This is a genomic window from Saccharospirillum salsuginis, assembly GCF_014651855.1.
Classification (GTDB): Bacteria; Pseudomonadota; Gammaproteobacteria; order Pseudomonadales; family Natronospirillaceae; genus Saccharospirillum; species Saccharospirillum salsuginis.
The window spans coordinates 154285-240197 of record NZ_BMXR01000008.1 but is presented as its reverse complement, the minus strand read 5'-3'; the positions used below and the strand labels follow the sequence as shown (position 1 = coordinate 240197).

The following is an 85913-nucleotide window of genomic DNA, read 5'->3' as shown; positions in this document are numbered from 1 at the left end:
CCCCCCCCCCCTCAAATCCACCAAGTTGAATGCAGCCGGTGTACCGTAGGGCAGAAGAGCGACAGCGTTATCTGCCGGGGGAAAATATGGCGGTACTGACTGAACCCGGGGCTCCCAGCCCTACCCACGGCAGATAACGCCCTTCGGGCTCTTCTGCCCTACACCCACCTCCATTATTGTACCGCGACATTTCCTGACCAATTGGACAATTTCTGCACAATTCTGTAACCTCCCATGTTCTACACTGAACCACCAAGCCCCAACTTCTGCCAGCGAGTAGTCCACGATGAAACTGTCCCTGATCTCCCGCGTCGTCGCCGGCTTCGCCGCCTTGTTGATCATTTTCACCGCCATCACCCTCTACTCCCTGTTCGTCGAGCAAAAGCTCGCCGATCAGCTCGAACTGGCCTCCGGGCAGCTCGGTAGTCTGCTGGACGATACCAACCGGCTGCGCGGTCGGGTTCAGGATGCCAACCGAGCCGTGACCCAGCATGCCAATGCCGAGGATCCGGATCGCCGCACCACTCTGGCCGGGACCTATGAGCGGGCCAAAGACGATTACCGGGCTCTGGCGGAGTCCCTGCAGGCACGGTTGGAGCCTTATCCGGAGCTGATGGAGTTGTTGAACCGCCAGCAATCCCTGGCGCAATCGATCTTCGCCGCTTCGGAACGGCATCTGGCATTGCAGAACGAGCGCATCGCGACCCGCCAGCAGGCGGTGGCACAAGCCCAGGCGTTCGACAATGAGTGGATCTTTTTCGAGGGCGACATCAATGCCGTGGCCAGTCAGGCCAAGTCTCAGGGCGACAGTGGTTTGCAGTGGGAAGTGGATTTCATCGTCGATCAGGCCGAGGCGGCCCAGGCGTATCTGCAGCGGGCGCTGGCGATCTCGAACATCGAGCGCATGGCGGAAGTCGAGTCCCAATTGGAAGCGATCTGGGGTGAACTGAAAAACAAGGAAGCCGCCATCGCGGAAAACTATCCCGACTACGTCGACGATATGGCGCCTTTCTTCGAGCTGTTCCGGCAGGCCATCGTGGCCGAGGATGGCCTGTTCCAGAGCCACAAACACTATGTCCGGTTGAACGAGGACAGCGAGGCGCTGCTGCTGGAGCTGGACAACCGGATGGATCAGAGCATGGCCACGCTGAACGACATCATCACCGCTACCCGGGCGAAGACCCAGGCGGCCCGCGAATCCGCCGAAAGTACGGCGGCCACGGCCCAGAGCGTGACGGTGGGGTTGCTCATCGTGGCGATCGCTCTGTCGGTTCTGGTCGGTTGGTCGGTGGCGCACTCGATCCGCCGGCCGATGAACCAGACGCTGGCGGTGCTGAATCGCCTGGCCGAAGGCGACCTGACCGAGCGGATCCAGAAGGTGTCGCACGATGAAATGGGCCGCATCGGCACCAACGTCAACGCCCTCGCCGATCGTCTGACCGATGTGATCAGCCAGATCCGCCAGTCGTCCGAAACCATCGCCGAACTGGCCGAACGGGCGTCCGGCGTCAGTCGACAGACCCGGGAGCGCGTCGAGCAGCAACAAGAGCAGACCGGCTCGGTCGCGACCGCCATCACCGAGATGGAATCGGCCATTCACGAGGTCGCCGGCAACGCCGAACGTACCAGTTCGGAAGTGGCCCAGGTGACCCATGAAGCGCAGGACAACATGGCCAGCATGGACACCAACATTCAGTACACTACCGAATTGCGCGATGCGCAGCACAAGGCCACCGGAGTCATTGAAGCGTTGAGCGAGGAGAGCCAGGAGATCGGCACCGTTCTGGATGTGATTCAAGCCATTGCCGAGCAAACCAACCTGCTGGCTCTGAACGCGGCCATCGAGGCGGCGCGGGCCGGTGAACAGGGCCGTGGATTCGCCGTGGTCGCCGACGAAGTGCGCAGCCTGGCGAACCGTTCCCAGCAATCGGCCAACGACATTCGCGAGATGATTCAGCGGCTGCGCGAAAAGGCGTCCAATGCCGTGGACATCATGGCCAGCAACCGCTCGCTGGCTGAATCCTCCGCCGAACAGTCCCAGCGCACCGGCGAGTCCCTCAAGACCATGGTGGGCAGCCTGGGCGAGATCAACGACATGAGTCACTCCATCGCCACGGCTTCGGAAGAACAGAGCGCGGTGGCCCGGGAAGTCACGCAGAATGTGGTGCGCATCTCCGATATGGCCGAGGACCTCGCCAACATCGCCCGCGAGGCCGCCGAGAACAGCGAGCAGCTGACCGGTCTGGCGACCGATCAGCGGCAACTGGTCGGTCAGTTCCGTCTGGTTTAATCAACCGGACGATTGATCCGCCGCCCGATCCAGCATCCGGTCGGCGATCAGCCGAAAATCGGCCTCCGGGATCTCCAGCAGGCCATAGCGGAAAGCGGCGCCCCAGTGCCGCTTGTTGCGTATAAACCCGAGATCATCGATCAACGGCCGGATCGGCAGGTCCCGGCAGGGTTTGAAATCGACATTGCGCCGGTAGGGTACGAACCCGTTACCCATGTCGTACGGATAGACTCGATCATCCATGGCCTGGCCAATCGCGGTGAACGCCTGGCAAGCGTCTCTGCCGTTAAAGTGCACTTTGGGTGAGTACATCACCACCCAGTCTCCCGCCCGCATCCGACCGACCGGGCCTTTCTTTCCGTGGCACGCCTGAACGAATCCTCCGCTCTCCCCTGTCTTGGCATGGTCGCGCGAGGCGACCACGATCCAGTAACGTGTGGCCATAGGATCACCCGGGGGTCCCATGCAGCGTCAAGCGATAGCCGAAAGGATCGACGAAGCTGAATGTCCTTCCAAACGGGCCGTCGTAGGGGGGTTCAACAATGTCCACACCATAGTCCCGCAGACGGTTGTGCAGAGTATCCGCCCGCTCACACCCCAGCCATAGCGCGACGCCCCACCCCAACCGGGTGCTGCCGGCCAGATCGACATTGGGCGTACGAATGGCGAAGGGAATGGGATGGGTCTGAAACACGACGGCATGCTCCGGGCCTTCGTCGGTCGGAACCAGACCCAATTGCTCCGTGTAAAACCGTTTGGCCGCCTGCAGATCCTCGACCTGCAAGGCGATGAATTGTGGACCGGTAACCTGTGCCATTTGTTGTAACCTCCTTTCCATGTCAATATAAGGAAGCTGATACAGTATCAGGTTCCTTATATACTTCAACCCCCGGGAGTCTTTGTCTTGCACGAACATCGCATCGGTTACCTTATAAAAGGCGTTCAACAGGCCATCCGTCATCGTATGGACGACGAATTACGCCACCTCAACCTCTCCACATCGCAATACGCCGCGCTGAGCGCACTGGAACGGTCAGACCGGTTATCCAACGCCGAGATGGCCCGCGCCTGCTTTGTCACACCCCAGACCATGCAACAACTGGTCAAGGGTCTGGAACGGGAGGATTGGATCGAACGATGCCCTCACCCCGAACACGGCCGCATCATTCAAACCCGGTTGACGGCATCGGGCCGAGCGGTGCTCGATCAGGCTCACCGTCTGGTGGACGCCATAGAAGAGGCCATGGTCGAAGGTCTTTCCGAGCAGGAACGGGATCGTCTGGCAACCGATTTGAAACGATGCCAGAGCAATCTGGGCCATCACAGGTCGGTATGACCCGATAAAAGATAGATCGATTCAGAATTTCCGGAACAGATCAGCCTACTGGAACTGACTGTCACGCCCCAGGTACTGCCGATAGAGGTCGTCGATAAACCCCGAGGCCTCCAGCTCCGCGATGACACGGTCGTATTCCGCCCGCAGACGGGGCAGATTCGGATGGTTCGATTGATTGACGAACACATTGAAGTAAGGCCGGGATATCAGTGGATTATTCAGATAGACCAGTTGCTGGCCCAGATTGCGTTGCTGTATGAGTTGGAAGGCTTCAACCGTATTCATCGGCGCCACATCGATGCGGCCGGTCAACAGCATGTCGATCAATAATTGATGGTCGGTCACGACCTTGCGATTCAAGGGGGCGTCCCAGAACTCCGGCGTATAGGACCAGGACTGAACCGCTCCGACGCGCCAGCGTGTCAGGTCGGCCAGGGACTCATATTGAATGCGCCCCAGATCGCCATGCCGGATGAAAAAATGCCAGCTCACATCCTTATAGGAATGCTCGGGGTAGGACAGAAACTCGGTGCGGTCCGGTTTAAAGGACAGACTCATGACCACATCGACATGGCCCAGCCTGACTTCGCGCATCATCCGCGAACCGGAATCGGACAAACGGAACTCGGCTTCGATACCCAGTCTCGCCAGTACCTCGCGTATGATCTGCACATCGATGCCGGTCACCTGGCCGTCCCGCATCATCTTGAAAGGCGGTTCGGGCGTGCCGACCACGACCAAAGGTTCGGTAAAGGCCGGCAACGACAGCAGACACAATCCGGCGACAAGCAGCCGGTTCAACCAGGAGGTCAGGACGCGCATAAGAGGGGGGACAACCCGAAACTTAGATAATCTGTCTAAGTTTAGGCAATCCACAGACGAACCGCGACTGTTCAGCCGAATAAAAATCGCCACCCGGCCGCGGTCGCAATGCCCGCGGCGATGGCCGGCATCGGTCGCTTTACAACCAGCATGACCACGGCCGTGGCCACCAGCGCCAATCGGGCACCGGTATCGCCCTCCACGGCGATCGGCACCAGAATGGCGATCAGCACCGAGCCGGACATGGCGTTGATGAAACTTTCGACACGCGGGCTGATGGGAATGAACGACATCACCAGGACCCCGCCGAAGCGGGTAATCAGGGTGACGATCGCCATCAGGCCAATCAGGATCAAGCCACCGTAACCTTCGACACTCAGACTCATCGCGGACGCTCCAGCCAGAAAACCCCCACCAGGCCGCCGCAGATGGCGCCGACCACAACGTGCGTATTCGGTGGCAACCACCAGTAAGCCGCCAGCGCGGACAGGCCGGCGATGACCCAGGCGGTCAGCATCCGGGCATTCTTGCGACCACCCAACGCCATCGACAGCATGAAACAGCCGAGCACCATGTCGAGACCGAACACTTCCGGCCGGGCGATGGCGCTGCCGAAATACATCCCCAGGACGGTGCCGCACAACCAGGTGAACCAGAGCGCGATACCGCCGCCGAGCAGCAGGCCCAGGTTGTTACGGCCACTGTGCAACTCGTTCAGCGTCATCGCCCAGTTCGCATCCGACATCACCAGCAGGACCCCGTAACGACGGTACACCGGTAATTGCCGCAACCAGGGGTAGAGGCTCGCGCCCATCAACAAGTGGCGGGCGTTGATGGCGAAAGTAGTGACCAGAAGCGGGAGAATCGGCACCTGCATGCCCCACAGATCCAGCGCGGCGAACTGGGCCGTGCCGGCGAACACCAGCATGCTCATCGCCACGGTTTCGACCTGGCTCAACCCGGTCTGGACCGCGGCCAGACCGTAGGCCAGGCCAAAGGCGGTGACGAAAAAGCACAGGGGCAACAACCGCCAAAAGCCTTCCCAGGTTCCGCGCACGGACAGGGAGGGGGCTACATACTGGCTCATACAGCGTTCCGAATAATGAAGGAATAGTGGATTTAACCAGAGCGGCGGGAGGGAACCAAGGGCGGAGGGCCGAACAATCTGGATCGCCGTGTTGTCGAGGGTGAACGCCCGCGCGCGAACGGCGCGGGCCGTGCGATGACGGTCAGGCCTGGCCGCCGCTGTCGCTGAGGAACATCTTGTCGATGCCCAGACGCTTCAGGGCCGCGTCGTAGCGGGTTTCGATGCCCTCCTCGAAGATCAATGCCAGATCCCCGGGGACGGTGAGCCAAGCGTTGCCTTTGAGCTCGCCTTCCAACTGGCCCGGAGACCAGCCGGAACAACCCAGACAGACAAGGAAGTCCTCGGGGCCCCGACCCTTGGCGATGGCCTCGAGTATGTCCGGGCTGGTGGTGATGCTGATGTGACCGTTGTTGACGGTGCTGCTCCAGGGACCTTCGGCACTGCGATGGATGATGAAGCCGTGTTCGGGCATGACCGGACCGCCGGAGTAGACGTTCCGGTCGCGCAGTTCTTCGTCGTCGCAGGGGATGTCGAGCGAGTCGAAGACTTCGCCCAGGGTCATGGAGGTGAGTCGATTGATGACCAGCCCCATACAGCCGTCTTCATCATGTTGAAACAGGTAGGAAACCGTTCCGCTGAACCAGGGATCGTGCAGGTCGGGCATGGCGACGATGAACTGGTGGCTCAGGGTCGAGTCGTTATGCGAGAGGGATTCCATCACGGTGTGTCTCCTGTCTGCAGGGGGCTCGGCCTGTCTGGGCGTTGCCAATCAGGATACCAATAAGAATAGTACGCCACCGGGTTGGTTGCAGGTCAAGTTGAATATTGGCGAACAACCCGCGACCGGTGCCGGGGTATCCTCCTGCGGACCGCCGCAAGTACTTCCATGTAGGCTCGGCGGCAGCCATCCATGGCTGCCGACGTCCGCTGGAGGATACCCCGGCACCGGTCGCTGACCTGCTGTGCCACTACGTTTTAACGAAACCAGTAGGGCAGAAGAGCCTCAGGCGATATCTGCCGGAGGGCGAAGCCCTCGTTGTTCTGGCGTTACGGTAATTCATGGCGTGCTGCGTCCGCCATGGCAGATATCGCCTGGGGCTCTTCTGCCCTACTTGATTCCACACACGGTGCAGCGCTCATCGCGCTTGAACGTAAACCGTTGCCAGTTCAAATCGAATGCATCCAGAGTCAGCAATTTACCCACCAGCGGCTCGCCGAACCCGGCCAGAACCTTCAATGTCTCGGTGGCCTGCACGGTCCCGATCATGCCGACCACGGGGCCCAATACGCCGGCCGTGGCGCAACTGAGCTGCTCGTCGCGTCCGTCGGGGTACAAGCAGGCGAAACAGGGGCTGTCGTCGCGGCGGAAGTCGAAGACGCTCACCTGGCCGGCCAGGCCGATGGCGGCGCCGGAGATGAGAGGGATGCGCAGGTCGAGGCAGACGCGGTTGGCGGCGTAGCGGCTGGCGAAATTGTCGGTGCCGATGATGACGGCGTCGCAACCCCGGGCCCACTCGCGGATGCCGGCCTCATCGAGGTCCGAGTCGATTTCGACAACCCGGCAGTCCGGGTTGAGATCGGCCAGGGTGGCTTTGGCGCTTCGGGTTTTGGGATTGCCGACGCTGGAGAGGCGGTGGACGATCTGGCGTTGCAGGTTGGTTTCGTCGACCTGGTCGCCGTCGGCGAGGCGAATCTCGCCGACACCGGCGGCGGCGAGGTACATCAGAATCGGGCTGCCCAGACCGCCGGCGCCGAGAACGAGGATTGTGCTGTTCAGGATGCGTTGTTGGCCGGCCACGTCGAGCTGGGGCAGGAGGATATGACGGCTGTAGCGCAGCAGTTGGTCGTCGGTCAGGTCCGGATAGGTGGGCATAGGCGATCGTTGTTCGGATGGGGCCGCTCTCCCTCCAGAGGGAGAGCGGAAGCCGGAATCAGCTTTGTTCTTCTTCGTCGTCGGACGCTTCGTCGATCAGGGACTTGAGTTCACCGCTCTGGTGCATCTCGTTGATGATGTCGCAGCCGCCGATCAGTTCGCCTTTTACCCAGAGTTGCGGGAAGGTCGGCCAGTTGGCGTATTTGGGCAGTTCGGCGCGGATGTCCGGGTTGGAGAGGACATCGACGAAGGCGAAGCGATGGCCGCAGCTCATGACCGCTTGCACAGCCTGGGCGGAGAAGCCGCACATCGGTTGATTGGGGTTGCCTTTCATGTACAGCAGGATCGGGTTCTTTTCGATCTGGTCTTTGATGTTGGTCAGCGTGTCGGTCATAGGTTGTGTCATCCAGTCGATGAGAAATTTGGCCCAATTGTACGTCAATTGGCGCCTCGATTCAGTGTCTCTTTCGGGTGATGGGCTGGTTTACCGTGGCCCGTGCCTGACTGATAAGCCCTGTAGGGTGGGCACTGCCCACCATTTAAGGTTGGCCACCCCCGTATGAGGCGATTGAACCAGAATATTCAGTGCCCGGTGCCACATTATTGGTGGGCGGTGCCCACCCTACGCAGCGGATTCATGAACAGGTCGGATCAGCCCTACAGGTCCCGAATTGTGACTCTGTAAATGGGGTTGGGCCGAGCCATTTCAATCCGGCTTGCCATACCCGCCGCCGCCGGGCGTATGCACCTCGAACGCATCGCCGGCCTCAAGCTCGAGCTGGACGCATCCAGGCACCTCTTCGGCATCCCGGTCTTGCCGGAGGGCCCGGTTGATACCGCAGGCGCCGTCGTTCCCGCCGTTCAGGCCGGAGACGGGGTCCTTCCGATGACCGGAGAGCATGGAGACGGTCATGGGTTCCAGAAACCGGAGCCGGCGGATGACTCCGTCCCCGCCCCTGTGGTGACCGGTACCGCCCGAGCCTCGCCGGTAGCCGAAGTGCTCGACCCGGATCGGGAAGCGCAGTTCGAGCACTTCGGGGTCGGTGAGGCGTGAGTTGGTCATGTGGACCTGAACGCCGCTGGCGCCGTTGAAGTCGGCGCCGGCACCGCTGCCGCCACAGATGGTTTCGTAATACTGGTAGCGTTCGTTGCCGAACGTCAGGTTGTTGTTGGTGCCCTGGCTGCCGGCCAGTTTGCCGAGGGCGAGCAACAGGGTATCGACCAGGTACTGAGACGTTTCGACATTGCCGGCGACGACAGCGGCGGGATGTCTGGGCGAGATCAGGCTGTTTTTCGGAATGCGAATGTCGAGCCCGCGCAAGAAGCCTTCGTTGAGCGGAATGGGCTCGTTGATCAAACACCTCAGGGTGTAGAGAACGGCGGCACGGGCGACACTGGACGGGGCATTGAAGTTGCTGTCATGCATGGCGGAGGTACCGTCGAAGTCGACAACGGCGCGGCCACGCTCCTGGTTGACGGTGACGCGGACTTCGATGCGCGTGCCGTCGTCCATCTCGCTGACCCAATGGCCGCTGTCGAGGCCGGTGAGCAGCCGGGAGACACACTGTTCCGCGAAATCCAGGACATGCCCGGCGTAGGATTCGACCCGCGCTTCGCCCTGCTCTTCGGCCAGGAGCCGCAATTCCCTTACGCCGCGCTCGCAGGCGGCGAGCTGAGCTTTGAGGTCGGCGAGGTTCTGGTCGATGTTGCGCGCGGGATAGCGACCACCCCCGAACCAGTGACGCACGTCGGATTCGAGAAATTGGCCGCCACGGACCAACGGCCGGGCCGGGATAAGCACGCCCTCTTCGTCGATATGGTGGCTGAAGGCGGGCATGGAACCGGGTGTGATGCCGCCCACGTCGGCGTGATGGCCGCGCGCCGCAACGAAGAAATCCGGCCGGTGACCGCTGATGAAGACCGGGCGGATGACGGTGATGTCCGGCAAGTGGGTGCCACCGTCGTAGGGCGAATTCAGGATATAGGCATCGCCATCGGCCAGTTGATCACCGTACTGACGCAAAACCGAGCGGACACTGTCGCTCATCGACCCCAGGTGTACCGGGATGTGTGGCGCGTTGGCGATCAGGTCGCCTGTGCCGGTAAACAGCGCACAGGAGAAATCCAGACGCTCCTTGATGTTGACCGAGGCACTGGTGCGCTCCAGCACCACCCCCATCTGCTCGGCGATGGCCATGAACCGGTTGTTGAACAACTCCAGGGCCACCGGCGAGACATCACTGTGGTCGGCCTCCGCTTTTGCGGTCGACCGGGCGACGGCCCGGGTCAGGTGCAAATCCCCGCTGGCCAACACCCGGAATTGCCAGTCCGGCTCGACAATAATGGTGCTGTTCGACTCCAGAATCAGCGCCGGACCGGGCCGGATCTCGTCGATCGCCAGGGCTTCGCGCCGATACACCGGGACCGTGCGCCATTTACCCTGGGTGTAGAGCGTCACCTCCGTTTCAGACGCCGAGTGCTCCGGTGCCTGCCAGCGTTCTTCCAGGATATCCCCGGGCCAGACCCATTCGGCGCTGACCTGCTCGATCCAGACCGACTGATGGCGGTCCCGGAAGCCGTAGGCCTGCTCCTGGGCCTGCCAGAAGTCGGCCAGCATGCGCTCGGGTTCGTTCCAATGCACGTTAATGGTGAAGTCCGACCCCGCCAGTCGCAGCGCCGCCCGATGCTCCACCGTGGCTTGCGCGGGTTCCAGATGCTGAATCGAAGCTTCTTTTTCCAGTTGTCGGTCGAGTTCGTCCAGCGCATCGCGGGCGGCGCACATGCCGTCCTCGTCGAAGGATCGCCCCACAGCCAATGGCTGCACCAGGCGCCGGTCGGCCAGTCCCATGCCCAGAGCCGAGAGGACACCGGCGTAGGGGTTGATCAGAATCGAATCCATGCCCAGGGCGTCGGCGACCAGACAGGCGTGTTGGGCGCCGGCGCCACCAAAACAGTTCAGGGCATAGCGTTCGATGTCGTAACCGCGCTCCACCGAGATTTTGCGGATCGCCTTCACCATGTTCGCCACGGCGATATCGAGGTAACCCTCGGCCAGCGATTCCGGGCTGTAACGCTGGCCGGTCGCGGAATTGACCTCCCGACAACGGGTTTCGAACGCCTCCCGCACAGCATCCACAGCCAGCGATTCCTCGCCGCTGTCGCCGAACAAGCGCGGAAAATACTCGGGCCGGACCTTGCCGAGCAGCACATTGCAGTCGGTAACCGCCAACGGACCACCCTTGCCGTAGGCCACGGGGCCGGGATGGGCACCGGCCGAATCCGGCCCCACGGTCAGGCGAAACCCGTCGAAACCGAGTATCGATCCACCACCGGCCGCGACCGTGTGTACCGACATCAAGGGTGTTCTCAGCCATTGGCCGGCCACCTGCGTTTTCTCGCTGCGCTCGAACTCACCGGCAAAATGCGAAACGTCGGTCGAGGTGCCACCCATGTCGAAACCGATCAGCCGGTCGAAGCCGGCGGCTTCGCCGGTTTTGCTCATGCCGACCACGCCACCGGCCGGCCCGGACAGGATCGCGTCCTTGCCCCGGAACCGGTCGGCCGCCGTCAGACCGCCGTGACTCTGCATGAACAGCAGTTTGTGACCCAAAGCCTTACGCGCGTCGGCCTCATTAACCAAACCCTGCCCCACCTGGTCGACATAGCGTTCGAGCACCGGGCTGAGGTAGGTGTCCACCACGGCCGTCTGGCCGCGTTCGACCCACTTGATCAAAGGGCTGGCGTCGGAACTGAGCGTGATCTGGGAAAAACCGATCTGGCCAGCCAGTCGGGCGATCGCGGTCTCGTGCTTGGGGTTCCTGTAGCTGTGAAGGCAAGCGATGGCGAGCGCTTCGAAACCGTCGTCGCGGGCTTGCTCCAGCGCCGGTTTCAGTGCCTCCAGATCCACCTCGGACACCACCTCGCCCCGGGCATCCAGACGCTCATCGACTTCCAGCACCCGGCTGTACAGCGGATCCGGCAATTGAATATTCAGGGCGAAGATCTCCGGCCGCGCCTGATGGCCGATCGACAAGGCATCGGCCAACCCCCGAGTCACCACCAACAGGGTTTTGGCACCCTTGCGTTCCAGCAAGGCGTTGGTGGCGACGGTCGTACCCATCTTGATCTCCGCGATCCGATCGATCGGTACCGCCTCACCATCGGAGACGTCCAAAAACCGCCGGATGCCCTCCACGGCGGCGTCATCGAACTGACCCGGGCTTTCGGACAACAACTTTGTCGCCCGCCACTGCCCTTCGGGCGTGATCGCCACCACATCGGTAAAAGTGCCGCCGCGATCGATCCAGAAACGCCATTGGTTGGAGGTCATATTCACTCCCTGGTTGGAAATCTGACAGCAGTGTAGGGCAGAAGAGCCGTAGGCGTTATCTGCCGTGGCGAGCGAAGCTCGTCTTGTTTTGTGCCTTGGCTTACCAGAGGGCTTCGCCCTCCCGGCAGATAACGCTGTCGCTCTTCTGCCCTACCCTACTCCCTCGTGCAAGCGGCCGGGTCTGCACAAGCAAAACTGCGCTGCATAAATTGCAGCCAACCCGAATTGCTCCGCCTCCCCGGCTTGAGTAATATGGCCGGTTTTCCCGCTCACTTCGAAGCGGAAGACTCCGGCCCTTCCCGGCCGAAACCTTAATGTCACGGGAGTTCAACGCGATGACTGTCAGGCACTTTCTTACCCTGAACGACCTCAGCCAGGACGAGCTGCGGCACCTGATCCAGCGTTCCATCGACCTGAAGCAAATGCACAAAGACGGTCGAGTATACGAGCCGCTGAAGAGCCGCGTACTGGGCATGATCTTCGAGAAGTCATCGACCCGAACCCGAGTCTCCTTCGAAGCCGGCATGATCCAACTCGGCGGCGGCGCCATCTTCCTGTCCCCGCGCGATACCCAACTGGGCCGGGGCGAGCCGATCGAGGACAGCGCCCGCGTCCTGTCGCAGATGGTCGACGCGGTGATGATCCGCACCTTCGAACACCAGAAGGCCGCCACCTTCGCGCAGTATTCCTCGGTTCCGGTGATCAACGCCCTGACCGACGACTACCACCCCTGCCAATTGCTGGCCGATATGCAGGCCTACCATGAGGCGCGGGGATCGATTCAGGGTAAAACCGTGGCCTGGATCGGCGACGGCAACAACATGTGCAACAGCTACATCAACGCGGCGCGCCTGTACGACTTCACCCTGAACATCGCCTGCCCGGAAGGCTTCGAACCGATGCAGGCTCTGCTCGACCAGGCCGGCGACCGGGTGCGCATCGTACGCGACCCGAAAGAAGCTGTGGAAAACGCCCACCTGGTCACCACCGACGTCTGGGCCAGCATGGGCCAGGAAGAGGAAGCTCAGGCTCGCCTGAAAGCCTTCGAAAACTTCCAGGTCTCCCCGGCATTGATGGACAAGGCGGATAAAGACGCCATCTTCCTGCACTGCCTGCCCGCCCACCGGGGCGAGGAAGTCAGCGAAGACATGCTGGACGACCCACGGTCGTTCGTGTTTGAACAGGCCGGCAACCGGCTGCATGCGCAGAAGGCGTTGCTGGAGTTTTTGCTGTGCAGTGAGTGAGGTTTGTTGGATTACGCCCTTCGGGCTAATCCAACCTACTCGGCTACAGTGAGGTCGTCTGGGTAGGTTGGATTAGCCTAGTGGCGTAATCCAACAAATATGACGTTGCCACAGGACAACTCATTGCCACCGAGATGATGTTGGATTACGCCCTTCGGGCTACCGACCCGTCGGACCGATCCAACCTACTCGGCCACAGCCACGCTGGCCGGTTCCTGCCGCAACACCCGTTTCCGCTTACGCTCGGCCAGCCCAATCAAGATCAACGGCGCCACAATCATCGTCGAACCGATGATGAACCACATATCCGGCACCTCACCGAAGAACACCCAGCCCCCAATAATCGCCCACAACAAGCCGGTGTACTCGGCACTGGTTACCTGGTTCGCGGCAACCCAGCGATAGGCCATCAGAACAGTCACGTTGTAGCAGAGAATGAAGAAGGCGGAGCCGAAAGCGTGAATGACAACGGACCATTCAAACGCCTTGCCTTCCCACAGGGTCAATAAAAAAGCGGCCGGCAGCATGTACAGATGGGTCAGCACCAGGGTATGCACCATGGACTGCCGACCCGGCAACTTACGGATCAGGACGATGTTGATTGCCAGAGAAAAAGCCACCCCAATCGCGCTGAGGCTGGCCCAATTCAAAGCCACCGGCCGCAAAATCAAAATAATGCCCGCGAAACCGCTGACCACGGCCAACAGGCTCAACGGCGTCAGGTTTTCCCGGAACACGAGCACCGCGATCACCATCACCAGAATGGGCGCGGCATAAAACAGGGCGTTGGCCGTAGCCAGCGGCAAGGTGTTCAGAGCCACGACCATGCAAGAAATACCCGCCAGACTGATGTGAGCCCGCAACAGATGCACCCGACCACCGGCGAAGAGATTTCCCCGGTCGATCATCGCGCTCAGCGGCAGCAACAAAACCAGAGTGCAGAGGGTCCGGATGAACACGAACTGGAAAACAGGAACATCAGCGCCCTGCAGTTTAATAATGGCATCGGAGATCAAAGCCAAGGCATTGCCGATCACCAACAATAAGATGGCACTGTTAACCGTCTTGCCGGACATAACCCCTCCTTTTCTCCCAGATGAATAACCTAATGCCGACAGTCTAGGGACACCCCACTATTTGGAAAAATGATATTTTCACTTTAGTATTAGTTTTTTAGATACCATGATCAGAACCGGCTTGGCGGTACCGTTTCATTCGCTGTGCCAAGACTCCGAGTCAAGACGAACCACCGCTAACCCTCGACGACAGATAACGGTATAAAGATGAAATTACCACCGCTCAAAGCCCTCCCCTTCTTCGAGGCCGTCGCGCGACTGAACAGCTTCTCCAAAGCGGCGGATGAACTGAACGTGAGTCAGAGCGCGGTCAGCCACCAGATTCATCAACTCGAGGCCTACCTGGGCGAAGATCTGTTCACCCGCCAGGGTCGGTACCTGTCGCTCACCGAAGACGGACGGCACTACCTGGACTCCATCAGCTCGGCCCTATTCCAGATCGAACGCGCCAGCGAACAGGTGCAAGGCAAAGTCGACCGACAAGTACGCATGGCCCTGTTCAGCTCGTTCGCCGTACGTTGGCTGATTCCCAGACTCCCCAGCCTGCAACGCCAACATCCGGAAGTGGACTTGACCCTCGAGATGATGAACGAATCCCCCCACCTCTCCGACCGCGTGGCGGATTGCTTCATCTCCCTGCACAACGACCGACGGGGCTTCACCTGCGACCTGATCTACCGCGAACGCCTGTTCGTCATCTGTAGCCGCAATTACTGGCAGCAACTGAGCACCGAACTCATGCAGGAAGGCCTGATCGACACCCCCGAACCCGACCGACTGGACCCCAAACTGCTGCTGCGCTGCCCGTTACTCTCCACCTACCACATCTTCGGCGAACACCGCGACGACTGGCGCCGCTGGTTCGACGCCATGGACATCCCCCTCCCGGCCAACGCCCGCATCCAGAACTTCAGCCACATGCTGCTCGCCCTCGAAGCCGCACGACACCACCAGGGCCTGGCACTGACCAACGACTACATGTACGCCGTCCACGAAGACCCCGACCTCGTGCGCTTGCCCTGCCACACCCTGGTCACGGGCGACTGTTTCTACTTCGCCTACAAGACCAGTCGACGGCAGGAGCCCGGGATTCGGATATTGCGACAATGGATACGCCAGCAGGCTTTAAGCAGTGGTTTACTCAACCCCGAGGCTGAAGAGCCCGGTTTGTACTAGCCGAATGCGCCCGGGTTCCGGGTACTGGTGTTTTTCAAGGGGAGGCAAATGGTGAGTGGGAGGATGCTTGAATGTGGCACGGCAAGCTAGTGCCCGCTGGCCGGTTAGGGTATCCGGGGACGTCGGCAGCCATGGATGGCTGCCGCCGAGCTTACATGGATGTACTTGCAGCGACCCCGGATATCCTAACCGGCCAGCGGGTACGGGTTCCCCAACCATCAGGCAAAAAAAAGCCCGCGAAAAGGGGAGGAAACGCGGGCGTTGAGCCAAAACAGCGTGAAGCCGGAGCTCCATGCTCCGCCTAGGCCTTCGACGCCTCTGGCTCAGATCTCTTGGTTAAATTACGTACAAACCTCACCAATGGATGCTGAAAAATGTTATCCAACAACACCTGCTGAGAAATTTGGCGCAGACTGTCCGCATAGGTTGGGTAAGGGTGTATCACCCCTTGCAACTTCGCGAAATTCAGATTCAACGTCTTCATCACCTGAACCTCTGCAATCAATTCACCGGCTCGTTCACCGATAATGTGCGCTCCCAAGACCTTACCGTTTCGGCGGGTGATCAACTTGATACGTCCCATATCCCCGCTCTTGGTCTTGGCGCGATCCAGCTTGGCAAAGTCGTACTGGTAAACGCGAATGGCGTCACCATGCTGATCGCGGGCCTCCTGCTCGGTCAGACCGGCCCGTGCGAACTCCGGATCGGTGAATGTGGACCAAGCAACATCAGTATAGTTCACGGATCGCTTGATCGGCAGAATCGCATTCATCGCCGCGATCTTGCCCTGGTAATTCGCCATGTGGCTCAACAGGTACGGACCGGCCACATCACCGCAGGCGTAGATGTGTTTCCGGGTGGTCTGTAAATGTTTATTGACGACAAGGCCTTTCTCAATCTTTACATTAATGGCTTCGAGCCCCATGCCACCGGCATTGGCCGACCGGCCCAGCGCCAACAGGATTCGCTCGGCGTTCAACGCGCCGGATTCGCCATCCCGGTCGGTTTTTAGCACTACGCCCGCATCGGTCCGTTCGACCCCTACGGCCTTGGTGCCCAGCTCGAAACGAACACCCTCCGCCGCCAGTTTCTCGCGTATCAGCTGCGCGAACTCCGGCTCCTCGCGGGAGAGGATCTCCGGCATCATCTCAACGACCGTGACCTCGGTCCCGAGCCGGTTCATGGCCTGGGCCAGTTCCATGCCAATGGCGCCACCGCCCAGCACGATGATCGAACCCGGCAGTCGCTCCTGCTGGAAGACGTTTTCATTGGTCAGATAATCCACCGTATCCAGCCCCGGAATGGGCGGAACCATGGGCGAACTGCCTGTAGCCAGCATAAACTTCCTGCCCCGGAAGGCCTGGCCGTCAACATCGATGGTGTGGGCATCGGTAAACCGGGCATAGCCGTTGACGTAATCCGCACCGGCTTTCTCGATCACCTCCGGTGTTTCTTCTTCGTAGACCGACTCGCTCACCTCGCGAACCTCGGCCAGGATCGACGCCGTATCCGGTTGGATGTCGGCGAACTGACGCGCGGTATGAACCGCCTTGGCGCGGTTGATCAGTGCCTTGCTCGGCACACAGCCGGACCAGGTGCATTCACCGCCGGGCCGGTCCTTTTCGACCACCAACACCTTCTTGCCGAAACCGAGCGCGGTAAAGGCGGCGGTCAAGCCGCCGGCCCCGGAACCGATGACGATCAGATCGTAGGTTTTCATGCTGTCTCCTCGCAAAGCGCTCACTGTTCGACAGCGACCTGGTCGTAAAGTTCCTTCAACGCGTCATACCGCTTGCGATTCAGCCCCATATCGGAATAACCGGCACGGCTGGCGCTGCGAAACTGCACAGTCCGGTCTTCCTCGTTCAGATAGAACTCGACGTCGTCGTGAAAGTGCATGGTGGGCGTGGTGAACACGTAGTAGAGATAGTTGTCGTCGCGCGTCTTCAGCTCGGCGCCGCCATACTGGCTAACGGCCGATTCAATGGCGCTTACCGTGGCTTCCAGACTGTCCTTGAACGGCCAGGGAGCAACGCGTTTTTCCACGTCTTCCGCCTGGGTGGACACGGCATTGGGTTTCTTGCTCAGCGGCTTGAGAATGCCGTTTTCATGGCCGAGTTCCGGCGCACGGGTGTTCTGTACCACGATGCGAACGACGTTCACCACGATCAGCAACGCCAAAATGATCAGTACGATTTTCATCTGCAGTCTCCTTGATGGGGTCTATCTAAAAGGTTTTGAAATATATCTTGTGCGCAAGACTTTATCCCTAGCACCTTGACCGGTCAATACCTTGCGCGCAAAATAGTTACATTAATCACATCCGCAGGAGTTCGACTTGTCCGCCAAACACGCCGACTACCCCCAATTGAAGCTGACGAATCAGATTTGTCATTCGCTGTATTCGGCCACCAACGCCCTGGTCCGTGCTTACCGCCCCCTGCTCGACCCGCTGGACCTGACCTATCCGCAGTATCTGGTGATGCTGGCGTTGTGGGAGGAAGATGAGGTGCCGATCAAACGGCTGGTGGAAACCACCCGGTTCGACTCCGGCACCCTGACGCCGATCCTGAAACGACTGGAACAGAAGGAATTGATTCAGTTGGTGAAATCGGACGGGGACAAACGCCAGCGGTTGATTCGGGTGACGGAAACGGGCTGGCAGCGGCGGGAGGAAGCGGCGAATGTACCGGAGGGACTGATGTGCCAGACGGAAATGACCGCCGAGCAGGCGCTGGAATTGAAGGCGTTGTCGGAGTTGTTGTATCGGCAGTTGGTGGAGTCTTGATGCATGGCGAATATTGAGTTGTAGGGCAGAAGAGCGGAGCGATATCTGCCGATACTAAACCGATGGCAAAATACCAGATTTGAGCCAAATCAAATTCCCATGGCAGATATCGCTTCGCTCTTCTGCCCTACTCCGCTGTTATCGCCCCCCAGGCTTCATCCACCTTGTCCAACTGATCGTTATCCTGCAACAAGGCCTTGAATGACCGACTCGGTTTATCCAGCTCACCGTAGTGCGCCAGATCCCAGTCTTTCCACTCCAGCCCGGCACAGACTTCGTGGGCGTGGTGGAATTCCTCGTTGAAGTGATAACTGCGCATGGCATCCTGCGTGACACGGCCCACGCCGCGCACTTCGATGCTGCCCAGAGTCAGTTGGTTGCCGGTTTCGATAACGGCGACATAATCCCCTTCCCGGATCTGCAGCAGATTCCAGAAAATCGTGGGTACGCCGGTGAGAGCGCTGTCCTCCTCGGTCCAGCGTTTATCGCGCGGGTAGGCGATGTTGCCCTTGAGTTGCACAAAGGTTTTGAACTGGCGTTCCCAACCTTTCTTTTCCTTGATGTAGCGCTCCAGATCGCCGATCTCACGCCAGCCCAGCGCGAGACAGCGGCGCTGCTTGAGTTCGGAATAACTGCAATAGACACTGGACGTGACGAGCCACCACAGATTCATAATGCGTCCCCCGATCTTTTTGTCGTTGTGGAAGGGGTTTGAGCCATGATTCAAGATGACGGTTTCTTGAATCGAGATCTATTAGACCATGGTCTTAATACGGATGGCGCCAGCATTCTGCCGACGGAAAGGAGAAGTGGGTAGTGCTCTGGTACGGAAGCGGAACGCCAGCACGTACAGTGGCATCGATGATGCAGGTTGGGTTAGCGCGAACGCGCGTAACCCAACACACACTCAGGCGGCCTGCCCGAGCAGCCCTCGGTACAGTTCCCGATCGCCAATGACCCGGGTCTCACCCGCCCCATCGGTGACCAGTACCGCGTACCCGGTGCGATATCGTATTTCCAGGGCATCCTTGAAGGTGCACCCCGCGTCCACCAGCGTTGGCTGGGCGTGCAAGGCATCCATCGACTCGCCGGTCTGCCAGCGCTGCAAAGCGACCGCCTGGCTACCCTGATACAGCTGCTGCCCGGCCGCGTCATACCAGCAGTCCTGTTTTTCGTCGATGCAATAACGCCCGTCGCGTTGCGGGTGGTCGGTGAGCGGTTGGGCGATATCGCCGCAGCGCAGTACATGCAACGGGTTGGTATGGGCGACGAAGTCCTTGACGTAGTCCGTGGCCGGACGCAGCACGATGTCCTGGGGTTTGCCCTGCTGGACAATGCAGCCATCCTTCATGATGGCGATGGTGTTGCCGAGCTTCAGGGCTTCGTCCAGATCGTGGCTGACAAAAATAATGGTCTTCTGCAGTTTTTCCTGCAGCTGCAGCAGCTCTTCCTGCAATTGCTGACGGATCAAAGGATCCAGTGCCGAAAACGGTTCGTCCATCAACAGAATGTCGGACTCGGTCGCCAACGCCCGGGCCAAGCCGACGCGTTGCTGCATGCCACCGGACAGGGCACTGGGCTTGTGGTCGCGCCATTCGGTCAGCCCGACAATGGCCAACTGTTCGCTCACCCGCCGCTCGATCTCATCTTTCGGCAGTTTTTGTACGTCCAGCGCAAAGGCGACGTTTTCGGCGACGGTCAGCCACGGCATCAAGGCGAAGCGCTGGAATACCATGGAAATCCGTTTCATGCGGATCTCGCGTTGGGTCTCCGCGTCCGCCTTGAAGAAGTCCAGTGTTTCGCCGTGGTGTTCAATCAGCACCTCGCCGCGCGTGACATCGTTCAAACCGTTCACGCACCGGATCAGACTGGATTTGCCCGAACCGGACAACCCCATCAGAACACAGATTTCGCCTTTGTTGACCTTCAGATTGGCGTCTCGCACGCCGAGTACCAGGCCGGTTTCATCGAGGAGGCGTTCGCGATCGTACCCCTGGTCCAGCAAGGGCAGGGCCCGATCGGTTTTTTTACCGAAGACCAGGTCGACGTTCTTGAATTCGATCATTCAGCTCACCTCGTGTTTGTTCTTGAACAGGCGGTCCAGCAGAATCGCCAACAGGACGATGGCCAGGCCGGCTTCAAAGCCGCGGGCGATGTCGACGGTATTCAAGGCGCGTACCACGGGTTTACCGAGGCCGTCGGCTCCGACCAGAGCGGAAATCACCACCATGGACAGAGACAGCATGATGCACTGGGTTATGCCCGCAGCAATGCTGGAGGCAGCGGCCGGAATTTCGATGCGCCACAACAGCTGCTGATTGGAACAGCCAAAGGAACGACCCGCCTCGACCAACTCTTTCGGGACCTGGGAGATGCCCAGGTGCGTCAGGCGAATCGGGGCGGCGATGGCGAACACCATGGTCGCGATCAGGCCCGGTACAACACCCAGACCAAACAGGGTCAAGGTTGGAATCAAGTACACAAATGGTGGCACGGTTTGCATCAAATCGAGCACCGGCCGGATGGCGGTGAACATCCACGGACGATGGGCGGTCATGATGCCGATGGGCAGACCGAGCAGCACACACAGGCCAGTGGCATACACCACCATGACGAGTGTTTGAATGGTGTCTTCCCAATACCCCAGGTTCCAGATCAACAGCAGGGATATCAGGGCAAAAGCCGTCAGGCCGTGGTTGCGACGAAACCAGGCGACCATGCCAACGGCGATGATGATAAAGGCCCAGGTCGGAAACCAGAGCAGTGCGTCGGTGGTGCTTTCGATCAGCCATTCGAGCACGACGGAAATACCATCGAACAGCCAATCGCCCGCATCCACCAGCCAGTCGAAAAAACGTTCGATCGACCGGCCCAGGGGGATTTTATAATCTTCCATAGGAACAAAAGTCTCGGTGGGGACGCTGAATTCAAACCGGGGGACGGACGGCATCGTATCGATGCCACCCCTCCCCCTTCAGGTTGTCAGCGTCGAATTACTGCAATGCCACGCGGGCTTTTTCCAGAGCCGATTCACCGTCGATGGTGTCGACGCCGTCCAGCCAGCTGTCCAGTACGTCCGGGTTGGCGGCCAACCAGGCTTTCGCCGCGGCTTTGGGCTGCTCACCGTCGTCGAGGATCTTGGCCATCACTTCGTTTTCCATGGCCAGGGTGAATTCCAGGTTGTTCAGCAGTTGGCCGACGTTCGGGCATTCACTGGTGTAATCCTTGCGAACGTTGGTGTAGACCGTAGCGCCGCCGTAGTTGGGGCCGAAGTAGTCGTCACCGCCGGACAGATACGCCAGGTCGAAGTTGGCGTTCATCGGGTGTGGTTCCCAGCCCAGAAAGACGATCCAGTCGTCACCACGCGTGGCGCGACGGACCTGGGACAACATGCCGGCTTCTGAGGATTCGACGACTTCGAAGTCACCGAGGCCGAAGGCGTCTTTGTCGATCATGGATTGGATCAGACGGTTGCCGTCGTTGCCCGGTTCGATGCCGAAGATTTCCTGGTCGAATTTGTCGGCATGCTTGGCAATATCCGCGAAGCTGGTGACGCCCGCGTCATGGACGTATTGGGGAACCGCCAAGGTGTATTTGGCGCCTTCCAGATTCTTGCCAAGGATGTCGATGGTGCCGGCTTCGCGATACGGCGCGATGTCGCCTTCCATCGTCGGCATCCAGTTGCCCAGGAAGACGTCGATGTCGCCGTTTTCCAGGGATTTGTAGGTGACCGGGACGGACAGCAGCTGGCTTTCGGTGTCGTAGCCGATGCTTTCCAGGACCACGGAGGTCAGTGCGGTGGTGGCGGTGATGTCGGTCCAGCCGACGTCGGCGAACCGGACGGTATCGCACTGGTTGGCTTGCGCCAGGGCGGCTGAGCCCGCCAGGGTTGTCGCGGCGATGAGTGTCTTCATTTTCATGGTTCTCTTCCTCTTTTGTCGTTGTCTTCTTTGACAGGTGACTAGTAGCTCAACTTTCGGAGTTCGCTGCTGGCTAGCGCCGGATGCCGGGTAGACCCATTCGGGGATGTCGGCCGCCAGGATGGCGGCCGTCAAGCCCCCATGGATGGGTTTACGGCGACCCCGAATGGGTCTACCCGGTAGCCGGTGCGGGTTCTGGCACCACTAGAAACCCCGAAACTGAATGTCAACGCTGCTCCGTCTCCCAATTCGGATGCACCCAAACCGGCGCATCGGACTTCGGCAATAAATCCCGACCCCGAATATGGTCCGCGCATTTCTCGGCCAACATGATGGTCGGCGCGTTCAAATTACCGCTGACGACGCTGGGCATGATGGAGGCGTCGACGACGCGCAGGTTGTTGATGCCATGAACGCGCGCTTCGCTGTCGACGACGGCCATGGGGTCGTCTTTCGCGCCCATCTTGCAGGTGCAGGATGGATGATAGGCGCTGTCCGATTTTTGGCGCACAAATTCGTCGATTTCTTCGTCCGTCTGGACATCGGGTCCGGGTTGCAGTTCGGCACCACGGAAGGGTCCAAAGGCGTCCTGGGCGAGGATTTCACGCGTCAGTTTGATGCTCTGGCGCATTTCCCAACGGTCGCGCTCGGTGCTGAGCAGGTTGGGTTGAATGATCGGGTGTTCGCTCGGGTCGGCGGAACGCAGTTTCAGGTAGCCGCGGCTGGTCTGGCGCATGGGGCCGACGTGGCACTGGTAGGCGTGCAGTTGCGGGTCGGTCCGGCCATGGTCGATGACCTGGGACGGCAAGAAGTGGAACTGGATGTCCGGGTGTTTGACGCCCGCTTCACTGCGGATAAAGCCGCCGGCTTCGAGGTGGGCGGTGCGGCAGGCCCCTTTGTCATGGTTCAGGAACCAGGTGACACCGGCAATCGTTTTGTGCGGTTGCTGGGTGTATTTGTAGAGGGTGATGGGTTCCTTGCACTGGACCTGGACGTAGAGTTCGAGGTGGTCTTGCAGGTTCTGGCCGACACCGGGAAGGTGCGCAACGGTTTTGATGCCGTGCTCGGCCAGGTGTTGTTCGTCGCCGATACCGGAGAGCATGAGCAGCTGCGGCGAGTTGATGGCGCCGCCGCTGAGGATGGCTTCTTTACGGGCACGGACTGTGACGCTGCGGTTTTTCTGGATGTATTCGACGCCGACGGCGGTGTCGCCTTCGAACAGGATGCGCTGGACCATGGCGCCGGTTTCGGCGGTGAGGTTCGGGCGGTCGAGTACGGGGCGCAGGTAGGCCTGGGCGGTGTTCCAGCGCTTGCCCTGTTTGATGGTCATGTCCATGACGCCGAAGCCTTCCTGCTGGTAGCCGTTCATGTCTTCGGTGTAGGGGTAGCCGGCCTGTTGTCCGGCTTCGATGAAGGCGTCGAACAGGGGATTGGTTTCGTCGCCGGTGTGGACGTTGAGCGGGCCTTCGCCACCGCGATAGTCGTCGGCCCCTTTTTCGCGGGTTTCGGCTTTGCGGAAGTACGGCAGTACGTCGGCGTAGGACCAGCCGTCGGCGCCCTCTTCCTGCCAGCGGTCGTAGTCGAAGGCGTGGCCGCGGATGTAGACCATGGCGTTCAATGAGGAGCCACCGCCCCAGACTTTGCCGCGCGGCCAGTAGAGGCGGCGGTTGTTCATGTATTCCTGGGGTTCGGTGTGGTAGTACCAGTTGTATTTGGCGTCGCCGAGGTTGTAGGTCAGGGCGGCGGGCATGTGGATTTTCCAGGTGTCGTCCTTGCGGCCGGCTTCGAGGACGAGGACTTGGGAGTCGCTGTCTTCGGACAGTCGGTTGGCGAGGACGCAGCCGGCGGAACCGGTTCCCACAATGATGTAATCAAATTCTTTATCAAACGATGTCATGGTCTTTGGTGCCACTCTTTGAAATGGTTGCCTGTGGTCCACATTGGCTACATGGTCTTGGAAGCCAGGAGCCCGCGCCGGCTACCGGGTGGTCTGCTTCGGGGTCGCCGTGAACCCATCCCTGGGGGCTTGGCGGCAGCCATCCTGGCTGCCGACATCCCCGAATCAGACCACCCGGCATCCGGCGCTCGATTCGTGGTTACTCCAGGAGTCGACTCCTGTTTCAGTACCTTTTAAAACGGTGCCTCGACTGGGTTCATACCCACATACACCGATTTGATCTGGGTGTACTGGTGCAACGTCGCCATTCCGTTTTCACGGCCGACGCCGCTTTGTTTGTAGCCACCCACCGGCATTTCGGCCGGGGATTCGCCGTAGGTGTTGATCCAGCAGATGCCCGCTTGCAGTTGGGCGGTGACGCGATGGGCGCGCTGGATGTTCTGGGTGAAGACGCAGGCGGCGAGGCCGTAGTGGGTGTCATTGGCGCGGCGGATGACGTCGGTTTCGTCGCTGAAGCGCAGTACGGACATGACGGGGCCGAAGATTTCTTCGCGGACCTGGGGCATGTCGTCGGTGCAGTCGGCGAAGATGGTCGGTTGCACGAAGCTGCCGCCTTCGCAACCTTCGGGCTGTACGGCTTCGCCGCCGGTGACCAGGCGGGCGCCGCTGTTTTTGCCGGCTTCGATGGCGTTCATGACCTTGGACAGGTGGTCTTTGGAGATGAGGGCGCCGATGTTGGTGTCGGGGTTCATCGGGTCGCCGATGACGGCGCCGGCTTCGGTGCGCGCTCTGGCTTTTTCCAGGAAGGCGTCGTAGAGGTCGTCGTGGACGAAGACGCGGGTGGCGTGGGTGCACACTTCGCCCTGGGTGTAGAAGTTGGCGAGCAGCGCGCCGCTGACGGCGTTGTCGAGGTCGGCGTCGTTGAAGACGATCATGGGGGATTTGCCGCCGAGTTCCATGGTGACGTCTTTCAGGTTGCTGGCGGAGTCGGCCATGACTTTTTTGCCGGTGCCGACTTCGCCGGTGAAGGAGACTTTGGCGATGTCGGGGTGGCCGGTGAGGGCCTGGCCGACGCGGTAGTCGCCCTGGACGACGTTGAAAACGCCTGCGGGAACGCCGGCTTCGATGAAGATTTCGGCCAGTTTGGCGGCGCCCATGGGGGTTTCTTCGGACGGTTTGAAGACCATGGCGTTGCCGCAGGCGAGCGCGGGGGCGGATTTCCAGCAGGCGATCTGGATCGGGTAGTTCCAGGCGCCGATGCCGGCGCAGATGCCGAGCGGTTCGCGACGGGTGTAGTAGAAGTCGCCGCCGAGGTCCTGTTGTGTGCCTTCGATGGCGTCGGCGAGGCCGGAATAGTATTCGATGGCGTCGGCGCCGGTGACGATGTCGACGATGCTGGCTTCCTGCCAGGGTTTGCCGGTGTCGAGCACTTCGACGCGGGCGAGGTCGTCGTTGCGCTCGCGCAGCAGGTCGACGGCGCGTCGCAGGATGCGCGAGCGCTCCATACCGGTCATGGCGGACCATTGGGCGAAGCCTTCGGCGGCGCTGTCGATGGCCTGTTGAATCAGGCCATCGTCGGCCTGTTCTACGGTATAAATCGTTTCGCCGGTCGCGGGGTTGATGGCGGGAAAGGTTTCACCGCTGCTGTTGGCGACGTAGCGACCGTGGATAAAGGACTGCAGTACAGGGAGCGTCATTCGTGCGTTCTCCAAATTAACCGGCTTGAATCAGTAGTTCGGCGTGGCGACAACACAGGTCCACACAGCGATCGACGTCGATGCCTTCGGGTGACAGCGCACCGCGCAGCCAGAGGCCGTCGATCAGGGCCGATAGGGAGGCCGCAGCGTGGTCCGGGTCGGCCAGACCCAGTTCCTTGAAGCTGTATTTCAGGTTGGAGTGCAGGCGCATCTTGTTGATGCGCTGCAGCTGCGCGAAGGCCGGCTCGTGCATGGCACCGCTCCAGAACGCCAGCCAGGTCTTGGCCGCCAGGGCATTGGTCTGCGTTTTGGAGAAGTTGGTGTCGATGATGGCGTTGATCCGGTCGCGCGGCGTGGCGCTGCTGCCGAGCCGCTCGATCAATTCAACCTTGAGCTGTTGCAGCAATTCGCGCATGGTGGCTTCAAGGAGCCCCATCTTGTTCCCGAAATAATGGGCAATGATCCCGGCCGAAACCCCGGCGCGCTTGGCGATGCTCTGCACCGTGGTCGCACCGAAACCCACCTCGCCAATGCAGGCTTGAGTGGCTTCGATCAACTGTTTTCGCCGGATGGGCTCCATACCAACCTTAGGCATATTGCGGCTTCCTGTTTTTGATTGATCGTTCAATAAAAAACACATTAATGGATTGAGCACTAAAGTTCAAGGGGGCGGTTTTGGCTGAAAACGACGGGGGTGGTCGCTTTTTGTGCCCGGACAGAGGGGTTATGGTCTAGCGCCGGGGCGGGTTATTCCATAGTGGTCTAAAGTGTTTTCGGGTGTTGTAGGGTGGGCCGGTCCGACGTCTCGGCCGCCCACCATGGCGTGTCGCTGATGACCAGAGTGCAAATTCGTCACCATTGGCGCAGGGCGGCATGCTTCCATGGTGCGCGGTGCGCACCCTACCCGTTACAAAGCATCGTAGGTTGGATCGGTACGTCTGGTCCGGCACACCGGCTTCGGTAGCCGCAGGCGTAATCCAACCTACCTGCCCCTATACCCACATCCATGGTCTACAACCGAGTCGTCAATCTACCACTCGCAACTTTGGCCAACGCTCCAACCAACCTTTTCCCTCGACCCGCTCCCAAAACGCCTCGGGCTTGGGCCTTTGGGTATTCATGGTCACGGTCCCGGCCATCAGGGGCGCCAAGCCGAAGGGCGATACCAGTTCCACGTACCCTTCCCTATTCAGTCGCGCACCCACGGCCGTTTCAATCTCCGGCCAATAGCTCATGGCATCTTTCGTATCCCGGTAAGCCTCATCCCCGTTTCGACGGTGCATTCGCGCCTGGTTTTTCACGGACCAGGGCCTATCCAGTTGTTCCAACAAACGGGTTTCCAGGGCGCGATCCCGGTCTTCTGACACATCGTTCGGGTCGAAATACACCACATCGACATCGTTGAGGGGCGACGTCGTCTCACAGTCGTGCAGCCGGTCCCAGACCAGATTTCTGACAAAGCCGGCGGCGATGCACCAGTCGGGCAGGTTCAGATCGGCGACGGCCCGCAGGCAGGCCATGCGCTGGTCGTCTTCACGCAGCCAGGTGCTGATGGTTTCGTAGTGTTGTTCCAGGGTCATTCCCTCTCCTAATACATCCGATAACGCTGGGTCCTGTAGGGTGGGCACCGCCCACCATGGGATAGCGCGATTGCCATTGGTGCCAAACCATCACCATTTGCGCATGGGCATGCTTCCTTGGTGCGCGGTGCGCACCCTACCCGATGAATACACGTCGCAAACCTGTTAGGTCGTGCCGCATGGTTCGCAGTATGCTGCCGGGACAGCTTAACAATAAAAACACGGCTGACGATGCTCACTTCCTGCACCACTCACATCGCGTTGCGCCACGGCCACTACTGGACCTTTGTCCATCAGGGCTTTGCGCTCAGCGAATGGTTCGACGAATAGCCTGCCCCTAACCGGCCCGACGCGGCTGGGTTTTCCGATTCTGATTGTCTGACACGCTCGGTGCTGTGCGCCTGACGGGTGTGCGTCCGCGCGTGTCGTCCCGATCGACCCACAACAAAAGGTACTACCATGAAAACGACGCTCGCCCGTTGCGCGTTGGCGCTGTCCGCCTGTGCGCTGTCCACCCTGTCCAACCCCGGCCTTGCCGAGGAAAACACGCCTCAAGGCTCTCTGCTGGCCGTCGGTGGCGCGCTGGAATCCTCCAACACCGCCGTGTACGAAGCCTTTATCGAACTCGCCGGTGGTGAGGACAAGGCCAAAATCGGCATCCTGCCCGCCGCGAGCGGGAAGCCCTCGAAATACGCCCGGCTGTTCGAGGAAGACCTGATTCGATACGGCCTGTCCGGCGACCAAGTGGAGCTGATCCCCATTGCTGTGAAAGACGACAGCAGCACCGATGACCTGGATGAATCCACCTGGATCGGCAACGCCTCGGACGAAACCCTGGCGGAGACGGTCGCCGGTTACACCGGCATCTGGTTCGTCGGTGGCGACCAGACCCGCATCACCCAGGCGTTACTGCCGGACGGTGAGCGCACCCCGGTGCTGGACGCGCTGCACACAGTCTATGACAACGGCGGTGTCATCGGTGGCACCAGCGCCGGCGCGGCCATGATGAGCGACGTGATGATCGCCTCCGGCGACAGCCTGGGCGCTTTGCTGAACGGCTTCACCGAGGAATACGGCAGCATGGACGAGCAGGAAAGCGGTCCGGTCCACGCCAGTGCCGGCCTGGGCTTTTTCCCGGGCGGTGTGATCGATCAGCATTTCGACCGCAAGGCCCGGCTGGGTCGACTGATTGCCGTGAACCACCACTACCGTGATGACTACCCGCTCGGGTTCGGCATCGATGAAAACAGCGCCATGGTCTACCGGGCCGCCACAGACTCCATCGAGGCCATTGGCTATGGCGGTGTCACCATGGTGGACGTGCGCAATATGAACGCCGATACCGTTCAGGGTCTGCCTCACTGGACCGGCATCCGTCTGTCCTTCCTGCAGGGCGGTGACCGGTATCAGGTGTCGTCCGATACCTTCACCATCAACGACAAGAAATACGACACCGTCGGCTATGAGTACATTAATGTGCCGAACCCGATGAACACGGGCGTGTTCAGCCGCAACCCCAACTACAAAGACCTGATCACCTACGACCTGGTGGACAACAAAGCCGCGACCGAGGTCGTCAGCTACGACTTCAACGCCGAAGGCCGGGGCTTCAAGGTGCGGTTCTATCAGGATGACCGGACCACCGGTTGGTGGAACTATCTGGATGGGTTAAAGGACAATTACTCGGCTGTGCGGGTGTTGATGGATATTACGCCGGTGGAGGTGACGGTGTCCGAGTTGGAGTGAGGTTGGGTTGATGCCCGGTGATGGGATGAACCCGGGTGGGTCATCCCATAGGTGGGCGGTGCCCACCCTACGAATTCACCGGTCGCCATCCTTCTCCAAATCCAGCGACGCCGAATTGATGCAGTAGCGTACGCCGGTCGGCTCGGGTCCGTCCGGGAAGACGTGGCCGAGGTGGGCGTCGCATTGCGCGCACAGCACCTCGATGCGGTGCATGCCGTGCGAATGGTCCTCGCGTTCGACAATGGCGCTCTTGTCGAGTGCGTCATAAAAGCTGGGCCAGCCGCAGCCGGCGTCGTATTTGGTGTCGGACTCGAACAGTTTGTTGCCGCAGCAGACGCAGCGGTAGACACCGGCGTCGGTCGTGTCCCAGTAAGTGCCGGAAAACGGCCGCTCGGTACCCGCCTGTCGCGTGACGCGGTATTGCTCGTCACTCAGCTGTTCACGCCATTGTTCGTCGGATTTCACAATTTTGTCGCTCATGGTCGGTTCCTCCCATGGATGTGGCCGCTATTCTGCCGAGTTTCACGGCCATTCCCAAGCCGACACGGCAAATAACCCCTATAGGAATTAAACCGCTGCGCTTTTATACTCTTTCGGAATGTTATTGACTCAGGTTTCGGAGTTCGCCGAGCAGACAAGCGGCGGATGCCGGGGGTACCCCTGTGGGGAAGTCCGCAGCAGGGATGCTGCGGACTTCCCCACAGGGGTATCCCCGGTAGCCGACGCGGACCACCGCCTCCCGGCCTACTCGAACTGGGACACTTGAGTTATTGAGCCCACTGCCCGACGCCGTAGTCATCCGGGAGCCCCATGAAAGACCTGCACAAATCGCACAAACTGGCCAATGTGTTGTACGACATTCGCGGACCGGTGCTGGACGAAGCCCGCCGTATGGAGGATGAAGGCCACCGCATCCTCAAATTGAACATCGGCAACCCCAAACCCTTCGGGTTCGACGCCCCGGACGAAATCATCACCGACGTCATCCGCAACTTGCCCCAGGGCGAGGGCTACAGCGACTCCAAAGGCCTGTATTCGGCGCGCAAGGCGGTGATGCAATACTACCAGCAGCGCGGCGTGAAGAATGTCGACATCGACGACATCTACCTGGGCAACGGCGTCAGCGAACTGATCCAGCTCACCTGCATGGGCCTGCTGAACAACGGCGACGAAGTGCTGGTGCCCGCACCGGACTACCCGCTCTGGACCGGCGCCGTCACCCTCTCCGGCGGTCGCGCCGTGCACTATCTGTGCGACGAGGAGGCCGACTGGTTCCCGGACCTGGACGACATCCGCGCCAAGATCACCGAACGCACCAAGGCCATCGTCCTGATCAACCCCAACAACCCGACCGGCGCCGTCTACTCGAAGGACCTGTTGCTCGACATTGTCGAGATCGCCCGCCAGAACGATCTGGTCATCCTGGCCGACGAGATTTACGACAAGATTCTCTACGACGAGGCCGAACACCACTGCCTCGCCGCCCTGTCCCAGGACGTGCTGACGCTGACCTTCAACGGTCTGTCCAAATCCTACCGGCTGGCCGGTTTCCGCTCCGGTTGGCTGATGGTCAGCGGCCCCAAATACCCGGCCCGCGATTTCATCGAAGGGCTGAACATGCTGACCAATATGCGCCTGTGCGCCAATGTGCCGGCCCAACATGCCATCCAGACTGCCCTCGGCGGCTACCAGAGCATCAACGACCTCGTCCTGCCCGGCGGGCGCATGCGCGAACAACGCGACCTGTGTTATGAGATGATCAACGCCATACCGGGTCTGTCCTGCGTCAAGCCCAAAGGCGCGTTGTACATGTTCGTAAAGATGGACAAACAGCGTTTCGGCCTGCACGACGACGAACAGGCGGTGCTGGACCTGCTGCGCCAGGAAAAGATCCTGCTGGTCCACGGGCGCGGCTTCAACTGGCCGGACGTCGACCACTTCCGGCTCGTCTTTCTGCCGCCCAAAGACATGCTGGCCGACGCCCTGGAACGCATGGGTCGGTTTTTCAGTCACTATCGACAGGAGTAGACTGGGCTTTAAACGACTCAGCCCAACGATCGAATATGCTCGACATCCACATCACCGAATTCTACAACGACATGGGCCGCATTCTGGCGTCGCTCTACCGCCATTTCCCGCGCCAGATCTCGCTCTATGTCGAAGACATCAGCGGCCCGGACACGCCGGACGAGTACGGCCTGCATTCCGAACGCCACCTGGCCTGCTTCAGCACCTTTCTCTGGCTGGCCGAAGAAGGGTTGATCCGCTACGGTGATGTGGAACGCCAGGTCGCCTTCAACCACTGCGTACTGACCCTGGACGCCTTTCGCCTGTTGAGCGGGTTCGACCCGGACGGCGGGCCCAAGCTGATCGACGAATTGAGACTGGCGATTCAGGAAGGCTCTTCGGACATGACCGAGGATACGCTGCGACGGTTGCTGGCGGCCCACGCCACCTAACAATTCGAATTCCCTCTGGAGGCCTGACATGAAGACCATTTCCGCCGAGCAGGTCGCCGACCTTCTTGACTGGACCCCGCTGATCGACCGACTTCGGGATACCTTCGTATCCGGCGTCGAAGCACCGCCAAGACACCATCACGCCATGCACCGGCCGGACGGCGAAGCCACCATGCTGCTGATGCCCGCCTGGCAGACCGACGGCTACATCGGTGTGAAGATGGTGAATGTCTTTCCCCAGAACGCCGACCAGGGCCTGCCAGCGATTTCCGGCCTGTATTTGCTGAGCGAGGGCAGACACGGCCGCCCCATCGCCTGCATCGACGGCAGCGAATTGACCCGGCGACGCACCGCCGCCGCCTCGGCACTGGCCGCCCAGTGGCTGGCCCGGGAGGACGCCTACACCCTCTTGGTGGTCGGCACCGGCAAGCTGGCGCCCATGCTGATCGAAGCCCATGCCGCTATAAGGCCGATCGGTCAGGTACTGATCTGGGGTCGGTCCGAGGAAAAAGCCGCCGCTCTGGCCGAGCACTATGAAGACCGGTTTGAAGTCCACGTGGTCACCGATCTGGAATCCAGCGTAGGCCAGGCCGACATCGTCAGTTGCGCCACCCTGTCCAGCGAGCCACTGATCAAAGGCGCCTGGCTGCAACCAGGTGCCCACCTCGACCTGGTCGGCGCCTTCCGGCCCAGCATGCGCGAGACCGATGGCGAAGCCCTGCGCCGGGCCCGGGTCTTTGTCGATACCTGGGCCGGTGCCCGGGGCGAAGGCGGCGACATCCTGCAGGCCATCGACGAAGGGTTTCTGACCTGGGACGACGTCCAGGGCGATTTGAAACAGCTCCTGGGGGATGAAGTGACCGGCCGGAAAAACGACGAAGAGATCACCCTGTTCAAGTCCGTCGGCGCCTCGCTGGAGGATCTGGCCGCCGCCATCGAGGTGTGGGAGCGGTATCAGGCCACCGCCGACTAACCGATCAACATAGCCCTACCGAGGCGGCAAGAGCCTGATTCCAGGCCTTGTCGGCCTCGCCTTTCCCTCTACCTCCAGTTTCCATCCTATTTTCAATTGAAAACTCACTCGCTTAAAAGGCCGGTATCTACACCTATTTTCCGACCGTTTCACCCTATATTTTTCGTTTGATCATCACCGAGGTTGCCAAATGTTCGTTTGGTGATAGCATAAAGTTTCGATTGAAAATCGAGAACAACTACAACAACCGAGTCCTTCGTACCGGCCCACCCGTGCGGATCCCGCATGAACGCGCGCCGACAAGGTCCAAATGGAGAAACACGATGAAGAATAATAGTCTCGCTCGCAGTGTCACTCGGAACCCTCTGACCAAGGCCGTCATGGCCTCCGCCGCCCTGCTGGGTCTGGCCGGCCAGGCCTTCGCCGACTGTGAACGCGGTGCTCTGGATGCCATCTACTGCGATACCGACGGTGACCTGGTGGCCGACCTGCCGGCCGATGAATCACAATGGCTGAACCCCGATACGCTGATTTTCGCCTACACCCCGGTCGAAGACCCCGCGATTTATTCCGATATCTGGCAACCCTTTATCGACCACATGGAGACCGTCACCGGTCGTGATGTTCGTTTCTTCGCCGTTCAATCGAACGCGGCCCAGGTCGAAGCGATGCGCAGCGGCCGTCTCCATGTCGCCGGTTTCTCCACCGGTCCGACGCCTTTCGCCGTCAACCTGGCCGGTGCGGTCCCGTTCGCTTTGATGGGCTCCAGCGAAGGGCAATTCGGCTACTCACTGCAGGTCTACACCCATGTGGATAGCGGCATTACCGATCTTCAGGGTTTGAAAGGCAAGCGCGTGGCACACACATCGCCGACTTCGAACTCCGGCAACCAGGCCCCGAGAGCGCTGTTCCCTGAAATGGGCATCGTGCCGGGCGAAGACTACGAGATTGTATTCTCCGGCAGCCACGACCAATCCATGCTCGGTGTGGTCGCACAGGACTATGACGCGGCGCCAGTGGCATCCGAAGTGGTCGAGCGCATGGCGGCTCGCGACCTTTACGATGAAGAAGACGTGCGGCTGCTGTGGGAGTCGGACCGCTTCCCGACAACCTCCTACACCCACGCTTATAACCTGCACCCGGACCTGGCCGAGAAAGTGCGCGAAGCCTTCTACACCTTTGACTTCGCCGGGACCGCTCTGGGCGAGGAGTTCGCGGGTGTACAGACGTTCATCCCGATCAACTACAAGGACAACTGGAAAGTCATTCGCACCATCCAGAAAGCCAACGGTGTGACTTACACCCAGGACAACCTGCAGTAAACACCCCTCAGGCCACCCGGCGAATACTCCGGATACCACGGGGTGTTCCCGGGGTGGCCGAACGGCTCTGGAGTAGCATTAATGTTAAAGATTTCTAACCTGGAAAAGCGGTACGGTAAGAACGAGCCGGTACTGAAAGGCCTCGACCTGACCGTGGATGGCAGCAGTGTCGTATCGATCGTGGGTGCGTCGGGGGCCGGCAAAAGCACCCTGCTGCGCTGCATCAACCGACTGGTCGAACCCACGTCCGGCCGGATACAACTGAACGGATTGGACCTGGTCGACCTGCGTGGCGCGGAACTGCGCAGAGCGCGTCGAAAAATCGGCATGGTGTTCCAGGGGTTCAACCTGATCGACCGGTTAACGGTGATGGAAAACGTCCTGTCCGGTCGACTCGGATACGTCTCCCTCTATCGCGCCATCACCCGGAAATACCCGCAATCCGACATCGATCGCGCTTTTCATTTGATGGAACGCGTCGGCATCGACCACTACGCCAACAAACGCGCCGACCAGCTCTCCGGCGGTGAACGCCAGCGAGTTGCCGTGGTCCGCGCATTGATGCAGGAACCGGAAATCCTGCTGGCCGACGAACCCACAGCGTCACTCGACCCGAAAACGTCTCAACAGATCATGAGTCTGTTGCAGGCCCTCGCCAGCGAAATGGACCTGCCGGTTCTGATCAATATCCACAACGTTACCCAGGCCCGCATGTACACCGACCGAATCGTCGGCATGCGTCACGGTCAAATGATTTTCGACGGGGGCCCGAAGGACTTCAATCAGGATGCGCTGGATGCCATTTACGGCGGCATCGAGTCACCGGACGAACAGGGGCAAACCATTGAAACAGCCCCTGCGGCGGAGGGTGCGTCGGTATGACTGAGAAGCCCTCCCACACGGTCGGGGGACAGTCGAACCGGACCTGGAAAAAGCCCCCGTTCATCTCCAACCCGGTCGTGCGATACAGTCTGATGGCCGGTATAGCTGTGTACCTGTACTGGGCGTTCAGTTCATTACCGTTCGACTGGGCGCGCATCGCCGAAGGGCTGCCTCGTGCCGGCCGCATCTTCGGTGGCGCCATACCGCCGAATTTCGAACGCTCCGATCTGCTGATGAAAGGCTTCAAGGAAAGTTTTCAAATCGCCTTTCTGGCCACCCTGCTCGGTGTGTCGCTGTCGGTGCCCATTGCCGTCATGGCGGCCAAGAACGTCGCCCCGAAACCGATCTATCTCCTCGGACGCAGCCTGATCATCGTGTCACGGAGTTTTCACCCGGTCATTGTGGCCATCTTGTTTGTGGCGGCCGTCGGCTTCGGTCCCTTTGCCGGCATCCTGACGCTCACGCTCTACTCCATCGGTTTCGTGGCCAAGCTGCTGGCCGAGGAAATCGAGGAAATCGACTGGGGTCAGGTCGAGGCCATGAAGTCCGTCGGCGCCGGGTACTTCAAAACCCTGATTTACGGCGTCTTTCCTCAAGTGCTTCCCCGTCAGATCGGACTGTCGATGTACCAACTGGACAGTAATCTGCGGGCCTCCGCGGTGGTCGGCATTGTCGGGGCCGGCGGCATCGGCGGGACACTGATGAACGCCTTCGGACGCTACGACTACGACTTCGCATTCGCCATTTTGCTGTTGATCATCGGCATCATCCTGGTCAGCGAAGGCATCAGCGGATGGGTGAGGAAAAAGATATGGTAGATATGACAGCACACACACAGGAGCGAACCTGGTCCCGCTACAGCCGACAGGAACGTCTCACCCGTTTCGCGGTCTATGCGATCACTCTGTTCGCCATTGTCTGGGCGGTCCGGGACATCGACATATTCTGGCCCTGGGTATGGGATGCCCCCAATCAGATTCAAAGCCTCGCCGTTCGCATGTGGCCGCTGGATTTTTCCGGCTGGATGGCCATCGGGTCCGCGTTGATGGAGACGGTCCATATCGCCACTCTGTCGACTTTTCTGACGGCATTCATCGCATTGCCGGTTTCCTACATCGCCGCGCAAAACACCACGCCGAACAAGGTGACGTTGTGGATCGGACGATTGATTCTCGTTTCAAGCCGGTCGGTCAACACCATTATCTGGGCTCTGTTGTTTGTCGCTATTTTTGGCCCCGGTGTTCTGGCCGGTATTCTGGCAGTCATGTTTCGGTCCATCGGTTTTATCGGTAAATTGATGGGCGAAGCCATCGAAGAAATCGACAAAAAACCGGTCGAGGCCATGCAGGCGACAGGCGCGTCCAAACTGAAAGTCGTCGCCTATGCGATCGTGCCTCAGGTCATGCCCGCGTTCTTTGCGATCATTATTCTGCGCTGGGACATCAACATCCGGGAATCCACCGTGCTCGGACTGGTCGGTGCCGGCGGTATCGGCGTACTGCTGCAAGGCTCAATCGATACTTTCGCATGGCAAACGGTCGCCACGATCCTGCTGGCCATCATCGTATTGGTGATACTCGGTGAAGCCATCACCAGCGTTTTACGCAAGAAAGTGATCTAGTAGCCTGTCGGAACCAGCCTGACCGCTCCGGTGTTCACGCACCGGAGCTTTCTTCCACTTTATGATGGACTCTGTTTTACGCCATGATGGAATTCGATTTTTCATCGGCCACGGTGTTGTTCACCGACGTCGACGACACCCTCACGACCGAAGGACGCCTGCTTCCGGAAACCTACCAGGCCCTGTGCGACCTGGCCGATGCGGGCGTGGATATCATCCCGGTCACGGGAGGGTGTGCCGGTTGGTGTGACCAGATGGTCAGGACCTGGCCTGTCAAAGCCGTCATCGGGGAAGGTGGCGCGTTTTATGTTACGTTTAGCGAAGGTCGCTCAATGGTCACCCGTTTCTGGCATACTGAAGAGGAACATCGGCGCGACCAACAGGCTATCGTGAATGCCATCCAGACGCTGGATGTGGGCTTTCCCATCAACCTGGCCAACGATCAGCCCTATCGCCGTGTGGACGTGGCCATTGACTATAATCAGGACCATCGACTGGATCGGGACGAAGTCGACCAGGTCACCCAAGCATTGCTGGAGTTGGGGTTTAATGTCAGGATGAGTTCCATACATCTGAATGTCTGGCGCGGCCCATTCGACAAATGCGCCATGGCGGTTCGCCTGGGTCGGGAATTGCTTGGCCTCGAACCCGACGCACTGAAACAACACGCTGTCTTCGTGGGTGACGCACCCAATGACGAAAGCATGTTCCGGTTCTTCCCGCAAAGCGTCGGCGTTGCGAACATTCATCGACATTTGGAACAGATGACCCATCGCCCCGGATCGATCACTCGACAGCCCAGCGGCCTGGGGTTTGCCGAACTGGTTCGACAGTGGCTCAAACAGCGTACACCCAGCATCCCTGACCATCAGCCGTGAGTTTTCAAGACTGTGACGACTGAGACTGTACAGCGCTCGACCCCCATTAAAAACCGCCAGGAACAGATTCTGGAGTGGGCGCGAGAAGAGCACCAACTGACCGTGGACTCCATCGCCCGACGTTTTGACGTCACCCCGCAAACCATCCGGCGTGACATCAACCAACTGTGTGAACAGGGCTTGTTGCGTCGCCATTATGGCGGTGTCAGCCTGCCCACCACGCCGGCCCCGGATACAATGACGCCGACGGCCAACGACGTACCGCCGATCGAGCGACCGATCGACCGTCTCGCCCGGCGCATCGCCGACACCATTCCCGAAAAAGCCTCCGTCAGCCTCGGTTCCGGCGCCAACATGGTCGCCGTCGCCAAAGCCTTGTTGGGGCATCAATCCCTGAAAGTATTGACCAACAACCTGGGGGTCGCCTCGGCCTTGTCCGAGAACCGCGACATCGAGGTCATCGTGTCCGGTGGCCAGTATCGTCACCAGGAAAACGACGTTGTCGGCCCCGAGGTGACGCATTTTTTCAGCTCGTTCTATTCCGACTACGGCATCATCGAGACCGACAGCCTGGACCCTCAACACGGCATGATCGACATCGACATTCGCCAGGCCGAAGCCCATCGTGCGGTCATCAGCAACACCCGCACCCGCATTCTGTTGGCCGGGCAGGATCGCTGGGGACAAAGCGCCGTCTGCAAAGTGGCCACGTTCAAATACATCGATCGGTTCTACACGGATCATCTGCCCGACTCGCTTCGCGCGGATCTGCCCGGTTCGATGACGGTGATCGAACCGGAGTCTTCCTCGGACTAGCCTTCCCATCCGACTCGACCGTTAGACAACTGCACCGAACAGCCAACCCAGCCCCACGGCACCAACAAAGCCCAAGCCCAGGTAGGTCGCAAACACCTGGGGTTTGACCAGACTCCAGACCGCCGTCATGGCCGGAATGGAACTGATGGCGCCCGCGGTCATGAAGGCCATGGCGGCGCCCGCTGTCATGCCCTGCTCGATAAAACCGGCCACCAACGCCGGTGCGGCGTAACCGTTCAGATAGGCCGGCATGCCGACCGCGGCGCCGATCACGACCGCCATTACGCCATCGCCACCGACCAGCGTCGCCACCCACTCGGCGGGCACGTAAAGAATCAGGATCGCTTCCAGCACGTAGGCGAAGGCGAGCCATTTGACCAGAAACAGGCCGTTGGTTCGCGCTTCGGACCGGAACGTCGCCACCCGGCTCGGCGACTGCCAGAAGCGCCAGACAACCGCCCCACGAGTCGCCCCACCGCCACAACTTGGCGCCGGAGCCCGCCGCAGCGGTGACTGATACACCGCGCGGGACATCATCGCTTTCAGCGCGAAACCACCCAGCAGGCCCAGACTGACCGCGATGACGGCGCGGCCGATCGCGAACGGCCAACCCAGCGCCCCGGCGGTGATCACCAGGGAGGCCGGGTCGATCAGCGGACTGGACAACCAGAACGCCATCACCGCCGGTAATGGTGTACCTACGGCCAGCAAGCCGGCGACAAACGGAATCACCTCGCAGGAGCAGAACGGAGCCAACCCGCCAAACAGGGCCGCCAGTACGATCATGCGGTTTTCCCGTCCTTCAAATGCCCGTGCCACCAAGGCCTCGGCACCGGTCGCCTTTAGAGCGGCGATCAACGCCACGGCCACAACGATAAACGGCAAGGTGCCGAGAAAGGCACGACTGGCGATGCCGAGCATGGCCTCCAGTTGCGCCGGGTCCAGCACAGCCACGATCAGCGGCAACGCTAGTATGATCGTCCAGGGGGTATTAAGTCTCTTCAGGCCGGCGACGAGCGGAAAGCTCGACCGGCGTTTGGCCGGGGTACCGCAACAGCTGGACGGCGAAGCTTTTTGGCTGTCCGGGCTGAGCGAAGTCGGGTTCTGAGTCATGATCCGTTTCTCCTTTCATGAATGGGCGACACCGGGTGAGTCGTTCGCATCGGGTCTGCTGTCGCACTGTTTCAGCCGCACTGATGCATATAAATCGTTATTTCCGGAATCATGGAAATAATATTGAAACGGGCGAACTCGATTGTCAATATATTTCTAGAAATATAGAATTATCATCACATGACAGTGAGGCATGAACATGAGCCTGGACGAGATGGCGGGCTGCCTGGCGGAACTGGGCCACCCAACCCGCCTGCAGATTCTGAGATATCTGGTCAAATCCGGCCACGCCGGCGCGGCCGTGGGCGACATTCAGGAGGCCCTGGGCATCCCCGGGTCGACGCTGTCCCACCACCTGTCCCGAATGGTCAAAGTGGGACTGGTCGAACAGGTACGGGAAAGCCGCACACTGCACTGCTTTCCCCGTTTCGAGGTCATCGAATCGATCGCGAACTTTCTGATGGAAGAATGCTGTGTGAATGAGGCGTGCGCGATCGATACCGACGACGACACATCCACCGCTCGCTGATCCTATCGGTTCACGGCGCAACCTTCGGATGCCGCCCTCAGGAAATCGTGCCGCTCGGCGACCCCATCCACAGCCTTGGCCTGCGCCCGATTCCACACTCGCCAATCCGGCTGGGTAACGATCATCGTATGCCAGCGCCACAACAGTTCTGCGGCCAACGTGCATCGATCCGCTTGAGGCAGTTGATCCAATCGATCCAGCACCGTTGGCACAGCGTCCGCCCCCAGTGACACCAGATAGTCTGTATCCAGCGACTGTTGATGATCAATAGCGCGATCCATGTTTACGCGAGCCACCCATGCCGCCGGATTCATCAGGGCAAGCAGTAGGACCACGGCGATACCGGCCAGTGTCGATCCGGACGCGAACCAGGAAAACTGCCCGCGCAGCACCGTTGTCGCGAAAATCACCAGAGTTAACGCCAACCAGAGCAGGATCGCCAGTACGGTCAATCGATCCAGGCTCAAACCGAAAGCGTCGATGTACAACACGAACCGCTGCACGGCGGAGATCAGCATTACCAGCACCAGGCCAACCAGCACCAACGCCAGCCATTGATACAAGCGCTGGCTGGACGTGACGGCTCTGGCGACCAGCAAAACGCCCAGCGTCAATCCCGCGATGACCACCAGCTCGAAGAAGCCGCGACGGGCATAGTTCGCCACGGTCAGTCCGGAAACACCTTGTATCGCCTCATAGCCGCCGAACAGATAGCTCAGTTGCAACACCACGAACCCGCCGAACAGAAGCGCAAGCGAACCCAGCACGATCAGCGTTTCATCCCGGCCGATACGGGGCAGCGGCAATCGGAGGAACAGATTTTCATGGCCGCGATCGAGTACGGCTTTCAGCCAGCCGCTCACGACCCAGGCCAGGACCAGGGCGATAACCACATGGCTGGTCAGGTCCGACACCGTGAACCAATCGAACGCTTGGTCCGCAAACCGGTTGAACGCCGCATCCGCCGAAGACAGTAGCCCCGAAAAGATCCACAGCAACGGCAAAGCCAGAATCAGGCCGCGCCCAATGCCCATTAGCCGGGGTACGACCCGGCCCCGCCTCATCCTGAGGCTGTCCAACAAGGGTGCCCCACCGATCAGTGCTCGCGCGGGTACCGACAACAGGCCATAGAGATGATCCACCGGCAACGACCGCCCCAGGCGAGCACCCCAGCTCAGCATCACAATGTGGGACAACGCCACCGGCAATAGTAAAAACAACAGAAACCGCAACGAGGGGCTGTCGCGTAACACCATCATACCGGCCGCGACCAAAGCAACGGCCGACCAGCCCGCGACGGAGCGCAATTGGGTTTTATCGACTCGCCAGGCCAACCCGGTGGCTGCGCAGCCCGCCAAGCCGACCCACAGCGCCAGCCCCGGCCCAATAACGCCTTCGCGCAGCAACATGTCCCCCAGAACACCCAGCAGCAGCGCCCACATCAAGGTTTCGCGCTTCACGGGCTCAGGTTTCAGGGCCTCTTGTTTAAGGGTCGAGGACTCGGCGGTGGTTTCGTTTTCCATTTCGATGGCTCCTGACTAAGAAAGCACTTTGCAATACAAAGTCTATAGACAAAAAAATATCAGCCACCTTTAACGTGACTGATGATCGCCTCCATGTGCGATACATACTGCTGCAACGCCTTTCGCCCCTTGGGCGTCAATGCGTATTCGGTGCGCGGTGTCCGGCCTTCGAATCGCTTTCGGCATTCAACGTAACCGGCATCTTCCAGCTTGCGGGCATGGACGCTCAGGTTGCCATCGGTCACCTTCAATACCTTTTTCAGCTCGCTGAAACTGAGGTTGGCGTCCGCCGCCAGCGCGCTGAGAATGCCCAGGCGGACCCGATCGTGAATCAACCGGTCCAGCTCCGCCGCCGGAACCTGAGCCGATTGGGCTTTGGCTCGAGGCTTCGGCGTTTTTGCCGGCTTGTCCGCTTGTGCTTTCTTAACCGCTCTAGCCACCGTAACGCCTCCAGATCAACACACCGAACAGGCCATGCAGACCTCCAAAGCCGAGTAACATCATCCAGCCAGTGGTGGCTGGCCACAACAACGCGACTGCACCCGCCGCCATAAAGCCCAACCCCATGACCGGCACGATACCGACAGAAAACAAACCACCGGTGATGACGCTCACCCCGTACAAGCTCAACCAGATACCCTGAATCAAGGCCACATCGCCTGTCGGATACAACACGACCGTGAACAAACCGCCGGCCGCCATGGGAGGTGAAAACGCCAGGAGCAATTTCCGGGCGGATCGGTCCCATAAAGTCACCCCTGCGCCAACGGCCTTGCGTGCGGTGAACCACAGGCCAATGGCCGTCGCCACGGCGAACTCGAACATCCAGACTGACAGCCACGCCTCCTGCGCGAAACGAACGGCGGCCAGCCAAGCCAGCACCGCCGAGAGGCCGATCAGCACATAGCCCAGACCGGACAGCTCGGTAAAACGACCGGTGCTCTCCATGGTCTCGCGGATGTAACGCAAATTGTCGGCCGCACGCTCGTGCAACATGGTCGGTTCGGCCGTCGGGGTCGAAGGTTCGTCATCCGTCATTACGGGCTGGTCCGGGTTACCGTCTATTTGTGAAGAACTTTACGATACAAAGTCCATCGAGACAACCCTCCCCGTCAATTGAACCGAATACGAATGCTGACCGATCAGAGGGACCTATCGGGAAATGTCGACAATGTTCCAGACCTGCCGCTCCTCGTCCGACACCGGTTCCCAGGCATCCGACGCTTTCTCGAAAAACTCGGGCGGAACGATTTGGGTATATCGGTCCAGGTTCTGGTTTCGACGACTGACCCGTTCCCGGCGAACGTCACGGGGCGCGTCCAGCAGCAATACCTCCAGCGGTATATCTTCGTTGTGGACTCGGGCGTAAAACGCTTCGCGTTCCGCTCGGTTGATCAACCCCAATTCCAACATGACATCGGAGCCTGCATTCAAGGTATTCAGAGCCAGATCCCAGATCAGTTCGCGACACCGCTCACACCGCTCCATATACCAGGCGAGCACGCCATCCCCGGGTCTCGGGTCGTCACCGAACAGACGGACCATCCAGGTGTCCAGATCCAGAAAAACCAGTCGGGACACCAGGGCTTGTTGCTCCGCGTAGGTGGTTTTACCGGCACCCACCGGGCCGATGAGGAGTTTCAGAGTGCCTGTTTGTAACATGTCCCAAATCTCTTATTGTCAAGTGATGATACCGCCCTTCCCGGCCTTACCGGGCAGGCATTCGGTCAACTGAACGGGACGACCGTATTCACCGGTACCCAGCCTTCGGTGCCATCCTCATTGCACGCTCGGTACCAGTCGTTCAGTTCGGACAGCACCGTCAGGGTGTCACCTTGTCGGGTATTCAGTTCGAAAGCGGAATAGTCGGTATTGGCCGTACCCTGACTTTGATTTAATTCATCCCGATCAATGTATTGAACCGGCGCCCAGCCTTCATTGCCATCCTCGGTTCGCGTCCGTATCCAACCGGGGTATTCCGTATCCAGAGCACCCAACATCAGGGGGTCACCTTTGTTGAAGCGAATCGGATTAGGGTAGTTGGAGACGTGAGCTTGGTTAACGATGACTTTCATTATCGGGGCTCCTCGACCAACCGGTAGGAAATGACGTACAGTAATTCTTCTCCCGGGTAAATGTCCTTTAACAGTGCTTTTAACTCGGACAGAGACAACAATTCCTGTCGGGCGTGGGTGTCGTTAATGTCCTCGAATCGCAGAGCTTCAACGGACAGTATCTCTATGTCGCAGAACTTCTCATCCGTCTCAAGTGTGTGAACACTCACAATTGATCCGGGTTCATAGTGGCTCTCAGACTCATCGCGAATCGTTATGGTCTTCTGACCGGATTCGATCAGTGGCCGCAACCACTGGAAAAACGTTATTTTGGAAGAAGAGTTGCCCATTACTAATTTCCTTAAAAAGCCTCTGCTTACAACGACATGCACAAACCGTAGGGCAGAAGAGGCGAAGCCGTTATCTGCCGTAATTGGGTTCTGGCACAGCATGCTTCCCATGGCATACCACACTGTCGTCCGATGCCGGAATGCCGGACCAGACGTACCACTTGTACCCTACGGATTTTGATCTTCGTAGATGTGGAAGCCCTGTAGGGCAGAAGAGGTGGAGCCGACATCTGCCGCTGGGAATTTACCGTGCCCATAGCCAACCATTTGCGGCAGATAACGCTGTCGCCCGATGTGTCGGACCACTTCTGCCCTACGTTACGGGCATTTGCTTTTCGTAGATGTAGAAGCCGAAGCCCAGTTTGGGCTCGGGTTGGGTTATTTTTTCCAGGGTGTAGCCGTTCTTTTCGTAGAATCGATGGTTTCGTATGGCGTAATCCGGTGTTTCCAGTGTCCATTGCGTGACCTTGGGTAAAGCTGTCTCAAGGGCACACAACATCCAGGAACCGACGCCCTGCCCCATTGAAGCGGTACTGACGTGTATTCCGTGAATCCTCGCCAGGGAACCCGCCACATCCACCATGGCGGAGCCTACTATTTTGCCCTGGTGCTCACACGCATAATACCGATAGCAAGACAGCCATTCTTTGTGATAGTCGAGCCGGTCATGGCCGACCGGGCCACCCATGTAAGCGCCGGGTGGTTTAAAGCGAGTGTCGTCCTGGAAGGCTTCAATGGACAGTGCGACCAGCTCGGCCAGGTCCTCTGGCCGGGCAGGTCTCAGTTCCAGACCGAGTTGAGCGTCTTCCACGATCGGGGCGTGCGTTTCCTGTTCGTTCATTGCCCACGCTCACGTCGGTGGGTGACCTGTTCACCGCCGATGCCCCAGTTGTCGGTGTTCACCTCGTCGATCACGACCACGGTCGTTTCCGGGTTCTTGTTCAGCACACGTTGCAGCAATTCCGTAGTTCCGGAGATCAGTTCGGCTTTCTGTTCCGGGGTAACACCTTCATCGGTGACTTTGATGTTTACATAGGGCATGGCGATGCCTCCTTTAACCCAAAAGGTGACTCAATGGTCCTTCAGCGCATACTCCACGGCCTGCGCAGCATGCAGTTCGGTGGTATCGAACAAGGGTGTGCCGGTGTCCGCCTGCTGGATCAACAGGCCGATCTCGGTGCAACCGAGAATGACGCCCTGAGCGCCCCGTTCGGTCAGTGAGTTCACGACGTGCAGATACTGTTGTTTGGAGGCATCGTTGATCCGCCCCAGGCAGAGTTCCTGGTAAATGACGTCATGAATGGTGGTTCTTTGTTCTTCGTCGGGTACCAATACCTCAATGCCGTGGCTATCCAGTCGTTCGCGGTAAAACGCCTGCTCCATGGTAAAGCGTGTCCCCAATAAGCCGACCCGGTCTATCCCGTCCCGCTGCAAGGCCTGAGCGGTGGCATCGGCGATGTGCAGCAGGGGAATTTGAACCGCCGCTTCGATGTGGGTCGCGACCTTATGCATGGTATTGGTGCCAATCAGCAGGAAATCCGCACCGGCGGCTTCCACCGATCGGGCCGCGGTCGCCAGCATGTCCCCAGCCGCGTCCCAGTCGCCTTGATGTTGCAGGGTTTCAATCTCCGCGAAATCCACACTGTAGAGCACGACTTTGGCCGAATGCAGGCCGCCCAATCGGGCCTGGACGCCCTGGTTCAACAATCGGTAGTAGGTCTGGGTCGACTCCCAGCTCATACCGCCCAATACGCCTATGGTTTTCATCGCCACTCCGTTTCGTTTCCGGCAAACACCACGATGACTCTATCACTCTCCGTGGTTCGGCTGAACACATACGGCTGTTCACTCAACCGTCGATGTTCGCCGGCGCCGATGGCGTTATGCGGGTTACGGAACTATTCCAGTACAAACCAATGAGACAGGCGTTCGGTCCTTTAAAAATCCGCTTGCGTGCATTTGAGTTATCGAGTGGGGTCGCTTTTTTTTACGCTCGAGGTTGAGAGCCACACCATCGGATGTGGACCCAGGAAGGGCCGATTGGTGGCGCTATTGGGGTTTCTGGCCTATGGTCGGTTCGAAGAAAACGCCGCTCCAGACACATGGAAGGAGGTGTCTTATGACGCGTATTCACTGCCCGCTCCAGGCCATCGCCCGGGGTATGGCTCGCTGTTGCCTATGGCCCTTTCTCGCCGCCGGCCTTTCACTCTTCCCGATCACAACCTGGGCGCTGCCGGATCTGATGGTGGGCCTGGTCGCTCCGGACAGCGCCCAGGCCGGCGAAGACATCGGCGACGCCCTCACTCTGACGGTCATTAACCGGGGCGATCGCCTCGCCCGGGGCACGCGGTCTTCCGACAACGGCTACATGGTCGACGTCTTCATCACCCGGCGCACCCTGCCCACCGGGTTCGCCCGTTTCGATGAACACTATTTCGACGGTGTCCTGCTCCGGGGCGGACGCGTCAGCAACACCGACGACCTCGCACCCAGGCAACGAACCCGTTACCGCACCTCCGCTCAGTTGCCGGCGGACATTCCGGTCGGCCGGTTCCAGCTGTGCGCCCGGGTCGACCCCGGCAACAAGGTCCGGGAAGCCGATGAAAACAACAACACCCAATGCCGGGAATTGACGATCAATCCGTCCGCATCCCTCGTCCGCGCCCTGCCCCGGTTCGAGATGATCCTGCCCGAGCATCGGGACCTCGAGCTGCGCGTGATCGAACCGGAACGCGCCGATCCCGGCCCACCGCCGGCGACGCCGGAAACTCCGGTCGATACATCCGACGCGACCCGCACCATTCTCGAGGACGGATCCATCGTCCTGACCTGGCCGGACGGCTCGCAACGGCGGCTGAGGCCGGATGGCCTGGTCGAATACATTCAGCCCGACGGTACCGTTTTGTCACCCATCGCCATCCAGATTCAGGGGGCGGCTCTGCCGGAGCTGCCCGAGTCATTGAGCGACTGGGGCCGCTTCCTCGCCGACGACCTGCTGGCCATCCTCGGCAACATTTTGACCGACGCCGAACTCGAGGCCTACCAGCAAACCGAAGCCGACAAGGATTACTACGAACGCATCAACTGGCGCCTGCGCAGCATCCAGTTCCTGACCGCTCTGGAGGACGATGAATGACGCGACTCTGGCCGATACTGATGATCAGTGGCTTGTTGTTCGGACCCATGTCGACGGCCCTGGGCGAGGAAGGTGAGAACAGCCCCGAACCGGCGGACACGTCGCGGATCGAAGCCATGGAAGCCGCCCTTGAAGCGGAAGACAATCAAAACGGCAAACAACCGTTGCAAGCCCCGGCGATGATCTCCGGCGAGCTGCTGGATGCCGAAGGGCGAGCCGCCATGCAGGCCGCCCTCAAGGCGTATTATGACTACCGCACAGAAGGGTTCGACCACCGCCAACGCGTATTCGAGTGGCAATTGCTGTCGTCGCGGATCATCTTCGTCGTTGTCATCGCCCTGGTGGCAGCCGGTATCTATTTTTCGTGGCTGCAGTTCCGGGCGGACCTGAAAAAGACCGACAAGGAAGGAGACCGGGCCGTCTCCACGCTGGAAGCGTCGACCTCCGGCATCAAGGTGAGCTCACCGGTACTGGGTGTGGTCATCCTGGTGATCTCGCTGCTGTTCTTCTATCTGTACCTGCAGTATGTCTACCCGATCGAGGAGATCCTGTAACCGGGTCTCAGGCTTCACGGGCCTTGCCGAGAATGCTTCGGAACGGCCGCGTCAGCGTCTGCGCCATGATTACACCGATCAACACCAGAAAACCGCCGGTCAGGTGGAACAGCGCCACCCGTTCACCGAGGAGCATCATGGCGATGAGCGCGCTGAACACCGGCATCAGGTTGATGAAGATGCTCGCCTGGCTGGCGCCGATCTGTCGGATGGCCCGCATCCACAGGAACGTCGTGATGATGGATGCCGGAATGCCCGCGTATAGGATCAGCCCGATGTTCTGCGCGTCCACCGGCGTCATCGGCCCCAGCAGATACACCGGCAGCAGGATCACCACCGCGCAACAGACCTGGCCGTACAGCAACACCCAGGGCGGCAGATCGAACGGCCAGCGCTTGAGCATGACGCCGTAGAGTGCATAACAGGTCGCCGCGACCACCATAAGCGCATCCCCCGGAGACACCTCCAACTGCAACAACGACAACGGATTGCCCTGCCCGAGCAATACCGCCACCCCCACCAGGGCGATAACACCACCCACCACACCGCCCAGAGTCGGCGGCTCCCGCAGGACCAAGGCGCTGAGCAACACGGTCAGCAGGGGCACCATGGCCGCCAGAATGCCCATGTTCGTGGCCGACGTGGTCTCCGCCGCCACATAGGCCAGGCCTTGCCACAAGGCCATGCCCAAGGCCCCGAGCACGGCCAGCTTGAACCAGTGCCGGCGCAAGGTGTCGCGGTACTTCCAGGCCTGGGGCAACACAAACGGCGTCATCACCGCCCAGGCCAGCAACCAGCGCAGGAATGCGATGCTGCTCGGGGCGATGGAGCCGACGGTAAGCTGGTTGATGGTCATATTGCCGGACCAAATCAGCACAGTGCCCAGCGGGGCCAGGTAATAAAGCAGTGGCATGGGTTCCTCTCGAAGGACGAAAGAACGCCTAGGTTACACCGGCTAGGGAGACAGCGTCACGTCGGAAAACGCGGCACCGGTGAACGTCGCCCCGGCGCTGGACTCCACCGTCAAATGCAACGCTTCATCACTCGTCCGCGCCACAACGGCTATCGGCAAGGGTTCCCCGATAGCTGTTTGAATCTGTGCCAACCACTGTTCGGCCAGATCGGAGTGGAATGACTGAATCACAGGGTTGGATAGCCCCGTCAACCCAACTTCGGTGCCATTGGGCACCATAAAGGGCTCGAATTTCCGCTCCGCGCCTTCATCGTATTCGATAATGCCCAGCTCGATATCCGTCCCCGGGATTTTAGGAAGCGTAATGAACCGCCAGGGCAATTTCTTTTCAAGCAAGCCAAACAACCATTTGAACCGGGTTCGTTCGGGCGCCGTAGCCTCTACCCCGCTATCGACCAATTGGCGATATACGTCATCGATGTTTCGATCAACCTTCAAGAAGAGACAGAATGTACCACGCTCGCCTTCACGATGCCGGTCGGCCCATTGCGGTTGCCAGAGATTGTCGTCGCTGTGGATCTCCACGATCTCGAAATACTGACGCCCGATCCAGATATTGGAGATCCGAAAGCCCCGGGCTTTCTTGCCCCACGATGGCTCGTAAGGAATACCGGCTGACTGAAGCGTTTCCTTTAGGTCCTCTACATGCGCCGTACCGTCACTGTGCAGTACAACGTGGTCCAGTTTCAACAAAGATCCCTCCTATACCCGACAATGAGCCATGGGATGTAAACCATTACGGTTCGCATTGACCGGGTTTTCGTTCGATATCCCGTTTGTGACTTTTAGCTTAAAGAACAGACAGTTCAATATTTCTGTGAACCTGACCGTCCAATTCAAAGAACGCCTCACCTGTTTCGATAAACCCATTCTGTTTATAGAACTGAATCGCCGGTACGTTCTTTTCCCAGCAAGTCAGGAATACCGGTCCCTTGTAACCGGATTGAATCGCGCTCAGCAATAGGCATCCCGCCCGTTTACCTTGAAACCGGGGCAAGACATAGAGCGTCTCTATCTCGCCTGTGTCAGAGTCGAAAACCGCCAAACCGATGACTCCACCTGCGTGTTCGGCTACAAAAACGTGTTTCTCTTCAATGGTTTGCGCCAATCTGGTGGGCGAGTAGGCAGATAGCACATAGTCCGCTAGGTTGGGCTCGACCCCATCAATGCAGTATGTATCGACCCATACAGTGATGCACAAAGTAGACAATGTATCTTTGTCAGCCTGGACCGCTCTTCTGACTCGGACTTCAATCTCTTTTCGATCGACCATTCACTTTTACCGACGTGGCATCTTGATTCATTTTGTCTTCTACACTCCTGTACAGGTCGAGCTGCAGCTCTCCGATTGGATTTCATAAAGCTGGCGCGGTTACCGCTTATACACCGACGATATCGTCTCCAGCGCCTTTTCATAGACGCTAGCCGGTGCTTTGCCAAGCTCTACACTGGCCGGCGAGAAGTGCTGGATAAACTCGAAGGCGACCGACGGGTCGCCGCCCGAGGCGCGCAGGGCATCGGCCTGGGCGAGGTATAGCTCGGCCAGGCGTGCGTAGTAGCGCATGAACTGTACCGATATCTGAATCAGCAGGATCACGAACCCCACAGCGCCAAAGCTAAACGCGATGGTGGACAACGAATCCGCAATACCGGCCGTGGCTTTGTCGGATGTCCCCGTACTCGTGTTGAATTCACTGATCAGCGCGATGGTGTCGTCCAACTGGGCCTGCAGTTCGGCTTCGGTGCTTTCGCCTTCTTCGTCGATATCGACCAGTAAATCAACCAGTTGCGCCGCTCGGGTTTCCAGCGTATTGGCCAGGGAGTGCTTGGAGAGGTTGAACACCTCGGGAGCCTGGAGCTGAAAGACGATAAACACGAACAGCGACATGATGACAGCGATCAGCACCGCCCCGACCATCAGCATGGTTCGTCGCGCGCGGGCGGCTCGCCGCTCCAAAGCATCAATAGAGGGTTGGAAATTCATATCCTTGGGCATAGTATCGCCCGGTGACGACGGGGTCTGTTCATCCACCATGAGATTCCCTGCCTGTTCCGTTGTGTTGGGCTTGATTCGTCGTAATCAGCGAGACTGATCAGTCATCGCTGATAGTACCGAACACTGGCGATCGGACGGCTGAATGGCCAAACTTCGTCGGGCAAGGACTACTTTAACAATTACAATGGCTTTGTACAGCCCGGCATCAAGGGATAGCTTCCCATCCTTGAATGGCCGAGTCAGGGGTGACACACGACCGACCGTTCCCGTCCGTCCGCATAAAATACCGGATTCAGCGCCAGGGCCGAAGGGAAATCAAGACACTCCGCCAAAATGGATTTGAATTCCACATCCACCGCCAAATTGGATTGTTGAAAAGCCATGGCAGCCGCCTCAAGATCTTCAGACCTGGAATACAAATACAGGAAATGCCGATCGCCTTCCTGTGAAACGAACACGGCTTCGTCATTGATCCCTTCGGAAGACAACGCCTCCAACACCTCGTCCTTCCGATCTTTCAAATTCCCGATCCAGGCTAATAGAGTCTCGGTCTTTTCCGGTTTTACCGGTATTTTCAGGCACTGGCATTGCAACATTCGATGTCTCCTTAAGTGGGTTTTCCAAGATACTATCGCACCTCCCGCCCAACAGGCATGGTCGAAACGGCCACCAACCGTCCGATTGTGCCACACAAATCAAGGCCACTGACGGGTCGCCGCCCGAGGCGCGCAGGGCGTCTGCCTGGGCGAGGTATAGCTATGCCAGCGCGGGTAATAGCGCATGAAATGTACCGATTTCTATATCGGCAGAAGAATCACGAACCCCACGGCACCAAAGCTAAATACGATGTTTCCGTCTTACTGAACCGCACAGGGTTCCAGCGTGCTGGCCAGGGAGTGCTAGGGATGGTTGAACTGCCGAGATCAGCGAGACTGCGCAGTCATCGCTGATATTACCGAACACTGGCGATCGGACGGCTGAATGGCCAAACTTCGTCGGGCAAGTACTACTTTAACAATTAGTGTGGCGTTGTACAGTCCCCGATTCCTCTTCCGACAACCACCCAAACCACTCCAACGCTATTGAAGTGAAGCTTACCAGTACGACGTAGATATAACCCACCAAAAGGGAATACCCGGAAAACACCATTATCATATAGGCTATCTCGATTAAATGAATCTGATTGCTTTCCACGAACAACATTAACAGCGTCATAAACACGGCTTCGATGGGCACAAAAATGATAGGACTCAAAAAGACCAATCTGCGAATGCTTCCTGTTGAATGCCTTCGACCGATCCAGCGGTACAAGAGGAGGGCCAGGAACAGATAGGCAGGGCCACCGAACACCAGAGCAAGCATGAGAAAAGCAGCCGGACCCTCGGGGCCGGTGAAGAGTAAGAGTATTGGCAGAAGCACAGGCGCCAATAAACTCAGTCGAAAAAATAATACCGGTGACATGGGCATTCCCTTAAGTTAATGACCTATCGTTATTGCCCGCTAAAGCCTCCATCCTATCCGACTCGGCCCTCGCATCAAAACCCAACTGCCGCAAGGATATACCTTTACTTTGTTATTTGATCAAGCCTCACTCCCAAAGCATCCGCAACCTTTTGGAGAGTTTTTGCTTGCGCTTTAACTCCAGCCTTCTCAATCTGAGCGATAGCAGGTTGAGTGACCCCCATCCGATCAGCGAGTTGCTTCTGGTTAAGGCCTTTATAAACTCGCCAAGCAGCAATCAAACTGAGTCCTTTCTTGATTTGGAGCCCTACTACCTCATGGGGAACATAAGCTTCACCCTTCTCATGTGCGAGCAATTCCAAGTATTGCTCATAAGGTATGACAGCGAAGGCGGGCTCTCCGCCTTGGTGAATAATCTGGACGTCAGTAGGTGCTTTCATCTCGCTTTCTTTGACCAGTGTATATCGTTCATTCGCTTATAATATAGTCATTTTATAAGTAAATGGAAGAGCATATATAAGAACAAATAAGATAAGAAGTGCGATTGAGCCTAGTGATGGTAACTGCTGTCTTCGCTCGCGCTGAATGACCTCTTCGTGATCCGGGTTGATGTAAATGTACTGTTTGTACATCAGCGTTACATCAGCGCACCCAGCCTCGAACCATCGCCATTACTTCTGGCCCAAGCCAGGCCCGGTGGACTGACCTACACTGGCCGACATTCTCAGGCTGTATCACGACCGGGCGCACCCCGAACGGCCCCGGCCAGAACAGTACTTTGGTATCTACAGGACAAGACTCGGCCACCGTATGCTGCCGAGCCCTGTCACAACCAGCCAAGAATGGTGCCGAGCCTGTATCTTCGGCCGTCGCATTCCGCCGAGCTGACTGGAAGGCACACTCGTTAAAGGATCGATACCATGACACACCGCACCACGTTACTCATCGCGCTGTTGCTGCCCGCCGCCATGGCGAACGCCGAAGACATCGGCTTCAAGCGCTACTACCAGGCCAACGAATTTTCCATGACATCGCCCGGCGCCCAGCGTTTCGGGCTGTACGGCTACGACAACCCCGCCGGTCTGCATTACCTCAAAGGCGGCGACGCCTCCCTGCACTGGACCAGCGACGACTTTTTGTACGACGACCAACGCTGGCAGGCCATTTTCGCCGGGCCCGGCGTCAGTTTCAGTTTCGGACGGGATAACCGGGGCCCGGGGCAGGTCAGCGACTACAAACTATCCTTCGGTGGCGGCACCGACGATGCCTCGGCCGGGCTGTCGATCGGCTGGTACCGGGGCGATACCGACGCCCAGGACCTGCGCACGCATTTCACGCTGGGCACCCTGACCCGACCCAATCGCTACACCTCGCTCGGCCTGACCGGCACCATCGCCACCGATGCCGACTACTACGAAGGCGTGGTCGACCTGTCGGTACGCCCGCTGGGCACCCCGGCCCTCACCCTCTTCGCCGACTACGCCCTCGGCAACGATCAGGACTTCGCCGACGGGAACTGGTCCGTCGGCGGCTCCTCGGAAATCATGCCCGGCGTGCGCCTCACCGGCCGCTATTTCGACACCGAGACTGTTACCCTGGGCTTCGCCGTCAGCCTCGGCCACAGCGGCATCAGCGCGCAGTCGCACCAGCCGAACGAAGGCGATGCCTACCAATCCTACGGCGTACGCCTCGGCTCCTGGGACCGCAACGTATTCGACGCCTGGTCTGGAGGCGGCGACGACTACCTGGAACTGGCCCTCGACGACCGCATGTCCTACCAGACCCTGGGCTTCTTCGACCGTCGCCAATCCCTGCTGGACACACTGCGCACCATCGAAGCCGCGCGCATCGATGACTCCATCGAAGGCATCGTCATCAACTCAACGAACATGCAAGTGCCGCCGACCATGGCCTGGGAAATCAAAACCGCCCTGGACGGGTTCCGTGCCTCCGGCAAACGGGTGGTGATGTACATCGAACGGGGCCAAATGACCGAACTGCTGCTCTCTTCGGCCGCCGACGAAGTGATCATGGACCCGGTCGGCACCCTGACCGTGCCCGGTTTTGTCTCCGGTACCACCTACCTGGGCGAACTGCTCGACCACTGGGGCGTGGGCGTGGAAGAGCTGCGCAACCTGGAATACAAAACCGCTTTCGAATCCCTCTCGCGCAGCGAGATGTCCCGAGCTGACCGCGAACAACGCCAGGCTTTGATCGACGATTTCTACGCCCTCTGGCAGACCTCCATGCAGAACGGCCGTGGCCTGTCCGCGTCGGACTTCGACAATCTGATCGACCGTGGCATCGTGCTTTCGCCCCGTGAGCTGCAGCGGGCCGGTGTTGTGGACCGGCTGGGCCGCTACGCCGACATGGAAGACACGCTCGAAGACATCGCCGGCGGCAAACGCGACACGGTCGAACCCAATGGCCTGCGCGTGATGCGTACCGCCAACGACCACCGCTGGGGCCCGGCTCACCAAATCGCCGTGCTCTACGCCACCGGCATGACCGCCACCGACAACGGCATGAACACCCGCGAACTGGCCGAGACCCTTCGCGAACTGCGCGAAGACAACACCATTAAAGCCGTGGTGCTGCGTGTCGACTCCCCCGGGGGCGACATCCTGGCGGCCGACCTGCTGGCACAGGAAGTAAAGAAAACCCAGGAAGAAAAGCCCGTTGTGGTTTCCATGGGCAACCTCGCGGCCTCCGGCGGTTACTGGATCTCCATGCATGCCGGTACGCTCATCGCCGCGCCGAATACCGTGACCGGCAGCATCGGCGTGACCAGCGTGCGGCTGTGGGATGAAGGTGTGGGCGATAAACTGCGTTTGAGCAGCGACTTCGTCAGCCGCGGGGACTCCGCCGACGCCAACGCAGGCATCGGCCTGCCGCTCGGCATTTCACTGCCGCATCGCCCCCTGACGGACGAAGAACGCGACCGCATCATGGACTTCATCAACGAAGGCTATGACGAGTTCGTCCGCCAGGCCGCCGAGGCCCGAGGCATGACCGAAGGCGAGATGCGTCAACTGGCGGCCGGCCGGATCTACAGCGGCCGCGATGCACTCGAAGTGGGATTAGTTGACGAGCTGGGCAGCCTGACCGATGCCATCGACGCCGCCCGGGAACAAGCCGGACTGACCGACCGCGACAAGGTCATGCTGGTGGAAAAACCGAATGCCAGCCTCTCCAACTGGAACGACCTGCTGTACATGATCGAAGCGGACGACCGGGCGTCGGTGTTGTTCAACGCCAGCCTGTACAACCAACGGTACCTGAAGTTCCTGGCAGAACAGCGCGGAGAGCCGTTGGTTCTGTTGCCGTATGAGTATTTTGAGGGGTCGTTAACGCCCTGATCAAATGGATGCCCGGGGGTATGTGTAAACAGCCTCCGGTAACCTGGGCCGCTCCTTCGAGAGCGGCCTTTTTTTACTATTCAAACACCAACTGTGTTGCTACGTCGCTCCATAAAAACCACGTCCCGCCATTGACCCTTCATCTTGCCCAGCCGCTGCCGTACCCCCAGCTTCCTGAATCCATTCTTCTCATGAATCGCGATACTGGCTGTGTTTTCCGGAAAGATGCCCGCCTGCAAGGTCCAGATTCCGGCTACCTCGGACGCGGTTACCAGGTGTTGCAGCAGCCGCTTGCCAATGCCCTGGCCTGCGGCGGCTGTCGACACGTAAACGCTGACCTCGGCAACGCCTGCGTAAACGCATCTCGACGACACGGGGCTGAGAGCGGCCCAGCCGACGATCTCTCCCTCAAGCTCGGCCACCAGGCGGCATTCCGGCAGAAGGGATGAATCCCACTCTTCCCAGTCTTTCGCCTGCTGCTGGAAGGTGGCGTTACCGGTATCTATACCTTGCTGGTAGATCGCTTTGACCATTGGGAAATCGGCTTGTTCGAATGTTCTGACGATCATGTCACTCACTTAACGTCTGCTATGAGCCGCCTAAAACCTCACCCGGCTCAATTTGGTATGTCTTGCTGGACCACTGCGACCAAATACCGATGCTGTATCCATGAGAGAGCGTAACCAGCATCACATCCTTATCCTGAGCCTGGGGGTAGTGTTCGACCACGATTGCCGCCAATTGCCGTGCCAGTGCCTCATCTTGGGTGCGATTGTCATTCAGGTAAATCTGCGCGGTCACAAAGCGGTTCTGATTCGTCTCCGCTCCCAGTTGCTTGAAGGTTGAAAACCCGACCGTGATGGTTGCATGACTCACAAGGGTTTCATCAGAAAGTCGTTCCTGCACGACATCCATGCCCTTGAACGGCCCGGACTGAAACAGATCACGAGTGAAAAATGATAACGATGCCGCTGACAGCACCAAGAGTGCGACCACAACGAAATGCCCTTTCCACACTTCCCCTACCGGTTGTTTCTCTGTGTTCTGGCGTACTACGTAGGTGCCCACCACGAGATCATGAAGTGATTGACGGGTGGCGCGGTTGAACACCAGCAGGTAACCAATTGCCAGGTAACTGCCAAAGACCAGAGTGCCTATGAGATAACTCAGGAAGGTACCGACATTGTCGGTCATGAACTGGAGACCACCAAGGTAGAATGGCAAACTCAACACCAGGTAGCGCAGGAACGACTGTCCAACACCAATGGGGTTATTGCCCGCATTCACTACCTGGATACCGGCCGCTCGTTTCCCAAAGGTTTGGCCGCCGCCGATACCGCTATTCCAGATTCCGAAATAGATCAGCGAAATAAGGAAACCAACCAGAAACCCCCACTGACCAAGCTGGACAAAGAAGTCCTCGAAAAACAGCCCTATCAGGAAGCCAATCAACGCCAACAACAGCGAATCGAGAACGAACGCGAATACCCGGCGCCAAAATCCTGAAATCCAACGATCGTGTACAACGGCTTCCGTCATGACAGCATTCCTTTTGTGGTGCGGATAGATAAGCAAGCAGCAGCGAGGGAGGTATACCCTGCAACTGAATTACATTGCGACTGGGGTAATACCCCAGGCTGCAAAGAACGCCCGATTGTATTAAACGAGAGTTGGGAATTCCATTCCGCCCAGGGGCCGGGAATCGAGCCACATGGAGAGCCTTGCCCAACCCGTGTAGACTGTACCCGCCATTTCCAAGGAACCACAGCATCGATATGACCCCAGACCTCGCCTCCCTGAGCCAAGACCAGTTGAAAGCCCTCGAGTCGGACCTGTCCAACCAATACGACACCCTGAAACAGGAAGGGCTGAGCCTCGACCTGACACGCGGCAAGCCGTCCACCGAGCAACTGGATCTGTCCAATGCGCTGGATGGCCTGCTGGGTGGGGACTATCAATCCCGCGATGGCGTCGACGTGCGCAACTACGGCGGTCTGGACGGGTTGACCGAGTGCCGGGAGCTGGGTGCGGAATTGCTCGGCATGCCGGTTGAGCAGGTGCTGGCGGGCGGCAGTTCCAGCCTGACGCTGATGCACCAGGCCATGAGCATCGCCTATCACGACGGTCTCAGCGGCCCCGGCAGCGCCTGGCATCTGGACAAGAACGCCAAGTGCCTGTGCCCTGTGCCGGGCTACGACCGCCACTTCGCCATTTGCGAACACCTGGGCATCGAAATGATCCCCGTGCCCATGACCGACGCCGGGCCGGATATGGATGCGGTGGAGAAAGCCCTGGAGCAGGACCCGAGCATCAAGGCGCTGTGGTGCGTGCCCCGCTTTTCCAACCCGACCGGCATTGTCTACAGCGACGAGACCGTACGCCGCATTGCCCACCTCGGCCGCATCGCCGGCGAGCATTTCCGGGTATTCTGGGACAACGCCTACAGCGTTCACGCCCTGAACGATCAGGCGCCGGCACTGGCCAATGTTTTCGACGCCTGCCGGGAAGCGGGCACGGAAGACAGCGTGCTGCAGTTCGCGTCGACCTCGAAAATCACCTTCGCCGGCTCGGGTGTCGCCTTCCTCGGCGCCAGCGACAAGAACCTGCAACACATCAAGGCGTCGCTGAGCGCCCTGACCATCGGGCCGGACAAAGTGAACCAACTGCGCCATGCCCGTTTCTTCGCGCAGGACGGCTCGCTCAAGGCGCACATGAAACAACACGCGGCCCTATTAAAACCGCGTTTCGACACTGTGCTCAAACACTTGAACGACGCGTTCGGCGACAACGACCTGGGGCAGTGGAACGCCGTCGAAGGTGGCTATTTCATTTCCTTCAATACCCGGCCCGGCTTGGCGAAAGAAACCGTCCGGCTCGCTTTGGGGGCCGGCGTCAAACTGACCCCGGCCGGTGCCACCTACCCGTATGGTAAGGACCCGGAAGACGCCAACATCCGCATCGCCCCGTCCGTTCCCAGTGTCAGCGAAGTGGACGATGCCATGCGCGTGTTCACCCTGTGCGTCACCCTCGCATCGGTGCGGCAAGCCCTCCAACACTAGTTTAATAGCGGTTAGAACCCGCCCGGATTGACCCCATCCATCACACTCCCGCAAGGCCCGGCCAACCGGCGCCGGTCCTTGTGGCGGTGGGGTGGAGTTGGTAACCTGACGCCCCTCAGTACAGTCATACAGGGAATTGTGATGGTTGTCTCATTCCCTTCCGCTGCAGGCCAAACACGGCCCTACTCTTTCTCGCCGGCCTACCCGACCGGTTCATGTCCGAAAGTGACTCTTGGTCCTATTCAAGCGGGCTGACGACTGAAACACTGCTTCGATGCCGGGCATCGAGCGCCCACTGGGTCGGTAGCGAACCCGCTGTAGGAGTTGAACGATGAACAAAGAACTGGTCAAACGACTGTCGGGCCTGGGTCTGCTGGCGGTCGTCGCGGTACTGACCACGGTGCTTCAGGGTGTCGGCGAGGCGCAGCGCCCGCAGACCTATCAATTGCCGTTCGAACGGGGCACCGAACTGAGCGCCGAAGCGCAATCCACCCTGGGCCAAGCCATACAGGATGCCCTGGTCCGCCACGACGCCCGCATCGTGGTCGCCGGTCATACCGGTACCCGGGGCGATGCCGAGGCCAATCTGGCCCTGTCGGAACAACGCGCCGACGACGTGGTTCGTCGGCTGGTCGACGCCGGCATCGAACCCGAACGAATAGACAGTGTCGGCGTCGGTGGCGCCCAACCGCTGGAGCAACAGCCGGACGAGTCGGACCGCGCCTACCAGCGCCGTCTCTCACGCGCACTCATCACCGTCGCCCCCTAACAACGACCGAGAAGGAAACCCACCATCATGAAACGGAAAGTACAATGGGCCGCCTGGCTGACGCTGGCTTTGCCCGCCGCCGGAGCCCAGGCCGTCGAATTTGTCGATGCCGTGCCACTGGCGCAGGCGATGGACCCCACCGTCCAGGAATGCCGCCAGGAATCCGGCCTGAACGTACCGATGCGCTCCAACGGCGCCGACATCGTACCGCTGTACGCCAATGACTATCAGTTGTCGCCCGCCGACGGCAGCCTGTTCGCCGACAACGACGTCAGTGTCACCCTGCACGTGGAAAACGACATCCGCGAACAGCTCAAGGCCTATCTCAGCTGCGATGTGCCCATCCTGCGCGGTACCCAGGGCATGCTCAACGCCGTGGCCGACCTGACCGAACAACAGGACGGCACCCGCCAGGTGGCCATTTACCAACACGGCTACTCCAACGGCGGCGATGCCCTGGTGAGCCGCGCCAACATCCAGAGCACGGCCGACCTCTCCGGCGCCACCATCGTGACCCAGGCCTACGGCCCGCATCTGTCCTATTTGACGCAGATTCTCGACGACGCCCGCGAAGACGCCGCCAATGACGGCCAATCATGGCAGGAACCCGAGATTCGCTATACCGAAAAACTGGTCGGCTTCCAGGGCAACACCCCCGGGGCCGCCTTTCTGGAAGACGACGGCATCGACGCCGCCTTCGTGATCACCGCCGATGCGCGGATCCTGACCAGCGGCGGCAACGTCGGCAGCGGCGCCGAAGGCTCGGTCAAGGGTGCGGAAATCATGCTCTCGACCAAATCCGCCAACCGGATGATCTCCGAAGTCTATGTCGTCCGTGCCGATTACCTCGAAAACAACCGCCAACAGATCGAAGCCTTCGTCAAAACCCTGTTCAGCGCCGAGGAAACCGTGCGCGAAGACGTGGTCAAACAAGTGGTCGACTGGGAAGCCGTGGGCGAACACCTGCTCAACGACAGCGGCGCGACCGACGAAGCCCAGCAAATGTGGCGCGATGTCGAAACCGTCGGCCTGCAGGGCAACGTCGACTGGTCGGTCGCCGCCGAGGCACGCTCCTTCAAGGCCTTGAACGACGAGATCCAGAACGGTCTGGTGGCCCAGGGGCTGATGGCCAGCGCCCACCAGCTGAAAATGGCCAACTGGGACTACGACGCCTTCGCCGGCGGCGTGTTCGACCAGCGCCGCACCAGCCTGCCCGGGTTCGACAACAACAAGGCCTCCTCGGTGGTCGAGGACATGAAACAAAGCGGCGAACTCGACAAGAAAGCCCTGATGGAATTCGAGATCAACTTCGAGCCCAACCAGACCAGCTTCAGCGCGGCCGACTACCAGGCCAAGTTCAACAAGGTGCTGGAAGTTGCCGCCACCTACGGCGGTGCCGTCATCACCGTGGAAGGCCACAGCGACCCGCTGAACTACCTGAAAATGCAGCACAACGGCGCCACGCCGCACGAACTGCGCTCGGTCCAGCAGGCGGCCAAGAACCTCTCGATGAACCGCGCCATTGAAGTGCGCGACACCGTACTGGATTTCGCCGAAGAACAAGGCCAGACCATGGACGAAAGCCAGTTCGTCACCCTGGGCCACGGCATACAGGAACCGAAGACCGGCATGTGCGGCGGCGATCCCTGCCCGCCGAAAACCCAGGCCGAATGGCTTTCCAACATGCGGGTCACCTTCCGCATTGTGAACGTGGAAGCCGAAGCGAGCACATTCACCCCGATCAACGCGTGGTAAGGAGATCGAGATGAATACGGCAAATGGATTTAAAAGCGGACTGACCGCATCGATCGCCCTGCTCGCGCTGCTGGGATGCTCGCCCGAACCGGAGGCCCAGGCCGAGAACGACGAACCGACCATCGACGAGCGCTTCAAGCACACCGTCGCCGAAGCCAAGAGCACGCCCTGGCCCGAGGGCGACGCCGCCGAGCCGGACGCGCTCGACCCGCTGCTGACCCGGACCAACTACATGGTGGTGCTGGACATGAGCGGCTCGATGGGCAGCGACCGGTGCGCGGGTTCCTATGAAAGCAAGTCGGCCGCCGCCAAAGCGGCGCTGAACGCCTGGGTCGACAGCGTCGACCGCGAGGCCAACCTGGGGTTGATCATCTTCGACGGCCGGGGGCCCTCCGTCCGCGTCAATCTGGGCCAGGACAACCGGCCCGACTTTCGCCAACACGTCAACTCCAGCCGCCCGGCCGGCGGCACCCCCTTGCTGACCTCGGTGCGGCTCGCGCACGAGCAACTGACCGACCGCGCCCGCTACCAGCAAGGCTACGGCACCTACCGGCTGATGGTGATCACCGACGGCGAACACAGCGACGGCGAAAACCCGAGCGACGAGATCGAACGCATTGCCGGCAACGCCGCCAACCCGATCGAGTTGCACACCATCGGCTTCTGCATCGACGATTCCGCGCTGAACCAACCCGGCGTCACCCTCTACCGCAGCGCGCGCAACCCCGAGGAACTGGCTCAAGGTCTCGACAGCGTATTGGCCGAATCCCAGGACTTTGCAAACATACAGGAGTTCACCGGCAATGATCTGTAAACCCAACACCGCTTTCCGGCAGGTTCTGAAGACCCTGGTCGCCACCGCCGCGATGACCGCGAGCCTCGCCTTCACCCAAGCCTCGGCGGAAAGCAACGAACCCGACGTCGCCATCGGCTGGACCACCTGGGGCGACGCCGAAGTCGTCTCCAAGATGGCGGCCATCATCCTGCAACAGGGCATGGGCAAGGACGTCGAACTGACCCTCGCCGACATCTCGGTGCAGTACCGGGGCGTCGCCGACGGCGACCTCGACGCCATGTTGATGTCCTGGCAGCCGCTGACCCACAAGAGCTACATGGAGCGCTACGCCGACACCCTCGTCGACCTGGGGCCCTTGTACGAAGGGGCGGATCTCGGCCTGGTGGTGCCCAACTACGTACCCGAGTCCGAACTCAAGTCCATCGCCGACCTGGCCAAACCCTCGGTGCGCGAACAGCTGGGTGGCCAAATCCAGGGCATCGGCGCCAACTCCGGCATCATGGGCATGACCCAGACCGCCATGGCCGACTACGGGCTCGACTACGAGATCCTCACCGGTACCGGCCCCAAAATGGCGATGGAGATCGGCAAGGCGTTCGACGAGAACCGCTGGATCGTCGCCACCGGCTGGCACCCGCACTGGAAATTCGCCAAGTACGACCTGCGCTACCTGGACGACCCCAAGGGCGTCTACGGCGGCGCCGAATCCGTGCACGCCATCGTCCACAAGGGCTTCGAACAACGCCAGCCCGAGATTGTCGCCTTTTTGCGGCGCATGAACCTCTCGGTCAGCGAAGTCGAGGAACTGATGGCCCAGGCCCGCGAGACCTCACACCGCGACGCGATTTACGCCTGGATCGAGAACAACACCGACCGGGTGCAATACTGGATGACCGGCGAGGAATAACGACCGATGATACTGGACCAGGCCGACACCTTCGGATTAAGTGTACTGCAGCGTTCGCTGGTGGCCGGCGTCGCCGGCTCCGTTGTGCTGGTTCTGGTGCAGACCCAGTTGACCCTGCCCGCCCCGTCCGTGCTGTATGCCTTCGGGCTCGGCGTGCTCACCTTCGCGGGCGTCAGCCTCGCGCTGCCGCGCAAAAAGCACCTGACCGAACGCCTGCTGGACATGGACGGCATCGGCCACGGCGACGCCACCCGGCTGGCCGGCTTCATCGAGGAATGCCGCGACTACACCGCCCAGCTGGAACAGCTGCACGCGCAACACGACGGCGTGATACACGAGACCGTCACCGACATCATCGACTGGTCCAACAAGATCATTCAGGGGATCATCGACGACCCGCGCGACCTGACCCGGTCGCGCACCTTTCGCATCTACCTGAAAGCCGCCGTGGAAATTCTGGAAAAGGTCACCGACCTGGAACAAAAAGGCGCCGACCAGGCCGCCGTTCAGGATATCCGCCAACGGTGCGAAACCGTACTGCAACAAATCCGTACCGCCTTTGAAAAACAATACGAAAAGAATCTGGCTAACGACGTCCTCAGTGTCGATGTCGATCTGGACGTACTGACCAAGGCCCTCAAGCGAGAAGGACTCTGATTATGTCTGAGCACACTTTGAACATCGATCCCGCGGCCACCACCAGCCTGGCCGACGTCAACCAATCCAGCAACACCGACCTGGACGCCGAAGGCGGACCCCAGGACAAACTCAAGGCCCTGCCCGCCGAAGGCCAGGAACGCGTCAAACAACTGATGCAGGAAGTGAAGGTCGGCAACAGCGAATCCGTCATTCATTTCGGGTCCGTCGCGCAGACCGAGATGTCCACCGTCTCGGATGACATGCTGCAAGGCGTGCGCAACAAAGACGCCGGCCCCGCCAGCGGCCTGCTGAACGAAATGGTCACCACCATTCGCGGCCTCGACCTGTCCGACGTGAAGGACGGCAAAAAGCCCGGCTTCTTCAAGCGTCTGTTCGGCTCCATCGAGCCCATCGCCAAGTTCATTCAGCAATACGAAAGCGTCGAAGCGCAGATCACCGCCGTGGAGACCAAGCTGGAAGACCACATCTGGCAGCTCTCGCAGGACATCGTCAAACTCGACAAACTCTACAACGCCAGCCTCGATTACTTCCGGGACCTTGAATACTACATTCTCGCCGGTGAAGCGCGCGTCGAACAATTCGACCAGGAAGACATTCCAAACGCACGCAAGGTCGCCGAAGAGACCGACGACGTGGTGAAAGCCCAGGAACTGCGCGACATCCAGACCACGCGCGACGACCTGGAACGCAAGGTGCACGACCTGCGACTGACGCGCCAGGTGGTGATGCAGATGCTCACCTCCATGCGCATCACCCAGGAAAACGACAAGAGCCTGATCAACAAGATGCAGAGCTCCATCGTCAACACCGTCAACATGTGGAAGACGCAGATCGCCACCGCCATTACCCAGTACCGCGCCCGCGAAGCCGCCAAAACCAACAAGGAAGTGACCGACCTGAACAACGAACTGCTGGTGGCCAACCAGGAGGCCCTGAAGCAAGGCAATGCGGAGATTAAACGCGAGATCGAACGCGGCATTTTCGACATCGAAGCCGTCGAACAGGCCAACAACACCCTGATCGAAACCATTCAGGAATCGATCACCATCGTCGAGGAAGGCCGCAAGGCCCGGGCCGACGCCGAAACACGGCTGCAGCAGACCGAAGCCGATTTGAAAGGTGCTTTGCGGGCGGGTTGATGCTTGTCGCCGTCTCGTTCCCGGGACGGCACACTTCTCACTTCTATTCAGATTAAAATGGTAATTGCACTACTGGGGCTGTGAGCCGGCGATTCGACATCGCGCACTTTCATAATATCCATTCACTGAGTCATGAATATGAGACATATACCGATTGATCACCCAATTACCGTCTTCTTTAATATATGACAACGACAACGTTTCCGGCCGACCATCTTGATTGACACCATTTACTGTTAAACAGCCGGACTCAGCACGCTTTTCCTCAAAATGGCTGTCTTCATCGTCGAAGTTGTTTGCCAGATTCAAGAAAAAGTCAGTCCTGAGCTCCGCGGGCATGTTTTTTTGCGCTTGCTCAACATGCTCCCGGAGCTCTCTTGATATCTTGGTCTTCTTGGCCAACTCATAGTTTGAATTAGCCATCGACTTGAATGCGTGGAATTCCTGATAAAGGCTGCGTTGGCTCTGAGGAGGGGCGCTTACACAAGCGACCAGAAACAACGATATTAGTCCGTACAAAACTTTCATATCTCAACCCCTCACCGAATATACTGTTGTAGTTCCTGTTCTATCTGTGCATCACGACCATCTAAAAACCGTGCCGCTTTGCACAATAACCCGCTACAGCTTTTGATCATGTTGTATACATCAAAGCTTCCCGCAACGGAGATACTGGTGCCTGCAACAAAATCGAATGAACCGTTAAAGTTCACGGTCCCGCCGTCCCCGTTTGTAAAATTAACCGACACACGTTTGACCTTGAACCCAAGACCATCCAAGGCGGGGTCGCCATTGAATATAATTGTGTTCCCTATCGACCCAGACATCTGCACTTCGCCGGACTGATCTATTGCGATCGAGTATCCACCCCGACCGAAGATAATGTTAGCCGCCTTATCGCCATTGGTGTCATAGGCCAGTTGAACAATTTTCGCAATCGTAACTTTTGCTTCAAGCTCTGTCACTGCCATGTTAAATGCTCCTTTTCCTGTTCCCGAAAAAGGAAGGGCTCAGACAGCCCTTCACAATTGTTATCGGCCTTCATTCCAAGAGTCGAAATGGCTTATATTGCCATCGAGGTATGTGTGGGTGATTTTTTCATACCGTAAAGAAATGCCTTCGATATGGGGGACCTTTTCAAATGCTGGATCCTTGGTGTTGGCCATCTTGGGCGAGAAGGAGTTGATTTTGACACCATCCAGAACATGCTGGTAGTACTCGACTTCCTGTCCGGAGTCATCAATCTGATACCAACGAATGACTGCTTGCATCAGCTTCTGTCCATTACAACAAGCTTTGAACAGGTAGGGAGAGGAAGCATCGAAAGCCTTCTTCAACATGATCGCGCCATGCTTTCTTGTTCCGGTCAATTCACCTGTATCATTGTCAGTGGGGATATATATTGAATGATTGAACTCCAGTACTTCGATGGACCCTTCTCTTCCGGTGACACTGACGGAACCTTTGATATCGTTCCCCTGTTCATCCTTCAGCCACAAATAAGCGGGTATTGCCATCGTCCTTTCTCCTTTTCCATTGAACATTGGTTGGAGCCAGGACAGTACGTCAATTTTTTCGCCGATCTCAAACAGTTTCGCCACGACATTTGAATATTGTGATCCAAATACCAAGTTGCGTGTTAACCCTGTCATTGATTGTAAACACGATTAGTAATATATGACTTTAAGCAATATTGGCGACCAGAGGTGTTGTCGACCGGATTGGGCGAACGCACAAGCAGGCTGGCCCACCCCTCCCGACTTATAGTATGCTAATCCAATGAAAACGAGCCTCGACCACCTGCCCGACGCCAAGCAAGAGGACATCCAAACCATCGCCACCGTGCTGCGCGATGCGCTGGACGAATTCCTCGCGGGTAAAACAGGCCGCCGGTCACATTACCGCATACTCAAGATCATCCTGTTCGGTAGCTACGCAAAAGGTACCTGGGTCAGCGACCCGGCCAATGGCTATGAGAGCGATTACGACATTCTCGTTATCGTGAACAAACCGGCATTGGTGGAAGAATACGAAGTGTGGCAGGCCGCCGAAGACCGGATCATCCGCCGTGTCAGCGCACCGCTGGGGTTGATTGTGCATACACTGGCGGAGGTGAACGAATGGCTGGACCAGGGTCATTATTTCTTTCGGGATATCCGGCAGGAAGGGATTGAGCTGTACAGTGCCGATGGGAGGGAGTTGGCGTTACCCGGGAAACTAACGCCCGAGGAACGAAAGGCGATTGCTCAGAAGCATTTTGATCAGTGGTTTGAAAGTGCTGAGCAATTTTTTGTGTCGTTCCAAGACGACCTAAACAGAGGTTGGTACAAGAAAGCTGCATTCATGCTGCACCAGGCTACGGAACGGTTTCTGAGTTGCGTACTGCTGGTTTGCACAAACTACCTTCCGAAAACCCACAACCTGGAACATCTACGCTCACTTTGTGCCCAGCAAGATGTTCGTTTTTCAAGCCTGTTTCCGGCAGACAGCAAGTTTCATCGCCGTAGTTTTCAGAGGCTGAAGCGTGCTTATGTTGATGCTCGTTATTCAGAGCACTTTGAAATAACTGAGGAAGAATTAGAGTGGTTGACAAAAGTAGTTATGGACCTAAAGAAACTATCCTATGAAATATGCACCTTGGTGTTGAACCAGCAAGTTCCTACAGACTAAGTGTTCAGTTCATAGGTAGTGTTACCCAACAATTTGGGACCTTGACAGTTTGACTATAGGTTTCGTTAAATAGGGGCAAGATCACTTGTCCGACTGCAGCGACTATTAAGTGCTTGATATTACAAATTTAAGATCATATCCATTGAGTCTATGGCTTGGCCATTTTTCTAAAGCCAGAGAAATAGTTTTACCCTCAGATTTTTCAGCATACGCATTTCCTTCAACAATAGCAGCCTTCATTTCAACAGACAAAGGCAAATCTAAGCTAACCAGACTTAATGCTTCAGCAAGTTCAGCCAATTTTACGTGAGCCTGATGAGACCTGGCAGCATCATTTACGTTGACTTTAAGCTTTAATACTTTTGCTAATTCCTCAGATCCTTCAACATAGTAAGCAACACTATCTGGGATAATACCACCCCCGAACTCTTCCATCGGAGATGATGCAAACCATTCGCCTGCAAATAATCGGTGATAGAAACCAGTATTTAGCCCTTCACCTGAAAGAAATTCCTTGGCATAGTATGGACTCCATCCAAGCTCACTTGGTACTTCTTTCGGATTCCTTTCTGCTTTCCTCACTTTAAGAATATGCCGAAAAGACTCTATTAACTCCGAGTGTGTTTCAATATTATTCCTGTTGATATGATATGACCAGCGTTCAAGAAGGGTTATCCTAATATTGAAAAGCAAGATAGCGTATAGTTTAGCTAAATTCCTATAATGCTTTTTTCTAATAGCAAACTGTAGGCGGACAAAAACTTGCTCGTATGTTGAATAAACTAGTGAGACGTATATAAATGGCAAGTAGCAAAGCGTCAACAACGGAGGAAGAATGAAATCATATACAGTGTTTTCATTGCCAAACTTATCAAAATTAGTAGCCAGCATATATAACGTGTAAACAATCAATATGATGCCAAAAATTAATAGGCAGTATTCAAGTAGCGCTTTGACTTTATGATTTTTTTTGTCTGTTTCAGCAATAGCTAACATAGCAGCTAGAAGTGCCAATACAGGCGCGATAAATAATTCAATCCATATGGGGAAAGTGTAAAACCCTACTATAAATTGAAAAACGGCCAACAACTTCAAATTATCAATGACCGAGTGTTTGAAGAAGCTTTTATCTCTTTTTATCGCTTCAAGTTTAAGCAAGGACATAAAGCCTACAGACACACACCAAAAAACAGTATTCTTGATCTGATCGATATTCCATAAATCTAATTTTAATAGGAAGTAAACCACAGAAACCATGTACACAATCATAAATCCAAGAATGACCAAAATCTGCTTTACAAGGAACGCGGATAATAAGTGTCTAAATGAATTTCTGACCTCAACCATTTTGGGGGATGAATAGAGGTACACTGAAATCACTAGCAGCCATAAACCAACTGCAATTTCTCGACTATTAAAAATATCCACGAAGCTCCTATGTATTTAATCGGATTCAGAAAGAGCGCACGATTTTATGCGCGTCGCCTGCCTATGATTGTTATTCGAACTATCGATTTACAAACTTAGATAACCATACGGATACAAATGTTACCATATGCAAGGTACCTAGCATTGCCTCACCCGAAACAAAATATCTTGCGGGGGTATTACCAGGCAAAAACTCACCAAAGCCTAGCGTTGTAAATGTAACTACAGAAAAATAAAGCGCGTTATGAAAGTTTGACTCCCAGACAGTACCATTTCCAACGACAAAGTCAAAAACTGCATAGTATGCCGCATATAAAACAACAACGATTACAGCTATAAGAAGATAAAGACCAACCAAGCTAAGAAGTTGATAGTTATTTATATTGCTATGTTCATCATGCAAAGACTTAAGGTAGACAGAATATGCGAAATATACAGATAAGGATCCAAAAAACGCGATTAACGCGTTAGATTCTCCTTCATAAAAATATGAAAGTACAAACCATACAATAAATGCTAGAATCCAGGAGAGAAATGTTCTTATTAAGGCTCTTATAAAGGTAAACCGACCATCGTCGGGAATTGGGATTACTGTTATATTCATGTTTTCCTCGAACAACACCGCCCACAACGGCAGCAATGAGCACTAGCGAATTGCGGTCCGTTTTGACGGGCTTTGTTAGGCATTTTCTGCTTGAAAGTTACTTAAATAATTATCACGCTTGAGAATTAACTCCCTATGGACATCTGAATATCGGCTTAATGAACAGCAATATGAATTCCAATATTCACCTTTTGCTTCAGCTGGCCTTCTAGGTATACCTGAGTTGATTAACTCAATAGCTTTCTCATTTGTTATTGGCAAAGCATTCATAACCACCTCTGATGCTGAGCTCGATATAATCGAGCCGCCGTTAACAATAGAAGAAATAGGGTTCATCGTTAATGAGATTGGACCTAATTGATCGTTTCTAAGTATTTCAATACGACCATCTCTGTTTTTGACATAACGTGTCACATCCAACTCATACATATTCAACTGAGCGTTATAATCTCTTGGCGGAGCGTAACCTAGCAAGGACTTTCTCCACTCAATATAGCTTTCTTTGTTTTCTTGAGCAGAGAATTCTTTTGCTCTTTGAACTTGCATGCAGACGTCAATGTCGCCAATAACCTCTTGATTACGAGCTAGACTTCCGACTAAAGTTGCACTTTGTACTTTAAAATATGTTGCATAATGCTTATTCCAGTATTCTATTCTGTCTATAAGGTCTTGCAATTTTTTCAAAGCAACACCCTTTTTCATTTTAGTTTTGAAATTCTTTGGCAACTCCTAGCCTCCTTTAAGTGGGATTTAGATGTCTACTTTTCTTGGGTAACTTGGGCAGTTAACGCTTCGCAACACCGGTAAAATGTAGAGCGATGAGGAATGAGGAGCGGTGCTTTTTGCTGTCCAAGTGAATGCGTTTGTAAGATTTCATTTCCAGCCATCACTGAGTCGCCTATAGCTCTTAATTTCATCTAAACGGTTTTGTGCATTGGCCTCAGCAGTACCTGCGTAAATTACCGGCCAAATCGTACCGCCGTCCTCGCGCTCCCCGGCGACAAAATGAGCCCAAGCGTCACAGTATTCCTCCCATAGCTGTTGGGATTTATTCAACGAATCTATTTCTTTCTCACCTAGACTTTTCTGGAGCTCATCAATAGCATACTCAACTTCAGCGCGTTTTTTGATTAAAGATTCGCCAGCTGAGGTATTCATGTCGGATTGGGTCAACGGAGCATTGGGATAAAGTGTTTCAGAAATTAACTCATCTGCCGCACGTAAAAATGCAACGCAACTTTCGAAACAGCTTTCGATTTCAGCCAAGTTGATTTCGTACGCCGACGCTATCTCATGACAAATGATATGCCTTAATTCGAAGGTTCTTGCGACATCTCCAAAAACTCGATCTGGGTCTTTGAGGATTGGCTCGGCCGGTTGGCCTTTTACCTCATGCGCCCATCTGTCCGATACCACCCGTAAATTACTAAGAAAGCCTGTCCCCAACAGGCTCGAAAACACCGATTCGATGTGCTCTAGGCGGCTTATTGGTACTCCATGGGACACTATTTCACCAACCGTTACCGATTTCCCGTGTACGGCGCGCAATAGTGAAAAATCAAGCTTGACTGAACTGGCGGGCTTCTCCGCATTTGATAAGTATGGCTCACCTGCATCGACTAAATCTTTGATGGCCATTCGGAAATAGCCTTCCAAGCAAGCTATTAATGCAACCGGAAAATACTTCGCTAGCTCAGCATCTGTGCTTCCGTGCAGCTTAAATGCCCGCTCAAGCGCGAACAGTCGAAGGGGCAGCTCCGCCATAGCGTTGCCAATACGTCGTCGCTCACGCACTTCCGCGATCTCTTGAATGATGTCTCTGGCTTTGCTCATATGCATAGTGAATCTAACGCTTAGCTTTGCGGCGTGCCGGATCGCAGCATAGGTGCGCCGACAAAAGCCACTGGTTATGTCTTGCACTTCATAAGAGTAGAGAAATGCTCCCTAAACACTTTCGCAGGGATAGAAAACTTATAGCCAAGGTCCGTTGAAACTACAAAATCACCATACTCATACTTATCAGTTGGTGCCCCCGACATATTCTCTTTAACTATATTGAAAGAGAAAGACTGCCCCGGCTCGACGATCACCTTTGACAGAGGTTGGCCGGTGAATCCTTCATAAAGGAACTGCATGACTTGCTTTTTCTCAGGAATTTCAACCTGAAAATATTTCACAAAAGCCTTAATTATAGAGTGATTTTCTACGGTTACACTAATTCCATGCATAAGGCCTTTTGTCGGATGCTGAGCCATAGCCATGCTCATGCTGACCTTAAGATTCGGCTTGCTTAGTTTGTCATTAACGAAGTTGAGTCCAAGCAAGGTTGCAGTCAAAGCTACTGTTGACACAATAGGCTCAATTTCCAAGTCGCTACCAGACTTCCAATTACTATCTATCAACCACCAAATAGATACACATAATGCAATTACATTTGCGATTATAGCTAGAACGAACCTAGCATTCTCTTTTATAAAGTCGATAAAATCACTCATACCATTCCTTAGACAGTTTATTCACCCAAAATGTGTAGGTTATCCCGGTCATTCAATCAGTCACTATCAAACCAACATCTATACATTCCTTATTCCACAGCATTTCCAAGGCCAATTCAACTTTCCGTGTCACCTGACATTGATCCTGAAAAAATAACGGTAGTGTGGATGATCTCGGATATTCCGACACTTTTGTAACTTATCCTGCCACATATTCGGGATCATTTACTCCAAGACACGTACATGATCAATATTTAATCAAGGCATCACTCAAGTCGGCTTGTTTTAGATCATCGTTTCTAAGCGCAGGAACCAGACTGGCTACGCATCGTGATTCATGTATGGAAATAGCGCGGAGTTAGGCCGTTGAGAATCAGACTTGTTTAGATGGGTCAAAACACAGCCGTGAAAGTGCTTTACCCACGCTACCGCCGGGCCGGTTATATGGCACGCCAATCTGTGTCGCGGGTTGTTGTGTACTAGGTGTATCGCGATTTGTGACCGAGTTCAAGGAAGAATTTCAGGAAGGTGTCGAAGCTGTCCGCCCCTACAGGCGGAACCCGAGTTTCCGCAGCCAGTCTTCTGCTTCGGCAGGCACATTGCTCACCTCAGCCGCCGCCAGTTCCCTGCGCTTGGGGTATTCCTTTCTCAGGGCGTCGAAGGTGTGCGGGGGGATGTGGTCGCCCTGTACGGATTGCTGCATCGCCACGGTGTCGCGTGCGGGGTCGTGCAGGGCCTGCACCAGTTCACTGCCGAGGTGTTCGGGGGTGTCCTGGCTGAAGAAGGCAGCGTTGAGTGTGGGGCCTTGGGGCAGGTCCGGGCCGCTGGGCAGGGGTTGGTTGGCCCAGTGGTGCAGGGCCTCGGCCAGCATGCGGGTGCCGGTCCATTTGCCTTCCTGGCTGTAGCCGGCCACGTGGGGGCTGGCCTGGTACACGGCGTTGAGTAAGCGTTCGCTTACCCGGGGTTCATCGGGCCAGACGTCGAGCACGGCGTGGATGCATTGGGTGTCCAATGCGCTTTGCAGCGGGCCTTCCTGGATGACGGGGCCGCGGCCGGCGTTGATGAGCCAGGCGCCGGGTTTCATCAGGGCCAATTGGTCGGCGCCGATCAGGCCTTCGGTGGCGTGTTGGCCGGCCTCACCCGGTCGGGTGAGCGGGGCGTGCATGCAGACAATGTCGCTGGCCTGCAGCAGGGTGTTCAGGCCGACGAAGTCGTCCTGCCCTAATGTGCCCTCTCGCTCTTCACGTTCGGCACGCGGCGGGTCGCACACCAGGGTGCGTACGCCGAGGGTTTTTAGGCGGTCCACCAGTTTACCGCCGACGTTGCCGGCACCGATAACGCCGATGGTGCGTTGCCACCAGGGCAGTTCGAAATCCAGATGCAGGCGGGCGAATACCGAGAGCACCCAGTCGACGACGGATTGGGCGTTGCAGCCGGGGGCGTGGTGGAAGGCGATGCCCTGCTCGGCGAGCCAGGCCTGGTCGATGTGGTCGGTGCCGATGGTGGCGCTGCCCACAAAACGGACCGGGGTGCCGGTCAGCAAGTCGGCGTTCACCTGGGTGACGGACCGCACGAGCAGTACATCGGCGTCCATCAGGTCGTCTCGGGTGAGGGTACGGCCGGGCTTGCGGGTCAGGGAGTGTGCGAGCCCTGAGAACCAGGGCTCGACGTGCGGCATGTTTTCATCTGCGACGATGCGCAGGCCACTTACTGCGGACATGGCTCAGGCGGAACCTTCCTTGTGCTTGGCGGTTTCGCTGTCGCTCTTCTCGTCCGGCTGGTCGGCGGTCTCGTCGGTGTCCGCCTTGGCTTCGGGCGTCTCTTCCGGCTTGTCGTCGGCTTTGGCCGGTTCGGCGGGCTGTTCGGCCTTGGGCGTCTGGCTGTCGGCTTTGTCGTCGGCCGCAGCGGCCGGTTGGGCGTCGGCCGGTTGTTCCGCCTGGGCGCTTTCAGCTTCAGCTTTGGGTGCTTCAGCCTTGGGCGCGGTGGCCTCTTCGGTTTTGGAAGCGTCCGCCTGGGTGTCTTCGGCCTTGCGGTTCTGAGCCTTGGGCTTGTCCGATTTCGGCCGGTTCGACCGGGGCTTGCTGGCTTTCGGTTTGTCGGCCTGGCTGTCGGCTTTTGACTCGGCCTTGGCGTCCGCTTCGTCTTTCTGTGCCTTGGCTTCGGCTTTCGCGTCGGCGGCGGCCTGCTCTTCGCCCAGCCAGGCGGCCGGCGGTTGTTCCAGTTCGATCTTGCGCTTGATGTAGTCTTCAATCGCGGGGATCTGGAACGAGTCGTCTTCGCAGGCGAAGCTGATGGAGACGCCCTTGGCGCCGGCGCGGCCGGTACGGCCGATGCGGTGCACGTAGTCTTCCGGGTCTTCCGGCAGGGTGTAGTTCACCACGTGGGAGACGCCTTCGACGTGAATGCCGCGACCGGCGACATCGGTGGCGACCAGTACAGGCACCTTGCCTTCTTTGAAGTTATCGAGGGTTTTCACGCGCTTGGCCTGGGGCACTTCACCGCTCAGCACTTCGCAATGGATACCGCTTTTGCGCAGGCGCTCGCTCAGGTCGCGGACGATGTCGCGGCGGTTGGCGAACACCATGACGCGGTCGGCTTCGGGCTGCTTGAGCACGTGGTGCAGCAGGCGGTACTTCTCTTCGGTGGAGACGAGGAAGACGTGCTGTTCGACGTCTTCGGCGGTCTTCACCTTGGGTTCCACTTCCACTTTGACGGCATCCCGGGTCCAGCGCTGGGCCAGGTTGAGGATGTCGTAGGAGAAGGTGGCGGAGAACATCAGGGTCTGGCGTTCTTCGGTCTTCGGTGTGGCGCGGACGATGGTTTTGATGTCCGGAATGAAGCCCATGTCGAGCATGCGGTCGGCTTCGTCGATCACCAGGGTCTCGACCTGGTCGAGGAACACCTGTTTGCGGTTCATGAAGTCGATCAGCCGGCCCGGGGTGGCGACCAGGATGTCCAGTCGGGCTTCCTCGAGCTGCTTGCGCTGCTTGTCCATGTCCATGCCGCCGACCAGGGTGGCCACTTTCAGGCGGCTGTGCTTGGTCAGGGACTTGGCGTCTTCGGCGATCTGCATCGCCAGTTCGCGGGTGGGCGCGAGGATGAGCGCGCGTGGTTCGCCGGCGAACTGTTCCGGCAGGCGGTGCTCCATCAGGTCGGTAATGACGGTGAGCAGGAAGGCCGCCGTCTTGCCGGTGCCCGTTTGCGCCTTGCCGATGCAGTCGTGCCCGGCCAGGGTGTAGGGCAGCGTCATGGCCTGGATGGGGCTGCAGTATTCGTAGCCCAGCTCATGAATCGCGCGCATCAGGGCGATGGGCAGGAACAGGTCGTGGAACCGGACTTTGCCGGGCGCTTCAGGAACTTTGAATTGTGAGATGTGCCAACGGGGTTTACGGGGTTTACGGGATTGGTTTGTCACAGAGATTCACTTACCAATGGGTTGGGTCGGTCAGCGATTCAACGGCCGAGCGACGCGGGTTTAAAGTACGGCTGGCGGTTCGCCCGCCCGTTACTGGGAACGGTCGTATGGGCATTCCAGCCTAGGCCATCGAATGGTGAATGGCCTTACGCTTCGTTTTAAAGAACCGGGTCGTGGGACCCCATCCCGGGGCTGTCCTGGCAGGTTCTCGCGCTGGGCGGGAGAGTGCCAATGCATACGGCCGCGTGTAAATCGATAGTGGGCCGGTCAAGGGACGGCTTAACACCGGGGTGGGCGATTGTAGCGCACTTTTTGGGCAGTCTCCATGGGTTGGGGGTATTACGCCTTTCGCGTCCCCAACCGGCGGATCAGCACCGAGGTGTCGCACCGGTTCATGCCCTGGTCCTGCAGCTCTCTATAGAAGCCGTTGACCAAATCGGCCACGGGCATGTCCAGCCCTACCCGCTTGGCTTCGGCCAGGGCGTACTCCAGGTCTTTGCGCATCCAGTCGATGGCGAAGCCGAAGTCGAATTTGTCTTCGGCCATGGTCAGGGCGCGGTTGTCCATCTGCCAGCTTTGGGCGGCGCCGCCGCCGAGCACGTCGACCACTTCGGCCACGTCCAGCCCGGATACCTGGGCCAGGCGGATGCCTTCGGACAGCCCCTGCAGCAACCCGGCGATGCAGACCTGGTTGACCATTTTGCACAACTGGCCGCTGCCGGCCGGGCCGAGGCGGCGCCAGCGGTGGCCCATGGCTTCGAACAAGGGCACGGCGCGGTCGAAATCCGTCGTTTCACCACCGCACATGATGGTCAGCTTGGCGTTTTCCGCCCCGGCCTGGCCGCCGGAGACCGGTGCGTCGACAAACCCGACCTGGTGTTCGCGGCAGGCCGCGTCCAGCTCCCGCGCGAGGTCGGCGGAGGTGGTGGTGTGGTCGACCAGCAGGCTGCCCGCGGCCATACCGGCCAAGGCGCCGGTGTCGCCGAAGACCACGGAGCGGACATCGTCGTCGTTGCCCACGCACATCAGCACCGCATCCGCCCCTTCGGCGGCCTCTTTCGGTGTTTCGGCCCAGCGGCCACCGTATTCCTGTTGCCATTGTTCGGCTTTGGTGGCGGTGCGGTTGTAGACGCAGACATCGAACCCCGCGCGCTGCAAGTGACCGGCCATGGGATAGCCCATGACACCCAGGCCGAGGAAGGCGACGGTTTTGATTGGCTTCATGGGGACGGACTCCTTGTTCGACTGTGTGGAAACCCCGTCAGTGTAGACGCGAGAAATGTGAAACGTAACCGACTTTAGTGGGGTTCGCCCCATGAGGCGGGGTGTGTCCTTTGTTACAATGGCGTTCGAACCAGACAGGGAACGAAGGAATGAATCACCGGAGCACCGCGCTGACCCTCGCGCTGTCCACCCTGGCCCTCACGGCCTGCCGATCCGAACCCAAGGATGACACCCCGCCCATGCCTGAGCGCAATGTCACCCAGGCTGAGATCGAAGAGTTGATTGAGCGCTCCAAAGCGCAGATGGTGTTTGTGGAGGGTGGGACCTTCATGATGGGGGATTATCAGGATGAAGACGGGTTGTATCTGACGCCTGATCGGGACAATAAGCCCCCTACCGAGGTGACGTTGGATAGCTATTCGATCGGGGCTTACGAGATCAGTTACGGGGAATTTGACCTGTATACCGACCTCAACGATTTACCCCGAACTTATTGGCGAAAATGGTCTGAGGGCGAGGAATGGCGGGGTCCGGAATTCCCAGCTGGAGTCAGTTGGAACGGTGCCAAGGATTATTGCCTATGGCTGGCAGAACAGTCCGGCCTACCGTTCGATCTTCCGACGGAAGCTCAGTGGGAATATGCAGCACGGAGCCGGGGTAAACAGGTTTTATACGCGACAAATGACGGAACCATCCGTGAAGGAGAGAACTACTCGGAATTCACTCGCTACCCGAGACCTTCCGGTATTTTCCCCCCTAACCCGCTCGGCTTATATGACATGGCCGGCAATATGGCGGAATGGGTCAACGATTGGTACGCGAAGGACTACTACCAGCGGGGTAACAAAATAAACCCCACTGGACCAGAAACAGGTTCGCACAAGATCCTTCGAGGAGGCGTATATTTGGAATCGCCTTATGCTAGCAACGTATTCATCCGGCAAGAATTGGATGAACTGACTGCGGACTTTAAAAGCACCGGATTTAGATGCGCGGTGAATCAACCGACTTCCATTCATTGAGCTCGGGATTCATGAGTTGTCATTCACCAACCGGCATTCATGCCAACTGGTGAATGACACGACCGTATTTGCTAGGCCAGCCTTATCTTCGATTGAGCCCTTGTAGCTGGAAATTTCGTCGATGTAGACGCGAGAAATGTGAAACGTAACCGACTTTAGTGGGGTTCCGCCCCATGAGGCGGGGTGTTTCCTTTGTTACAATGGCGTTCGAACCAGACAGGGAACGAAGGAATGAATCACCGGAGCACCGCACTGACCCTCGCGCTGTCCACCCTGGCCCTCGCGGCCTGCCGATCCGAACCCAAGGATGACACCCCGCCCATGCCTGAGCGCAATGTCACCCAGGCTGAGATCGAAGAGTTGATTGAGCGCTCCAAAGCGCAGATGGTGTTTGTGGAGGGTGGGACCTTCATGATGGGGGACTATAAAAACGAGAATGGCCTCTATATGACGCCTTACCGGGACAACAAGCCCCCTACTGAGGTGACCCTGGACAGCTATTCGATTGGAGCTTATGAGATCAGCTACGGGGAATACGACCTGTATACCGATGCCAATGACTTACCCCGTACCTATTGGCGAAAGTGGTCCGTCGGTAAAGATTGGCGGGGACCAGAGTACCCTGCAGGTGTAAGCTGGCATGGTGCCAAAAACTATTGTCTTTGGTTGGCCGACCAGACGGGGCTACCCTTCGATCTCCCGACTGAAGCCCAGTGGGAATACGCGGCTCGAAATCGAGGTCAAAAAGTCCTTTATGCAACGAACGATGGGACTATCCGGGAGGGCGAAAACTATTCCGAATTCATACGCAACCCACGACCATCCGGCAGTTTTCCTCCAAACCCGCTGGGACTTTACGATATGGCGGGTAACATGAAGGATTGGGTCAATGACTGGTTCGCCGATGACTACTACCAATGGGGCGACTCGGTCAATCCAAAAGGACCGGAAACTGGAACCCACAAAGTATTAAGAGGGGGAACCTACTTGGAGTCCCCCTCCGCCAGTAATGTGTTCATTCGATACGAGAATGAAAAACTGGATTTCGACTATCAGAGCACCGGTTTCCGGTGTGCGGTAAACCAATCGACTCCATTGCCTTAATCTCCCAAACCCGAAAGGTGTCCTAAAGCCTATTAAACAAGCTTGACTTCCTGTTGAGCTGACAGAGCTGCCCAGGCGGCAGTACCCTCCTTGGTTGCGTATCGTGGTAAGTTCATATACCAGCGCATGAATTGCAGGTCTTCACGGCCATCCAATAGGCTTCGGATCAGTTCTTTCCCTTGGTCCGATATCCATCCTGTCTCACTCGGGTGTAACGGGCCATCTGGGCCCATCCGTTCGGTGATCTCAATAAACTCCCGTTCACAAGTTACGGTCGATAGAACTTTTATCACCGCTTCTTCACGGTTTTCATTAAATAAGTTTAAACCTAATTTATTAACAGCCCCTTTCACAATACAGAGTTTACGCAGGAGGCTCGCCTTGGCTTCGGGTGGAGCAAACTGAACTAATCCCTGATCATCATTTAGAATATTCTCAGCCAATTGCTTTGCTTGCTGGTCGTGTTCAGTCGCAAGTACAACCCTTTTCCACCATTCAGATATGTCTTCCACACTATTCTGGATACAGTCAAGGACCTGCTCACCCAGCTGCAATGCTCCTGAAATTATTTGATGGAAAGCCTGAAACGCGCGCTCATCAATAAACTCCAGTTTCCGGAAATCGAACTTCATCAACTGATGGTAGATGCACTGAATAAAGTCATAAATGGTGTTCACGTTTACAGTGGCGACCAAGGCACCGGCAGCACCGACCCCAAAACACGCTCCAACCCGACTTCGGATCATAAACTTGCCGTCATCGAAAGCGACATAGAGCTTGGCCTCACCACCACCACCAACTTGAGCATTGAACTCCCCGCCAATCTCAGCAAACGCCGAGAAAGCTGGCTCATCGCCGGTCCGCTGTTCGGGGTTATCCCATTCCAGCGCGCCTTTTACGCCACAGCCACCGGAGATACCCGCAAACGCCGATGCGCCCACATCGGCACCCTGTACCGGTGGATGCGGTTCGAAATCGGAATCGGATTCGGCTTTTTCCCGGGCCTCATTATCGGTCAGTCCTTTCAACGCGGCCTTCGAGCCGTCCATGCTCAGCTCGACATTGGCGCAGACCAGCGCCTTGGCACCGGCAAAGCCGATCAGTTCGATGATCATGCTGGCCCGGACGGCGCCGAAATCCAGAGTGGTGGTGTCGGGCGAATGCTTGTTCTCCAACTCCAGCTGGAGCGCAAAGCCGTCCTTATCCGGAAAGTGGCTTTCCACCGTGACCTTGCCCTCGGCCAGAGCCGCCGAGGCGGAGGCATTGGCCGCGAGACCGATGGCGGTTTTGCTGACGCTTGCACTTAATGAGGCACCAGCCATCAGCCGCATGACGGCGGCTTCGGTGGTGGCGGTGAAGTGGTCGGAGTCGGCCAGCCAGTCCCGCTTTTGCCCGGTGGTCTCGTTCCAGCTTTCGGCCCAGTCGGTCATGGCGGTGTCGAACTGGGCGAGGTTGAGTTTGAAATCGACTTTCTCCAGGCCGCCCTGATAGTCCTCTTTCAGGGTGCGTTGCGCCTTGGCGGCATCGAAGGAGCCGGTGGCGTCGGTGAAGCGGCGTTCGTCTCGCACGGTGACGGCGAGGCTGTAGCGGCGAACGTGGTTGGCGATCTTGTCGCTGCGCACGTAGGTGGCCTTGCGGCCTTTGTAGCCGGCCAGTTCGGTCAGCCCGGCGATGCCGGTGTCGCTGCGCCCGGCCGGGGCCAGGGCTTTCATGACGGCGGCTTTCTTTTCGGGGATGGCTTCCTGGTCGTCTGCTTCCACGGCGTCGTTCAGGGCTTGAAGGGCGTCGTCGATGAGTTGGCTGTCGGTGTCGATCTGGTGGGTTAAGTAATCGGTCACCAGCAGCTGTTCACCGGTCTCCGGGCGGTAGCAGACGTCCAGTGGCTGCGCGCGGGGGTTGCTGGGCGGTTCAATGCGAATCGTCCGGCTGTGTTCGACTGTGCCGTTGCGGGCGGTCAGTTGGTAGTCACCGGCCTTGACCGGTATGCGGAAGTCCCAGAACCGGGTTTCTCCGGAGGTGGCCGCTGGGCCTGGCTGGAACGGCAGGTTCTGTTGGCCCTCGGTCGGCCCGTCCCAGGTGAGCGAGATGCTTTTGGTCTGCGGGTTCGCCGAGCCGGAGATCGGCAGACGGAAACCGGGCACCTGGATCCGGCTGCCCGGTGCGGGCAGTCGGTCGTAGCTGTGGCGCTCATTGAGGTTCAGCAGTGGCTTGAGGATCGGCAGGCCATAGAGCCGCCGGGCCAGGTCGAATACGGATTCGTCTTCGCCCAATTGGTAAGCCTCGCGGCTCGGGTGGATGGGCCGCTCGCCCAGTTCAAGCTCCGGCGGTTTTGGGTGGGTACCGTCTAACGGGTCGTAAATGTGAACCGTCACGTTGAAATGCGGTGGCCCGGTGAAACGACCACCGCCCCAGCGGCTGGGGCCCTCGCCCTCCTCCGTCTCGCGCCCGTTCTGGGCATTTCGACCGGCCCCGGCACCGCCGCACGTTTTCGAATCGGACGGGAAGCGGCGAAACAGAAAGGGTTGGCCCCGGTCGAAGGCAGAAATGCCCCGGGCCTTGATGTGCTTGGCTGTGCGGCCATCCCAGAGAATCAATATCCGGTCTGAAGGCACCGGCTCCAGCATCCAGGTCAGCCCTTCCACCCGGCATTGCAGCCAGCGGCCGTCCCGAACGAGCGGGCGCAACTGCCTGGCCACCGGGTGGGGCAGAGAAAACCATTGAATAGTGTGATATCCGGCCGGCGGGTCGGTGGGTGTCGAGGCATCCACCTCGGGGTCAAATACACTCATGAAGCGTCCTTTTTCCGTTGCATCGCGGTTGTCCTTACCGAGGCCCGGCTCCCGTAATGCGGGTTCGAGACGCCTGACTGCTCGACAACGAAGGGAAATGGGAGTGTAAGGAAATGGAACCGGGCAGGTAACCGTTGGAAAGGGCTGGTTTCGAGGAGTTAATCACAAAATTAAATATTGGATCGGCGATCGGGTTTGATGATGAGGGAGGTTTTTAGGTTGAACGAGGCTTTTGGGGGCTGCCAGACGGTTTATCTGGATGGGTAATTGCGTTTACGGCGACCCCTGGAAAGGCGGTAAAAGTATTACGCATTGTCGTTTTTTGAAATTGGGTTTAACTGGGGATCTGTTCGGAAAACACCGCCTCGGTTGGGCGGGGTTGTTCAAACGCCTGGCTCAGCAGGTTCACTGCCGACTCGGCCCGCGATGGCAACCCGCCTTCGGCGTAGGTGATGGCCTGGGCCTGCACCCGGGTGCGGAACGGCCGGCTGTCGGTCGGTTCCCCGGACAGATTATCCAGACTCGTGCGAAACCGACGACCGCACGCCAGCGTCAGCCACCACTCAATGGCTTGCGGCTTCACCTCAACGCGCTCGAACTCCGCCTGTTGCTCCGCATTACGACCGTCCGGGCAGTACCAGTAACCGTAATCCTCCAACCCGCGGCGCCGTTCACCGGCCAGGCACCAATGGGCCAGCTCGTGGAGGGCACTGTTGAAGTACCCATGGGCGAAGAAGATGCGATTGTGTGGTGTTTGCGCATCCGCCGGTAGATAGAGAGGCTCGCCTGCGCCCGGGATCAGTTGGGTATTCCAGGATTGGGTGAGCCAGGGGTTTAGTGTCGACAACAGATGCTCGACGCCCGGTTCCCAGTGGGGTTTTGGGAGGGTTTGGGTGTCTGGTGTGGTGTTTGGTTGGGTGAGTGCGGTCATGGGGTGGGGAGTTTACTGGTTTGGTTGTTGTTGGGAAGGGGGTTGAACTTTTGGGCGGTTGTTTGGATTGGGGTTGGTTTTGTTTGGTCGCGCACGGCGCCGCGTGCGGACCATGGCTCCTACATAGATCGGGGGGTGCGTTGCCATTGCACCAGATTAAGGCACAATAGACGGCTCCCTATTCGACCGGTTGGTTAAGAATCGACCGCCCTCCCCTTACCCTACAATTAAACCAGTGGGGGTGGGGTATGTGGTCACCGAAGGCTAGTGGCAGGTGCCGGTGGTGCTCACGCAGGGGAGTGCGCATCATGGATGATGCGGTCTAGCCCCCATGGATGGGTTCACGGCGACCCGGAGTGAGCACCACCGGCACCTGCCACGGGTTCCCGGCACCAATTACACCAACCGACCACCGAAACAAACCAGAGGCACTTGTGGACGAGACCCATCAGCCGCCCCCCGAACCGAAAGCCGGGCGGGTTGCGACAACCCTGATTGAATGGAAAACACTGGCCATCCTCGGCGGACCGATCCTGGTCGCCCAATTGGCGCAAATGGCCAACGGCGTCATCGACACTGTCATGGCCGGCCACGCCAGCGCCGAAGACCTCACTGGTGTCGCCATTGGCGGCAGCCTGTGGAGCCCCATATTCCTGCTGTTCATGGGCACCCTCAGTGCATTGCAGCCCATTATTTCCGGCTACCGGGGCGCCGAACAGACCGACCGCATCATGCCCATCACCTGGCAAGGGCTGTACATCGGCGCCGGCGCCACCGTCCTGATGGTGCTCTTTTTGCTCAACGTGCACCCCATACTCGACCTGTTAAAGCTGGACCCGGTGAGCTCCGACATCACCCAGGGCTACCTCAGCGCCTTCGCCTGGGGCGTGCCCGGCCTGCTCGGCCTGTTCGCCCTGCGCGGGCTGACCGATGGGCTCGGTCACACCAAAGTCATCATGGCTTTTTCCCTGCTGAGCACGACCATCAACCTGCCACTGAACTACATCTTTATCTACGGCAAGCTTGGCGTGCCCGCCATGGGTGGCGTCGGTTGCGGTTGGGCGACGGCAATCTCGGTCTGGTGCGCGCTGATCGCCCTGGTGGTGTACCTCAACACCAGCCGGACCTATCAGGACTTTCATCTCTGGCGGGACCGGGCCAAACCCTATTGGAATGACATCGTCTATGTGCTGAAACTGGGCATCCCCATTGGTTTCACCATCTTCGTCGAAGCCAGCATGTTCGCCGTCATCGCCCTCTTTTTGGCTCCGCTCGGCCCCGTCATCGTGGCCGGCCACCAGATCGCGCTGAACGTGGTGTCGCTGGTGTTCATGGTGCCGTTGAGCCTGGGCATGGCATTGACGCTGCGCATCAGCTTCCTGATCGGGGCTAAAGCGCCGGACACCGCCCGGCTGGTGGCGCGCAGTTCACTGATACTGGTGGCGATCATCGCCCTGGTGTACGCCACCAGCCTGTTCGCCACCACCGAGCTGATCGCCCGGCTGTACACCGGCGACACCGACGTACAGGACGTGGCGGCGAAACTGCTGATGTTCGCGGCCATCTTCCAGATCGCCGATGTCATGCAGGTCACCTGCATCAGCGCGCTGCGCGGCTATCGGGATACCCGCATTCCAATGTTCATCATGCTGCTGTCGTTCTGGGCGATCTGCCTGCCGCTGGGGTGGGTGCTCACCTTCACGGACTGGCTGGTGCCCGCCCTGGGGGCGCCCGGGTTCTGGATTGCGTTGACGGTGGGACTATCAGTGGCGGCGACGCTGCTGGCGTCCCGGCTGTTCTGGTTCAGCCGGGCGAAGAATCAGCGGCCGGCCTTGCAGATGTAGTAGTGGAATTCTTCTTCGGTCTGCGTCTGCGCCACAAGCTCGTGTTGCAGGAATTCGCAGAACTGGGGAATGTCGCGCTGGGTGGCCGGGTCGGTCGCCAGCACGCGCACGGTCTCGCCTTTTTGCATGGCGCGCATCTGGCGGTGCAGCATCATGACCGGTTCCGGGCAACGCAGGCCGCGGGTGTCGAGTTCGTGGTCGTAAGTCGGTTCTGTCATGCGTCGGTTCTCGTGAGGTAAACCGTGATTTCCTCGCGGTCGAAATAAAGGTGTTTGGCCGCCAGATGATAGCGCACCCCGGCATCGCCGAGCCGCCGGTCGATCTGCTCGCGAATGCCCTGCCAGGTTTGCCAGCGTTTTTTCATCGGCAGTTTCAGGTTGAAGATCGTCGAGCGGGTCCAGCCGTTCGTCAGCCAATCCAGCATGCGCTCGGCCACCCGGGCCGGTTGCTCCACCATATCACAGACCAGCCAGTCGACCGGATAGTCCGGCGCCCAAGTAAAACCGTCGGCGCGCAGGTGCTCGACCTGGCCGGTGGCCATCAGGTCTTCGTCCATCGGGCCGTTGTCGATGGCCTGTACGGCCAGCCCCTGGTTCACCAATTGCCAGGTCCAGCCTCCGGGTGCGGCGCCGAGGTCGACGCCGGTGTGGGTGTTTTCCATTGTCCGTCGCCAGTCGGGGCCCAGAAAGACATGAAAGGCTTCTTCCAGTTTCAGGGTGCTGCGGCTCGGTGCCTGCGGCGGGAATTTCAGGCGCGCGACACCCATGGGCCAGCGCGGCCGGTGCTCGGGTTTGTCGAGGCCGAGCAGGACGTGGCTGGAATCCAGAAACAGGGCGTGCCAGGCGGGCTGATTCGGTTGATCCTTAGGTGTCAGCAAGTCGGCGCCGCGCATGGCCTGGCGCAGCGGGTGTACGAACTTGCCGGCAAAGCGGGCGGTGGCCCGGTAGGCGTCGCCTTCCGAAGTGTCGCAGAACAGCTGACCGCCTTGGGGTTGGCCGCCCAGGGCGTCGAGAATCGGGCTGACGCGGTCTTTCTCCGGCAGGTCGGTCAGCTCGGCGGTGACGGGCCAGGCTTCGCGAGCGAAGACCAGTTGCGGCAGTTGGCTGTACAAACGGTCGGCCTGGTCGGTTTCGAACAGAACGAAACCACTGTCGGCCTCCAGACGGGACCACCCGTAGGCGCCCCGCTCGGCGGCAGCTTCGGTGATTTCGGCCAGGCATTCTTTCTCGAACCCCGGGCGGCACAGTAACAGCAGGCGTGTACTGCCGGTTTCCATTATTCCAGCTCCAGAGCGGGTGCGGTGATCATCCGGCCATGCACCAGCATGGGATGGCTTTGGTTTAGCAAGGTCTCGGCGAAGGCCAGCGCGCGTTTTTCGGACCAGAGGACGTCGTTCAACCGCCACCGCATGAACCCGACGTGGCCGCCGCGCAGCGGCGCTTCCAATTGCAGAAACGGCGACGGTTTGGCCGGGCGCTGGTAGCAGGGGCCGGCCAGGAAGGGGTCGTCCAGGGCGTTGACCACCAGCGTCGGCCTGGTCAATTTCGGCAGCACGGCGCGGGAGGAACAGCGGGCCCAGTAGTCCTCGGCGCTGTCGAAGCCGTGCAATGGCGCGGTGTAGCGGTCGTCGAAATGTTTGAAGGTCTTGAGTCGGTCGTAGCCGCCCAGACTGACAAGTTGCGGAAAACGCTCGGCCTTGTCGGCGATTTTGACTTTCAAATCGCGCAGGAAGCGTCGCATGTAGATCGACTGGGCGGGTTTGGCCAGTTGCTCGGAACAGGCGGCCAGATCCATGGGCACGCTGAATGCGGCGCCGCCCATCACTTCCGATTCGAGATCCGGCTCGGCCAGGGTCAACACGCTTTGGTTACCGCCCATGCTGAAGCCGACCAGAAAGATGTGCTTGAAGCCCTGTTCAATGCCGTGACGGATCATGCGGCGCAGGTCGTCGATGGCGCCGCTGTGGTAGAAGCGCGGCAGGCGGTTGAATTCGCCACCGCAGCCCCGGAAGTTCCAGGCGTAGACGTGCCAGCCGGCGTTGTGGAAGTGCCGGGCCATGCCCTGGACATAGGGTCGGCGGCTGTTGCCTTCGAGACCGTGGCTGATGATGACCAGGGGCGCGTCCGGCTGGGCGGAGGGCAGTTGGTCGAGCAGCAGAAAGTCGCCGTCGTCGAGTTCCAGACGTTCGCGCACGAACGGCACGGTCACGCGTCGGAAAACCGACGGTACGATCGATTGCAAATGGCCGTTCGCCATGGCGAGGCCGGCGACGTACGGTGGATGTTCGAGGTCTTCGTGAGTCACAGCGGGGTGGCCGACAGCATGGAAGGCGGGATTCTAATGGATGTGGGCGTTGTTCGCGACCGTGGGTTATAGGAGTTCGAATCGTCCCGGAGGCGGTGGCCCGCGTCGGCTACCGGGGATACCCCTGTGGGGTCGGC

86 protein-coding genes are annotated in these 85913 nt (G+C 58.4%); 30 read left to right on the top strand and 56 right to left on the bottom strand.

Annotation, left to right across the window (positions count from 1 at the left end; translation table 11 throughout):
* Positions 1-286: 286 nt before the first annotated feature.
* Entirely contained in the window at positions 287-2290 is a 2004-nt protein-coding gene (locus tag IE111_RS16685) for a methyl-accepting chemotaxis protein (protein ID WP_189610809.1), read from the top strand.
* Here IE111_RS16685 and IE111_RS16680 read toward each other — a convergent pair whose 3' ends face one another.
* Together IE111_RS16680 and IE111_RS16675 are read right to left on the bottom strand one after the other, a co-directional pair.
* A complete protein-coding gene (locus IE111_RS16680) occupies positions 2291-2734 on the bottom strand; it encodes an EVE domain-containing protein (protein WP_189610807.1) in 444 nt (147 codons plus the stop codon).
* A 4-nt stretch (positions 2735-2738) separates the two neighbouring features.
* Positions 2739-3107, bottom strand: a complete 369-nt coding sequence (locus IE111_RS16675) for a VOC family protein (protein WP_189610805.1) — start codon at positions 3105-3107, stop codon at positions 2739-2741.
* An 87-nt stretch (positions 3108-3194) separates the two neighbouring features.
* Between IE111_RS16675 and IE111_RS16670 the strand changes: the two genes are divergently transcribed.
* Positions 3195-3626 carry a MarR family winged helix-turn-helix transcriptional regulator gene (locus IE111_RS16670; RefSeq protein ID WP_189610802.1) on the top strand — a complete coding sequence of 144 codons (432 nt, stop codon included), beginning with the start codon at positions 3195-3197 and terminating at the stop codon, positions 3624-3626.
* A 45-nt stretch (positions 3627-3671) separates the two neighbouring features.
* Here IE111_RS16670 and IE111_RS16665 read toward each other — a convergent pair whose 3' ends face one another.
* The 7 genes from IE111_RS16665 to IE111_RS16635 all read right to left on the bottom strand — a co-directional run bounded on the left by IE111_RS16665 (position 3672) and on the right by IE111_RS16635 (position 11738).
* Entirely contained in the window at positions 3672-4448 is a 777-nt protein-coding gene (locus IE111_RS16665; protein ID WP_189610800.1) for a substrate-binding periplasmic protein, read from the bottom strand.
* 71 nt (positions 4449-4519) lie between these two features.
* Entirely contained in the window at positions 4520-4834 is a 315-nt protein-coding gene (locus tag IE111_RS16660; protein WP_189610798.1) for an AzlD family protein, read from the bottom strand.
* Positions 4831-5535 carry an AzlC family ABC transporter permease gene (locus IE111_RS16655; RefSeq protein ID WP_189610796.1) on the bottom strand — a complete coding sequence of 235 codons (705 nt, stop codon included), beginning with the start codon at positions 5533-5535 and terminating at the stop codon, positions 4831-4833. The genes IE111_RS16660 and IE111_RS16655 overlap by 4 nt, the downstream gene beginning before the upstream one ends.
* A gap of 142 nt (positions 5536-5677) precedes the next feature.
* Positions 5678-6253, bottom strand: a complete 576-nt coding sequence (locus tag IE111_RS16650; RefSeq protein WP_229805406.1) for a YqgE/AlgH family protein — start codon at positions 6251-6253, stop codon at positions 5678-5680.
* A 390-nt stretch (positions 6254-6643) separates the two neighbouring features.
* A complete protein-coding gene (locus IE111_RS16645) occupies positions 6644-7408 on the bottom strand; it encodes a HesA/MoeB/ThiF family protein (RefSeq protein ID WP_229805402.1) in 765 nt (254 codons plus the stop codon).
* A 58-nt stretch (positions 7409-7466) separates the two neighbouring features.
* Complete coding sequence (gene grxD, locus IE111_RS16640; RefSeq protein WP_189610792.1) at positions 7467-7802, bottom strand: Grx4 family monothiol glutaredoxin; 336 nt, start codon at positions 7800-7802, stop codon at positions 7467-7469.
* Positions 7803-8114: 312 nt separating this feature from the next.
* The gene (locus IE111_RS16635; protein ID WP_189610790.1) at positions 8115-11738 is read right to left on the bottom strand and encodes a hydantoinase B/oxoprolinase family protein; all 3624 of its coding nucleotides are present in this window, start codon (positions 11736-11738) and stop codon (positions 8115-8117) included.
* 335 nt (positions 11739-12073) lie between these two features.
* Between IE111_RS16635 and argF the strand changes: the two genes are divergently transcribed.
* Complete coding sequence (gene argF, locus IE111_RS16630) at positions 12074-12982, top strand: ornithine carbamoyltransferase (RefSeq protein WP_189610788.1); 909 nt, start codon at positions 12074-12076, stop codon at positions 12980-12982.
* A gap of 185 nt (positions 12983-13167) precedes the next feature.
* On the opposite strand, the gene IE111_RS16625 is transcribed toward argF, so the two are convergent.
* The gene (locus IE111_RS16625) at positions 13168-14058 is read right to left on the bottom strand and encodes a DMT family transporter (protein ID WP_189610787.1); all 891 of its coding nucleotides are present in this window, start codon (positions 14056-14058) and stop codon (positions 13168-13170) included.
* Positions 14059-14265: 207 nt separating this feature from the next.
* Between IE111_RS16625 and IE111_RS16620 the strand changes: the two genes are divergently transcribed.
* Complete coding sequence (locus tag IE111_RS16620) at positions 14266-15234, top strand: LysR substrate-binding domain-containing protein (RefSeq protein ID WP_189610785.1); 969 nt, start codon at positions 14266-14268, stop codon at positions 15232-15234.
* Between the two features lie 301 nt (positions 15235-15535).
* On the opposite strand, the gene IE111_RS16615 is transcribed toward IE111_RS16620, so the two are convergent.
* Positions 15536-16954 carry a dihydrolipoyl dehydrogenase family protein gene (locus IE111_RS16615; protein WP_189610783.1) on the bottom strand — a complete coding sequence of 473 codons (1419 nt, stop codon included), beginning with the start codon at positions 16952-16954 and terminating at the stop codon, positions 15536-15538.
* 20 nt (positions 16955-16974) lie between these two features.
* A complete protein-coding gene (locus IE111_RS16610; protein WP_189610781.1) occupies positions 16975-17436 on the bottom strand; it encodes a DUF1499 domain-containing protein in 462 nt (153 codons plus the stop codon).
* A 136-nt stretch (positions 17437-17572) separates the two neighbouring features.
* On the opposite strand from IE111_RS16610, the gene IE111_RS24545 reads away from it, so the two are divergent.
* Positions 17573-18022 carry a MarR family winged helix-turn-helix transcriptional regulator gene (locus IE111_RS24545; protein ID WP_189610779.1) on the top strand — a complete coding sequence of 150 codons (450 nt, stop codon included), beginning with the start codon at positions 17573-17575 and terminating at the stop codon, positions 18020-18022.
* Between the two features lie 127 nt (positions 18023-18149).
* On the opposite strand, the gene IE111_RS16600 is transcribed toward IE111_RS24545, so the two are convergent.
* From IE111_RS16600 to IE111_RS16565, 8 genes are all read right to left on the bottom strand, one after another.
* Entirely contained in the window at positions 18150-18695 is a 546-nt protein-coding gene (locus IE111_RS16600) for a hypothetical protein (protein ID WP_189610777.1), read from the bottom strand.
* A gap of 234 nt (positions 18696-18929) precedes the next feature.
* The gene (gene choV, locus IE111_RS16595) at positions 18930-20087 is read right to left on the bottom strand and encodes a choline ABC transporter ATP-binding protein (protein WP_189610774.1); all 1158 of its coding nucleotides are present in this window, start codon (positions 20085-20087) and stop codon (positions 18930-18932) included.
* The gene (choW, locus tag IE111_RS16590) at positions 20088-20918 is read right to left on the bottom strand and encodes a choline ABC transporter permease subunit (protein WP_229805401.1); all 831 of its coding nucleotides are present in this window, start codon (positions 20916-20918) and stop codon (positions 20088-20090) included.
* A 97-nt stretch (positions 20919-21015) separates the two neighbouring features.
* Positions 21016-21936, bottom strand: a complete 921-nt coding sequence (locus IE111_RS16585; protein WP_189610934.1) for a choline ABC transporter substrate-binding protein — start codon at positions 21934-21936, stop codon at positions 21016-21018.
* Positions 21937-22168: 232 nt separating this feature from the next.
* A complete protein-coding gene (gene betA, locus IE111_RS16580) occupies positions 22169-23839 on the bottom strand; it encodes a choline dehydrogenase (protein WP_189610770.1) in 1671 nt (556 codons plus the stop codon).
* A 233-nt stretch (positions 23840-24072) separates the two neighbouring features.
* Positions 24073-25536: a betaine-aldehyde dehydrogenase gene (gene betB / locus IE111_RS16575; protein ID WP_189610768.1), complete on the bottom strand. Its 1464-nt coding sequence runs from the start codon at positions 25534-25536 to the stop codon at positions 24073-24075.
* Between the two features lie 16 nt (positions 25537-25552).
* Positions 25553-26131, bottom strand: coding sequence for a transcriptional regulator BetI (gene betI, locus IE111_RS16570; RefSeq protein ID WP_189610766.1), 579 nt, complete (start codon positions 26129-26131; stop codon positions 25553-25555).
* Positions 26132-26561: 430 nt separating this feature from the next.
* A complete protein-coding gene (locus tag IE111_RS16565; RefSeq protein WP_189610764.1) occupies positions 26562-27116 on the bottom strand; it encodes a nucleotidyltransferase family protein in 555 nt (184 codons plus the stop codon).
* Between the two features lie 459 nt (positions 27117-27575).
* Between IE111_RS16565 and IE111_RS16560 the strand changes: the two genes are divergently transcribed.
* Positions 27576-28862 (top strand): cyanophycinase, encoded by a 1287-nt coding sequence (locus IE111_RS16560; protein ID WP_189610762.1) that lies wholly within the window; start codon positions 27576-27578, stop codon positions 28860-28862.
* Between the two features lie 75 nt (positions 28863-28937).
* On the opposite strand, the gene msrB is transcribed toward IE111_RS16560, so the two are convergent.
* Positions 28938-29342, bottom strand: coding sequence for a peptide-methionine (R)-S-oxide reductase MsrB (msrB, locus tag IE111_RS16555; protein ID WP_189610760.1), 405 nt, complete (start codon positions 29340-29342; stop codon positions 28938-28940).
* Positions 29343-29672: 330 nt separating this feature from the next.
* Here msrB and IE111_RS16550 point away from each other — a divergent pair, with 330 nt between their 5' ends.
* The 9 genes from IE111_RS16550 (at position 29673) to IE111_RS16510 (ending at position 37813) form a co-directional block, all read left to right on the top strand.
* The gene (locus tag IE111_RS16550) at positions 29673-30890 is read left to right on the top strand and encodes a pyridoxal phosphate-dependent aminotransferase (RefSeq protein ID WP_189610758.1); all 1218 of its coding nucleotides are present in this window, start codon (positions 29673-29675) and stop codon (positions 30888-30890) included.
* Between the two features lie 35 nt (positions 30891-30925).
* A complete protein-coding gene (locus tag IE111_RS16545) occupies positions 30926-31321 on the top strand; it encodes a hypothetical protein (protein WP_189610755.1) in 396 nt (131 codons plus the stop codon).
* 28 nt (positions 31322-31349) lie between these two features.
* A complete protein-coding gene (lhpI, locus tag IE111_RS16540) occupies positions 31350-32294 on the top strand; it encodes a bifunctional Delta(1)-pyrroline-2-carboxylate/Delta(1)-piperideine-2-carboxylate reductase (protein WP_189610753.1) in 945 nt (314 codons plus the stop codon).
* 323 nt (positions 32295-32617) lie between these two features.
* The gene (phnD, locus tag IE111_RS16535) at positions 32618-33616 is read left to right on the top strand and encodes a phosphate/phosphite/phosphonate ABC transporter substrate-binding protein (protein ID WP_189610752.1); all 999 of its coding nucleotides are present in this window, start codon (positions 32618-32620) and stop codon (positions 33614-33616) included.
* An 81-nt stretch (positions 33617-33697) separates the two neighbouring features.
* A complete protein-coding gene (gene phnC / locus IE111_RS16530; protein ID WP_189610750.1) occupies positions 33698-34498 on the top strand; it encodes a phosphonate ABC transporter ATP-binding protein in 801 nt (266 codons plus the stop codon).
* Entirely contained in the window at positions 34495-35316 is an 822-nt protein-coding gene (gene phnE / locus IE111_RS16525; RefSeq protein ID WP_189610748.1) for a phosphonate ABC transporter, permease protein PhnE, read from the top strand. The genes phnC and phnE (IE111_RS16525) overlap by 4 nt, the downstream gene beginning before the upstream one ends.
* A 2-nt stretch (positions 35317-35318) precedes the next feature.
* Positions 35319-36119 (top strand): phosphonate ABC transporter, permease protein PhnE, encoded by an 801-nt coding sequence (gene phnE, locus IE111_RS16520; RefSeq protein WP_229805399.1) that lies wholly within the window; start codon positions 35319-35321, stop codon positions 36117-36119.
* 83 nt (positions 36120-36202) lie between these two features.
* Positions 36203-36997: an HAD-IIB family hydrolase gene (locus tag IE111_RS16515; protein ID WP_189610744.1), complete on the top strand. Its 795-nt coding sequence runs from the start codon at positions 36203-36205 to the stop codon at positions 36995-36997.
* 12 nt (positions 36998-37009) lie between these two features.
* The gene (locus tag IE111_RS16510; protein ID WP_229805398.1) at positions 37010-37813 is read left to right on the top strand and encodes a DeoR/GlpR family DNA-binding transcription regulator; all 804 of its coding nucleotides are present in this window, start codon (positions 37010-37012) and stop codon (positions 37811-37813) included.
* 21 nt (positions 37814-37834) lie between these two features.
* On the opposite strand, the gene IE111_RS16505 is transcribed toward IE111_RS16510, so the two are convergent.
* Positions 37835-38926 (bottom strand): permease, encoded by a 1092-nt coding sequence (locus IE111_RS16505; RefSeq protein WP_189610741.1) that lies wholly within the window; start codon positions 38924-38926, stop codon positions 37835-37837.
* Between the two features lie 193 nt (positions 38927-39119).
* Here IE111_RS16505 and IE111_RS16500 point away from each other — a divergent pair, with 193 nt between their 5' ends.
* A complete protein-coding gene (locus IE111_RS16500) occupies positions 39120-39455 on the top strand; it encodes an ArsR/SmtB family transcription factor (RefSeq protein ID WP_444544503.1) in 336 nt (111 codons plus the stop codon).
* Positions 39456-39457: 2 nt separating this feature from the next.
* Here IE111_RS16500 and IE111_RS16495 read toward each other — a convergent pair whose 3' ends face one another.
* The 9 genes from IE111_RS16495 to IE111_RS16455 form a co-directional block, all read right to left on the bottom strand.
* On the bottom strand, positions 39458-40978 hold the full coding sequence (locus IE111_RS16495) for a DUF4153 domain-containing protein (RefSeq protein ID WP_189610739.1): 1521 nt from the start codon (positions 40976-40978) through the stop codon (positions 39458-39460).
* A 59-nt stretch (positions 40979-41037) separates the two neighbouring features.
* Entirely contained in the window at positions 41038-41418 is a 381-nt protein-coding gene (locus IE111_RS16490; RefSeq protein WP_189610737.1) for a winged helix-turn-helix domain-containing protein, read from the bottom strand.
* The gene (locus tag IE111_RS16485; RefSeq protein ID WP_189610735.1) at positions 41411-42016 is read right to left on the bottom strand and encodes a hypothetical protein; all 606 of its coding nucleotides are present in this window, start codon (positions 42014-42016) and stop codon (positions 41411-41413) included. Before IE111_RS16485 ends, IE111_RS16490 begins: the two co-directional genes overlap by 8 nt.
* A gap of 114 nt (positions 42017-42130) precedes the next feature.
* Positions 42131-42640, bottom strand: coding sequence for a P-loop nucleotide/nucleoside kinase family protein (locus IE111_RS16480; protein ID WP_189610734.1), 510 nt, complete (start codon positions 42638-42640; stop codon positions 42131-42133).
* A gap of 65 nt (positions 42641-42705) precedes the next feature.
* Positions 42706-43053 carry an SH3 domain-containing protein gene (locus IE111_RS16475; RefSeq protein ID WP_189610732.1) on the bottom strand — a complete coding sequence of 116 codons (348 nt, stop codon included), beginning with the start codon at positions 43051-43053 and terminating at the stop codon, positions 42706-42708.
* Positions 43053-43382: a N(4)-acetylcytidine aminohydrolase gene (yqfB, locus tag IE111_RS16470; protein WP_189610730.1), complete on the bottom strand. Its 330-nt coding sequence runs from the start codon at positions 43380-43382 to the stop codon at positions 43053-43055. The genes IE111_RS16475 and yqfB overlap by 1 nt, the downstream gene beginning before the upstream one ends.
* Before the next feature lie 313 nt (positions 43383-43695).
* On the bottom strand, positions 43696-44223 hold the full coding sequence (locus tag IE111_RS16465) for a GNAT family N-acetyltransferase (RefSeq protein ID WP_189610728.1): 528 nt from the start codon (positions 44221-44223) through the stop codon (positions 43696-43698).
* On the bottom strand, positions 44220-44423 hold the full coding sequence (locus IE111_RS16460) for a tautomerase family protein (protein WP_189610726.1): 204 nt from the start codon (positions 44421-44423) through the stop codon (positions 44220-44222). The genes IE111_RS16465 and IE111_RS16460 overlap by 4 nt, the downstream gene beginning before the upstream one ends.
* Before the next feature lie 30 nt (positions 44424-44453).
* The gene (locus IE111_RS16455) at positions 44454-45149 is read right to left on the bottom strand and encodes an aspartate/glutamate racemase family protein (protein WP_189610723.1); all 696 of its coding nucleotides are present in this window, start codon (positions 45147-45149) and stop codon (positions 44454-44456) included.
* A 352-nt stretch (positions 45150-45501) separates the two neighbouring features.
* Between IE111_RS16455 and IE111_RS16450 the strand changes: the two genes are divergently transcribed.
* Positions 45502-46518, top strand: a complete 1017-nt coding sequence (locus IE111_RS16450; protein ID WP_189610722.1) for a CARDB domain-containing protein — start codon at positions 45502-45504, stop codon at positions 46516-46518.
* Positions 46515-47072: a hypothetical protein gene (locus IE111_RS16445; RefSeq protein WP_189610720.1), complete on the top strand. Its 558-nt coding sequence runs from the start codon at positions 46515-46517 to the stop codon at positions 47070-47072. The genes IE111_RS16450 and IE111_RS16445 overlap by 4 nt, the downstream gene beginning before the upstream one ends.
* 7 nt (positions 47073-47079) lie before the next feature.
* Here IE111_RS16445 and IE111_RS16440 read toward each other — a convergent pair whose 3' ends face one another.
* From IE111_RS16440 to IE111_RS16410, 7 genes are all read right to left on the bottom strand, one after another.
* Positions 47080-47985, bottom strand: coding sequence for a DMT family transporter (locus tag IE111_RS16440; RefSeq protein ID WP_189610718.1), 906 nt, complete (start codon positions 47983-47985; stop codon positions 47080-47082).
* Between the two features lie 42 nt (positions 47986-48027).
* On the bottom strand, positions 48028-48738 hold the full coding sequence (locus tag IE111_RS16435; protein WP_189610715.1) for a hypothetical protein: 711 nt from the start codon (positions 48736-48738) through the stop codon (positions 48028-48030).
* Positions 48739-48835: 97 nt separating this feature from the next.
* Complete coding sequence (locus IE111_RS16430) at positions 48836-49318, bottom strand: GNAT family N-acetyltransferase (protein ID WP_189610714.1); 483 nt, start codon at positions 49316-49318, stop codon at positions 48836-48838.
* Between the two features lie 99 nt (positions 49319-49417).
* Complete coding sequence (locus IE111_RS16425; RefSeq protein WP_189610711.1) at positions 49418-50080, bottom strand: hypothetical protein; 663 nt, start codon at positions 50078-50080, stop codon at positions 49418-49420.
* Positions 50081-50280: 200 nt separating this feature from the next.
* On the bottom strand, positions 50281-50637 hold the full coding sequence (locus IE111_RS16420) for a DUF6176 family protein (RefSeq protein ID WP_189610709.1): 357 nt from the start codon (positions 50635-50637) through the stop codon (positions 50281-50283).
* 415 nt (positions 50638-51052) lie between these two features.
* Positions 51053-51502 carry a hypothetical protein gene (locus IE111_RS16415; RefSeq protein WP_189610707.1) on the bottom strand — a complete coding sequence of 150 codons (450 nt, stop codon included), beginning with the start codon at positions 51500-51502 and terminating at the stop codon, positions 51053-51055.
* Between the two features lie 104 nt (positions 51503-51606).
* Complete coding sequence (locus IE111_RS16410) at positions 51607-51942, bottom strand: helix-turn-helix domain-containing protein (RefSeq protein ID WP_189610706.1); 336 nt, start codon at positions 51940-51942, stop codon at positions 51607-51609.
* 480 nt (positions 51943-52422) lie between these two features.
* On the opposite strand from IE111_RS16410, the gene sppA reads away from it, so the two are divergent.
* A complete protein-coding gene (gene sppA, locus IE111_RS16405) occupies positions 52423-54861 on the top strand; it encodes a signal peptide peptidase SppA (protein WP_189610704.1) in 2439 nt (812 codons plus the stop codon).
* A gap of 80 nt (positions 54862-54941) precedes the next feature.
* Here sppA and IE111_RS16400 read toward each other — a convergent pair whose 3' ends face one another.
* Positions 54942-55430 (bottom strand): GNAT family N-acetyltransferase, encoded by a 489-nt coding sequence (locus IE111_RS16400; protein ID WP_189610928.1) that lies wholly within the window; start codon positions 55428-55430, stop codon positions 54942-54944.
* Positions 55431-55449: 19 nt separating this feature from the next.
* Entirely contained in the window at positions 55450-56400 is a 951-nt protein-coding gene (locus tag IE111_RS16395; protein ID WP_189610702.1) for an RDD family protein, read from the bottom strand.
* A 236-nt stretch (positions 56401-56636) separates the two neighbouring features.
* Between IE111_RS16395 and IE111_RS16390 the strand changes: the two genes are divergently transcribed.
* The 7 genes from IE111_RS16390 (at position 56637) to IE111_RS16360 (ending at position 63946) form a co-directional block, all read left to right on the top strand.
* On the top strand, positions 56637-57920 hold the full coding sequence (locus IE111_RS16390) for an aspartate aminotransferase type Ic (RefSeq protein ID WP_189610700.1): 1284 nt from the start codon (positions 56637-56639) through the stop codon (positions 57918-57920).
* A 331-nt stretch (positions 57921-58251) separates the two neighbouring features.
* The gene (locus IE111_RS16385) at positions 58252-58689 is read left to right on the top strand and encodes an OmpA family protein (RefSeq protein ID WP_189610698.1); all 438 of its coding nucleotides are present in this window, start codon (positions 58252-58254) and stop codon (positions 58687-58689) included.
* Between the two features lie 27 nt (positions 58690-58716).
* Positions 58717-60444, top strand: coding sequence for a nitrate ABC transporter substrate-binding protein (locus IE111_RS16380; RefSeq protein WP_189610696.1), 1728 nt, complete (start codon positions 58717-58719; stop codon positions 60442-60444).
* A 10-nt stretch (positions 60445-60454) separates the two neighbouring features.
* Entirely contained in the window at positions 60455-61258 is an 804-nt protein-coding gene (locus tag IE111_RS16375; RefSeq protein ID WP_189610694.1) for a vWA domain-containing protein, read from the top strand.
* Positions 61248-62147 carry a glycine betaine ABC transporter substrate-binding protein gene (locus tag IE111_RS16370; protein WP_189610692.1) on the top strand — a complete coding sequence of 300 codons (900 nt, stop codon included), beginning with the start codon at positions 61248-61250 and terminating at the stop codon, positions 62145-62147. Before IE111_RS16375 ends, IE111_RS16370 begins: the two co-directional genes overlap by 11 nt.
* Positions 62148-62153: 6 nt before the next feature.
* Positions 62154-62804 carry a 5-bromo-4-chloroindolyl phosphate hydrolysis family protein gene (locus IE111_RS16365; RefSeq protein WP_189610690.1) on the top strand — a complete coding sequence of 217 codons (651 nt, stop codon included), beginning with the start codon at positions 62154-62156 and terminating at the stop codon, positions 62802-62804.
* A gap of 2 nt (positions 62805-62806) precedes the next feature.
* Positions 62807-63946, top strand: a complete 1140-nt coding sequence (locus IE111_RS16360) for a toxic anion resistance protein (protein WP_189610689.1) — start codon at positions 62807-62809, stop codon at positions 63944-63946.
* A gap of 69 nt (positions 63947-64015) precedes the next feature.
* On the opposite strand, the gene IE111_RS16355 is transcribed toward IE111_RS16360, so the two are convergent.
* Genes IE111_RS16355 through IE111_RS16345 form a run of 3 tightly spaced genes read right to left on the bottom strand, consistent with a single transcriptional unit; the run spans position 64016 to position 65463 of the window.
* Positions 64016-64474: a hypothetical protein gene (locus IE111_RS16355; RefSeq protein WP_189610686.1), complete on the bottom strand. Its 459-nt coding sequence runs from the start codon at positions 64472-64474 to the stop codon at positions 64016-64018.
* A gap of 11 nt (positions 64475-64485) precedes the next feature.
* Positions 64486-64917: a hypothetical protein gene (locus tag IE111_RS16350; RefSeq protein ID WP_189610684.1), complete on the bottom strand. Its 432-nt coding sequence runs from the start codon at positions 64915-64917 to the stop codon at positions 64486-64488.
* A 60-nt stretch (positions 64918-64977) separates the two neighbouring features.
* Entirely contained in the window at positions 64978-65463 is a 486-nt protein-coding gene (locus IE111_RS16345) for an Hcp family type VI secretion system effector (RefSeq protein WP_189610682.1), read from the bottom strand.
* Positions 65464-65725: 262 nt separating this feature from the next.
* Between IE111_RS16345 and IE111_RS16340 the strand changes: the two genes are divergently transcribed.
* Positions 65726-66616, top strand: coding sequence for a HEPN domain-containing protein (locus IE111_RS16340; protein WP_189610680.1), 891 nt, complete (start codon positions 65726-65728; stop codon positions 66614-66616).
* A gap of 105 nt (positions 66617-66721) precedes the next feature.
* On the opposite strand, the gene IE111_RS16335 is transcribed toward IE111_RS16340, so the two are convergent.
* The 8 genes from IE111_RS16335 to IE111_RS16300 all read right to left on the bottom strand — a co-directional run bounded on the left by IE111_RS16335 (position 66722) and on the right by IE111_RS16300 (position 75782).
* Positions 66722-68044, bottom strand: a complete 1323-nt coding sequence (locus IE111_RS16335; RefSeq protein WP_189610677.1) for a hypothetical protein — start codon at positions 68042-68044, stop codon at positions 66722-66724.
* Between the two features lie 79 nt (positions 68045-68123).
* Entirely contained in the window at positions 68124-68648 is a 525-nt protein-coding gene (locus tag IE111_RS16330; protein WP_189610675.1) for an ion channel, read from the bottom strand.
* Between the two features lie 75 nt (positions 68649-68723).
* Positions 68724-69374 (bottom strand): hypothetical protein, encoded by a 651-nt coding sequence (locus IE111_RS16325; protein WP_189610673.1) that lies wholly within the window; start codon positions 69372-69374, stop codon positions 68724-68726.
* A gap of 147 nt (positions 69375-69521) precedes the next feature.
* The gene (locus tag IE111_RS16320; protein WP_189610671.1) at positions 69522-70481 is read right to left on the bottom strand and encodes a lysozyme inhibitor LprI family protein; all 960 of its coding nucleotides are present in this window, start codon (positions 70479-70481) and stop codon (positions 69522-69524) included.
* 74 nt (positions 70482-70555) lie between these two features.
* Positions 70556-71143 carry a hypothetical protein gene (locus tag IE111_RS16315; RefSeq protein ID WP_189610669.1) on the bottom strand — a complete coding sequence of 196 codons (588 nt, stop codon included), beginning with the start codon at positions 71141-71143 and terminating at the stop codon, positions 70556-70558.
* Between the two features lie 547 nt (positions 71144-71690).
* Complete coding sequence (locus tag IE111_RS16310) at positions 71691-72863, bottom strand: 4-phosphoerythronate dehydrogenase (protein ID WP_189610667.1); 1173 nt, start codon at positions 72861-72863, stop codon at positions 71691-71693.
* Between the two features lie 3 nt (positions 72864-72866).
* Entirely contained in the window at positions 72867-74558 is a 1692-nt protein-coding gene (rhlB, locus tag IE111_RS16305; RefSeq protein WP_189610665.1) for an ATP-dependent RNA helicase RhlB, read from the bottom strand.
* A gap of 339 nt (positions 74559-74897) precedes the next feature.
* Positions 74898-75782 (bottom strand): NAD(P)-dependent oxidoreductase, encoded by an 885-nt coding sequence (locus tag IE111_RS16300; protein WP_189610663.1) that lies wholly within the window; start codon positions 75780-75782, stop codon positions 74898-74900.
* Positions 75783-75931: 149 nt separating this feature from the next.
* On the opposite strand from IE111_RS16300, the gene IE111_RS16295 reads away from it, so the two are divergent.
* Both IE111_RS16295 and IE111_RS16290 read left to right on the top strand, forming a co-directional pair.
* The gene (locus IE111_RS16295; RefSeq protein ID WP_189610661.1) at positions 75932-76804 is read left to right on the top strand and encodes a formylglycine-generating enzyme family protein; all 873 of its coding nucleotides are present in this window, start codon (positions 75932-75934) and stop codon (positions 76802-76804) included.
* A 231-nt stretch (positions 76805-77035) separates the two neighbouring features.
* A complete protein-coding gene (locus IE111_RS16290; RefSeq protein WP_189610659.1) occupies positions 77036-77908 on the top strand; it encodes a formylglycine-generating enzyme family protein in 873 nt (290 codons plus the stop codon).
* A gap of 32 nt (positions 77909-77940) precedes the next feature.
* Here the strand turns inward: IE111_RS16290 and IE111_RS16285 are convergent, their stop codons facing one another.
* A complete protein-coding gene (locus IE111_RS16285; protein ID WP_189610657.1) occupies positions 77941-80280 on the bottom strand; it encodes a hypothetical protein in 2340 nt (779 codons plus the stop codon).
* 751 nt (positions 80281-81031) lie between these two features.
* The gene (locus IE111_RS16280) at positions 81032-81628 is read right to left on the bottom strand and encodes an elongation factor P hydroxylase (RefSeq protein WP_189610655.1); all 597 of its coding nucleotides are present in this window, start codon (positions 81626-81628) and stop codon (positions 81032-81034) included.
* A 434-nt stretch (positions 81629-82062) separates the two neighbouring features.
* Between IE111_RS16280 and IE111_RS16275 the strand changes: the two genes are divergently transcribed.
* Positions 82063-83472: an MATE family efflux transporter gene (locus IE111_RS16275; RefSeq protein ID WP_229805397.1), complete on the top strand. Its 1410-nt coding sequence runs from the start codon at positions 82063-82065 to the stop codon at positions 83470-83472.
* Here the strand turns inward: IE111_RS16275 and tusA are convergent.
* The 3 genes from tusA to IE111_RS16260 are packed head-to-tail and all read right to left on the bottom strand — an operon-like array spanning position 83448 to position 85776.
* Entirely contained in the window at positions 83448-83690 is a 243-nt protein-coding gene (tusA, locus tag IE111_RS16270; protein WP_189610651.1) for a sulfurtransferase TusA, read from the bottom strand. The genes IE111_RS16275 and tusA overlap by 25 nt on opposite strands.
* Entirely contained in the window at positions 83687-84748 is a 1062-nt protein-coding gene (gene rlmM, locus IE111_RS16265; protein ID WP_189610649.1) for a 23S rRNA (cytidine(2498)-2'-O)-methyltransferase RlmM, read from the bottom strand. Before rlmM ends, tusA begins: the two co-directional genes overlap by 4 nt.
* Complete coding sequence (locus tag IE111_RS16260) at positions 84748-85776, bottom strand: YheT family hydrolase (RefSeq protein WP_229805396.1); 1029 nt, start codon at positions 85774-85776, stop codon at positions 84748-84750. Before IE111_RS16260 ends, rlmM begins: the two co-directional genes overlap by 1 nt.
* Positions 85777-85913: the final 137 nt, after the last annotated feature.

Excerpts from the sequence above, each read along its gene's own strand:
- IE111_RS16685 (WP_189610809.1), top strand. The coding sequence starts at position 287 with ATGAAACTGTCCCTGATCTCCCGCGTCGTCGCCGGCTTCGCCGCCTTG.
- IE111_RS16680 (WP_189610807.1), bottom strand. The coding sequence starts at position 2,734 with ATGGCCACACGTTACTGGATCGTGGTCGCCTCGCGCGACCATGCCAAG.
- IE111_RS16675 (WP_189610805.1), bottom strand. The coding sequence starts at position 3,107 with ATGGCACAGGTTACCGGTCCACAATTCATCGCCTTGCAGGTCGAGGAT.
- IE111_RS16665 (WP_189610800.1), bottom strand. The coding sequence starts at position 4,448 with ATGCGCGTCCTGACCTCCTGGTTGAACCGGCTGCTTGTCGCCGGATTG.
- IE111_RS16660 (WP_189610798.1), bottom strand. The coding sequence starts at position 4,834 with ATGAGTCTGAGTGTCGAAGGTTACGGTGGCTTGATCCTGATTGGCCTG.
- IE111_RS16655 (WP_189610796.1), bottom strand. The coding sequence starts at position 5,535 with ATGAGCCAGTATGTAGCCCCCTCCCTGTCCGTGCGCGGAACCTGGGAA.
- IE111_RS16650 (WP_229805406.1), bottom strand. The coding sequence starts at position 6,253 with ATGGAATCCCTCTCGCATAACGACTCGACCCTGAGCCACCAGTTCATC.
- IE111_RS16645 (WP_229805402.1), bottom strand. The coding sequence starts at position 7,408 with ATGCCCACCTATCCGGACCTGACCGACGACCAACTGCTGCGCTACAGC.
- grxD (WP_189610792.1), bottom strand. The coding sequence starts at position 7,802 with ATGACCGACACGCTGACCAACATCAAAGACCAGATCGAAAAGAACCCG.
- IE111_RS16635 (WP_189610790.1), bottom strand. The coding sequence starts at position 11,738 with ATGACCTCCAACCAATGGCGTTTCTGGATCGATCGCGGCGGCACTTTT.
- argF (WP_189610788.1), top strand. The coding sequence starts at position 12,074 with ATGACTGTCAGGCACTTTCTTACCCTGAACGACCTCAGCCAGGACGAG.
- IE111_RS16625 (WP_189610787.1), bottom strand. The coding sequence starts at position 14,058 with ATGTCCGGCAAGACGGTTAACAGTGCCATCTTATTGTTGGTGATCGGC.
- IE111_RS16620 (WP_189610785.1), top strand. The coding sequence starts at position 14,266 with ATGAAATTACCACCGCTCAAAGCCCTCCCCTTCTTCGAGGCCGTCGCG.
- IE111_RS16615 (WP_189610783.1), bottom strand. The coding sequence starts at position 16,954 with ATGAAAACCTACGATCTGATCGTCATCGGTTCCGGGGCCGGCGGCTTG.
- IE111_RS16610 (WP_189610781.1), bottom strand. The coding sequence starts at position 17,436 with ATGAAAATCGTACTGATCATTTTGGCGTTGCTGATCGTGGTGAACGTC.
- IE111_RS16600 (WP_189610777.1), bottom strand. The coding sequence starts at position 18,695 with ATGAATCTGTGGTGGCTCGTCACGTCCAGTGTCTATTGCAGTTATTCC.
- choV (WP_189610774.1), bottom strand. The coding sequence starts at position 20,087 with ATGATCGAATTCAAGAACGTCGACCTGGTCTTCGGTAAAAAAACCGAT.
- choW (WP_229805401.1), bottom strand. The coding sequence starts at position 20,918 with ATGGAAGATTATAAAATCCCCCTGGGCCGGTCGATCGAACGTTTTTTC.
- IE111_RS16585 (WP_189610934.1), bottom strand. The coding sequence starts at position 21,936 with ATGAAGACACTCATCGCCGCGACAACCCTGGCGGGCTCAGCCGCCCTG.
- betA (WP_189610770.1), bottom strand. The coding sequence starts at position 23,839 with ATGACATCGTTTGATAAAGAATTTGATTACATCATTGTGGGAACCGGT.
- betB (WP_189610768.1), bottom strand. The coding sequence starts at position 25,536 with ATGACGCTCCCTGTACTGCAGTCCTTTATCCACGGTCGCTACGTCGCC.
- betI (WP_189610766.1), bottom strand. The coding sequence starts at position 26,131 with ATGCCTAAGGTTGGTATGGAGCCCATCCGGCGAAAACAGTTGATCGAA.
- IE111_RS16565 (WP_189610764.1), bottom strand. The coding sequence starts at position 27,116 with ATGACCCTGGAACAACACTACGAAACCATCAGCACCTGGCTGCGTGAA.
- IE111_RS16560 (WP_189610762.1), top strand. The coding sequence starts at position 27,576 with ATGAAAACGACGCTCGCCCGTTGCGCGTTGGCGCTGTCCGCCTGTGCG.
- msrB (WP_189610760.1), bottom strand. The coding sequence starts at position 29,342 with ATGAGCGACAAAATTGTGAAATCCGACGAACAATGGCGTGAACAGCTG.
- IE111_RS16550 (WP_189610758.1), top strand. The coding sequence starts at position 29,673 with ATGAAAGACCTGCACAAATCGCACAAACTGGCCAATGTGTTGTACGAC.
- IE111_RS16545 (WP_189610755.1), top strand. The coding sequence starts at position 30,926 with ATGCTCGACATCCACATCACCGAATTCTACAACGACATGGGCCGCATT.
- lhpI (WP_189610753.1), top strand. The coding sequence starts at position 31,350 with ATGAAGACCATTTCCGCCGAGCAGGTCGCCGACCTTCTTGACTGGACC.
- phnD (WP_189610752.1), top strand. The coding sequence starts at position 32,618 with ATGAAGAATAATAGTCTCGCTCGCAGTGTCACTCGGAACCCTCTGACC.
- phnC (WP_189610750.1), top strand. The coding sequence starts at position 33,698 with ATGTTAAAGATTTCTAACCTGGAAAAGCGGTACGGTAAGAACGAGCCG.
- phnE (WP_189610748.1), top strand. The coding sequence starts at position 34,495 with ATGACTGAGAAGCCCTCCCACACGGTCGGGGGACAGTCGAACCGGACC.
- phnE (WP_229805399.1), top strand. The coding sequence starts at position 35,319 with ATGACAGCACACACACAGGAGCGAACCTGGTCCCGCTACAGCCGACAG.
- IE111_RS16515 (WP_189610744.1), top strand. The coding sequence starts at position 36,203 with ATGATGGAATTCGATTTTTCATCGGCCACGGTGTTGTTCACCGACGTC.
- IE111_RS16505 (WP_189610741.1), bottom strand. The coding sequence starts at position 38,926 with ATGACTCAGAACCCGACTTCGCTCAGCCCGGACAGCCAAAAAGCTTCG.
- IE111_RS16500 (WP_444544503.1), top strand. The coding sequence starts at position 39,120 with ATGAACATGAGCCTGGACGAGATGGCGGGCTGCCTGGCGGAACTGGGC.
- IE111_RS16495 (WP_189610739.1), bottom strand. The coding sequence starts at position 40,978 with ATGGAAAACGAAACCACCGCCGAGTCCTCGACCCTTAAACAAGAGGCC.
- IE111_RS16485 (WP_189610735.1), bottom strand. The coding sequence starts at position 42,016 with ATGACGGATGACGAACCTTCGACCCCGACGGCCGAACCGACCATGTTG.
- IE111_RS16480 (WP_189610734.1), bottom strand. The coding sequence starts at position 42,640 with ATGTTACAAACAGGCACTCTGAAACTCCTCATCGGCCCGGTGGGTGCC.
- IE111_RS16475 (WP_189610732.1), bottom strand. The coding sequence starts at position 43,053 with ATGAAAGTCATCGTTAACCAAGCTCACGTCTCCAACTACCCTAATCCG.
- yqfB (WP_189610730.1), bottom strand. The coding sequence starts at position 43,382 with ATGGGCAACTCTTCTTCCAAAATAACGTTTTTCCAGTGGTTGCGGCCA.
- IE111_RS16465 (WP_189610728.1), bottom strand. The coding sequence starts at position 44,223 with ATGAACGAACAGGAAACGCACGCCCCGATCGTGGAAGACGCTCAACTC.
- IE111_RS16460 (WP_189610726.1), bottom strand. The coding sequence starts at position 44,423 with ATGCCCTATGTAAACATCAAAGTCACCGATGAAGGTGTTACCCCGGAA.
- IE111_RS16455 (WP_189610723.1), bottom strand. The coding sequence starts at position 45,149 with ATGAAAACCATAGGCGTATTGGGCGGTATGAGCTGGGAGTCGACCCAG.
- IE111_RS16450 (WP_189610722.1), top strand. The coding sequence starts at position 45,502 with ATGACGCGTATTCACTGCCCGCTCCAGGCCATCGCCCGGGGTATGGCT.
- IE111_RS16445 (WP_189610720.1), top strand. The coding sequence starts at position 46,515 with ATGACGCGACTCTGGCCGATACTGATGATCAGTGGCTTGTTGTTCGGA.
- IE111_RS16440 (WP_189610718.1), bottom strand. The coding sequence starts at position 47,985 with ATGCCACTGCTTTATTACCTGGCCCCGCTGGGCACTGTGCTGATTTGG.
- IE111_RS16430 (WP_189610714.1), bottom strand. The coding sequence starts at position 49,318 with ATGGTCGATCGAAAAGAGATTGAAGTCCGAGTCAGAAGAGCGGTCCAG.
- IE111_RS16425 (WP_189610711.1), bottom strand. The coding sequence starts at position 50,080 with ATGGTGGATGAACAGACCCCGTCGTCACCGGGCGATACTATGCCCAAG.
- IE111_RS16420 (WP_189610709.1), bottom strand. The coding sequence starts at position 50,637 with ATGTTGCAATGCCAGTGCCTGAAAATACCGGTAAAACCGGAAAAGACC.
- IE111_RS16415 (WP_189610707.1), bottom strand. The coding sequence starts at position 51,502 with ATGTCACCGGTATTATTTTTTCGACTGAGTTTATTGGCGCCTGTGCTT.
- IE111_RS16410 (WP_189610706.1), bottom strand. The coding sequence starts at position 51,942 with ATGAAAGCACCTACTGACGTCCAGATTATTCACCAAGGCGGAGAGCCC.
- sppA (WP_189610704.1), top strand. The coding sequence starts at position 52,423 with ATGACACACCGCACCACGTTACTCATCGCGCTGTTGCTGCCCGCCGCC.
- IE111_RS16400 (WP_189610928.1), bottom strand. The coding sequence starts at position 55,430 with ATGATCGTCAGAACATTCGAACAAGCCGATTTCCCAATGGTCAAAGCG.
- IE111_RS16395 (WP_189610702.1), bottom strand. The coding sequence starts at position 56,400 with ATGACGGAAGCCGTTGTACACGATCGTTGGATTTCAGGATTTTGGCGC.
- IE111_RS16390 (WP_189610700.1), top strand. The coding sequence starts at position 56,637 with ATGACCCCAGACCTCGCCTCCCTGAGCCAAGACCAGTTGAAAGCCCTC.
- IE111_RS16385 (WP_189610698.1), top strand. The coding sequence starts at position 58,252 with ATGAACAAAGAACTGGTCAAACGACTGTCGGGCCTGGGTCTGCTGGCG.
- IE111_RS16380 (WP_189610696.1), top strand. The coding sequence starts at position 58,717 with ATGAAACGGAAAGTACAATGGGCCGCCTGGCTGACGCTGGCTTTGCCC.
- IE111_RS16375 (WP_189610694.1), top strand. The coding sequence starts at position 60,455 with ATGAATACGGCAAATGGATTTAAAAGCGGACTGACCGCATCGATCGCC.
- IE111_RS16370 (WP_189610692.1), top strand. The coding sequence starts at position 61,248 with ATGATCTGTAAACCCAACACCGCTTTCCGGCAGGTTCTGAAGACCCTG.
- IE111_RS16365 (WP_189610690.1), top strand. The coding sequence starts at position 62,154 with ATGATACTGGACCAGGCCGACACCTTCGGATTAAGTGTACTGCAGCGT.
- IE111_RS16360 (WP_189610689.1), top strand. The coding sequence starts at position 62,807 with ATGTCTGAGCACACTTTGAACATCGATCCCGCGGCCACCACCAGCCTG.
- IE111_RS16355 (WP_189610686.1), bottom strand. The coding sequence starts at position 64,474 with ATGAAAGTTTTGTACGGACTAATATCGTTGTTTCTGGTCGCTTGTGTA.
- IE111_RS16350 (WP_189610684.1), bottom strand. The coding sequence starts at position 64,917 with ATGGCAGTGACAGAGCTTGAAGCAAAAGTTACGATTGCGAAAATTGTT.
- IE111_RS16345 (WP_189610682.1), bottom strand. The coding sequence starts at position 65,463 with ATGGCAATACCCGCTTATTTGTGGCTGAAGGATGAACAGGGGAACGAT.
- IE111_RS16340 (WP_189610680.1), top strand. The coding sequence starts at position 65,726 with ATGAAAACGAGCCTCGACCACCTGCCCGACGCCAAGCAAGAGGACATC.
- IE111_RS16330 (WP_189610675.1), bottom strand. The coding sequence starts at position 68,648 with ATGAATATAACAGTAATCCCAATTCCCGACGATGGTCGGTTTACCTTT.
- IE111_RS16320 (WP_189610671.1), bottom strand. The coding sequence starts at position 70,481 with ATGAGCAAAGCCAGAGACATCATTCAAGAGATCGCGGAAGTGCGTGAG.
- IE111_RS16315 (WP_189610669.1), bottom strand. The coding sequence starts at position 71,143 with ATGAGTGATTTTATCGACTTTATAAAAGAGAATGCTAGGTTCGTTCTA.
- IE111_RS16310 (WP_189610667.1), bottom strand. The coding sequence starts at position 72,863 with ATGTCCGCAGTAAGTGGCCTGCGCATCGTCGCAGATGAAAACATGCCG.
- IE111_RS16300 (WP_189610663.1), bottom strand. The coding sequence starts at position 75,782 with ATGAAGCCAATCAAAACCGTCGCCTTCCTCGGCCTGGGTGTCATGGGC.
- IE111_RS16295 (WP_189610661.1), top strand. The coding sequence starts at position 75,932 with ATGAATCACCGGAGCACCGCGCTGACCCTCGCGCTGTCCACCCTGGCC.
- IE111_RS16290 (WP_189610659.1), top strand. The coding sequence starts at position 77,036 with ATGAATCACCGGAGCACCGCACTGACCCTCGCGCTGTCCACCCTGGCC.
- IE111_RS16280 (WP_189610655.1), bottom strand. The coding sequence starts at position 81,628 with ATGACCGCACTCACCCAACCAAACACCACACCAGACACCCAAACCCTC.
- tusA (WP_189610651.1), bottom strand. The coding sequence starts at position 83,690 with ATGACAGAACCGACTTACGACCACGAACTCGACACCCGCGGCCTGCGT.
- rlmM (WP_189610649.1), bottom strand. The coding sequence starts at position 84,748 with ATGGAAACCGGCAGTACACGCCTGCTGTTACTGTGCCGCCCGGGGTTC.